Genomic DNA, 115,343 nt, shown 5'->3' on the forward strand with positions numbered 1-115,343 from the left:
CCGCTTCTGCAATCACTTCCACTTCTTCTGACTCTTCTGCTTCTGCAATTACTTCTACTTCTTCTTGCTCTTCTGCTTCTGCAATCACTTCTACTTCTTCTGACTCTTCCGTTTCTGCAATTACTTCCACTTCTTCTGATTCTTCTATTTCTGCGATTACTTCTACTTCTTCTTGCTCTTCTGTTTCTGTAATTACTTCTACTTCTTCTGACTCTTCCGTTTCTGCAATTACTTCCACTTCTTCTTGCTCTTCTGTTTCTGTAATTACTTCTACTTCTTCTGACTCTTCCGCTTCTGCAATTACTTCCACTTCTTCTGACTCTTCTACTTCTGCAATTACTTCTACTTCTTCTAGCTCTTCTGTTTCTGCAATTACTTCTACTTCTTCTAGCTCTTCTGTTTCTGCAATTACTTCTACTTCTTCTTGCTCTTCTGTTTCTGTAATTACTTCCACTTCTTCTAGCTCTTCTGGTATTTCCACAATGATTGTTTCTTCAAGTTTTTCTTCTGCTTTGACAATCACTGATTCTTCTGGAGCTTGCTTTTCTACTTCAATAGTAGGTTGTTTTATTTCTGTATTACGTTTAATTTCTTCTGATAATATTGTATCCTCGTGCTCTACTTTAGAAGCTACTAATTCTTCTTGTAGATTGTTTTCGTTTAACACCACTACATCTTTTTCTAGCTTAGCACTTTCCATCTGCTCAGCTACTGTTTTATGAAGTAATTCATCCGCTGAAACTTCCTGCGGTGTACTCATTTCTTTAATCACTTCTTTTTCTTCTACTAAAGGCACTTGGCGTTCAATTTCATAACCGTTTTTCTCTAGCCATTGATCAACAACTGATTTTTCTTCTTTTTTACTCTGTTGGCCTTTCTGTTCAACTACTTCACCTGGAGCAGAAGACGTTGCTTGCCCTTCTGAGAAATCAGATAATTTATATCCTTTTTTCTCTAACCATGCATCAACAACTGCTTTTCCCTCTACAGATATTTCAAGATCTTCTCTTTCTTTTACTTCCTCCTGCTTTTCAACCTTTTTCTCTACTGAAGGACGATTATATCCATAAATTGGCGAAATCATTTCTGTTGGACGAAATGGTCTACGGTTACTCTCTTGCGAAGGTGCAGATGCCTTTTTAACGACAGACTCCCGCACCGGTTCATATTGCACTTCCGGTTCTTCATATGTAGAAACAACCTTTTCCACATACGGTCGTCTGCTTCTTTCCACCTTTATTCCTCTTTGGGCAGTCGGTTCTTCATATGCTACTCCTTGAACAGGTTGTTCTTCAAAGCGATTTACTTCGCTTTCATCCTCTTCATCGAACCCATTATCCGGTACTAAAGGAAAACGGCATTTACCTGCATTCCTACTTGCCATTTGTGCTTCTCTTGCTTCAGTGTAGTGGTTTACACGAGGAATTTTCGGCTGACTTTCAATTTGCTTTGGTACTTCTTTATTCATCGCTGTTTGTTCTTCCTCTTTGTTAAACAGCTTTTTCATCCAATCTAACATGCTTACCACTCTTTCTACTAAATAGTAACATCCTTTATTGTATCAGCATTCGGCAAAAAGTGCAGGTAAAATTAAGCATGTCATATTTATCCACAATATTCTAATTTACGAGTGTTTTCCTATGGAAAAACGCAGCCTTTCATGTAAGACTGCGCTTAAGCTTTACTCTTCCGATATGCATCTACACTATCCGTTACACTTTGCAATAAAGAATTTACATACTGCGGGTCAGATAATTTTTTATCTTCTTCATAGTTTGACATAAACCCAAGTTCTAATAGTACGCCAGGTACTTTGGACCAATTGAATCCAGAAAGGTCACCCCTAAATTTAATTCCATTTACTTTCACTTGCTGATTTTCTCTCATTTTATTTACTATCGTTTGGGAGATTTGAAGACTTTCCGCATAAATCTCTTTCGTATACGGACTTCCTTCTGCCGGCGTCAATACAGCAAATCCACTTTGGTTTGGATTTTCAGAACCATCTGCATGAAGACGTAAAAATAAATTAGCCTTATGATTATTTGCGAATGTCGCCCGTTCTTTATTACTTATATCAACGTCTTGTGACGTTCTTGTCATTAACACTTGTATCCCTTTTTCTTCAAGCTTTTCTTTTAATAAAAAAGCCATTTCTAATACAAGTACAGCCTCTCTCTTTTTCGTCACAACACCTGTTGTACCATCTGTCACTTTATATTTTTGCGTTGTTGCCCCTGGTCCAATCGGCTCTAAATTTAAATTCGCTTTTTGTTGATGCCCTGGATCAATAACGACGAGAAACTTTCCTTGCTTTTCATTACTCTCTACTTTTTGTTCATTATTTTGCACTGGTTGCTCAATTGGCTGCACTGGCGTAGTTTCTTCTTTCTTTTCCTCAGATGATACTTCCTCTTGCTTATGTTCTACTTGCTCATTCGTTTGAATTGCTTGTGATTCTTCGTTCTTTTCTTGTTCTTGCTGCTTTTCTACCGGTGCGTCTTCTTTGGTATCTTTGTTTTTCTCTTGTATAGAAGATGTAGTTTCTTTTTTCGGCTGCTCTTGTGAACAACCGGCCATATATATTCCAATGAATACAATCATGCTCATTATTTTTATATACTTCATACTTCTCTCCCATCACTTTGCACCGGATTCAAAGTCTTTCTTATAATTGCCCTATAATCTCATCCATATTTCCAATATAAACTGGCTGCCATGTTTCTGTACCACGTTCTGCAGTATAAACTGGATAAGCGTCATCATCTATATTTACGAAAACTGGATCGCCCATATCCGTTTCATATCCAATTGCAATCCATCCTTCTTGCCACTTTCCGTTTTCTTCACTTATTAATGACTTTTTATGTTTATCATATCGGTAACCGATTTGTCCTTTTTCTAATTCACTTTCACTAAACACATATATTTCATAAGTACCTAGTTCAACATCTTGCTGTTTTGAAGTTTCAATTCGTTTTAGAAGTTCTGCGATTTTTGGTTGTTGTTTCATACGTCTATCCCCTTCTATTTTTCTAAATTTTAACTAGTTTGTTTATAAAATACAATATAGATTTTAAGACAAAAGGTGACACCCTTATCATATTTACGATTTTTTGAGTATATCTATCACAACTCTCAATATATTAACGATTCAACACGAAATTTCGACTTACCAACAAAAATGACAAAAAAGAGAGGCTGCCCAAAAGGACAACCTCTCTTTTTTTATATCAATTAAAATTTAAATTCTTGTCCAACTTCAAAACTATCTTCTAATACAAGAATACCTTTTTCTTGTGGAGCGTCTGGAAGCTCTAATTCACGTGCAGAGCAGATCATTCCAGAAGAAGGAACACCGCGAAGCTCAGCTGGCTTGATTAACATACCGCTTGGCATTACAGCACCGATTTTTGCAACGACAACTTTTTGTCCTGCATCAACGTTTGGTGCGCCACATACGATTTGTAATGTTTCTGTACCGATTTCTACTTTACAGATGTTTAACTTATCAGCATTTGGATGCTTTTCTTTTTCAGCTACATAACCTACAACAAATTTCGGAGAAAGATCTGCTTCTACTGTTTCTTCAAAGCCGTTCTTCGCTAAAATTTCGTTGATTTTCTCAACAAGCTCTTTCGTTAATGTAAGGTTACCTGTTTCTGTTACTTCTAAATAAGAAGATGCATTAAAGATGTTGAATCCTCCCGTTACGTTGCTTTCACGATCATAAACGCGAGCAACATCTCCTTTGCGATCAAAAGTACGGTTCTCTAAAGTAATATCTTGTAAGGCAACAATTAAAGTGTCACCAATTCCTTCAAGGTTGTAAAAAACGTTCACTTCGTTCATCCTTTCTCTTTTCCATCTGTCTTCTTCCGATTCTTCGCTAAAATAAAGATTGGTTCAAAGTCTCCATCTTCATATACAAATGAAAGTGATGTAATCGGAACATGCCCTTCGGCAAAAAATTTCATTGTCATTTGTGCAATAATATCATAACCGATTTCGTTAACGATATCAGCAATAATTAATACATCTTGGTGAGGAACAGCAACAACCATGTCACCAGAAATCTTTTCACGCATCGATTGTAGTAACGATTCGTTTAAAATACGCGTCGCGTCATACCCATCATTTGTGTTTAAAAAGTAGAATGTATTACCCGCTACTGTGTCTTGTTTAAATTCATAACCTAATGAACGAGCATTGAATAATGCCATTTCACGTACTTGCTGTTCTGTAAGTTCTAATTTTTGTAACAGACGCTCATCGATTAGTCGATACGTTTTATTCGAATCTAACGCATAGTAAATACGTGTTTCCGCCGTATGATCCGTCATAATAAACGGATTTCCTTCTTCTGCTTGTTTCGGGAAAGAAGTAGAGCGAATAACAGGTAAAATTTTCGCTCCGCTATTTTCTTCTTTATGCATCGCAATTAGCGCTTCTTGTACATAATAAGCAACCTCTTCAATTGCTTTTTCTTTATTCACTTCCCATTTTGCCACAACTCCTGGAAGCGATACGTTAATACCTTTTTTAGAGTCTTTCTGTTCAATACGTAGAACTTCTTTCTCGCTATCATACTGAAAGTCCCATTCTGGGCGAGATAATTTCTTCATTAACTCGTCTTTCATCTTTTTACTTGTCATCTTCATCTCTTTTTCCTCCCTTCCAAAAAAATAACCTCCCCCGCGAAGGTAGAGGTTGTTTTACAATTCAATTGGCAAATTGCCTTATTTTAAACCTTCAATAAACTCTTCGATTTGTTCTTGTGTTTTACGATCTTTGTTTACATAGCGACCAGTTTCTTCACCCTTATTGTACGCTACAAAGCTCGGAATGCCAAATACGTCTAATTTTACACATAGATCAATAAACTCATCACGATCTACATAGTAAAATGAGAAATCACTATATTTCTCTTCTACTTCTGGCATAAATGGATCTACAAAGCGGCAGTCTGGGCACCATTCTGCTGAGAACATAAAGACTACATTCTCTTCATTTTTTAACTGTTGGAATTGCTCCATGCTTTCTAATGACTTCATCTATATTTCCTCCTCTAACGAGTGCATGTTTTCATGTTATAATCTTTCTTTTATACTACCATACATCGCGCACGGTGCAAGGTTTATGCTTGCTTTTCGTCATACTTATATTGCCCAACTAACAACTTAACAACGTGTACAAATAATTCCGTGCGGTCGACATAATCATCTGTAAAAATACCGATAGCACCTTCGTGACTACGAATATCTTTTCGCTGCACAAACTCTTCCATCACTTCGCTTAATTCCTTACCATCTTCAAGAGGTGCTAAAAAATCGTCTGGTAACGTAATACGCGCTCCTCCGGCCACAAATACTTTCCCATCAATTGTTGCTAGCGCGCCCCAGTTACACATAAATAAACCGTGCTCCGTTTTCATTACGCCGCCTTCTAGCCCAATACCAATTGGAGCTTCTCCTTCCTCTAGCGCTCGCTTCGCTCTATTAATCGCTCCTTGCATCGTCTCTTCATCTGAGAAAGGCTGAGCTGATACTCCTGACGGAACAGAAAGAGATGTAATTTCAGCATCTTTCCAAACCTTCTCCACAGCGCCAACCTTCGTTTTATTCTTTGATCCTACTACTACTTTCATTTCGTTCACCTCTATAAAAATTCATCATTCTATTCTAATATCCCTATCAGATACGAATTTAGCATCAACCACTACCACATATCACCAAGTCATCTATTCAGCCTAAAAAAGAAGGTTTTTTCTAGCAACATTACCGTCTTCAAAAACAAAAACAGCCTTCCTCTCACTTCCTACTTGGAGTCTTCATACATCATTCGAACACCAATTAAGCACTGACCGCTCCCACTCATCGCTGGGTCATCTCTTCAATCTAAAAAAAGAAGGGTTTTTCGCCCTTCTTCTCTACGCGTTATTCTTAATTGTCTCTAACGTCGTTTTATCTGTTGTTCTTACAAGCTTCGTAATTAATTCTTTCGCCGCTGCATAATCATCAACATGTAAAATTGAAGCATGTGTATGAATGTAGCGTGCGCAAACACCAATTACTGCTGATGGGATACCAGAGTTACTTGTATGTACACGGCCAGCATCTGTACCACCTTGTGAAATAAAGTATTGGTACGGAATGTTGTTTGTTTCTGCTGTATCTAAAATGAATTCGCGCATTCCTCTATGTGTTACCATCGTGCGATCGTAAATACGAAGAAGGGCACCTTTTCCTAATTGACCGAACTGCGTTTTGTCACCAGATGCATCGTTTGCTGGACTTGCATCAAGCGCATAGAAAATGTCTGGTTGAATCATATTTGCAGCGGTTTGCGCTCCGCGAAGACCTACTTCTTCTTGTACAGTAGCACCAGAATATAATGTATTTGGTAATGTTTCGTCTTTTAATTCTTTTAACAATTCGATTGCAAGACCACATCCGTAACGGTTGTCCCAAGCTTTCGCCATAATTTTCTTCTCATTTGCCATCGGTGTGAATGGGCAAATCGGCACGATTTGTTGTCCTGGTTTTACACCAATTTCAATCGCATCTTCATAACTATCTGCACCTATATCAATTAACATATTTTTTATATCCATCGGTTTTGCACGTTGCGCGTCACTTAATAAATGAGGAGGAATAGAACCAACAACCCCAATAACAGGACCATTCTTCGTCATAACTTGTACACGCTGTGCTAATAAAACTTGGCTCCACCAGCCGCCTAACGTTTGAAAACGAAGCATTCCGTTTTTCGTAATTTGCGTAACCATGAAACCTACTTCATCCATATGACCTGCTACAAGAACACGCGGGCCAGTTTCGTCCCCTTTTTTCAGACCAAATACGCTACCTAAACCGTCTTGTACAATTTCATCCGCATATTTGCTTAATTCTTGTTTCATAAAACGGCGTACATCATGTTCAAAACCTGATGCACCTTGTAATTCTGTTAACGTACGAAATAATTGCAATGTCTCTTTATTCACGAAGTCCCCTTCTTTCAAACCTTAGTAGAATACCTCTTTTATTGTAACGAAATTTTCGAAATGTTTCTAGTTTCTTCTTTTTTAGCTGTATTTGCTTTATAATTATTATTGGTACACTATTTTTATTTTATAGAATTGAGGTGAATATATGAGCTGGAAAGGTTTAGTAGCAGGTCTTGGCGTTGGGTTCGCAGCTGGTTATCTCGTTGCAAACAAAGTACAAGAACAATCCCATATTTCTTCAGAAAAAGCATTGAAAATGGTGAAACAAGCATTAAGTCATAAAGGTGAAATTACTGGCTCTTGGGTACATATGGTTCCAGAGACATTTGAAAAATATGATGTCGCATATGAAGTTTATCGCGGCGGTCTTACAACAATGTTAGATGATATACAAGAACGATTTGAATTTTTAGTTGATGCTAAAACAGGTACTGTTTTAGAGGTTATAGCAGCATAAAACGGAGGGTTCCCATTAGGTGAACCTCTTATTTTTTTGAAATTGCGGGTATTGATTAAAATTATATCAGCGATTTTTTAAATATATCGACTTACCGACAAAACCCGACAATAAAAAAGAAGCTGCTCCAATAAATATGATGGAACAACCTCCTATTTTTATGCTTCTATACTCGTTTTCCGTTCTATTTTTTCTACGATATGACCTTCCTCATTCCACTTCACAGCGCGATAATATGCGTCATGGTAAAACGTAAACCATGCCTCTTTTTCAGCACCATACTTCATCCATTTTTGTTTATTTTCAATCGAGGTCATCGGATAATCATCGTATGCCATTACCCATAATACATTTTGATGCGCGTGCGTCGGCAAGAGATCTGCTAAATGTAGCATCGTTTCCCCTTGACTCTCCAAAATGATGACTGCATGTCCATCACTATGCCCACCCGTATGTGCCATCTTAATTTCATCTGTAATTTCTATTTCTTGCTGAAACGTAACAACTTGATCTACAATCGGTTCCCAATTTTCCTTCCAATATGTATTACGGGATCTAATATTTGGGTTCCTCATTTCATTCCACTCTGTTTCACTTACGTAAACTTTTGCATTTGGAAACGCTGGTACAAGGTGATCCCCATCCCATTTTGTTAGGCCAGATGCATGATCAAAATGAAGGTGTGTCATTAAAACATATTGAATATCTTCAGGCTTTAATCCCTGTTTTTCTAACGATTCATAAACCGATGATTCTTCTGTTACACCTTGATTTCGTTTCATCTTCTCATCCAACTTACCGTTTCCTATTCCTGAATCAATGAGCATATTTCCATCTTTCGTTTGTAAAAGTAACGGATCTGTTCGTAAGTAAATATGATTTGTGTCATTATGTTTATATTTACGTGACCAAAGTACTTTCGGCACAACACCAAACATTGCCCCTCCATCTAAATGTGTATTTCCGCCTTTTAACCACGTTACTTTTATATCTCCAATTTGTAACTGTTCCATTACACATCCCCCTTTCAATTAATCTTAACATAAAATTCTGATTATTTTAGATATAAAAAAACCTATGCATTACTGCATAGGCTCTGTACGATATTTTGCTTCAACTCGGTAAATACGATGACCTTTACTAGAGAATTTCTCTTCGTATTCAGTCATGATGTTACCTTCAAAGTCGCTGTTATGAAGATCTAAGCTTAAGTAAGTTAGTAACATACCATACTCAGCCATACTCATAAGAGAATATTCAAATAAACCTTGGTTATCTGTTTTGAAATGAATTTCTCCGCCTTCTACTAACACTTCTTCATAATTGCGTAAAAACGTTTTATACGTTAAACGACGCTTCGTATGACGCTTCTTTGGCCATGGATCTGAGAAGTTTAAATAAACGCGATCAATCTCACCTTTTGCAAAGAAAACTGTTAAATCTTCAGCATCTTTATTAATTAACTTTAAGTTCGGCACTTCTTCTTCAATTAATTTATCAAGTGCATCTACAACAACACTTGTGAATTTTTCAATTCCAATATAATTAATATGTGGATTTGCTTTTGCCATATCATACATAAAGCGGCCACGACCTGTACCTACTTCAATATGAATTGGTTGTTCATTTCCAAATACTTCTTTCCAGTTACCAGCGCGCTCCTCTGGGTTTCCGATTACGATATGTGAATACTCGTTAATTCGATCCATTGCATATGGTTTATGTCTTAAACGCATAGATGTCTCCCTCTCTTTACAAAACTATTTTAAAGGAATAATTCCTTCTTTCTTTTTTTAATCAATCTACCAAACAAAAAACCAAGTACGTACGAGCACTCGGTCCGTTTCTTTCAAGTATAAGATGTACCATTTTGATAAAAACTACATACAGCATTAAACATTCCATGACGAAACAGCTTTTTCTCTTACATTTGAAGAGAAAAACAATCGAAAGGATGATCCGTTCATGCCAATTAATCAACAACATCAATTAGAAGTGCTGAAAGATATTTTAGTCAACCACCAAAGTGATTGCTGCGGGACAGTTTCAGAATGCGAGCAATTAGAGCGCCTCATTCAATCGTTACTCGCAAACGATAATATAAGTAGTGACGCTAAAACAATGCTAAACGATGTATATTCTTATAGTCAATCGGGTAAATCTTCCTCTAATTTGGACAACCATATTTCCAATAATCAAGAACAACTTACTCAGTGGATTGCTGGAATGGACAATTTTTCTTAAGTATTATTCTGAAGCAAGTAGTTGCTGTAAATATTGATGCCAATATTCAGCTTCTGCTTGCTGTTTTTTTGTTGTATGCCATTGAATAGACAAAATCGTTTGTGCTATCACATACCATCTCATGCGCCTAAGCAGCGATTCATCCATTTCAATATCATAAAAACCGAGCCACTCACTCCACTCCTGGCGCGGAATGTACCAATATAATAACATACCAAGGTCTAGAGCTGGGTCAGCAATTACAGCTCCATCCCAATCAATTAAAAACAACTCATCTTCATCCGACAATATCCAGTTGTTATGGTTTACATCACAATGGCATACAACGAATTCATTGTATTCAATAGCTTTTAATGAATCCATTAAATATTGAAGGCCTTGCTGAATTGTTTCATCATCCCTTATATCTCCTCTTAAAACGAGTTGCAGTTGTTGTAATAACTCTTGTGCGTGAAGCGGTTGCTTCCCAAGTCTTTGAATCATCTGTACAAGCGCTTTAGAGGAGTGAATTTTCTTCAAAAGTTTCGCAACACGTTCTAGTTTCATATCCTCTGGCTCTAACTTCTGTCCCGGAAGCCATTTTTGAGCAGAAATTACATCACCGTTCGTTACCCTTCTTGTCCAAAGTAATTTTGGAACAATTCCTTCTGCTGACAATACCGCTAAAAAGGGCGATGTATTCCGCTTTAAAAATAACTTCTGTTGTCCGTTTTGCGCAATATATGCATCGCCCGTTACTCCACCAGCCGGTACAAGACTCCACTCTTTTCCTAATAATTGTTCCAACCATTCCATATTCATTACCCGTTAACAAATCCTTATCTTTTATAGTTATGAAAAGAAAAACCGCAACATTTCTACACATGTTGTGGATTCATATATTTTACTGTAAATGAAAAGAGAAATTAGCCTCAGCCAAAAATTCTCTATTTTATTTTACAAAACCTGTCATAGAATGACAACTTATCAAAATCGTCACCTTTGTCAATTCTACATTTATTACATTCTCATCGTCAAGTAGCGATTTGTCACATTATCGTCAATATATACGTGCTAATTGGAGCGAGCCTAAGTTCCTTTCCTCTAAATGAAGAAATTGGCTCTATTTTCGCTTGCTTTTCGTCTACTATCACATGCCACGTTTCTTCTTTCGGAAGTTGCACAGTTTTAGCTTCTAAACCGCTATTAAATAAAACGACAATCTCTTTCCACGGCCCAAACGATTCTGCATGCTCTAGGTGATATGCAAGTACTTCTGTAGATGTTTGTAAAAAAGTCATATGTTTTTTTATAAGGTCTGCGTTTTGTAATCGGAATGCCCCATGCTCTTTACGAATCGCAATTAAACCTTTTATATAGTTAACGGTCTCTATTTCTTTCTCTTTTTGATCCCAATCTAATTGATTGATCTCATCATTTGCATTATAGCTATTTTCATTTCCTTTCTTCGTACGATAAAACTCTTGTCCTGCATGTAAGAAAGGAATACCTTGTGAAAGAATAACCATTGCGCTCGCTAGCAGGTGACGTTTTTTCAAAATCGCTTCTGATTCTTCATTACTGCGCACTAGTTTATCCCACATCGTCATATTATCATGACATTCTACATAGTTAATGCTTTGCGCCGGCTCTAGAAACAGCCCTGTTTCTTTCATACTTAAAAGACTTCCCGCTGCAATATACTGCAAATGATTACAGTCTACATGCCCACCAAATGCAAAACCACGCTTATTTATATGAAATGTACTCCCTTTTATCCCATCACGAAATTGATCATTAAACTGCGCCATATGTGGCATTTTCTTCGCATTATTTAACGTTGCTTTTTCCTCACGAGGAAGCGGTGTTTGTAAATCCCATCCTTCTCCTAATAACAAAGCATCTCGTTTTATGTTTCGCACTTCTTTTTCTATCATATTCATTGTATCAACATCTAAAATCCCCATTAAGTCGAATCGGAATCCATCGACATTGTATTCAGTAAGCCAATATAAAATAGACTCTACAATGAATTTCCTCATCATTTTCCGTTCAGATGCTATATCATTTCCGACTCCCGTCCCATTAGAAGGCATACCATCTTCACCATGACGAAAATAGTATCCTGGAACAAGCTTTTCAAATGATGATAGCTCTCTTTCATAAACATGATTATATACAACATCTATAATTACCCTAATGCCATGCTCATGAAATGTCTCGATTAACTGTTTACACTCTACTATCCTGTTATACGGATCAGAGGGATTTGTAGCATAAAATCCTGTTGGTGCATTGTAATATAATGGATTATACCCCCAATTATAGGCAGACGAAGGATTCGCCTCATCTACACCACCGAAACAATATAACGGTAATAGTTCAACATGTGTAACACCTAAATCTTTTATATGAGACAACCCTGTTAAAGTCCCATTCCGTCCTGTTGTTCCCTCTTCCATCAATCCTTTATATGTTCCCTTTTGAATCACTCCACTATTTTGATGTATAGTCGCATCACGAATATGCAGTTCATACAATATGGCATCTGTCATTGATTGTAATGGTGGTAATCCTTCTCTTCTTGTTACATTCGTTTTTTCTAAATCGATAACAACACCGTGTTTTCCGTTTACCGTCACCGACTTTGCATAAGGATCTACAGCTTCGTTCCATATTAAATTAATACAAACAAGAAATGTATAGCGTGCTCCGTCTAAATCACCTTGTAATGTTTGAATCCAAACTCCGTTTTCTCCCCTGTACATTTCATGATCGGCATATTCTTTATCGCTCTTATAAATTCTTATTTTCGCAAGCCTTGCAGTTGGGGCCCATACTTTAAATGTCGTTTCTTCTTTTTGATACACAGCACCTAAATCTGTACCTTCGTAATAATACTTTTCATCGAAAATTGTTGTTCGAATAACAGCACCTATTTGTAAATCCGTTTCTTCATTCCGTTCATCTCGTACTGTATAATACTTTCCCACATCTAGCGGCTCTTCTATAAAGCACTCATACTTCGTTGCATCTGGAAGCGCAATCGTATGAGCAATCGGTAAATCTTTCACATTACTTCCTTCTTGCAAACGAAATGTCCGACTTGTTCCATACGCATGTGGGAGCAAAATTGTAATTTTATTCATTTCATCTAAATAGGCATCAAATGGACGTTTTACTTTCAACATAAAAAAATCACCATCATTCTCAAAGTTAAAATAAAGTGAAACTTTAATGAGCGAGATAAAATGAGCTGCAAATGATAAGGCTTTTCTTATCAACAAGACTCTATACAGTAACTCCATTCTTCTCTATAGTATATTCACCTGCATAAAAAACGTTTTCACCATTCTATTTTTGTAATTTTATTTCAGCAATCGATTTATACTTCGGGGTTTCTTTCACGTGGGATTCGTATAAAGTAATTGTATCTGCTTGAAATGATATTTCAGGTACTTCTTTTATACTTTCTAAATGAAACTTTTCTTCTCCTATCCATTTACGAGCAACAGTAATATGTGGATGATACGGGCGTGTTTCTAGAGAAAATCCATTTTCTTCACAAATGACATGTACTTGCTTTTGCAACTGAAACAAATCGTGATTCTCACTTACCTTCGCCCAAAAAATACGGGGCTGATCTTCTCTACCAAACGTTGAAAAACCTTGTAACGTGAACGATAGTTCTTTTGTTTTTGTAAGTGTTTGTAATCCATTCTTTATCCCTTTTAACTGTTCTTCTGTCGCACCTCCTAAAAAGGAAAGGGTAATATGATAATCTTCCTTATGCACCCACGAGCGAAATGGTAATTCCTCATTCGTATCCTCTTTATACTTAGACAGCACTTCTTTTATATGATTTGGTAACGTAATTGCGACAAAATAATGCCTATCCATGTACACCGTCTCCTTCTTTCTATTGTTTCTTTTCTTTCTTATCTCATTCAATTAAAAAGAAGCCGCCCTCTAAAGTAGAGAGCGGTCATTATTCATATATCGGCGATTAAAGTTTCACTTTACTTCGCTAGTTCATGAATTGCTTGCGCATAAATTGCTGTTGCTTTTAATAAGTCTTCAATTTCAATGTACTCATCTTTTTGATGCGCAAGTTCTTCTTTTCCAGGGAATAGCGGTCCAAATGCCACACCAGCTTTTAATGAGCGAGCATAAGTACCTCCGCCGATTGCTAACAATTCAGCTTTTTCACCTGTTTGTTCCTCATATACACGTTGCAACGTACGAATTAACTCGTGATCTTTATCAACGTGATGCGGACGAGAGTTAGAATAGTCTGCTACTGCAAATCCATACGTACCTACATATTCTTTTAACTTTGCAATCATTTCTTCAAAGTTAGTCGTAACTGGGTAACGTACGTTTAATCCTAAATTACCACCATTCTCTTTCTTATAAGAAAGGCGACCAACATTCACTGTTAATGGACCGCTAATTTCATCTTTATAAGCAATAGTAGCTTTTTCACCAAAAATATCACCAGTAAATGTTTCTGTTGCAAATGTCGCAAATGCAGTTGCTTTTCCATCAAGTGAAACTGTAGTTAAGAAGTTTGCTAATAATAAACCTGCATTTTCTCCTTTTTCAGGAGTAGATCCGTGCGCTGAAATTCCTTCTATTTGCAACGTCACTGTATTGCCTTCTATAGTCGATTTCCCTATTTTTTTAGCAGTTTGTAAATACTCTTCATATGCTACTGTAAGTGCATTTACATCTTCTCCTGTAATAACCGCTTCTGCAAAATCAGGAACCATATTTAAACGATGCCCTGAATCAAATGAAACAAGTTCATATGTACCTTTTTTCTCTTCACTACCATTTTGCACAACTTGTATATCAGAAATTCCTTTTTCTGCATTAATAATTGGAAAGTCTGCATCTGGTGCAAAACCGATTGTTGGCATTTCTTCGTTTTTAAAGTAGTGATCTACACATTTCCAATTGCTTTCCTCATCTGTTCCTATAATCATACGAACACGTTTTGAAAGAGGTAAGCCTAATTCTTTCACAATTTTCATCGCATAATATGCTGCCATCGTTGGGCCTTTATCGTCAATTGCACCACGTGCAAAAATCTTTCCGTCGCGAATATCCGCACTATACGCAGGAGTCGTCCAGCCATCTCCTTCTGGTACAACATCAACGTGACAAAGAATACCTACTAACTCTTCTCCTTGTCCCATTTCAAGATGACCTGCATATCCTTCTAAATTTTTAGAAGCAAAACCTTCAGCTTCTCCTTTATGTAACATGAAAGATAGCGCTTTTTCTACACCTTCACCGAATGGTGCGCCTTCTTTCGCCGATTCTTCTTCCCATACACTTTTAATTTGTAAAAATTGTTGTGTATCACGAATTAAATCATCTTTTCGTTTTGCAACTTCTTCAGTCCAATTAATCGCTGACATCACGCATCCATCCTTCACTATATTATCTCTTTCATCATAGCAAACCGAAATCCCTTATGCCATACACGAAAACTAAATACCGAACAATTGTAATATTTCAGACATTTCTTATTAGTTTTTCTTTTATTTTTTCAAAAAAATTTGCAGGAATTTGGCGTTTTACGTAGAATTTTATGTATTAGTTGACTGACCATATATACAATGTCAACTACCAATATTTTTCTATATAAATATTTGTTAAACTTTTGTAAAATTTAAGTAGATTAAAGCATGAATTTTATCATGTAGAGTACAATGGTAGTAACGACCTTCTTTCCTGAATGGGGTCAAAAAAACTAGTAGAGGAGTGGTTTTCTCTTGAAACCTACAACTACTCGTATGCTAACACGCATTAAATCAATTTATATGTACATCAATGAAAACGGAACGGTAACGACGAAAGACCTTGTAGATGAGTTCGGGATCACACCGCGAACGATACAACGTGATCTAAATGTGTTGCAGTTTAATGAACTCGTGTATAGCCCTTGCCGCGGTAAGTGGACAACAACAGGAAAGAAAGTGAGAATGACCTCATAACGAAAAATAATTGTATGTAAATAAATACATACCCCTTTCTAACTATTAGAAAGGGGTTTTTTCTGCACCTATAAAGGTACTACTTTTCAGTATCTACTTGGTATGTTCTTAACATTTCTACTTCTTCATCTGTTAGCTCTCGGTATTGTCCAAGTTCTAGTTCTTCATCTAATACTAACGGACCCATCTCTGTTCTCTTTAGGTAGACTACTTTTTTCCCTACCGCTTCAAACATACGCTTCACTTGATGGAATTTTCCTTCCGTAATCACAAGCTCAATTTCAGAAATATCATCGCTTTTCAATATTGTAAGCGCACCTGGCTTTGTTTCATAGCCATCGTCTAAAATAACACCTTTAGCAAACTCTTTTACATCCTCTTCTGTTACTACTCCTGCAACGTGTGCATAATATTTTTTCGGCACATGCTTTTTCGGAGATAATAATTGATGTGATAACTTCCCATCATTTGTTATCAATAAGAAACCTTCCGTATCGATATCAAGTCGTCCAACTGGGAACGGATCAAAGATTGCATCTTCTAATTCTAATAAATCTATTACTGTTTCATGATTATCATCTTCCGTCGCTGAAATAACACCTTGTGGTTTATGCATCATTAAGTAAACAAACTCTTTGTATTCCACAACTTCACCGTGAATCATAACTTCTTGCTCTTCTACATTTACATGAACTTTCGCATCTTTTACTGGCGTTCCATCAATTTTCACAACGCCATCTTTCAATAATTTCTTTACTTCTTTTCTACTTCCATATCCCATATTCGCTAATAATTTATCTAATCTCACGTTTTTCACCTTCTTTATTTATCATAGAAAAGGGGACGTAATTACGCCCCTCTTGATTTCAACTTTATTTTAAATCTACTACCAAGTTTACGTTGAATTTTATCTAATGCTTCTCCGCCAAATACTCTTTCAAGTACTCCTGTGCGAATTGCTAACAATCCGTAAACAAGACCGCCAATACCTGCACAAATCGCAACTGTTATAAGAGCACCAATACGGCCATCAGGCGAAATCATGAAGGATAGAAGCCATTGTGATAGTTTTACAGCAACGACCATTATAAGTGTCAGTACTGCAATTTGGAATGTTCTTTTATATACAACACCGAATGAATAGTGTGCGTATTTTTTAATTTGTCGATTTGTATACCAAACAGAAGCTAAGAAACCAACTGCGGTCGCTAGAATTGCTCCTACTGTACCGAAATAACGAATAAAGATTACGTTACATACAAATTTCAAAATAACACCCATAATAAGCGCGACAATCGCATGCTTTTGCTGATTAATCCCTTGAAGAATTGCCGCTGTTACTGTAAATAAAGCAAATAACAATGCAACTGGTGCATACCACATTAATACTTGTCCACCTAATGGATCTGAGTCATAGAAAGCAGTGTAAATTGGATATGCAAGTGTTGAAATACCGATAACTGCTGGCAATGTTAAAAACATATTTGCTTGGAATGTTTGTGTAATTTGTAATTTCAAATAGCGGTATTGTTTTTCAGTAAATGATTTTGTAATTGCTGGTACAAGCGTTAAACTAAACGCTGTTGCAAGTGATACAGGAATCATAATTAACTTATGCGTCCACATTGTGAAAATACCAAGCGCTCGCTCTGCGATATCACCTTGACCAATCGCCTGCATAATTGAGTTAAATGTCAATGTATCAATTTGTTGATATAAAGGAATTGTTAACCCAATTACAACGTAAGGAATCGCATATGCGAATAACTCTTTAAACAACTGAACGGTACTTACTGTTGATTCTGGTACAGTTTGTTCAATTAAATATTGATCCAAATATTTTTTACGTTTTAACCAGTACCAAATTAACACACCGAGTGCTCCAACCGCTGAAACGAACGCAGCAAACGTCGCTACTCCAACTGCTGTTGCAACTGTACCGCCAAGTACTTTAATAACGATAAAACTACCAGCTAATAAAAAGACGATACGAATAATTTGTTCAATAATTTGTGAAACGGTAGTTGGTCCCATAGACTGGTGACCTTGGAAATAACCACGAATTAAACTCGCTGCTGGTACAACAATAAGTGCGAAACTTACAAGACGAATGATCGTCGTAACTTCTCCTACATTATTGTGTATACTTTGTTTACCAAGCATCGCTTCTGCAAACAGTGGCGCCGTCATGTACAGTACTAGGAACGAAAGAACTCCTGTTACTATCATCATAACCATTCCCGAGCGGAACATTCTCCGGCTCGTTTTATAATCGCCAAGCGCATTATATTTGGAAACAAATTTTGAAACAGCAAGCGGCACACCTGCCGTTGCGATACTTAAAAAGATCGTATATGGAATGTATCCATATGTATAGAGCGTTCCGCCTTCTGTGCCTACTAATGCATGAAACGGAAAGACGTAAATCATGCCTAAGAACTTTACTAAAAATGTCCCTAGCGTAACAATAAGCGTTCCGCGCAGAAATTTCGAATCGGACATACAAAAATCCTCCTACATCTACATAAAGTGAAACTATAATTAGTTGGAGACTTCTCTCCTACTCCTTATTAGTTGAACCATTCGAGCATTTACAGGCTAACAGACTCCCTATTTACTTCTCCTAAATCTTGAGGTTTTAGTCTTATCGCCTACAAATAGCAGGATAGTGCTGAACTCTAACTTTTGTATTGTACCACAATTCTCTCATTAAGCAGTACTTCACTCTATTTTTCTTTTAAGGGAAAACATGCTATTCTTTTAGGCAGGAAATGTAGAAAATGAGGTCGATATATTATGCATTATGATGTTATTGTCATCGGCGGCGGTCCTTCTGGGCTAATGGCTGCAATTGGTGCTGCAGAAGAAGGCGCAAATGTCTTACTTCTTGATAAAGGAAATAAACTTGGGCGTAAACTTGCGATTTCTGGCGGCGGACGCTGCAACGTAACAAACCGTCTACCACTTGATGAAATTGTTAAACATATACCAGGAAACGGTCGCTTCTTATACAGCGCTTTTTCTATTTTTAATAATGAAGATATTATTACATTCTTCGAAAATCTCGGTGTTAAATTGAAAGAAGAAGACCACGGTCGCATGTTCCCTGTGTCAAACAAAGCACAATCTGTTGTAGACGCACTTTTAACACGATTAAAAGACTTAGGTGTAAAAATCCGTACAAATACGCCTGTTGAAACGATTGAATATGAAAATGGTCAAACGAAGGCAGTTGTACTGCAAACAGGCGAAGTGTTAGAAACAAATCACGTCGTTATCGCTGTTGGCGGAAAATCCGTTCCTCAAACTGGTTCCACTGGAGACGGATACGCTTGGGCTGAAAAAGCAGGTCATACAATTACAGAATTATTCCCAACAGAAGTACCTATCCTGTCAAACGAGCCGTTTATACGTGATCGCTCATTACAAGGTCTTGCTTTACGTGATATAAACTTAAGCGTATTAAACCCGAAAGGAAAAGCTATCATTTCTCACAAAATGGACATGCTCTTCACTCATTTTGGCCTATCTGGTCCTGCTGCTCTTCGCTGTAGTCAATTCGTCGTGAAAGCACTGAAAAAGTTTAAAACGAACACAATACAAATGAGTATTGATGCATTGCCAGAGGAAAATAGTGAGCAATTATTTCAGCGCATGCTGAAACAAATGAAAGAAGATCCGAAAAAAGGAATTAAAAACGTTTTAAAAGGTTATGTCCCTGAACGTTACTTCCTATTCTTATTAGAAAAAAATGAAATTGACGGTAGTGAACAAGCTGGACAAGTTTCTCACGAAAAGATTCGTGCACTTGTGAAAGACTTTAAAGAGTTTACTGTAAATGTAAATGGTACGCAGTCAATTGAAAAAGCATTCGTTACTGGCGGAGGTGTATCCGTGAAAGAAATTAATCCGAAAGAAATGTCTTCTAAATTCACGAACGGCTTATATTTCTGCGGAGAAGTTCTTGATATCCATGGTTATACTGGTGGCTATAATATTACATCAGCCCTTGTTACTGGTAGAATTGCTGGAACGACAGCTGGAGAAAACGCGAAAATGCAATATTAAAAAAAGAAACAGGGATTCCTGTTTCTTTTTTTAATATTGCCATGAAATCATTATCGGCGATTTTCCAAATTTATCAGCGATTCTACAACTTATATCGGCGATTTCTCAAATATATCGACTTACCGACAAGAAGCGACAAACATCTGCTCCATGTAACTTTCCATTGCTTTTTTGTTGCTTTATATACCTTAGTACCTTTATATTTTATATTGTTGAATATTTAAAAAAGGGTAAGGGGAAAACAAATGAGAAAAAAAGTCATGATGTCTTTAATGTTAATGACGTTTCTTTCTGCGGTAGAAGGAACGATTGTTAGTACAGCAATCCCTCGTATAACGAGTGATTTGTCAGGCGTCGAACTTGTTAGTTGGGTATATGCAATTTATATGCTTGCAACAGCTGTTTCGACTCCAATATACGGAAAGCTCGCTGATTTATTCGGTCGTAAAAAGGTTTTACTGATCGGGGCTACAATCTTTTTAGTCGGTTCTGCACTTTGCGGAGTCGTTACATCGATGGAACAATTAATTTTCTTCCGCGCGCTTCAAGGTATCGGTGCTGGTGCTGTTATGCCAATCACAATGACGATTATTGGAGACTTATATAGCGAAGCGAAAGACCGCGCGAAAGCACAAGGTTGGATGAGTGCCGTTTGGGGTGTATCCGGTGTTATCGGACCGTTAGTAGGTGGATTTTTAGTTGATTCTCTTTCTTGGCGTTATATTTTCTTCTTAAACGTCCCATTCGGAATTATCGCTTGCTTAATGATTGTAATTTACTACAAAGAATCTATTAAGCCCGCTAAACACCATATCGACTATCTTGGTGCGACAGTCTTCTCATTAAGTACAATCGCTCTACTATATGCATTATTAACAGGTAGCAGTAAGCAAAACTGGGGAGACATAACAATTATCGGCCTATTAATCTTCGCCGTCGTTTCATTTATTATTTTCTTATTCATCGAGAAAAAATCTCCGGAACCATTAATTCCGCTAGCACTTTTCTCTAACCGTACATTATCTACGATAAATATATTAACTCTTATTGCTGGCGCAATGATTATTAGTATTACTGTGTATCTTCCAATTTGGAGCCAGGGTGTTTTAGGAAAAAATGCAACAGAAGCTGGACTCATTTTAATGCCAATTCCTGTTATGTGGACATTTGGTGCTATGTTCTCGGGTAACTTAGTTGGCAAGTTAAAAACGAAACAAATTATTTTACTTGGAGCTAGCATCTTATCAGTTGCTACGTTCTTATTATTTACACTATCAACAAATTCACCATCGTTCCTTATTTATGTAGCAGTCGGATTATTCGGCTTAGGAATGGGGCTTGTGACACCGATTTACATGGTAACAATTCAAGCAGCCGTGCCAGCTCATACTCGCGGGACAGCTGTTGGTTTAAATACATTTATTAATACATTTAGTCAAACGTTAGGTGCTGCAATATTCGGTACAATCTTCAATACGATGATTCACGCACGTGGTATTAAAAATCTTGATCTTGTATCTGGTGGACATGGCGGTACTACAGCAAACGTAGTAACCGAATCACAATCCGCATTAGCATCAAGCGTACACGTCATTTATATGAGCACTTTTGTATTAGCAGTATTTACATTAATTATTGCTTGGCTTTTATTAAAGCCAGCTACACAAACAAGTGAGCAACAATAAAAAGGATGACCATTTTGGTCACCCTTTTTTTATTCTTCATTCTCCACAATATGTTTCAGCATGGATAATTTATTATCCCAAAAACGTTCATAATACGAGAGCCACTGTTGTAATTCTTCTAATGGTTCTGGATGCAAACGATATATCTTCTCTCTTCCGCTTTTTCTTCCACTTACTAAATTCGCTTCCGAAAGAATATGAAGGTGCTTTACAACCGCAGTACGACTCATCGGAAAATGATCCGTTATTTTGGAAATCGGTAACTCTTTGTCACTTAATAACCGTATTACTTCTCGGCGGGTTGGATCAGCAATTGCTTGAAATACATCATATTTCGCTGCTGACGAGGACACTTAGCCTTCGACAACCTTTTTCAGTTTTTCATTTACAATCGCTACCCAACCACCGCTCATTCTATCGCGAATAATAGAGCTCTTCGCATTCGCTTTCGGAAGAATTTCATCAGGATGTTTCCAGCCGCCGTGAATTAACGTAAATTCTGTTTTGTTATCTCCTAAGTCTTTCAAATTAAATGAAACAACCCAGCCATCTGTATCCCATGAGAAAGATAAATAGTTTGGCTCATCAATTTCTAACACTTTACATGGTGATGGCCCAAATGGCGATTGCACATGAAATTCATGTCCTACTTCTAATACAAAATCATTTGGCATAAACCATGACGCAATTCCTTCTGCAGTTGATACTACACTCCATACCTTTTGAATAGACGCGTTAAAAACGATTGTTTGTTTAATATCATTTAATGTATTTTGTTGTTCCATGTTCATTCTCCTTTACTCGGCGTTATAACATAACACCTTTTGGTTACACTTAGATAATATAACACCTTTTAGTTTCATGTCAATGCTAATTCTTTTACTGTTGAGAAATTCTCAACATTTTTTCAACAGGACAAACACCCTCTTAGCATTTCCTCATAATATACTCACAAAGGCAATACAAAATAAAAACTTCTCTCAACATGAAACTCCATCATCCATATTGAAAGAAGCGCCTTACTTATATCATGCGTACTTCGTCTCTCCTCCTTCCCTCAGGGACAATACGCGAGATATGACAAATCAGAAGGAATATGCCCACCATTTGAGTAGGTAGTTATTTCTCTTCTCCTCAACATTTCCTTAGGAGCGAAATGACTACCGACTCACTTTTTTCAAACAAAATAAAAAGGGGTTGAACGCTATGTTCTATTGCATTAACTGCTCTGATATTCACCATGAAAAACATCCGAATGATAAAGTATTTAAAAACGGTTTTTATATTGATCCATTTTTAGGTGATCGTTATCACCTTGGTATGTGTAAAGATGCCCAAAATCACGAAACAGGGGAGCCTCTTTTAACGACAAAGAAATTAGGCGCACCCCAATCTATTATGAATGTATTACCGACACATGTTGTCCCAACATAAAGCATAAAAAAGAGCTGGCTCACCCAGCTCTTTTTTATGCTTTATAAACGATCATTGCTGAAAAACAATAAATTTGGTTTTCATCGTCGTTAATCGAAACACCAACTTGATATTTAATATCTACAAAGTTGCTATCATCAATCTTTTTCAAAAAAACATTTACAGCATCTTCTAAGTCTTTTTCGTGACTTTCATCAAACACTTTCACACGAATCATGTTAACACCGTCCTAGATCGCAGCCCTCCGCCGCTTGATTATTGCCACGGTGCGTATCTATGATGCGATAAAACTTTCCATTCTCATATATATATCCGTCTTCTAACACATATTCTTTATCTTCAGTATAGACATAAAACTTACCTATCATAAATTTACTCGTATATAATTCCAAATAATTTGGTCTAAATTTAGCTACAACTTTATTTGTAATATCAATTTTTATTGTGCGCCCCACCTTCTCTCCCTCCTTTGCAAAGAACGGATTTAGGTATATTGTATTAGCGCTTTTACATTTTATGCTTAAAAATAAGTGGATATGCCTTCTTTCTTCACCTGTACTATTTTTCTAAAAAAATCACTATAAATAAGGTCCCCCAAAAAAACATAAAAAAGCACTTCATCTTATTGACTCGAATATAAATATTATGTTATTATATAAAATTTGACATTTTTACATACGTATGCTATCATTAAAAGTGGTTACCACATATGGAGGTGGATGATTTGTTTCAAATTGGTGATAAAATCGTTTATCCAATGCACGGTGCAGGAATCATTGAAGCAATTGAAGAGAAAGAAATATTAGGTACTTCACGTCAATATTGTGTGATACGCATCATTAGTAAAGATATGCAAGTAATGCTTCCGATGAATCAATTAAAAAAATCGGGTATTCGTTATATCGTTGATCGAGGTACGTTAGATGATATACTTCTTGAATTTCAAAACGGGGAGTCAGACCCATCACTCTCATGGAAACAAAGATATACAATGAATATGGAAAAAATGAAAAACGGCAATTTACAAGATAGCGCAGAAGTTGTTCGGGATTTACTTCGCCGTAATAAAGAGAGAGCATTAAATGCGAGCGAAAAACAAATGCTAGATAATGCACGAAAAATGATGATCAGCGAAGTCGCGCTCGTACAAAATGTTACTGAACATCAAGCAACAGAATTTCTTCAAGATACAATTAATCACTAAATTTAAAATAGCTGGCCGCTATTTTTTTTGTAAAAAAAAGGACGAAGAGTTTTATCTCTTCGTCCTTTTATATTACCCACGCCCAGCTTGAAACGATGGATATAACGTCATTCCACCATCTGCAAATAGCGTAATTCCCGTTACATAACTCGCCTCTGAAGAAGCGAGCCAAGTTGCTACTGCTGCAATTTCTTCTGGTTTTCCAATGTAGCCCATCGGTATCATACTTTCTACGTCAGCACGTTTTTTAGGATCAGCAAATTTTTCTGCATTGATCGGCGTATTAATTGCACCTGGTCCTATATTATTTACTCGAATACCTTTTGGCGCATATTCTAGCGCTAACGTTTCTGTCATCAGTTTAATGCCACCCTTACTCGCTGCATAGTGCACAAATAGTGGCCACGGAATTTTCTCATGAACACTAGACATATTAATGACAGACCCTTTAATGTCATGTTCTACAAAATATTTAATCGCTTCTCTACTTCCTAAGAAAGCACCTGTTAAATTTGTATTGATTACTTTATTCCAATCTTCAAGTGGCATTTCATGCGATGGTACTGCATTTTCTATCCCTGCATTATTAATCATAACGTCGAGCGTACCAAATTCTTTCACAGCAGATTGAATGAGATTCACAACATCTGATTCGACGGTTACATCACCTTTTACAGCAATCGCTTCTCCGCCTACCTTTTTAATTTCTTCTAACACATCATTTGCTTCTGATTCTCGTGAGCGATAATTAATAACCACTTTCGCTTTTTCCTTAGCAAACCTTACTCCCATCGCCCTACCAAGACCAGTTGCTGATCCTGTAATAACGACCACTTTTCCTTCTAAATCACTATACATTTCAATACCTCCTTTAACTTTTTGCTATACCTAACATAATTCCGGCTGCAATAATAAAAACGATACCGACAACGATACCTGTTAATTGGCGTTTCGTTTTCTTTTCACCTAATATAAGGATCCCACCAAGCGTGGAAATAATAATCCCCATTTGCGATAGCGAGAAACTTGTTGCGACTCCAACACGCGGCTGCGAAATGAATAAAAACATATTTCCAGCTGCCCAAATTAATCCTGGAATAATATTTCGGATTGCATATTTATTGAATGGATGATGTTTAAAGGTAAGCAAAATCCCTCCTAATACCATACCAACTGCTTGTGGTAATAAAGCTGACCAACCATCTACGTTAAATAGTCTAATCACTACTACGTAAACTAAATAACCGACTGTTGAAATTAATAAAATTATGATACCTCTTTTAAAATTTGCTGCTTGCTCTGCATTCTTTTCTTCTTCACTTTGAAGTGATGTTAAAATAACACCGACAATAATACAAACGAGCGCTAAAATCCCAAGGACGACCGATATTGTCGTGGACCATTCATGAAATACGATAACGCCAAATAAAGTCGTCGCAACTAATTGAAGTCCTGTTGAAATTGGCATCGTCCTCGAAACGCCCATTAAATCAATACTTTTCAATTGATTCGCCTGACCAAGCGCCCAAAATAAACCTGACACAACTCCAACCCCAATCACAGTAGGTGTTAATACTGGCTTCATAAAAATATAAACAACAATTGAGAAAATAAGTGCTCCAAACGTTGTTCCAAGCGTTTGACTATACGGTCCCCCGCCCAGTTTTACGTTAAATAACACAATACTCCCCCAAAATATAGCTGGTAAAATTGCTAAAAATATATCCATCGCCCATTACCTTTCTCTGTAAAATGTCATAAATTGAAACTTTAATCACCCCGCAAATAGCGGAATAAGTTACCGCTCTCAATCATTAGAATGAGCTTTCATTTTTTCTTTTTTGCGAGCACAAATCTTTTCTACAACATCATTAGAAACATTTTTTTCTCGCTCCACATTTTTTACCTTTATATGATCTAAATAATCCTCCAAAGTAAGTGTAACTTTGTCATTTGGCGGATTATGCGCCCCTTGAAATGTAAGAAATTGTAGCGTCACTTCAAATCTAGGAACAAATTCATCTTTCCTGCCGAGACGCTTTATATTTATAACTGCATCACATTCATATTGATCTTCTGTCACTTGTCTAATAACCGAATAGTACCTATTCAATAACGCACTCTCTAAAAGCTGTTCTCTTGATTCTTTCGCGAAAGAATCGCTTGGAGAAGAGAAAAAGATAGAACATATCGCTGTAATAATTACACATATTTTTTTCATAACGTCCTCCTTATCCTATAAGTTAGTGTTCTCAAAAACGCCATAAAAAAACGACTTCCCCTACTTAGGAAAGTCGTTTTAATGAATCCAATATTAACCACCACTCACTGGTGGTATAAGTGCAACCACATCACCATCTTGTACCCTGTCATCTTCATTTGCGTATTCTTCATTAATCGCAACCATAATTGGCTCTGAAACTGGTACATTATATTCTTTCGCAACAACATCTTTTAACTCTGCAACCGTAATATTTTCTTTCTCTATTTGTAATTCACTTGTTCCTGCCTCTTCTTGCAAGTGCGCAAATAACAATACTCGAATCATACTTATAGCTCCTTCCCAGGCTCTCCCGCCGGATATGGTGTTTTTTCTAATTGATCACCAATCCATGAGTCACCATCTTCCCAAAACTCCTTTTTCCAAATCGGAACAATTTGTTTTATGCGTTCCATAATATATTCATTTGCTTCATAAGCCGCTTTACGGTGTGGTGTTGAAACAGCAACAACAACCGCTATATCAGAAATTTGCAACGTACCGATGCGATGTGTAATCGCAACATATGTACCCGGCCATTTCTCTTTCACTTCCAGACCAATTTTCTCTAGCATCTTTTCTGCCATCGTCTTATAAGCAACATACTCTAAGTATAATGTACGACGCCCTTTCGTAAACTCTCTAACCGTTCCAATAAATGTTGTAACAGCACCGCATTCACGTCGAATCACTTTCTTCGTTACCTCTTCAATCGAGATTTCTGTATCAATTACTTCATAATATGTATTTGTCATTTCGCACTCCTAACCGTTTGTAAAAACCAGTCTATGTACAACTCTTCTTCTGTTATATGAAATACTTTATATTCTTCTCGTATATTTGCCGGGACATCATACCACGTAATAATCGCCACTATATTTTCTACTTTATGTACAAGTTCAACGTCTTCCGCAGAACGAAGTAACACTACTTTCGGGTAGTTCTCTTTTTTATAGCCCTCTATTAAAATTGTATCCACTTCAAAAAACTCATATAAGCGAATAATTTCTTGCAAGGACCATTTCTTTCTTAGTGAAGAAAGTGAAAGCAATCCAGCACCTTCTACACTACTTACGACAGCACCAGCTTTACGGTGTCTTTCGCTATCTTTTTGCGCTACTTCTGGAAAACCTCCGTGCCCGTGATGTTTAATTGTAGCAACTTTCATTTCACTTTCAGCTAACACATGCACAATTTTCTCTACAAGTGTCGTTTTTCCGCTATTTTGATATCCTACTATTTGTAAGATTGAAGGGGCTTTGCCCATGGCCAATCACATCCCTCAGAGTGCTCTAACAATAATACGGATACTTTCATCCCAGTCTCAAATCCTCTCGTTCCTCCAGGTAACACGATAAAAGCATTCGCATCTGCAAGTGAAGATACTGCACTCGATTTATCTAAACCAACCGGCATCGCTTGTAACGCCCCGTCCACAATTGTTACGTTCGCTCTTACGAAACGAGTAAATGGATTTGGCTTTGAAAAATCTTTTTGTAAAATAGCATCCGCTCTATATACGTGAGGTTCCTTCGCATACAAATATGTTTTTATAATTGGATGCACAAATAATTCAAAGCCTACATAACAAGCAGACGGATTTCCTGATAAACCGAAGAGTAACTTTCCATCAACTTCAGCTACTGTCGTTACACTTCCGGGCCTCATGGCTATCTTATTAAAGAGTACATTCGCCTGTAACCTTTCATAAATAGCTGGTAAGTAGTCATAATCTCCTACTGATACACCGCCTGTTGTAATTAAAATGTCGACCTCATCCACCGCTGATTGAACAGCTGTAAAACATGCATCTAACTCATCCGCGAGTTGACCATAATAACGAACTTTCCCGCCAGCTTTCATAATTTGAGCTGCGATCATATACGAGTTACTATTTCTAATTTTCCCCGGCTGTAACGGCTCATGTACTTCTAGTAATTCACTTCCTGTTGTTACAATACCGACAACAGGCTGTTTTACAACTTTCACAGTGCTATATCCAAACGTTGCTAGTAAGGCTGCAATCCCTGGGTTAATTGCAACACCTTTCTTAACGAGAACTTGATTTTTTTTTATGTCTTCTCCTTTAAACGACACATTGTCACCGTTATTAAAAGGGCGTTTTAACTTCATATATGTTTTCCCGTTCTTCTCAAACCCTTCTGTCAGCTCGAGCATTACGACTGCATTACATTCTTCTGGAATAGCTGCTCCTGTCATAATGCGAATCGCTTTAAAAGCTCCTACTTCTTCTAAAAAAACAGACTCCGCCCCGATTTCTCCTATTACTTCAAATTCAATTGGATTCTCTTGGGTTGCTCCTTTCGTATCTTCTGCTCGAATAGCGAAACCATCGTAAGGGGAACGATCAAAATGAGGAACGTCATGATCTGAGACAACATCTTCCCCGAGAATTCTCCCGTAACTTTCCGTAATAGAAATTTCTTCTACTTCACCATGCTTCGCATATTTCATTACCCGTTCTACTGCCTCAGCAACTTGAATTGGAATTCGTTTTTCTACCATCGTTTCTCACCTCATATTTGCAATTTTTTTTATCTCGATTAAACTTTATGTATTCAATAGAAATTACTTCAAGGAGGAATTCCATGTCTTCATTTACACATTTTAATGACCAAGGACGCGCAAAAATGGTTGATATAAGCGACAAAAAAACAACTGTTCGAACAGCAATTGCGTGCTCTAGCATTGTCGTTACGAAAGAAATTTACGATAAAATCTCTCACAATGAAATTGGGAAAGGTGACGTATTAGCAGTTGCGCAAATCGCAGGCATTATGGCCGCGAAACGAACTTCTGATATTATCCCAATGTGCCATCCTTTATTATTAAAAGGTGTTGACGTTTCTTTCGATTGGAAACAATCAGAAGAACAATATCGTTTACTCATTGAAGTAAAAGTTAAAACAGAAGGTAGCACCGGTGTTGAAATGGAAGCTTTAACAGCTGCTTCCGCTACCGCTCTTACTGTGTATGATATGTGTAAAGCTGTCGATAAAGGTATGATTATCGGCGAAACGTACTTACTTGAAAAAACAGGTGGAAAAAGTGGAGATTATACGAGAAATTCATAAACCTCTCTCCGTTGAACCTAAAGGGTTTCCTTTAGGTTCAACCTATATATCTTGCATATAAACTTTTCGCTACATTCATATCATTCGTCCCATGAATGAACGCCCTGCCATCTGTAAATAAAACAAAACGATATTCTTCTACCGGAAATGATAATAAATAAGGTGTCGCCTTTATCTCTACGCTTCTTTGTAAGCGCTTTTTAATTTCTTCTAAATTAAAGTTCTTCCGCACACCCGGGCGAATTTGTACTGTATTTCGCCCACATAGCACTTCTGTTTTTGTTTGTGCTTCAAATGTTAAACTCGGATATGTACGTAACCTTCCGCAAGATAAACAAGTATCTTTTTTCTGTCTATTCACTTTAAATGCCATCTGTTGATTATTCCAAAGATCAAACGATAACATCGTTTCACGAAGCGCCCCAAAGTCTTCTACTAATATTTTCAGCGCTTCCGTAATTTGATGCGCAACTACTAATTGTACTGCTGGTTGTATAATACCAGCTGTGTCACATGTTGCTCCGCTCGCCGGATGCTCCATTAAACAGCGAAAACACGGTGTTTTCCCTGGTAAAATTGTATACGTTACTCCGTAGCTTCCGACACACCCACCATATATCCACGGAATATTATACTTTTGTGAAATATCATTAATGAGAAGACGCGTTTCAAAATTATCTGTCGCATCTAATATTAAATCTACATCATTCACTAATTCTTCCATTTCTTGCACCGTTACATCCGTCACAACCGGATTTATTTCCACCTCAGAATTAATCGCTTGTAAATGTTCTGCAGCCGCTATCGCCTTCGGTTTATACTGCTTTGCATCTTCTTCTGTATATAGTTGTTGTCTTTGTAAATTACTCCATTCTACATAATCACGGTCAGCAATCGTTACTTTTCCAACACCTGCTCTAACAATCGCTTCTGCATTTGCCGCACCGAGAGCACCAGCACCAATAATAAGCACATGCTTCTCTCTTATTTTTCTCTGTCCTTCTTCTCCAACACCAGAAAATAATATTTGTCTTGAATATCGCTCCTGCATGCGATAGCCCCCTTTCTTATCCTCCTATATAAGACATTTCGATTTTCGGACGATTTTTTGCACTTTCTTCTGTTCGTTCATCCGAATACCTATCTTTTCTATTCATCCATACATCTTGTATAACACTTAATAACTCATCATCCGAAAGATTTCCTCTAAGAAGTTCTCTTACATTCAAACCTTCTGTCGCAAATAAACACGTATAAAACTTTCCATCTGCCGAAATTCTCGCCCTCGTACAAGAGGCACAAAATGACTCAGAAACAGATGTAATAAAACCAACTTCAACATTTGTTCCAACATACCGATATCGCTTCGCAACTTCACCAAAGTAATGGGCTTCAGCTGGCTCAAGCGGATACACCTTATGAATCATCTCAATCAATTCTCGTTTTGTAACCACTTGATCAAAATTCCACCCATTTGTACTACCAACATCCATAAACTCAATAAACCTAAGCGTGATTCCTTGCTCTTTAAAATACGCAGCCATCGGAAGTACTTGATGATCGTTCATCTCTTTTTTCACAACCATATTTACCTTTACTTCCAGCCCCGCCTCTTTAGCTGCTATAATTCCCTTAATCACCGGTTTCGTATTAATATTTCGACCATTAATATTCTTAAATATGTCGTCATCTATCGCATCTAAACTAACATTCACTCTATGTAATCCAGCTTCTTTTAATGCCTTCGCTTGTTTCGTTAAATGGATAGCATTTGTCGTTAACCCTATATCTATTAGCCCATCAATTTTCACAAGACGTGCAATAAGTTTTGCTAAATCTTTACGAAGTAGTGGCTCACCGCCAGTAATTCTAATTTTTCGTACACCGATGTTAACAAATAATTTTGCCAAACGCTCAATTTCATCAAAAGTTAGTAAAAACTCATCTTTCAAAAAAGCATAATCTGGCCCAAATATTTCCGCCGGCATACAATATGTACATCTAAAATTGCAACGATCAATGACAGATATACGTAAATCTTGAAGTGGGCGTCCAAAAAAATCTTTAACCATCTCCTGCATCGCCACCCTCCCTTTCTGCCAAATTTCTTTCTTTTCATTCTATTATAATATATTTTCGAACTGCGATGTTTTTGCTCAAGTGAATAAAGTGAAACTTTAAATAATTAGAGGGTATCCACTCCCCCTGGTTAACGAGGTTTACTTACAAATACAAGGATAAAAAACCTTGAAACATAAAAGTTTCAAGGTTTTCTGCTTATTAACTTAATCTAATAATAGTTAGAGTAGCCCCTGGCGTTGCCGTAGATAATGTAGCTACTGCAACTACTCCAAATAACTGTAAGCTAACAGCAGCTCCAGCAGGCAAGTTAGCGATTATTGTTGCACTAAATGAACCAGTAGCGACTGTCGGGGCATTTATCGTTCCCGCAAGCGGACTGCCATTTACAGTTATACGAGAACTTACAAGTAAACCTGCCGTTAAATTAATTGTATAGGCTATATAATAGTTTCCTGCATTCGCAACTGTAAATACAGTATTTCCACCACTAACGGTTATTCCTGGGCCAATATTTTGATTGTTCGGTAATGGTACGTTCGTACCACCTAATAAAACGGAAATAGCGGTTCCTGATGTATTATTCGCAAACGCATACGTTGCAGTTGTACTAACTCCAGTCGCCCCGGTCGCTCCAGTGGCTCCAGCTCCGGTTGGACCTGTATCTCCAGTTGGACCTTGTGAACCGGTTGCTCCTGTAGCCCCCGTCGGACCTTGGATTCCTTGCGGGCCTTGAATTCCTTGTGGACCTGTCGCTCCGGTTGCTCCTTGTGCTCCAGTTGCTCCCGTTATCCCTTGCACACCTTGTATTCCCTGTATTCCTTGTGGACCTTGTGGGCCTGTTGCTCCTACCGGTCCTTGAATTCCTTGTATCCCTTGAGGACCCTCAGGACCCGTTGCTCCAACTGGCCCTGGCACACCTTGTATTCCTTGCGGGCCCTGAAGTCCCTCTGGGCCTTCTGGACCTGTTGGACCTATCTCTCCTTGTATCCCTTGGATTCCAGTTGGACCTTGTGGCCCAGTCGGACCTATGTCACCTTGCGGACCTTGGATTCCCTGTGGGCCTTGTGCTCCTGTTCCCCCTGTCGCTCCTTGGATTCCTTGAGAACCTTGTGGGCCTTGAATTCCTTGTGGGCCTGTTGGACCTATGTCGCCTTGTGGGCCTTGAATCCCTTGCGGACCTTGATCTCCAGTGGCCCCCGTTACTCCTTGAATTCCTTGGGGACCTTGAACACCTTGGGGACCCGTCGGACCTATCTCTCCCTGCACACCTTGGATTCCTTGCGGACCTTGTAAACCCGTCACTCCGGTTGCTCCCGTTTCTCCTGTCGCTCCTGTCACTCCAGTTGAGCCCGTCGCCCCGGTATCCCCTGTTACTCCTGTCGCCCCAGTTGCTCCTGTCGGGCCAGGTGGTCCACCCGATGGACCAGTCACTCCCGCCGGACCTGATGGCCCCGTTGGGCCGGTCGGTCCTGCTGGTCCTCCAGATGGTCCTGTTACCCCTGTCGGACCAGTTACTCCTGTTGGGCCTGTAGTTCCTTCCCCTGTCGCCCCAGTTGCTCCCGTATCTCCTGTTGCACCCGTCGGACCTTGAATTCCTTGTATTCCTTGAGCACCTTGCACTCCTTGTGCACCTGTTGGGCCTTGAATCCCTTGTATTCCTTGCACTCCTTGTGCGCCCATTGGACCTGTTGGACCAATCGCCCCTTGAGCACCTTGCACTCCTTGGGGACCCTCTGGACCCGTTGCTCCTATTTCTCCTTGTATACCTTGAATTCCAGTTGCTCCTTGTACTCCTGTTGCTCCCGTTATCCCTTGCACACCTTGAATTCCCTGAATTCCTTGGGGACCTTGTGAGCCTGTTGCTCCTACCGGTCCTTGAATTCCTTGTATCCCCTGTGGCCCCTCTGGACCCGTTGCTCCAGCTGGCCCCGGTACTCCTTGTATTCCTTGCGGGCCCTGAAGTCCCTCTGGGCCTTCTGGACCTGTTGGTCCTATATCGCCCATTGGACCTTGTATCCCTTGAACTCCTTGTGGTCCTGTTGCTCCTGATGGCCCTGGTACTCCTTGTATTCCTTGTGGACCTTGATCTCCTGTTGCTCCTGTGGCCCCTTGAGGACCTATAGCCCCCTGTATCCCTTGCGGACCTTGATCTCCTGTTGCTCCCGTTATCCCTTGAATACCTTGAACTCCTTGAATTCCTTGTTCACCAGTTACTCCCGTCGGACCAGGAATACCTTGAATCCCCTGCGGTCCTTCTGAACCTGTTGGGCCAATTGGCCCTTGAATTCCTTGAATTCCTTGTATTCCTTGCAAGCCCTGTGCTCCCGTACTTCCAGTCGGACCTGTAGTTCCCGTTGCTCCTGTTACCCCTGTACTTCCTGTAGCCCCAGTACTCCCCGTTGCTCCAGTCGCACCTGTACTTCCACTCGGTCCACCACCCGGACCTGTCGCACCAGTCGGCCCCGTCGGACCAGGAGGTCCGCCAGATGGTCCAGTTATTCCAGTTGGACCTGTTATTCCAGTCGGGCCTGTTATCCCCTGACCAGTCGCTCCGGTTGCACCTGTATTTCCACTCGGTCCTTGTGTTCCTTGTACCCCTTGTGCTCCTTGTATTCCTTGTGGACCAGTTGCACCCGGTAACCCTTGGACGCCTTGAATTCCTTGAGGTCCCTCAGGTCCTGTAGCTCCAATTGGCCCCTGTAATCCCTGTATCCCTTGTATACCTTGTGCCCCAGTCGCTCCCGTTGGACCAATCGGACCTTGTAACCCTTGCACCCCTTGAGGTCCTGTCGCTCCAGTTTCTCCTTGTGGTCCTCTCAATCCTTGTGGCCCCTGCTGTCCTTCTGGACCAGTTGCACCTATTGGCCCAACTGGTCCTTGTATCCCTTGCACACCTTGAGGTCCTGTCGGGCCCATCTCCCCCATCGGACCTTGTAATCCTCTTGGTCCTTGAGGTCCTGTTGGGCCTTGTGGACCGGTTGGACCAGTAATCCCTATACCTGTAAATCCAGTTGGAACAGGGGGGAAAGTAGGCCCAATAAGTTCGGGTGGAATTCTAAAATTAGAGCTTAACGAATTTTGCTTCCGATTATTATCACGATTCTTCACACTTTCACCACCTACAAACCGTCTTTTTCATAATAAATAAACCTCTTCTTAATCTATTTACAAAAATAATCTCCAAGACTATTTTTATTTCAAATAAATAAAAACTCCCTTAATTCCTTAAGGGAGTCCTGCAATTGAATCCATATTATCTGTATTAGGGACAGCTTGTGCTATACCCGATGCATTTACACTTTGCCCCATATTTGTTCCTGTTACAGTACCAGCAGGAGTGCCTCTTGTATATGTTGTTGTGACAGAATCTCCTGGTTGTAAACAAAGCTTTGTCTCCGTCCCTATTACTGTAACAACATCAATCCAAGTGCATCCCATCGAACCACTATATGATTTCGAAGCAGTAAATGAAGTATCACTCAAATTATCACCGGTAAATATATTTCCAGTATTATTAACAATAACAAATTCTTTTATATGCGCAGGCATAATTACACTCTACCTTTCCTTTATGAACCTAACGTACGTGTACTTGTTGCCAAAGGCGGAAGAAATACCGATGTTCTAATCACCGCTTCTGGCTGCCTTTTTCCATTTAAAAAAATAGCCGCACTCGATCCTCCAGCTCCTGCATATACTTTCGCCACAGCTAAAGGCGAGATATCATAACAGTCACCGACATTAACAGCGCCTGTATTATTAATAATTTTCACTTTACGCAAATTAATTCCCATTTCCCCCTCCTCCTTTTTTATACTGTATGCAAAAGAAAAAAACTTGAAACAGACTCGTTCCAAGTTTTTAACTATTAACTATTTCGTTTCACCTTCATATTGAAGCATACCGCCAACCATGTTCACTGTTTTAAACCCTTGCTCATTTAAATAATGACATACATTTTCACTGCGCATTCCCGAACGACAAATAAAGATATATTCATTCTCTTTATTAAAGAAATCTACTTTATGTGGGATATCGCCCATTTTAATATGTACAGCTTCTGGAATCTTTCCTGCCGCTACTTCTTCATCTTCTCTTACGTCTACTAGAAATAACGTTTCTCCATTTTCTAAACGCTCTTGTACCTCTTCTGTAGTAATTGTATTAACTTCTGTCATATGTAGTTCCTCCTTATATACAATAAAACCTTTCGTTTCTTTTTCACAAACATTCTCTACCAATTTTAGCACGCAAAAGAAAGAACGCAAAGAATCGAAAAACTATTTCTCAATTTTCTCTAAAAATTTATTCTTTACAAACATAACTAGCACATTGTATCCTCAATATACTTGTTTTATGAAAGGAGTCGATTAAAATGACGCTTTTTCTTTTCATTATGGGCATTGTGTTCTTACTCGCTGCAATTATTGCTCTTAGTATGAAAAATAATAGAAAAATAAACTCCCCACAAGAAATGTCATTCTTATTTCTATTGCTTGGCATAGCGTTTTTCGGTATAGCAATCGCTACATATATTTTCCGTCTACAAATTATGTAAAAAAAGGTGCCTACTACAAACATTGCACCTTTTCCCCATCATTTGTCTTTTACACAAAACTAGATACTTTCCGATTCAAAAATTCATAAACCTTTTTTTCAAATAAATGAATATCAAATGCTCCTGCCATATGCCCATTTATACTTTCTATCTCATACACTTCCGCATATTTTCCTTGTTTTTGCAAAATATCTACCATTTTATAATTATAACGAGACGGCTGAAGCAAATCTTGTTTACACGGAATCATAAGTACATTCGCTTCTATGTTAGAAAGAGATTCTTCTAGTGAAGAAAACCCATGTGCAATATCATGCAATAAAACCGCCTTCGCAGTATACATCCATGAATTTGCATCTACTAACTCTATACTTCTATATGTCGCTTTATTTATCTCTTTTTCAAATGATGTTAATGTAGAAAACTTTTCATAAGGTTCTATATCTATACTATTACGAGGAAATGTCATTTCATAAAAATGCTCATCAAACGCGTTCATAAACATCATTCTATTTGCTAAATGAAGCCCCTTTATCGGCTGCTGTTCTCCATATTTTCCATCTTTCCAACTTGGATCCAGTTGAATTACCTCAATTGCATTTTGCGCTACGTTTACTGACGTAATAATTGGATTTTGTGGGTTCGTAATAACGCCAATCATCCGCTCTACCATATGTGGATAGTGAACCACCCATTGTTGTGCAATCATTCCCCCCGCCGACGGTCCGATTACAGCGTGTAACCTTGAAATTCCCATACCTTTTATTAACTCATATTGCATACGAGCTACATCAAGAAATGTAAAAACCGGAAAATCCATAGCATATTCTTCTCCAGTTTCTGGATTAATCGATTTCGGTCCTGTTGTAATCACATATGGATTCCTCACCTGCACATTACAAAGATTATCCGTACATATAACAAAATACTTATTTGTATCAATTGCTTTCCCAGGTCCAATGAGCCCATCCCACCAACCAGACTCCTCATCATACACTGTATATTTTCCTGCCGCATGACTTGTTGCACTAAAATAATGACAAACCAAAATCACATTTGACCTTTCTCTATTCAACGTACCATATGTCTCGTATCCCATTTGAACAGGAATTTCCCTGCCATTTTCAAACGTAAACTCTTTTAACACAAACTTCTCCTTTTTTACAATTTGCACAGACTCTCCCTCTCCCCGTTATAGTATGAACTGCTTACTAAAGATTTTTTTCTATGCAAACTAATCTCCTTCTTCTTTTCATAAATAAATGAATAATATACAAAATTAGCCACAAAATAGCACTATATTACAAGATTAAAGAGGGCATACATATGATTTGGAATTGGTTACGTAAGAAAAAAAAATCAAATAAACCAGAAGCAAACGAAACAGATAATCAGGAGCAGCATTCTAACAATCAAGAGGATGATAACAAAGAACAGACTAGAAATATGAAACATAATAAAGGTGAAAATAACGAGCAAAAAGATTCGTCTCAGAATAAGCAACAAAGTGCTAAACAAGATGATTCCTCTCAGGATAAGCAACAAAGCGCTAAACAAGGTGATTCGTCTCAGGATAAGCAACAAAACGCTAAACAAGATGATTCGTCTCAGGATAAGCAGCAAAGCGCTAAACAAGATGACTCTTCTCAGGATAAGCAACAAAACGCTAAACAAGATGATTCCTCTCAAGATAAACAACAAAGTGCTAAACAAGATGATTCGTTTCACGATAAGCAACAAAGCGCTAAACAGGATGATTCGTCTCAAGATAAGCAACAAAGTGCTAAACAAGGTGATTCGTCTCAAGATAAACAACAAAACGCTAAGCAAGATGAACCTTCTCAAAGTAAGCAACAAAGCTCTGGAGGTAATAGTATTTATGACTTTACAAAACCAGAAAAAGACCGTATTCATTCTCTACAAGATTTAATAGAGAAACTTAAAAAGTCTAGTGATTTTATTAATTACCATACATCTGACGATGAAACGATGCCTTATTGGATTTCTTACTATCGCCCTTCACTTGATGGGGAGAAATTACAAAAATATTTAATGCCTACTCTTTTAGAGAGACCTTGTACTTCGCTAGAAGAACTAAAAGAACATATTCCGATGAGTGGCATTACAATTACGAACGACTTGCAAAAAATTGAAGACATGGTTTTAAAGGGACATGCGATCATTCAATTGAATCAGCAAGATCAAAAATGTATGCTTGCAAACATTGCAATTGATAATTATCGTGCACCAACCCCTCCTTTAAACGAATCAACTGTTATTGGTCCGCAAGAAGGTTTCGTAGAGGATATTGATACAAACATTAATTTAGTTCGAAAACGTCTTCCTGTTTTAGATTTACAAACAAAAGAAATGATTATCGGCGAGTTTTCCAAAACAAAAGTTGTCATGATGTATTTAGACAACCTCGCTGAAAAAGATAATGTAGATTTTCTAGAAGAGTCATTACGCGCTCTTGAATATGATCAAGTTAATGATAGTGCTTATTTACAAGAATTAATGGGTGAAAAATCGATTTTCCCTCTCTATATCAATACAGAGCGCACTGATAGAGTTACAAAAGCACTAATTGATGGAAAAATTGCAATTTTCGTTGATGGTTCACCAAATGTTCTATTAACGCCCGTATCATATTTCGATTTCTTTATTTCACCAGAAGATTATAATGTCTCTTGGCTATATGCAACATTTTCAAGAGTTTTACGGCTTATCGCTGTCCTTTTCTCAATTTGTGCAGCTCCATTATATGTTGCTGTTTTAAATTATCATTACGAACTCATTCCGAGTGATTTACTTGAAACTTTAATTTTATCAAGGGCGCAAGTACCGTTCCCACCTTTAATTGAAGCACTTTTTTTGGAATTAGTTATCGATTTATTAAGAGAAGCCGGCGCAAGGTTACCGATGAAAGTCGGGCAAACACTCGGTATTGTAGGCGGTATCGTAATCGGGCAAGCATCTGTACAAGCTGGGTTAACGAGTAACATTTTATTAATTATCGTTGCACTATCAGCACTCGCTTCTTTTATTACACCTATTTATAAAATGGGGAATGCTGTTCGATTACTACGCTTCCCGTTTCTCATATTTGCAGAAATAGGTGGACTTTTCGGTATTTCTCTTGGATTTATCTTTTTATTTACTCATCTATTTAGACTTACTTCCTTACGTAAGCCGTACGCTTTGTTTTATCCGACAAGGCAACAATCAGTTAAAGATTCTTGGATTCGTTTTCCATTAACAATGATTGATACAAGAGATGTGCAAGCAAGACCACAGCATGTAAAAAAAGCAGCAAAAGGCATTTCGACAAAACATAGCTCGGACTTTGATGATTAAGAAATGAGGTGCATTGATGAGTAAAGTTCAAGAAAAATATCAAATATCTCCTATCTTTGTTTTCTTCTTAATTCACAGTGCACAATTCGGGGCTGGCGTTCTAGGTTTTGCTCGAATTATCGCAAAAGCTGCTGGATACGACGGCTGGATGGGAGTTCTCCTCACAGGAATCATCATTCATATTCTAATCTGGATGATGTATTATTCATTAAAAAATGTAGAGGGAAACTTAATTGATTTACACAAACAACTTTTTGGAAAATGGATCGGAAATGGTATTAATATCATTTTTATGGTTTATTTTTTTATTGTAAGCATTTCTGTTGTTAGAACATATGTCGAAATTATTCAAGTATGGATGTTTCCTAGTGCATCCACCTGGATGCTCACATTCTTTTTATGCTTAATAAGTTATTACATTATTTCATCAGGATTCCGAGTCATTACAGGAATTTGTGTTATTTCTGTTGGTGGGACATTAGGTTATCTTTTTCTTAGCCTTTTCATTTTGAAATTCTCACATTGGGATAACTTACTTCCAATATTTTCACATTCTTTTACCGATATTTTGAAAGCAGCTCAACTATCTATTTATAGTATGACAGGATTTGAAATTTTCCTTATGATTTATCCATTTGTTAAAGAGCCAGAGAAATCCCATAAATTCGCGCAATATGGGGCATTATTTTCCAATATTCTATATTTGTTTAGTACCATTCTCGCTTTTACATTCTTTAGCGAAAAACAACTACTCAAAACAATTTGGTCTCAACTGTCCATGACACAAGTTATTAAGCTTCCTTTTATAGAGCGACTTGAGTATATCGCTATTTCTGGTTATGCTCTCGTTATTATTACAAGCTTTATCCTACCTTTATGGGCTGCTACTAGAGGAACTCATGAAATTTTTCGTGTTAAACAACGTGGGATTTTAATTGCCTTGATGCTTATCACCTTAGTTGTTTCACAACTTTTAACGAACAGGCATGATATCAATGATTTTATTAGTAATGTATCTAAAGTTAGTTTTTGGCTTATATATATATACATCCCAATTCTATTTAGTATTGTGTGGGTGAAAAGAAAATGGACAAAACAAAAAGAAAGTTAATACTTCTTGTTTGCATCAGTATCTTCAGTCTAACTGGTTGCTTACAAAAAAATATTATTGATGATGTTCAACTCATTCAAGGAACTGCCTTCGATACAGCAAAAGATAATAAAGTAAAAGTTACATTCGTTTGTCCTATACAAAAAAAGGGAAATAAAGTTCAAGTTTATGAAGGAACAGGAAACGCAGTAAAACAAGTAAAGGCAGATACATCTTTAGAATCTTCACAACCTTTCGCAAGCGGTCAAATGCGTGTCGCCTTATTCACAACAAAGATTGCTAAAAAAGGATTATCCAATTCTTTTGACACATTAATTCGTGATGTGAATATTGGTAACTCACTGTATGTTGGACTATTAGAAGGCAGTGGTACTGAACTATTTAAAGGAAAATATAGTACCTCTTACAATGTTGCGATTTATATAAAAAAAATGTTAGAACATAATATGGACACTGGCCCTTTGCCAACTGACAATTTATATTTAGGTGCCTTCAGATACTACCGTGAAGGACAAGATTCCTATATGCCTATCCTCAAAAAACATGGAGATAAAATAAAAATTATTGGTATTGGTCTCTTGAAAAAGGATAAGTTAGTTGGAACAATTAAGTACCACGATATGTTTGTTTTCAAAGGACTGCTAGAAAAGCACCGTTTGGACTCACATGAATTTAAAACCAATCCTGGCTATACAATGATTAATAACATTCGTTCCGTTCCTACCTACGAAGTAAACATAAAAGATGGGAAACCTTCTTTCTATATTCACGTTAAGATGGATGCTCGTATTCAGGAGCTTTCTAGAAAATTTAATTTAGAAAACAAAAAAAACACAACAAAAATAGCCAAATCAATCGAAAAACAATTAGATGCAAAAGCTACAAAACTAATTAAACAGTTTAAATCTCTAAATGTTGATCCTCTTGCACTAGGAGCAAAATATAGACAACATTATCGCCCATTCAAATTAGAAGAGTGGCGACAAATGTATAAAGATGTTCCGGTTCATATAAAATACACCGTAAATATTACAAATTCTGGTGTAATTGAATGAGAAATGATTGAACTCCTCTCTCCAGCATGATACAACGGAGAGAGGAGTTTTTTATTATTAAATAGAGAGAGAAGATATTTATGGGGGAGCTTATGTCTAAAAAATTAGTAAAGCCTATTTTAAATGGTATTTTATTTCTCGGCGTCTTTTTATTTGCTCATACATACTTAAAAAATGTTTCCTTCACACGTTACTTGCTTGTCGTTATACCAATGTTACTCCTTGGTATGTTTGGCATCGACCTTATTTTATCCCTTTTAATAAAAAAAGAAGAATAACGAGCGAACATCTTATTTCGATAAGATGTTCTTTTCATTTCATAATCACCTTATGTTACAATGAGATTCGGCACTAAGCGAGAAAGGATGAAACAACATGACAAACGAAAAAGGTTTAGATAAAGGATATGAACTTGTTGCGAAAATGCATGAAGTATTCGGACATCCTGTAACAAATATTCCAACGAAATTAACAGAAGAGCGTGCAAAAATTCGTGCGAGTTTTATGCAAGAAGAACTAGAAGAATTTCTAGAAGCAACGACTGTTGAAGATCAATATGATGCACTAATTGACCTTATTTACTTTGCATTCGGAACGTTTGCCGAAATGGGCGTACGTCCAGATAAAGGATTCGAAATTGTAAATAACGCAAACATGGCAAAACTATTCCCTGATGGGAAACCTCGATTCCGTGAGGGCGACGGTAAAATTCTAAAACCAGAAGGCTGGCAAGCACCAGAACCACAGCTTCGTGCTGAAATTGAACGTCAACGTCAAGAAGCTGAAAAAAACTGCTAGGATTTCCTAGCAGTTTTTTATTATGTCTTTTTTTCTGCAGCTCATTAATGACCCACGTGTCCCGCATGTCCTGCTGCTCCACTAATACTAGCTGCTCCTGCTGCTGCCCCTGCTCCTCCTGCTCCAATTCCTCCTGTCCAAGGAGAAGTTTGTTGCTGTTGTTGATATTGTTGGTGCTGTTGACCTTGGTGTCCATGATGTTGGCCTTGGTGGTGATGTACTTGGTGACCGTGCTGACCTTGATGCTGATGGTGACCTTGGTGTCCATGATGTTGGCCTTGGTGGTGATGTCCATGATGACCTTGATGCGTTTGATAAAGAACAGCTTGCGGATGAATGTGGTGGTGTCCATGGTGATGTACTTGTTGTTGGTGATGACCATGATGGCCGTGTTGACCTTGATGGTGGTGATGTCCTTGGTGGCCGTGTTGACCTTGATGGTGGTGATGTCCATGATGGCCGTGTTGACCTTGGTGGTGGTGTCCATGATGGCCGTGTTGACCTTGGTGGTGGTGTCCATGATGGCCGTGTTGACCTTGGTGATGATGGTGTCCATGATGGCCATGTTGACCTTGATGGTGGTGATGTCCATGATGACCGTGAATAACTTGCGGATACCCACCTATTCCTGGTACCGGAAATCCTGTCTGCACTCCTCCAACGAAAGAAGGAAATGTAGTTGGTGCTCCTACTGGAATTCCTGTCTGTACACCAGCTACTGATGTTGGAAATCCACCTGTTATTGTAGGCATTCCAGCCCCTGATGTCGAAAAGCCTCCCATTGATGTAGGCATTCCAGTTTGCATGCCAGCTACCGATGTTGGAAATCCGCCTGAGCCTCCACCCATCCAGCTCGGAATTCCACCGTATCCTTGTTGGTCAGCTCCTCCCATTAACATCATTTGTTCATAACTACCCGATCCACCTCCGAAGAAGCCATGTGGTGCATTATTGTCCATCCCTTTCATTCCTTTCACCTCTTCTACTCAATTTAGCCTACCTTTTTTATCATATTTCCTATAGAAAAATAGGTGTTTGTCTGTATGGGAATTCCGCTCTTTTATTTGTACGTAATGGAATAATTAAAAACTTAGACTAATCTAATCCCGAAATGATTTTCTACACAAAAAAGCTCAGAGCCTAAATGCTCTGAGCTTTTATTTAGCGTTAATTAGTTTGCAACAACGTTAACAAGTTTTCCAGGAACAACAATTACTTTACGAACTGTTTTCCCTTCAATTTGGTCTTGAATTGCTTCAAGTGCAAGTTGTTCCATTTCTTCTTTTGATGCGTCTTTACTCATTGTTAGTTTTGCGCGAACTTTACCCATAACTTGAACAACGATTTCAACTTCATCTTCTACAAGTTTAGACTCATCAAATGTTGGCCAGCTTGCATATGTGATTGTTTCATTGTATCCAAGTTTGCTCCATAGCTCTTCCCCGATATGAGGTGCAACTGGTGCAATCATTTTTACGAAACCTTCTACATATTCTTTCGGAAGTGTTTCAGCTTTGTATGCATCGTTGATGAATACCATCATTTGAGAAATCGCTGTGTTGAAGCGAAGCTCTGCATAGTCTTCTGTTACTTTCTTCACTGTTTGGTGGTAAGCTTTTTCAAGCTCTTTATTTGGTGCGTCAGTAATCTTCTCACTTAATTCACCGTTATCTTGAACGAATAGACGCCATACACGGTCTAAGAAACGACGAGCTCCGTCAAGACCATTTTCAGACCAAGCGATTGAAGCATCTAATGGTCCCATGAACATTTCGTATAGACGAAGTGTATCTGCACCGTGACTTGCTACGATATCATCAGGGTTTACAACGTTACCTTTTGATTTACTCATTTTCTCGTTGTTTTCACCTAGAATCATACCTTGGTTGAATAATTGTTGGAATGGCTCTTTCGTTGGAACTACACCGATATCGTATAATACTTTATGCCAGAAACGAGCATATAGTAAGTGAAGTACAGCATGTTCTGCACCACCGATATAAATATCAACTGGAAGCCATTGTTTTACTTTTTCAGGATCTACAAGTGCTTCGCTATTGTTTGGATCGATGTAACGTAGGTAGTACCAGCAGCTACCAGCCCATTGCGGCATTGTGTTCGTTTCACGACGACCTTTTTTACCAGTCTCAGGATCAACAACATTTACCCACTCGTCAATGTTAGCAAGTGGTGATTCACCTGTACCTGAAGGACGGATGTTTTCTGTTTTCGGAAGAACTAATGGTAATTCCTCTTCTTTCACAGCTGTCATTGTACCATCTTCCCAGTGAATTACTGGAATTGGTTCACCCCAGTAACGTTGACGGCTGAATAACCAGTCACGTAGACGGTACGTTACTTTTTGATTTCCTGCGCTCGTTGCTTCAAGCCATTCAATCATTTTTGCGATTGCTTCTTCTTTATTTAATCCATCAAGGAATGCTGAGTTTACGTGTGCACCATCACCTGTGTACACTTCTTTCGTAATATCTCCGCCTTTTACAACTTCCTTCATTGGAAGATTAAATACTGATGCGAATTCATAGTCACGCTCATCGTGAGCTGGAACTGCCATTACAGCACCTGTTCCGTAAGTTGCAAGAACATAGTCAGCAATCCAGATTGGTAATTTCTCACCGTTTACTGGGTTAACTGCGTAAGCACCAGTGAATACACCAGTTTTCTCTTTCGCAAGTTCTGTACGCTCTAGGTCACTCTTCATTTTTACAGCGTTAATGTAAGCTTCTACCGCTTCTTTTTGTTCTGCTGTTGTAATTTCTGCAACAAGTGCATGTTCCGGAGCAAGTACACAGTATGTTGCACCAAATAGTGTATCAGGGCGCGTTGTGAACACCGTGAACTTCTCGTCTGTACCGTCGATGTTGAAGTGTACTTCTGCTCCTTCAGAACGACCGATCCAGTTACGTTGCATATCTTTTAAGCTTTCAGGCCAATCAAGCTCATCTAGATCTTCTAATAGACGATCTCCGTAAGCTGTAATTTTTAACATCCACTGTCTCATCGGACGACGCTCAACTGGATGTCCACCACGCTCACTCTTACCGTCAATGATTTCTTCGTTTGCAAGTACTGTACCAAGTGCTGGGCACCAGTTTACAGGTACTTCATCAACGTAAGCTAAACCTTTTTCAAATAATTTCAGGAAGATCCATTGTGTCCACTTATAGTAGTTTGGATCTGTTGTATTTACTTCACGGTCCCAATCGTAAGAGAAACCTAATGATTTAATTTGGTTACGGAACGTATTAATATTATGCTCTGTAAATTCTGCTGGGCTGTTTCCAGTATCAAGTGCATATTGCTCTGCTGGAAGACCAAATGCATCCCATCCCATTGGATGAAGAACGTTATACCCTTGCATACGCTTCATACGAGATAAAATATCTGTCGCTGTATAACCTTCTGGATGTCCTACGTGTAAGCCTGCACCTGATGGATATGGGAACATATCTAGTGCATAAAATTTTGGTTTTTCTGTCTCATCTGGCGTACGGAATGTTTTATTCTCTTCCCAGTACCCTTGCCACTTCTTCTCAATGTCTTGATGATTAAAGCTCATGAGATACCCTCCTTGAAATTCTATTTATTTTCACCGCCCAAAATACAAAAAACCTCTCATCCCTAGAAAGGGACGAGAGGTTATAGATTCCCGCGGTACCACCCTAAATTAATGTACAAATATACATTCGCTTAGATCCGTAACGTGGATTAACGGCAATTGCTACTATTAGTTTCACAACTGCAACTCAAAGGCGAGTTCATAACGAAACGTGGATTGACTTGCACCGACCGTCAACTCTCTAAACCAGCTTCTATTACTACTACTCCTTCTCACTGTTATTACACATATAAGTTACGTGAACTATCCTTCACCTAGTATCTCTTAAGAGCTTACTTAAAGCGAGGACTTCTCGGTTAATCGTTACTCTTCATAACTAACGAATTCATCTTAAGACAGCCGAGCTATCTCCCTTGTTCTAAAGGTTGTTTTATTTAAATATATTCTAAAACATGTTACATGTTCCGTCAAACTAAACTGCAATTTTTTCTTCAACTGTTTCTTCTACTTTTACTCGTTTATCATAAATGCTCGTTGCTATAAGCGCTACTACAAGCATTACCATGATTGCTATAAACAATACTTCCATATTGTATAAATCCACAATTGCTCCGCCAACGACCGGCCCGAACATTTTCCCTACAGTCGCCGCACTATTTACAACCCCTTGATAAAACCCTAATTTATCTTTTGGTGCAAGTATATTTGCAATCGTTGGAACCGCAGGCCATACAAATAACTCACCTATTGTTAATGTTACCATCGCAACGAGGAACATCGTAAATTGTTGCGCTTGACTTAACACAATGAATGAAGCTGCAAAAATGAAGATTCCAATCATAATTTGCTGTTTTAAAGAACGCTTCATCCAGCGAATTAGCATACTAACAAGTGGCTGTGCACAAACAATCATCGCTCCGTTTATCGTCCATAATAAACTATAGTGACGAAGGCTAATATTCAATTCTTGCATATGTGTTGCAATCGCTCCTTGCCACTGTACGTATGTAACCCAGCATAAAGCATATGCTACACACACGATAAGAAGTGCTTTAAATCCAGGTGTAAGTGACCAACCTTTTTTCATTTCGACTTCTTTTTGTACTCCTGGCTCCTTCTTGTCTTCCATACCACGGAATCCAATAAAAGCAATTAAGAAGAAAACAAAGTATAAAATAAAGTTCGCTAAGAAAATATAATCAAAACGATATGAAGCAACTAAACCACCGCACGCTGTTCCAATCGCAATACCAACGTTTTGTCCAACGTACATCGCATTAAACGCTCGTCTTCCGCCCTCTGGCCAAACCGTACCAACCATCGCGTACATCGATGGGAAGACCATCCCAGAACCGAAGCCGATTAACGCTAGCCACACAACATATAACGGCCAACCGTGGAAGAACACAAGACCTAAAATCGATACAAGTGTAATGACAATCCCTACTAAAATTGATTTATAACCGCCCCATTTATCAAATAAAACACCGCCGAGCAAGTTTCCGATTACACCAGTAAGCGAGTTGATCATTAATACCATTCCGGCCACAGATAAAGATTTGCCTAGGTGATCATGCAAATAAATTGTATTAAAAGGCCATAAAAAAGAAGCACCCGTGACATTAATAATCATCCCAGCTACTAATAGCCATACTTTCCTTGGCATAGTTTCCCCTCCTATTCTATTTTTTTCGTTCATATATATAACAGTAAAATTGTAGTCGTTTTTAAATAGGAAGGCAACTGATTAATAGTTGATGAAATTCAGATAATGGTTCGACGGTAAATGAAATTATATTTATCCCTGCTTGAAAATATATCAGCGATTTTGGAAATATATCGATCGCAACTCAAAATATATCAGCGATTTTTCAATTATATCAACTTACCGACAAAAAACGACAACAGTAACAATATATAAAAGGGTAGACTGCATGAAATTTTCATGCAGTCTACCCTTATTTATACTATCCAACTTCTTTTTCTCGCTTCGCACTTTCTTTAGCGCTCCATTTAAATATTTTATCTAATAAGGAATATATTCTCCCAGATTCTTTCGTTAACAAAGGTCCTAACGATGCTAATATTAAAACATACAAAGCTGAGAATGGTTTAATCGTTGCCATTAAGCCGCCCGCAATTCCAATATTCGCGACGATAATGGAAAATTCTCCGCGTGATACAAGTGTTAAACCGATATTCGTAGAAGCCTTATGCGATAACCCAGCTTTACGCCCCGCTACCATTCCAGCAGTAAAATTACCGATAAGAGTAATGAAAACTGCTCCTAATGCCAACCACACTGCTCCCCCAAGCGAAAATGGGTCTATACTTAAACCGAAGCTGAAAAAGAATATAGCTCCAAAGAAATCACGAAATGGAACAACGAGCTGTTCAATTCGATCACTATGCTCTGTTTCAGAAAAGACGAGCCCCAATAATAATGCTCCAATTGCCTCCGTGACATGAATCGTTTCTGAAAATCCTGCTACAAAGAATAAAATAGCGAATATTACGATAATGAAAATTTCATTGGACGAAATATCTAACATTTTATTTAAGAATCGTGTAGCTTTTCTAGCAACTACAAAGAATAGTAGCATATACCCTACTGCGATTAAAATAGATGTAAGAGCACCTACAAATGATGTTGCCCCTCCGAGTACTAATCCTGAAACGACTGATAAATATACTGCTAAAAAGATATCATCAAACATAATGATTCCTAAAATTAGCTCCGTCTCTTTATTACCAGATCTTCTTAAATCAACAATTACTTTCGCAACAATTGCACTCGATGAAATTGTTATGATCCCAGCAATAATTAATGTTTCTAATAAGGGGAAACCCATTATATATCCGTAAAGTAAACCTAATATAAAATTAAGCGATATATGAACAGTTCCCCCAAAAGCAATTGATTTTCCTGATTTAATTAATTTTTTAATTGAGAATTCTAAGCCTAAATAGAATAAGAGGAATATAACGCCAACACGGCCGAGGAAGGAAATAACTTCTCCGCTTTCAATAAATCTTAAATCGATAAGCCCTAAATCTGGCGCATGTGGCCCCACTAGCATACCGAGTATAATGAGAAACGGAATAATCGAGAACTTTAACTTTGCAGCGAGAATAGCTGCAAAAGCGACTAATACTAACGCAGTCCCAACTTCAAAGATTAAAGTATCCATCGACTATGAATCCCCTCCTACTGAAAGCAACTCATTAATAATTCTTTTTACTTCATGTCTTTCGCCTGATAATACGAGCATATCGCCAGCTTCAATGATAGAATCTGGGCCTGGATTAAAGAACTTCTTCATATTCTTTTTCAAAATGGCAATGATCGTTACATTATATGTGTTTCGGACATGTAAACTACCAATTGTTTTTTGTACGACTGGTGCATTATTTTCCACCTTAAACCACTCAATTGATAATCCTTCAAAGGCCATTTCAATCGTATCTAAAGCTTGTGGTCTATATACCATCCCGCCCAATATAGCTGCAATTTGTCTCGCTTCGGAATCACGAAGAGAGACGCTTGAAATACTCTCCTCATGATCAGCATCAAAATGGTACATTTCTCTTCGGCCATCATCATGAATAACGATAACCATCTTTTCATTACCTTTTGTAATCACTTCAAACTTACATCCAATACCCGGCAGTTCACTCTCTCTAATATTCATATTTTCCGCCTCCTAATTTTTTTAGTTACGGCTTTTATAAATCGACATCAATCTCCGTTTTAAAGGTCTCATCCTTTGAGATGCCTAAATACTTTAGCGTCTCTGATGGAGTCGCGTGATGGAAATGTTTTTGCAACAGCGCAATCGCTATCCCTCTTTTGTACGCATGAAATCCAAACGTTTTTCGCATTGAATTTGTTCCGATCTTACCAACAACTCCAACTGCTTCTGCAGCATTATGAATTACACGATACGCTTGTTGGCGCGTAATTGAATTTGGCGTTTTATTAGATTGAAATACGTAATTTTCTCTTTTAACGCCAATAGATTGTACGTAATCTAAAAGCGCTTCTTTTACTTTTGTATTTAAATAAATATCTTGTTTAAATTTTTCATCTTTCACAGGAAGAGTATAAAACTCTTTAACAGTCCCGTCTTCATTTAATACATCTTCAAATTTCATGTTAAGTAGTTCTGTAATTTTTAATCCTGTGTTAATTCCAATAACAAATAAAAGATAATCTCGCTGGGAGTGCTCTTTTAAATATTTTTTCATAGCCTCAATTTGGCTTATATCTTTTAATGCCTCTACAACTTCCATACATGTATTCTCCTCATCTTATGAACGGTAATTTTCTCATTATGTTGTCCATTTTACCTTATCATGCTATGAGATTTCCATGTGTTATCCATTATTTTCACAATATACTCAGGTGGTTCTGAAAACTTTCAATGTGGAAACTTACGATTGTATAAATACGTTGCGGTAAAAAAATGTGGGGATAAAAGTTCAGCTTCTTTCTACAGATTGGATTCCTCCTTTCCTTATACAGCTACTTCTACTTTTATATTACGTTACTTATTTACATTATATTATATATTTCAGTAACATCAAAGTGTTTTTTCTGAAAATAATAAAAACCGAGCGTTTTTGCTCGGTTTTTATTATTAATCTTCTTTCGGAAGAACAATTCCTTTATATAATTGAACTGTAATGAAGTAATAAATCGCATAAATAACTACGAAAATTACGATTGGTACCCAAATACGGAAGTACGGATCGATTAAAATAAATCCGAAAATATTCATACCAACTAATACGTGAGCGATACCCACAATTGCTGGGAATAAGAATACTAAGAATAACTCTTTATAAATCGATTTCGTTAATAACTCACGGCGCACCCCGATTTTACGAAGCATTTGATAACGCGTAATATCTTTTGATGCACCAGAAAGAATTTTGAACATTAGACAACTTGCCATCATTGCTAAGAAAGCAATTCCAAGGAAGAATCCCATAAACACTGTTCCGCTTGCAACGCCGTATAACATGTCGTAAGTTTGATATTTACTATTTAATCTTTCAGCTTTTACATTTTTATATTTATCTAGCTGCAACTCGTCAAGTTTTTTCCATTCTTTTGTATATGCTAAGAAATCATCTGCTTTTCCGATAAATGCTATACCTTCTTTACCATTTATCCCATCGTACATTTTTTGATCTACAATTTTAATTGCATGATCTTCGTATATATAATACGGATGAATTGTGCTAAAAGCATCAACCCATTCTTCTGGAAGTTCTTTAGCGTTCGCATCTTTTTCATTCATTTCTCTAGAAACTGCACCTACTGGTAGTTCCTGTGAAACCTTCTTTGTATTCACTAAATCCTTCATCGACTTCATATTTGTCATATCTTTTACGAAAGGACGATTTTTTTCTAAATCTTCTTTTACATAATAAACGTATTTATCATCAACTTTGTAGCGATATTCATTTTTTTCTTTAAATGTAATACCGTCTAAAATTTTCTTTTCTTCAGCTGTAGGATTATGAACAACTGAGTCATAGATTACTAAACCATCAGACAGTTTGATAGCGTTATTTTTAAACGCCATACCACCTGAAATTGCACCTGCTCCAAGAGCAACTAACATCGCTACTGTTGCAAGTACCTTTGTTAGGCTATTAATACGGAAATTTAATTGTGCAAATGTAAAAGCGTTAAGTCCTTTTTCACTACGCTTTTTATTACTCTTTAACTTTTTAATAAAGACCGGGAGAAGTGATCCAAACAGCATGTAAGTACCAACTGTCGTTGTAATTAATGCAATAATGATTCCCATTTCTCTTAGTTTTTCCATGTAAATCATTGATGCATAGCCCATTCCTAATAAAATAACCGCAAGGAATGCAACTACACCTGTCATTTTTCCTTTTACTGCAACACGTTCTGTTTGTGCGTCTGCATGTACAAGTTGCAGGACAGAAATACGTGATAATTTAATACTGTTCATAATTGCCGATAATACAAATAGTGCAAAGAAGAAGATGCACGTAACAGTCATAGATGGCAGGTAAAATGCTTTATAGCCTTCACCAGCAAATTCTAATTGTTTCATCAATAATTGACCGATACCTTCTGCAAGTCCTACACCAACTGCAATTCCAATTGCAAGAGACGCAGCTCCTAATACAATTGTCTCAATAAACATAAGTAATGTAACTTTATGCTTTTTTGCTCCTAACATCATATACATACCAAACTCTTTTTGACGAAGAGATAGTAAGAAAGAGTTCGCATACAAAATATAGAAGAACGTTATAATAGCTAGTAAAAATGAACCTGCTTGGAATACAAATCCAATTTGACCAATAGTAGAATTTTCCTTAAGGAAGGCCTCGTTTAACGCTAATGTTTGGAACATATAAAAAATTGAAATGGACATGACAAGACCAACAAGTAAGACGATATAATCTTTCAGCTTACTTTTTAGCCCTGACATGGAAAGTTTAAATAACATGCTCTAGAACCTCCTTTCTTACGCTTTTTGTGTGCCTAAGTCCGCAAGCACATCTAAAATTTCTTTATAAAACTCTTCACGTGTACCGCCGCGGTGAATTTCTTTATATAGCTCACCATCTTGAATGAATAAAATACGCTGACAGTAACTTGCACTGTATGGATCATGTGTAACCATCATAATAGATACGCCTTGATCTTTATTTAAGTTTGTCATCGCATCAAGTAAACTCGTTGCATTTTTAGAATCAAGCGCTCCTGTTGGCTCGTCTCCTAAAATAATTGCTGGTTCATGTACTAGAGCACGCGCTGCTGCTGAACGTTGTTTCTGTCCACCAGATACTTCAGATGGATACTTTTGAAGAATTTCTGTAATCCCTAACATATCCGCTACTTTTTCTACTTTCGGTCCAATATTACGTGACGCGACACCTTGAAGAGATAATGGAAGTGCGATGTTTTCATAAATAGATAAGTTCTCTAATAAGTTAAAGTCTTGGAAGATGAATCCTAATTTTTGTGAACGGAAATCAGAAAGCTCACCTTGCTTCATTTTCGTAATATCCGTACCCGCAATTTCAACAACGCCGCCCGTTGCTTTATCAAGCGTTGAAATTACATTTAATAATGTCGTTTTACCAGAACCAGATGGTCCCATAATCCCTACAAACTCACCCTCTTGAATTGAGAATGAAACACCTTTTAATGCATGTGATTGGTTCTCACCTTTTTTACCGTACACTTTTTGAACGTTTTTCACGTCTACAACTGGTTTCGTCATATATATCCTCCTACGCTTGTTTTTCCATTACCTATTTTGCGCTTTTTAAAGGAGAACTGCTATTTGTTAACATTACATTTACCTTACACTTTTGTAATATAAAAAGATGAGTGTGTAAGGTTCGTTGATAAATGAAATTTTATTAGCGATTTCCAATATATATCGGCGATTCGCGAAGGAATATCAACTTTCCGAAAAAGATGAAAATAAAAATGGGCTGTTCCACAAAAGGAATAGCCCATTTCTCTCTCTATTTCTTTAAAGGTGTTACCGTCCAATACGTAACAACTCGCCAAATCCATTCTAATGGACCCATTTTAAAGATTTTCATCCAAATTACGCTACATACAATTTGAATTGCATAAATTGCAATACACACATATAAAGTCTGCATGTACGTTAAGTTTTCTGCAAAGTTAAATACACTTCCTGCGATTAAAATCATTGCAGTTTGTCCAATATAATTCGTTAAAGCCATGCGGCCATAATATTTCAGTGGTGCTAACAATGTTTGAACTGGTTTTAATTGAAGTAGTAAAATTAATGCTCCAACATAGAAAGCTGAAATAATTGGTCCAACTGTAACGCCAATTTTTAAAAACTGACTTGCGGCATCCATTGTCCCATCCTCATTCATAAGTATCATGTTCACAAATGGATTAGCAGGAACGTACCCATATTGATACCATACAGCTATGACACTTAAAACAAACATAATACCTGTAAAAATAGCGACTTTCTTTATATTTTGCGCAAGGTTTTCAAATACACGATATTGTCCTGCAGCAAGCCCTAATAAAATTAAGCCAAGTGGTAATAGTTCTTTAACTCCCATTACACTGAAGGCAATTGTCAAAATAAGTCCTAGTACTAGGTTCACTTCTTTTTTCGCTTTATAAAACGGTAAAACGATTAACCCGCAAATTGCGTATAACGCTAGTGCTTCTCCAGGCTGAAACATTTGATGAATTAAACCAAAAATAAATAATGCTACTAAGCGACGTAAAAATAAAACATAGCCATTTTTCCCTTTCGCAATCGCTCTTGAAATAAAGATATAAAATCCTACTCCAAATAAGAATGAGAAGATTGAGAAGAAACGACCTTCTACAAATAAGTATAGAAACCTTTGATAGCTCGCATCCACTGTATTAGGATCTGGGATTTTAATATGAAGTAGTGCAAGAATATTTACTAAAATAATCCCCAGTAATGCAAAGCCACGAATGTAATCTAACTCATCAATTCGCTTGTTTGTAATATTATTCCCCATAAAGCAACTCCTTGTATAAAATTTAATCCTTCCTTACTCTACTGGAGAAAGCTGCTCGCAACTATCGACAAACCTTACATAAATCTTACATTATTGTCATATAGCAAAATAAAACCAGGTCATATTGCGACCTGGTTTACTCTGATTGTTTCGATTTTTGAGGTTGTCCTTTTTTACTATTACGCTGTTTCACTTGAACAATTGGATCAAGCTCATTCGAAAACTCAGCGTTATGTCCATTTTGCGTTTTTTGCTCTGGGTTATTTTGATCTGAACGTTTCGCCATTACATTCACTCCTTATTAGTGCGGTGTAATAATCATTTGATGTTGCAATTGGCGAATTGCCATACGTGCTCTATTTAATTGCTCACGTTGCTCATCATTCGCATGTTGTTGCATTGTTTGTAAATCGTTATATGCTTGTTCTAATTGCAACTGCGCATCCGAATACTCCATCGTATTATAATGCTCTTGTCTCATACCTTGGTCTAATTGTTCTTTCGCATATTCCACCGCTTGTTCCGCTTGTGTAATATACGATTCAAGTGATTGACGCTCTGCCATAATTGTCCCTCCTTGCTTCAATTCCCCTTTAGTGTGTCCCTTCCTTATGAACCTTATGAGTATGTTATAATGGATTTTGTGTTATTTTGACTCGGCTTAGGAGGGAAAGTAATGAAGGTTCAAAACCCTTTTCCATATACAAACGACAATAAACGTTATCATACATGGAATTATCATTTACGAAATGAATTTGGTGAAAAAATCTTTAAAGTTTCATTAGATGCTGGCTTCGATTGCCCGAACCGTGACGGTACAGTTGCTTATGGCGGTTGTACATTTTGCAGTGCTGCTGGATCTGGTGACTTCGCTGGCGATCGCCGCGATGATGTTATAACGCAATATCATGAAATGAAAGAAAAAATGCGCTCAAAGTGGAAAGACGGAAAATGTATCGCTTATTTCCAGGCGTACACAAATACACATGCACCACTTGAAGTGTTAAAAGAAAAATTCGAACCGCTTCTAGCAGAAAAAGACGTTGTCGGTCTTTCTATTGCGACTCGTCCAGATTGTTTACCGGACGATGTTGTTGAATATTTAGCGGACTTAAATAAACGCACTTACCTTTGGGTTGAACTCGGACTACAGACTGTTCATGAACGTACTGCAAATCTTATTAATCGCGCTCACGATTATCCGTCTTATGTGGAAGGTGTAAATAAATTACGTAAGCACGGCATTCGAGTTTGTTCTCATATTATTAACGGCCTTCCACTTGAAGATTACGACATGATGATGGAAACAGCTCGTGAAGTAGCGAAGCTTGACGTACAAGGAATTAAAATCCACTTACTTCACTTATTAAAAGGAACGCCAATGGTGAAGCAATATGAAAAAGGACAACTCGAGTTCCTTTCTCTTGAGGATTACGTAAGTCTCGTTGTTGACCAACTTGAAATTATTCCAGAAGACGTAATTGTGCACCGTATCACAGGTGACGGTCCACCTGATTTAATGATTGGCCCAATGTGGAGCTTAAATAAATGGGAAGTATTAAATTCCATCGATGCAGAATTTGTACGCCGCGGAAGCTGGCAAGGAAAATATGCAAATGAGGAGAAACAAAAATGAAATTAGAACGTGTATTACCGTTTGCTCGCACTCTCTTGCAAACAGCAGTAAAAGAAGGCGATTACGCTGTAGATGCAACACTCGGCAATGGGCATGACACTTGCTTCCTAGCTGAAATCGTTGGAGATAACGGAAAAGTATTTGGATTTGATATTCAAAAAGAGGCAATTGAAAGCTCAACAACTCGTCTAAAAGAAAAAGAACTTTTCGAACGTACTGTTTTAGTTCACCATAGTCACGATACACTTCTATCCGTATTACCAGAAGATGCAAAAGGAAAAGTAACAGGCGCAATTTTCAACTTAGGTTACCTTCCAGGCGGAGACAAGCATATCGTTACAAAACCGAACTCAACAATCTCAGCGATCGAACAATTATTAGAAGTAATGGCACCTGAAGGTATCATCGTCCTTGTTATTTACCACGGACATCCAGAAGGACAAGTAGAACGCGACGCTGTGCTTACATTTGCTGAAGAACTAGACCAAAAACAAGCACACGTACTGCGATACGGCTTCATTAATCAACAAAATAACCCGCCATTTATTGTGGCGATTGAGAAGCGATAAAGTGAAACTTTAATCAGTGGGGGCATCCCCACTGATTATTAGTTGAACCAATCGGGCATTTATGGGCAGTTTATCTCCTACCTAACCTCTTTGCTCCAGGCGAATTTTAAGGTGGGAGTTTTACTGCCCGTTAATGCGGGGTAATATATCAACGATTTTTCAATTATATCTATCGTAACTCGGGATATATCAACGATTTTTTCGATATATCTATCATAACTTACAATATATCAACGATTTCTCGGATATATCGATTGTTCGACAAAACATAACAAAAAAAGACGTGCATTCACTGCACGTCTTTTTTTATTCTCCTATATAATGGATATATACACTATTTAAAGAAAGAAGGATAGAACTTTGCTAGTAGAACTACGGGGAATTCAAAAGAAGTACGGCAAATCACTTATACTAGACAACATTGATTTATCCATTTCAGAAGGAGAAGCACTCGCCATTGTTGGCGGAAACGGGACTGGAAAAAGTACTCTACTCAAAATAATTGCAGGATTTGTTTCACCTACGGCAGGAGCACTTCAAAGAAAAGAACATATACAAATTGGCTATGTACCTGAACATTTTCCTGAAGGGATTCGTTTTACATTAGAGGATTATTTATATCATCTCGGCCACATTCACGGTTTATCAACAAAATATTTAAAAGATAAAATCCCGATGCTTCTTGAATCTTTTCATTTACAGCATGCAAGACATTCTGTTGTACGAAACTTTTCAAAAGGTATGAAACAAAAAACTGGTATTATGCAAGCATTACTTACAGACGTCCATTTATTAGTTTTAGACGAACCGCTTTCTGGACTCGATCCTCACTTTCAGCAAGAATTAGAACATATTTTACTCTCATTAAAACAACACGGCATATCCATACTCTTCACATGTCATGAAAAACAACTATTAGAAAACTTCGCCGATAGAATTGTGACGTTAGCAAATCATACAATCACAGAAGATATTTTTGTACAAAAAGGAGCAGAACAAGTCTATATTGAAGCAATCGTTCACGAAACATTTTCAGCGATAGAACTAAAAAAGCAATCCGGTTTTATACACGTTGCACACAATGCAAATCAAAACCTTATTCAATTACAAATCGAAAAAGAATATACAAACGAAATGCTTCAGTTTTTATTACATAAAAAAGCATCTATCACACTGCTACAACCTAACTTTTAAATCGAAAGAAGGTTTATTATGTTCGCGCTTATTCGTTACCATTTTCTCGACTATACAAAATCGTATAAGTACGTCCCTCCTATTGCGATGTACTTTGTGAGCTTACTTTTTGTATATACATATAAACCGACTCCTATTGTACCGACATACTTAGAAACAGCTCTCGCGCTTTATTTATTATCTGCCTGGATTACGGTCACAATTTTTCATACTGAAGACCCTGTACAAGAACAAATTACTATTTCTCACACAAATAATATTTCCGCACTATATTTGGGTAAATATATTACGGCTCTTCTCATTTGTACTGTTTTATCTTTTATATCCGTAATCTACCCAATTATTTTGCAAATGTTTAATGAAGAAATGACAGTTTCTTTATTTTTAGTCGGATTTCTCGCTCACATGTCTTTCTCTATACTAGGAATTTCAATCGCAACTTTATTTACTAGAAATATTATTCCAAAAGCAAGCACAGCTTGGCTTAGCCTTACATTTATATTGCTTATAACGATTGCATCTATCCAGTTAAAAAAAGAGTTACTATGGTTTTTACCACCTGTCAAAAGTTTTCTAATACTTGGACAATACAAATATAATACACTGACTCACACGCTATGGCTCACAGCTTGGGCTATCGTATATTCATTTTTATTATTTATCTTATTTCTTTTTATCGTTCGCAAAAAACGTTTTTAATTACATATTAAAGGAGACAAACCAATGATCGGAATACTAGCAGGAATGGGACCAAAATCAACTGGGCCATTCGTCGATACAGTTGTAGCAAAGTGCCAAACAATATACGGAGCAACGCATGATATGGACTTTCCTCATATGATGATTTACTCGTGCCCAACACCATTCTATATGGATCGCCTTATTGATCACGAAGCGATGAAAAAAGCGATTATTGAAGGGGCACAAAAACTTGAAAGTACTGGCGTAGACTTTATCGCTATGCCGTGCAATACAGCGCATCTTTATTTTGAAGAATTACAGCGATCTCTTTCTATTCCTATTTTGAATATAGTTGATGAGACGTTAAAAACAATTCCTGAAAATACAAAAAGAGTTGCTCTTCTCGCAACAGAAGCAACTGTTCAAGCTGGGATTTACCAAGATGGGATTACAAAACGTAATATAGAATACATTCATCATAAAAAATGGCAGGAAATGATTAATCAAATTATTACTTGGATTAAATCTGGAGAGAGTGAAGAAGCTCGCGAATTATGGAATACGCTCGTTTTACAATTGAAAGATGAAGTTGATACCGCTATTATCGCATGTACCGATTTGAATGTAGTGGCTAGTGAGGATTTTGTTGATTCTGCTCAATGTCTTGCTGAGGCGGTTGTTGAAATGTATTTATCAAATAAGAAGAAACATTTATAAACATTGAACACCTTCCTTTTGAAATGTGTTTTATGTTTGTTGAAACCCCTAAAAACTTTTAACTTTCTTCACAATTCTTTCAAAGTAATCACACTTAATCTCGCTATATTAAATAAGTAGTTATTCATATAGGGAAGGTTAGGGGAACTGAAAGTATGAAACAAAATCGTTCGCTTCATTACATTTTTTGGCGTTGGCATTTTTATGCTGGACTTTTTATTACGCCGCTTCTTATTACGTTGTCACTGAGCGGAATTGGGTATTTATTTCGGGAGGAAGTTGAAGATTTCATCTATAAGGATTTATATTTTGGAAAGAGCGCTCAAACAGAATCTATTTCGATGGCTGATTCTATTTCCTTAACAGAGAAAAAATATCCACATTATAGCGTGGCGAAAATTAGTGAGTTTAATGGGGATTATAATACGAGACTTACAATTGCAAATGAGTATACTGGGCAACAAAAATATGTGTATTTAGATAGTAATAATCAAATTGTTGGGGATCAAAACGCAAGTGAAACATTTGCCAATATCATGCGGGAATTACATAGTTCTCTTTTAGTTGGTGGCACTGTCGTCAACTATACTGTAGAACTTGCAGCATGCTGGACAATCTTTTTAATTGTAACCGGATTGTACATGAGTATACGCCAATTCAAAAACACACCATCATCCAATAAGCGAGAAAAAGCAAAAAGACGTCATTCTATTATCGGTATTATATTTACAATTCCTCTCTTTCTGCTAATCGCATCTGGATTGCCATGGTCAGGATTTATGGGGAACCAAATTTATAAAATTGCATCTTCTAATGAATCACTCGGATATCCAAAATTGTACATGGCACCGCCTGAATCAAAGGTAAAAGAATTGCCGTGGGCAACAAGAAAAGAAGCTCCTCCTGAATCGAATTCAAATGAACCGAAAGCAATTTCTGTCGATGAATTACAAAAAGGAATTGAAATAAAGAAGCCATATGTTATTTCACTACCAGCTGATCCGAAAGGTGTATTCACTGTTTCGAAATCGAGCGGTTCTGGTATTACAGGGATGCACGTTGCACCAAGTGAAGAGATAACAGCTTACTTTGATCAATATAGCGGGGAACTCATTTCAAAAACGGACTACCGTGATTATGGATTACTTGCACAATGGTTCACTTACGGTATCCCACTTCACGAAGGACATTTATTCGGATGGCCAAATAAAATATTATGCTTACTAACGACATTATCTCTATTACTTCTTATTTATTACGGAGTAAAAATGTGGTTAGCAAGAAAGCCAAAAGGAAAATTAGCAGCACCTCCAAAGCAAAGAGATAAGAAAAGTATATTCGTTTTCTTTATCATGATGGTTATATTAGGCGCTGTCATGCCTTTATTCGGACTATCTGTTTTAGTTATTTTTGCAATTGAACTTCTTATATATGTATTTTTAAAAATACGATCATAAATAAAAAGCATTTGTACCATCGTGTACAAATGCTTTTTTATTTACTATTTTCTTTTTTTCTACCACTTATTAAAAAGACAATATCTACTATAATAATCAATGCAATGATAATTTGAGCTACATAATCCATCGTTGTAGGACCGCCGGTTTTATTCATCATCATATACATTCCAGTTACAAATGAAATGGAAAGTAGCACAAGTAATGTTACTTCAATATTGTCATATAGCTTTTGAAACAATGGCTTCATTTCCACCACCACCTTTACCATATTATAACAAAGAAAACCACTCTACATGAGTGGTTTTCTTCATCACTGCGCCATTTTCTTTCGGTACATCTTCCCGTTCCAATAGAAGAATCGTGAAGTAAGCCCTCCGTATTTTACAATGCGCCGTGCCATTTTGTGCATATTCTTTTGTGCTGATACTTTTTGGTCTGATAAATAAATACCAAGTAATCCTCGGCTTATAAGACGATGAAACTTCGCATGAGGCAAATCACCAATGCTCTTCTCTGCTTCTTCTACAAAGTGTTTCATACGATCTAATATAGCTTGCTCGTTTTCATAATAACTACAGAAATTCAAATCTCCGCCTATGCGGTCTTCTTCTTGATCGATGAAATAATCAAGTAAAATGTGAAGTCCTTGTACGTAAGGGAAGTACCCTTGTCTAATTTTCGCAATATCTTCATCATGTAATTCATCATGAAATGCATATGCTACAAGGCAGAAAATTCCAAGCGTAGAACCGGCACATGCTGAAAATTCAAACCAGCTCATCTCAGGTAAGTTTTCTTTATGTGCTTCAAACCAAGTTTTCAGGCGCGGCTCTCTTTCTTCTAACTTCACGTGTTTATGAATTTGCAAATCACAATAATAACAAGCCAGTTCATGAAGAACAGGAGCAATTTTGTCATAGTGCTTCGTTTTCTTTAAAACATCTTGGCACGTTTCAACAAGTTCATCTAAATAACCACCATCATCTTGATCATCACGATAACGATAATAATTACCGCCGCCTTCTACTTCAGGTGATAATGCCATTAACATCGATTCATGCAGTGCGGCAAAATCATTTGGATCAAGTGATGTACTGCGATCACATAAATTATCTAAATAGTCGCTGATCGTTTGATACGCTACGATAAAACGAATACATTCTTCTCGGTGTTCATTTGCTAGCAGCGATAAAATGCCACCACCCTCACAATGAAACGTTTTATGCTCAATACTTGCGATTGCCTGACTATGAAGCTCATCATTCGGAATATGGTAGGCACGCTCTTTCCACATCGCTAGCTCATGGTGTACAACCGGAAACACATCACGGTATACTTTCGCCATGAGCGTTATGGGATTACTCGGTACGTTCACTTCTTCCTTCATCTCCTCTATTAAATGTACAAATAATGATTTATTTGTTTGTTTTTACTATATTATTGACATGTATTTCAGTAAATGACTGAATATAACTCAAAATTTCATCACGCTCATACTCATTTAATAACTCGTGATAACAATTCGGCCATTCTTTAAAAGCCTTATCACTTATTTTAACATTATCAAACCAAGTGCGGACACGTGTTTTATCTACAAGTTTATCCTCACAAGCTTGCATTAGCAAGAGCGGAACATCTGGAAAATCATCTATTTTTTTATGAGCAATTTCGATAGACTTAATCAATTCACTATACCAACGTACTGATACTTTGCGCAAGAACAAAGAATCATTCTCCATTGCATCTCTCACTTCATGGTTACGTGTTGACATTTCCACCGTAAGATTCGTTGCAAATTGCAATTTTGGAGCCACAACATTTAATATTTTTGAAGCAAATTGAAGCGGAGCAGAGGGTCCAGTCACTACCCCTAAACAAGGCGAACTCAAAATAATACCCTCGACATCTTCTCTCTTCGTTTCTTGCATCATACGAATGACAATAAGACCACCCATACTATGACCGAATAAAAAAATAGGTAACCTATACTTTCTTGCTTCTTTCACCCATAATTTAACTTCCTCTATGTATTCATCAAATGAATCAATATGTCCTCTATTTCTTGAAGTCGTTCCATGTGACGGAAGGTCCCCCATCACGACGTGGTAGCCGATATGATTCCACATTTCCGCAACGGCTTCGTAACGTCCGTGATATTCCATTGCGCCGTGCACAATAACAATGACAGCTTTCGCTTCCTCTGCTTCATAATTCCACATACGGACCTCCTCCATTTCACTCTTTCTCATAATTTGATACACTAAAACTAGTCTCTAGGAAAGGAAGACTTTACATGATATATCCTTACAAAGAAAAAAATCCGAAAATTGCGAGTAGTGCTTTTATCGCTGACTATGTTACGATTACAGGCGATGTTTCCGTTGGAGAGGAATCAAGTATTTGGTTTAATACGGTCATCCGTGGTGATGTGTCACCAACAATCATTGGAGACCGAGTAAATGTACAAGACCAATGCACCCTCCACCAAAGCCCTCAGTATCCTCTTATTTTAGAAGATGATGTTACAGTTGGGCATCAAGTTATTTTACATAGCTGTCATATTAAAAAAGATGCTTTAATTGGAATGGGATCCATTATATTAGATGGTGCTGAAATCGGCGAAGGAGCTTTTATCGGCGCTGGAAGCCTCGTTTCACAAGGAAAGAAAATTCCACCAAACACGTTAGCTTTCGGTCGCCCCGCGAAAGTCATTCGTGAATTAACAGAAGAAGACCGTAAAGATATGGAGCGTATTCGTACGCAGTATGTTGAAAAAGGTCAATATTATAAATCACTACAAAAATGATTTTACTGCTGCCATAATACTGGCAGCTTTTTTTATATAAAAACTAACTTTTTCTTTACAAAACATTATTACTCCCTCAACAAAATCTTATTAAAATAAAAGCTAATATCTCCATATATATGTAAACGAGGGAGGAGAATTTTCATGAAGGTCAGTGGATTATATAAAATAGAATGTTACATTTTTAAAGGAATTAATCGCTACTTTGATCAAAAAACATTAAATATCTTTTTCAGCAATATTACCCATATCGGTGGTGCTACTTTCTCCATTGCACTTACACTTTTCTTTTTAATTTTTGCAAAAGGGACTTTACACCAAGCGGCAATCGCTGCTGCTATTTCTTTAGCAATTAGCCATATTCCTGTACAAATATTAAAAAGGTGGTATCCACGAAAACGTCCGTATTTAACAATTCAGGATGCGAAATATCCAGTCCATCCATTAAAAGACCACTCTTTCCCGTCTGGTCATACAACAGCCGTTTTCTCTGTCTTCATTCCATTTATTTGCTATAATCCAAGCTTACTTGCTTTCCTATTACCGTTAGCATTATGCGTCGGTATTTCTCGTATTTATTTAGGGCTTCACTATCCGTCAGATGTATTCGTCGGCATGTGCCTTGGCACTTGCTCTGGCATCATCTCTTTTTATCAATTCATCCCACTTTTCACATAAAGGAGTGATATGATGAGAGTCGCCATTTTTACCGATACTTTTACGCCACAAGTTAACGGGGTTGCGAAAACGTTAGAACGATTAACAAGTTACTTTCAGAAAGAACAGATCGCCTATTCTGTTTTCGCCCCTCAACATACAGCTGAAGATAATTTCGTGGCTAATGTGAACAAGATGAGAAGTATCCCGTTAACAATATTATATCCAGAATGTCGCTTTTCTTTTCCTACTCCGCGTATTAAACGGGAACTTCATTCCTTTAAACCTGACATTATTCACATTGCCACACCTTTCAACATGGGACTTTGTGGACTGTATTACGCAAAAAAATTAAACATCCCAGTTGTCGGTTCTTATCATACTGATTTCGATGCGTATTTACGCTATTACAAAATTGAATTTCTCTCCAATATGCTTTGGAACTATTTAAAATGGTTTCATAGTCATATGCAAAAAAATTTCGTTCCCTCCCCTGAAACATTACATCAATTAAAAAATAAAGGCTTTCAGGCCCTCTCCATTTGGGGACGTGGTGTAGATTGCACACTCTTTCATCCAGCTTACAATACAGACCTATTCCGAAAAAAATATAATATTACAGCGAAGTATGTTCTTTCCTATGTAGGACGAATTGCTCCTGAAAAAGATATTGATACGTTGCAAAACCTTATCGTTAAAACATCGCATACTCGAAACGACATTCATTGGCTCATCGCAGGAGACGGCCCTCTAGCAACAAATTTGCGTGAAGCTGTTCCGCAAACAAATGTCACTTTTACTGGCTATTTACAAGGCGGGGATTTAGCTGAAGCATATGCTTGTTCTAACATAATGGTATTTCCATCAGCTACTGAAACATTCGGAAATGTCGTACTTGAATCACTCGCATGTGGCACACCTGTTATTGGTGCAAATAGTGGCGGGGTTAAAAATATTATTACAGATGGAAAAACGGGAATTCTTTGTCCCCCTAAAAATGAGGATGCATTTCTATCATCCATTTATTCTTTATTGCAAAATGAAGAAAAACTTGAGCAAATGGGAATAGCAGCTTCATCTTTTGCGAAATCAAAAAGCTGGGATGAGATCTTTCGCGGCTTACTTAACCAGTATGAAGAAGTCCTTCAACATACCACATCAGAGTTACTTGCTTGAACAGAAAAACTCCCTTCAAAAAACGAAGGGAGTTTATTACACACTTGTAAATTTTAGTTGAATGAATGATACATAAGGTGAAATATCATTTATTTCCATATTCATTATAGCAAAAATAAACATAACTAAACAGACTTGTAATAAAAACCCATAAAAATTAATATATGGTTATACAGTGTTTTTGCTGTATAATGATTTTAAGAATTCCCCTTAAAATCAACTTACTCACATACCTTTATACAGCAATTGTTCCCCAATTCTGTATATCAAAAAAACCTTTCATTCATTTGAAAAGTCTTTTTGAGCCTGCACATATTCTTCTTTCGTATTTACATTTATAAACCAACCCGCATTCACTTGTACATCTTCTCCAGAAACATACTTCACATTACATTGTGATAAAAGCTGCCCCATACTTCTTTTTTCTTCCTGAAGTAAAGCATAAATCTTTTCTTTCACGCGGTTATGATACGCTGCAAGTAGCGGCTGTTTTCTTCCATTAATAATAGGTACAACCGCATCATATTCATTGCTCGTTTGCTCCAGTAAAATGGTAAACCATTCATGCGAAACATTTGGCGCATCGCAAGGCATAATAGCGTACCAATCTGCTTCTATGTATTCCATTCCTGATACAATGCCGGCAAGCGGCCCATTTCCTTTATAGTGCGGAATATCTTCTATAACAGGAACTTGTACGAATTGCTCTACTCGCTCTTTTATATCAGAATGACTGATGACTACAACTTCTTGGAGCACACTCGTCATCTCTTTCAAAATATGCTCAATAAAAGTACTATCTTGCCAGCTCGCTAACGCTTTTGGCTCACCGAATCTACTCGACATACCGCCCGCTAATACAATTCCAACCCACTTACTCATTGGCGATGCAGCTCAAATGTAATATGGCCTAATTCCGGTAAAATTAATTTATTCATCGCAAGACGAACCGCTCCGCTCGACCCTGGCATCGAGAAAACTACTTTGCGTCCAATTGTACCGCCAATCGCTCTACTTAACATTGCGCTGCTTCCGATATCTTCTAAATAACTAATCATGCGGAACAGCTCACCAAATCCGACAATCTCTTTATCTAATAGAGCTGACACTGCTTCAATTGTTACATCACGCTTCGTAATACCAGTACCGCCATTTGTTAATACAACATCTACATCTTCCTTATGATAACCAGCTAACACTGCTTGCTGAATACTTTCTTTATCATCTTTTACAATTTCATAAGAGGTTACTGTATGGCCCGCTTCTTTTAACAATTCATGTAATAGTTGTCCGCTCTTATCCGTTTCTTCCGTACGTGTATCGGAAATCGTAACAATCTTGCAACGCACTTCTTTTGGAGCTTGTTTTTTATGTTCAGTTACACTCATTTTTTATCTTTCCTTTCTTAAAGACTTTTCTTCATTTTATCATACATATCTTTACACAATTATGTATGAAGCCAATAATGCGCCATGATACAATATAAGTATACTAACCCACAAAAAGGAAAGTGCACTTTCTTATACTCCTAGACTACACATCTTTAGCTACTCTTTATATTTTCTACATAATAGAATTCAATTTTAAAACTTGTACTAAAAAATAAATTGGAGGTCTACATAGTATGGAACTTTATAAAAAATTAACAACAACATTCATCCTCTTATTCATCGCTTCAATCACTGTCGGCTTTTCCTTAAAAGGTGCAATTCCATACGCTACATTAGTAAGCATTATATTCGCGACACTATTTTTACTAAGCAGTGCCTTTTGCGCAGGTAAAGCACGTCAAATGAAAGGTTGATTGCATATGTTCCAGTAGAAACCCACCCTTTGTAAATCATGTAAAAAGGAAATACAAACGTATGAAAAGGCATGACTAATACGAAAAAGTATATTGAGCTAGAAGGCGAAGTATATTGCAAATCATGCATTCAAATTGTAAGTAAAACGAAATAAAAAAAGCTTTGCGCTCACCGCGCAAAGCTTTTTTTCATATATTATAGACCAGCTTGCTCTTTTAAAGCTGCAGCTTTGTCTGTACGTTCCCATGAAAGATCTACATCAGTACGTCCGAAGTGGCCGTAAGCTGCTGTTTGTTTGTAAATTGGGCGACGTAAGTCTAGCATTTTAATAATACCAGCTGGGCGAAGATCGAAGTTGTTACGAACTAGTTCTACTAGTACGTCTTCAGATACTTTACCTGTGCCGAATGTATCAACTGAAATTGATACTGGTTGTGCTACACCGATTGCGTATGCAAGTTGTACTTCTGCTTTGTCAGCAAGACCAGCTGCTACGATGTTTTTCGCAACATAACGAGCTGCATATGCTGCAGAACGGTCAACTTTTGTTGCATCTTTACCAGAGAATGCACCGCCGCCATGGCGAGCGTATCCACCGTAAGTATCAACGATGATTTTACGTCCTGTTAAACCAGCATCACCTTGTGGTCCACCAATTACGAAGCGGCCAGTTGGATTAATGAAGAATTTCGTTTCTCCATCCATTAATTCTGCTGGTACTACAGCTTTAATTACGTGCTCTTTTAAGTCGCGATCGATTTCTTCCCATGTAACATCTGGGTGATGTTGTGTAGAAATTACGATAGTATCAACACGTACTGGTTTACCATTTTCATCATACTCAACTGTAACTTGCGTTTTTCCATCTGGACGTAAGTATGATAATGTATCATCTTTACGTACTTCAGTTAAACGGCGAGCTAATTTGTGAGCAAGCGAGATTGGAAGTGGCATTAACTCTTGTGTTTCATTACATGCGAAACCAAACATTAAACCTTGGTCTCCTGCACCAATTGCCTCAATCTCAGCGTCAGTCATTTGACCTTCGCGTGCTTCTAGCGCTTGGTCAACACCCATAGCGATGTCAGCAGACTGCTCATCGATAGATGTTAAAACAGCACAAGTTTCTGCATCGAATCCGTATTTTGCGCGTGTGTAACCAATGCCTTGAATTGTTTCACGAACGATTTTTGGAATATCTACGTAAGTAGAAGTCGTAATTTCCCCCGCTACCAATACTAAACCAGTTGTTACAGTTGTTTCACAAGCTACACGTGCATTTGCGTCTTTTGATAAGATCGCATCTAAAATTGAATCAGAAATTTGGTCACAAATTTTATCTGGATGTCCTTCAGTTACAGACTCAGATGTGAACAGATGACGTTTTTTTGTCATGTGGTAAACCTCCCTACAGTAATTGTATATATTGTACGGAACTCATCCTTAATTTGCCACAAACTGCGACATACATTTATTCTCCCACACAAGCATACAGAAAAACCTTTCCTACTTTACATAGAGGAAAGGTTTAATTTGCTACTTGCATACTGCTTTTTGCCCTTCGCTCTTATCGTTCGAGACCTGTAGCCTCGCACAGGTTTTAGCACCTATTCACCTGCATTTATCAATACAAGTGAGGTTGCTGGGCTTCATCGGGCCTGTCCCTCCGCCAGCTCGGGATAAGAGAGTATCCGTCCCAACCTATACTAAAGAAATGATATTCATTTGTCAATTAATATTCACATTTTCCTGAAAGTTTTTCTCAATACGCCTGAAATGAAATATTAATAGGGAAATAATGCATTCACACAAACAAAAAGAAATAAATAGTATACATTATTTATATAATTGTGTTATACTCTTGTTGGGGATTACGAGAAATATTTCATTAAATGAAAAGGATGGTATATAAATATGAGTACTGTGAATGTCCAAATTGGTTTACACGAATTATTGAACGGAAGCAATGCACAGATTCAACTAAGTGTTCCGCAATTAGTGGAAAAAGTATTAATGCGAAATGAAGGGAAATTAACTTCGACTGGTGCCGTTTCTGCTTCAACTGGAAAATATACAGGACGTTCTCCTAAAGATAAATTTATTGTGAAAGAAGCATCGGTTGCTGACAAAATTGCTTGGGGAGCTGTGAACCAACCGATTTCTGAAGAACATTTTAATAAATTATATACTAAAGTTTTAGAATACTTAAAAGAAAAAGAAGAGTTATTCGTCTTCAAAGGATTTGCAGGCGCTGACCGCAATTACCGCCTACCAATTCAAATTATTAACGAATATGCATGGCACAATTTATTTGTACATCAATTATTCATTCGTCCAACTGAAGAAGAATTAACAACTCATGAATCAGAGTTCACAATTGTTTCTGCACCGAATTTCAAAGCTGATCCAGCTGTTGACGGTACAAACTCTGAAGCATTCATTATGGTTTCATTCGAAAAACGTATCGTACTAATTGGTGGTACAGAATACGCTGGAGAAATGAAAAAATCAATCTTCTCTATTATGAACTTCTTATTACCTGAACAAGATATCCTTTCTATGCATTGCTCTGCAAACGTAGGTGAAGAAGGCGACGTAGCACTATTCTTCGGTTTATCTGGAACAGGTAAAACAACATTATCTGCTGATCCAAACCGTAAATTAATCGGTGATGATGAGCACGGTTGGTCTGATAACGGTGTATTCAATATTGAAGGTGGTTGCTATGCAAAATGTGTAAATCTTTCTCACGAGAAAGAACCACAAATTTTCGATGCAATCAAATTTGGATCTGTTTTAGAAAACGTTATCATTAATGACCAAACGCGTATCGCAGACTACAACGATACTACTTTAACAGAAAATACTCGTGCTGCATACCCTATGCATGCGATCGACAATATCGTACTGCCAAGTGTTGCTGGACACCCAAATACAATTATTTTCTTAACTGCTGATGCATCTGGCGTATTGCCTCCAATCAGTAAGTTATCAAAAGAGCAAGCTATGTATCATTTCTTAAGTGGTTACACTAGTAAACTAGCAGGAACAGAGCGCGGCGTTACATCTCCGCAAGCTACATTCTCAACTTGCTTCGGTTCACCATTCTTACCACTTGATGCATCTCGCTACGCTGAAATGCTTGGTGAAAAAATCGAGAAACACGATGCGAAAGTATTCCTAGTAAACACTGGCTGGACTGGCGGCGAATACGGCGTTGGTAAACGTATGAACTTAGGTTATACTCGTGCAATGATTCAAGCAGCATTAAACGGCGAACTTGCAAAAACTGAAACAGCTAAACATGATATCTTCGGTCTTGAAGTTCCACTTCACGTACCAGGTGTACCTGACGAAGTGTTAATGCCTGAACAAACTTGGGCTGATAAAGCTGCTTACAAAGCAAAAGCAATCGAGCTTGCAAATGAATTCAAAGAGAACTTCAAAAAGTTCGAAAGCGTTTCTGAAGATATTATTAACTTAGGCGGTCCAATCGCTTAAATTAAAACTTTCTGTTGGAATAACCCTTTACTCATATGAATAAGTGTCTTGTAACCGTAAAGTTTCGCGTACTCACCGACAAAACCCAATGCGGCTTAACGGTTACACACACTTACATAAAAAAGAAGCTTACGTGAAAACGTAAGCTTCTTTCTATATCTTATATAAAGTGAAATGCTAATCTCTTCATCTGTGACCTAGATTATAAAATTACAGCTTCGAATATATACATTATATCCCTACTCGCTACATCTCTCGGGTTTCACATCATATGGGGTTAAAAAAGGCCCTGACCGCTTCTATTCGTGGCTGGATCATCTATTCCATCTAAAAAGAAGTCTTTTATCTTTTTATCTCTTTTAGCTCTTTGTTAGTTCTTTCTCATCTTTCATGCTATAGTATCCTAAATTCACAACGATTAAGAAATAACCACCCATAATCCCTACTGCAAATGCCCACATAACCATGTGGTGCTCAATTTCGTACATAATAATAGCACCCAAAATGGCAGCTGCAAAACGGTTAAACATACCGAGTGTCGGTGCTTTCGTCTTCTTTACAATACTATCTCCAAGCTTCTCAATTCTTCTCCCTAGAAGCCAAACGCAATACATACTTACAATAAGCCCAATTCCAGCGCCTAAAAAGTGTGCTGAAAACGGTGTTAACATCCAACCTAGTAACAAAATACCTAGTATATAATACGATTGGATTTTAAATGATCTTAGTGACATACTAATCATGCTGTACCTCTCTTCATTCGTTCTTATCTATCCAACAAAAAATTTCTTTCAAATCCATATTCCTTACATCCATTTCACTCAAATTAAAAACAACATAAACAGTATGTTTATGTTGTTTAAATGCTTTTAGAAAATAATATTATACAAGATTTCAAACATCATATTCTCATATTTTGTGACGGTTTTTCAAACTTTTTTCGTCCATTTATGAAAAAAATGATATCAATCTATGAACATACGGATATGATGTAATAAGCACACAAATAAAGGGGGCGTCTAATGATTTATTTTTTAATGGCTCTCATTCACCTCATTATCCCTGCACTTATCGGACTTTCATTGTATTGGTACACGAAAAACCATAGCATTTTTTACGCTGTCCTCGGTGTTCTTCTTCCAGGTATTATTCTTATTACACTCTTCCGTATTCCATTTTTAAACTTAATTCCACTTATTACTGCTATCTTATTTCTCATCTTCTTACCAAAAATAAAAAAATAGGAAAGCAGATCATAGGTGATCTGTTTTCCTATTTTGATATAGGTTCCCCTGCAATAGAATGAACTTTTACTTTCTCCGATTTCACAAACCATAGACCGACAAAAATGATAATTCCACCGATGATTTGTTGAAACGATACATATTCATTTGCCCAGACAGCTGCAAATAAAACAGCTACAAGCGGCGTTATATACATATATACCATCGTATGTGACGCCCCAATTTTTTGAACACCAACATACCACATTACTAGACCAAATACTGTGACAAAGAAAATAGAATATAGTAAAGCAAATAGTGTCATTCCGTGAGTAATGTGAAATGGCATGACAAACACATGCGGACCACTTAACAATAATAGCGGAATCGCACCCACTAATGCAGACCATGCTGTAACACGTAATGCTGAATATTTTTTAATTAATGGTCCTGCTAAAACAGGATAAAGCCCCCAGCATATTGATGTAATAAGTCCAATTCCATTGCCATAAAAAGAACTAGTAAGTGAATGTCCTGCTACTAAAACTAATGCTGCACCAACAAAAGCAATCATAGAACCGATTAACTTTCGAGAAGAAAAATTTTCTTGTTTCAGAAAAATCGCAAATACAGTTGTAAAAATAGGTGAAATAGAAATGAGTAAAGAGGCATTTGTAGCGGATGTATATTTGACAGTTTCCATAAATAACGTTTGATACAGTACAATACCTACAACGCTAACAATGATTAATCTAGGTATATCCTTTCGCTCCATATAAACCGACTTTTCAATAAAAAAGGTAAGAAGTAACAGGAGCGGTGCCGCCGCCATCATACGAAGTGCAGTAAATTCAATTGCTGTAAATTCTAAAAATCCATACTTTGCAATCGTATAGTTAATCCCCCAAATAATAACAACACTTAAAATTAATAACTCAATTCCCCATCTTCTCATGCATATCCCCTCCGCAAAGAAGATTATACAGAAAATTCAATCATATGTACATTTCATTATGTGAAAAAACCTTTTTACTATTGGGACGTTTTGGTAAATGAAATTATATCGGCGATTTTTTCAATATATCGACTTATCAACAAAAATCGACAATAATAGCGCCTTATAAAATAAAAAAATGTGAATCCAAAATACATTTTGGACTCACATTTCCTTTACTATACTCGAACGTGTAATTTCATATTTGGATTATAAAACTGGCTTGGGCTCTTCAACTGAAAAGTTCCTCCACCTTCATGCCAATCAACCGTTAACTTATCGTCCATAAATACAAGCTTTGTACGATCAGCGATAAAATTCATTGTGCTTGATTCAATATCCACATCGCGCTCATCTTTTTCTGCTACAGCTACTAAATCGATGATTCCACTCATGACACAACCGCAACCCTCATTATCGTAAAATAACTTTATATATTTCGCTTCACTTGGAATCGTATCCATAATCTTTTTATATGCTGCTTCTGTTACAGTAACGTACATATGTTAATCTTCATCCTCTCTTCTCTTATCATTCATATATTGTATCACCATTTTTCTTAAAAGTTATATACAGAAAATTAAGACTAATATACAATGTATGTGATAAAGTTTCAGCAATCGAGCTTTTATGAGTAGTTCATGCAGGAGAAAGGATGTTTACTATCTGTGTTCAAACTACAACGATATCCTATGTTATTAGGTCTATTTAGTAGTTTCTTCATTTCTAGCGGAATGCTATTACAGCATGTACTTCCCTATTCTCCTTCTATTGGCTGGATTCTAGGTTTTATTTGTTTCCTATCCGCTTCTTATTTTGCTACGAAGAATACAAACAACTCATAAAGCAAGAATCATCTTAAGGAGGATTATTAAACATGCCAGCCTTAAAAAAAATAGAGCAATCACTCGATCACTTATTCCAAATTGAAAAATACGGAAAAGATAGTGCCTTTAGTCGATTTATCCCAGCCGTATATGATCCTATCAAATTTCCTTGGCAACAATTTTTCGAAGCAAATTTTGTAGATTTATTTAACGGCCTTATGATGCACGGATCTGAAAATGTAAACAAAGTATTTTTAGCTGTATTCCCTACAAATGACATTCTTGAAACATTCATTTCACAATCCACACCTGGTGATTTACTCTTTATGCACCATCCCCTTGTAATGGAGTGCGGTGATCCAATTGGAAGATCAGGCCGCGGTTTCATACCAATCCCTGAAAAATATTTGCAAGAAATAAAAGAAAAACAACTTTCTATATATACATGTCACGTACCAATGGATTTTCATCAAACACATGGAACGAGTATTTCAATTGCAAAAGCATTAAACGCTACTGTAGTGGACCACTTTGCATATGGAGGTCCAGAACAAGAACCAGTTGGCCTTATTTGTGAAATAGATGAAACATCAACAGAAGCACTCCAAAAACATCTAAAACAACTCTTCCAGATTCCTTACACAGACTTCGAAGGGAAACGACATGATTCCATCAAAAAAATCGCAATTATCGCTGGATGTGGCGATGTTGTATCTTTAATGAAGGAAGCAGAAGAAAAAGGTGCTGAAGCATATATTACAGGAGAAATCCATTGCCATATCGACAATGATTACGGCCGACATAAATACTCTCTCATTATGGATTATGTAAAAGAAACGAATATGTCTCTAATTGGGGTGTCACACTCTGCCTCTGAATATTTAGTGAAAGAGACATTGATGTATGATTGGTTTAAAGAGAATTTTGATGTGGATGTTATTTTGCTTCCGCAGGAGAAATGGTGGCTCTAACACTATCATTTTTTTAATTTATATACACAATACAACCGACCACAGAAAAATAGATAAATGAGAAAGCACATGTACCTACGTAAATGCTTTCGTTGTGCCGAAAAATGAACCTACTGGTAGCACCGACTTTACTGGTGCTACCAGTATTACAGCTGGAAACCTATTTTTGTGAGAGGATACAACCGCTCTTTATATTCATACTGCAAGTGCTGTATATTCTGTTTTTCTAATTACTAACATATAGCAATTCATTTCATAAAAAAAGACCCGAGATTCGGGTCAACAAATAGAAATATAAATGAACTACAACAAATAACAGACAAAGCCATTATATATTTTTCGTAGTAAAACATCCATTAATTTCTTTTTACACTATCAATATATTATTTTTCGTTATCGTCCTCTTTTTTAGAACGTCTACCTAAGAAGAATACAAGAACTAATAATATAATTAACAGTAGTACTCCGCCGATAATGTAATATAGTGTGTAGTCTTTTTTCGCTTCTACCGCTGTATCATTTAACTTATCAGCTGTCTTTCCTTCAATTGTAAATTTCTTCGTCCATTCCCATTTTTGATTGCCATCAGTGGCTTTCACTTCTACTCGGTACGTTCCTGGATCAAATGCTTTGTTTTCCCAGCTAATAGCGTAATCAAAGTTTGAGTTTGGCGCCATTCTTAAATTTTCTTTTTTCGCTTCAAATAAAATGTCTGTACCTTTTTCTTTATATACCTTTGCATCAACACTTAAATTTTTTAACATTGCTGGCTTTACGTTTTGTAAATTTGTAGTAACAACGTTACGCCCGTTAATTTGTGTTGGCTTTACTTCGTTTAATTTCATGTCTGGTTTTACTTCAGCATCTGTTTCTTTTAAAACAACACCAATTGCGTATGCATATTTATTTTCAATCTGCACACCTTCATCTTTTTTCTTTGCATTCTCATCTTCTTTTTCTTTAAAGTATAAACCACCTAAAATAACACCATCAAACGACTCATTTGGCATTTCTAGGTTTATATCAACTGTCACTATGCTGTTAGCTGGGACTTTCGTTTCTTTTGGCATTTTAGCAATTTTAGAAAACGGATATTTCAAAGTAGAATCCGTTTTTGGTTCTACTGTACTATAATCTGTAATACCATTGCTATTCGTAATTGCTGTATTAGCAAACGATTCTACCACAACTTCTTTATTCGTATCATTTTTCATTTGGACTTGAATTGTTTGCTTTTGTCCAGGTTGCATTTTCAAATCAAAATACGTTTGATTTTTATCAATTTGATTTTCTGGTATAACTGCTGTCACAGCGAATTTCATTTCAGCTGCATATACTGAAAAAGCGTTTACCATGAAGAATGTAATTAATAGTAAGCTAGTAAATAGTTTTTTTACCATCTCTTATGTAATCCCCTTCATATCCATTTTATAGACAAGAAAGAGACAAGGTTAAAGCCATTCCCTTATCTCTTCTCATTTTCCTCTTTTATCTTAAAATTCCTCTTACTTACATAGGAGCGTCTGTTAGTTCCCAAGTTAGTGAAGTTGTGTATTGTGTTTGTTCTTTTTTCGTTTTACCTGGTACAGATAACTCTACGCTTTGTTTCGCTTCTGTTGCATCTTTACCAAACGTATTTACCCATGTACCCATACCTTGGTTTTCTTTTGCATCGATTAAATCAGATGCTGCACCACTTGGATTTAATGTGATAGATTGTTCTGCTGTTGGTGCGTCGCTACCTGCATTTGATTTCAAAGCTGAATTTTTTAATGTTAATGCCGCGCCATCCAACGCTTTATCATCTGCAGTTTTGAATTGACCATTTTGTTTTACTGTTAAATGCCATCCAGCATTTGTACCACGATTATCTGTTACTTGAACGTAGTTCGGCACGTCAATTACAGAACCGTCTACTTTTTTCTTTACTTTATCTAATTCTGCAAAGTAGATTTCGTTATTCCCTGATGCTTTTTGTGTTTTAAAGTTGAAGTTAGATACATAATCAATACTTAGTGGACCATCTGTACCTTTTTTATCTGGATCAACTGGATCTACAGTTTCATCTGGATTCTCTGGATTAACAACATCAATTTTATCTGTATTTTTCTCGAATTTAATGAATGCTTTTGAGTCTAATTTCCCGCCATCTTTCTCAGCTGCAAATGCAGACGTTCCTACTGATACTGATGATAATGTTACCGCTCCAATTAATGCTATTTTTGCTAGTTTCATAGTTTTATACCCCTTTATGATCATTTTTAAAATTCAGTCATTCTTAATTTTCAATCTTGTATAAGCTTAGTTTGGTGTATCTTCTAAAGTCCAAGTTAACTCAGCTGAATATTTCGCACCTTTTTCTTTCGCTGTCGTACCTGGTACGAATAAGCTCACACTCTTTTTACCTTGTTCTGTTCCTTTACCGAATGCAGTCGTCCAATCACCCATACCTTTATTCTTTGCGGCAGTAGTAATTTCCACCGCATCTCCACCTGGAGCTAGCGTTACTTTATTTTTAAATGTTGTAGGTGCATATTGTGCATCAGTTACAGAATTTACAGCTGGGTTACTTAAGCTTAAAGCTGCATTTGTTAACTCACTATTACCACTTTTAAATTGTGCATTTTGCTTTACTTTCAATTTCCATCCTGCATTTGTACCACGGTTATCTGTTACAGATACGAAGTTAGGTACTTCAACTGTTTTGCTCCCTTGTTTCACTTTATCCAATTTTGCAAAGTACGTTTGATCATTACCAGAGATAACTTGCTCGCCGAAGTGTAAGTTAGAAACGTAGTTAATACTTAATGGACCTTTTGTTCCTATTTCATGGTCACCAGGGTTCTCTGGTGTAACTTTTTCATTTGGATTTTCTGGATTGTTTGGATCTGTTGTGCTTGTATCTTCAATAAACGTTACATCTGTTTTTGATTTCATATTTGCTTTCTCTTCCGCAAATGCTGAAGTTCCTACTGCTGCAACTGATGTTAATGATACTGCACCGATTAATGCTAATTTTGCTAGTTTCATATGTACCTTCCCCTTTTCTCTGTTTTCATCTTTTTTTTATTTTGAATACACTTGCTTTCCCCTAATTCTTTTGAATACATATAGAGATAAAACAATCGAAAACAATCCTATATATTGTTTGAAGTCCCGTGTCTGGCCTCCTGTTTTCGGTAAATATTTATCTCCATTTTTATTTTTATCAACTGTCTCTTTTTTTGTATTTATCTTTGTCGGATCAGTTGATGTATTTGGTGTATAGCTATTCGAAAATGTAATACCCGCTTTTGAATTCGTACTTGTAGCCGTTACTACATTTGCCATAAGAAACGGCACACATATAACTGTGGAAACGATAATACCAACTATTTTTTTCATTACTCTCTCCTTTCTAAAATTTATATATTTCATATGTTTTTAGAGAGGAGCATCGGTTAATGTCCATTCTAGCTGTCCAGCATATTTAGTATTTGCTTTGACATTCGGCCCTGGTTTTACTTGTAAATGAATTCCTTCGTTTTCCTTCCAATTTAGTGAAACCTCCTCATCGTTTTTAGAAATATACGAGAATGCTTCTATACTAGAGGTACTTAAAGGTGTATCCTTTCCATTTCGTTTGTAAATCAATGCTCCTGTCAATGTGTCATTTTGCGCTGAAGTTAATGGTGTGATTTCCTTTACATATACACTCCATTTTTGCTTTTTAACACGATCATCGGTTACCTTTAAAGGATTTGAAATCGTCTTCGGTGCGTATGTCGTCGTTTTCGATGGAATTGTTAAATCTCCAAATGTAATTTCTTTTGGTACGTCTACTAACTTTAAAGTCCCATCAACGACAGTAACCGGCACTTGAATCTCCGCTTGTACACCTTGCTTCGTTTCAATTACAACCGTTACAGTATGATTCCCTATTGTTTTGGTATCTGGAATATTGATTAACTTCACTACTGATATTGGTTTATCTACATCCAAATTCGTATCTACAGATAAATCTGTCACAAATTTAGAAATATCCATTTTTGTTAAATCTGTTCCTTGCACTACTTTTTGTGGGACTGGTTTCCCAGTTGGAATACCTTTATACCTTATTTTTGCGATTCCATCTCGATTACTATCTTGTCCATTCTTATCGCCATCTAAATAATTTTTAGCTGACACCGGTATTTCAAGATAACCATCTTTATAATATTTCATTACATTAGCACCTTTTACAGGAGAACCTGTAATTGTCATTTCATAAATTTTCCCGTTGAATTCTTCTGTTTTTAGCGCATTTACTTTCGCAACCGCAGTGACTTTATTGTTTGTCCTGCTAATATCAAAGAAGCTACTTACATCATCTCCACTCTCCACATCTTGAATGGAAACATCATTCACAGTAAAATCCTTATTCACTTCACTTTCTAATACAAAAGATTTCGCATAGTGAATCTCTTTCGATTGAGCAGGCATATTTTGATATACCTTATAAGAAAGTTGACGGGAATTATCTTCCACAATATCTCCTATTACACTTGGAGCTGGAATTTCAATTTGTGCAATCGCTAATTGGTCGTATGATACATTAACACCTGAAGCATTTAATCTAACTTCTAGCGGTAATTCTGTTAAATTATCAAATGTAATTGTCATATCTGCTTCTGGAGTAGCTACTGGACCTGCTGTTCCAGAAAACTCGATTTTATTATTCCCTTTGTCTTGATACCTAATTGAACTCGTATCATACACGTATAAATTCGTTAAATGACTACCATCATTACGTAACGTTACATTTTTATAACTATTTATCCTTTTGAAATTCCACATTGCCGTTAATGGTACTTTTTTACTTGTTCCGTGTTCATAAAATTCAAAGGAAGCATTATAAGTTTGTCCTGACCTTCCGTTCCCATATAATTGTAAAAAGTTTTTTGCATCACCTTTAGTTATTGGTGTTTTAACATCTACAGATGAAGCTGTCATAGAGTGAATATTAATACGGACATCAATCCATTTCCCTTGATATTCACCAGCTTTTTTTACTAATACGTACTGTTCTCTATTTGAATTTCTAAATGTATATTGACTTTGACCAGTTCTGTCATTGCTACTACCCTTTACCTCATATGTTACTTGTGGGCTCCAAACAAATCTAAAAGCATATTTACCCGAGATAGAAGGCCCTTCACCTGTTCTATTATTTATTACCTTTACATTTGGATATTTAAGAATACTTGTAACAGGACTAGCAGCTAGTAGAGATTGGCTCTTTAATACCTTCTCAGCTTGAATAGCAGGTAATTCCTGATTATTTTCGTTTACCTTATTGCTCTCTTTTAATTCATTTTCCTTTGATACGAGTTCTTCATTAACCTTTTCTTTCGCTAAAGTCTTCGTTTCTTTTGGAACTTCAGCATTAGTAGAATTTATTTCTTGTTTTTTATTTTCTTCCGATACTTTCACTTTTTCACTTATTTCTTTTTTCATAACTTCCTCTGAAGCCTTTGGATTTTCATCAGAAATAGCTACATTTAAAGCCTCTTTTTTCTCTACAACATGTAGAGAAGGAGATTCAATTTTCTTTTCATTCCCTTCAAACTTCACTATCGGTTCAAATTTGTACTCTCCAGCTTTTTTCATTTGAATGACTACATATACGTCACCGATAAAATTACTTTGTTCATTCTTTTCAATTTTTACAATGTGATCTTCTGTTACTGAAATGTTTTGAATCGCTTTATTGTTTTCGTTCATTTTTTTCGTTTCTGCTTCATTGAACAGCTGTTCATTAGATAATTTCAGCTCGATATTAGCATCTTGTTTATTTGTATTTGTAATCTTTAATACTACATTTTCATCAACTTTTATTTCTTGTTTATCCATATGAACGATAAAACGTCCTTGCTCGTCGTTTGTAACCGCATAAACTTTCGTTGCAGAGTAATCTAGCACACCAACTTGCGTAAATAATATTCCTCCAGCGAGAAGTATACGCCCAAATTTACCTATTTGATTTTGCAATGTACTTCCCTCCCTCACTTCTTACGAACCGAATATTTCGAACATTAAATTTATTATTCAGCTAAATTTACAATCATAATGTGTATTCCTAGAAAATAAAAAGCCTGGTTGCCTTTTCGATTTTCATACATCACAACATGTGTGAAAATCCAAACTGCAACCAGACTATCATAGTAATTTTCATTACCTTAGACTCTTAGCTTTGCGACCTATCCTTTCGAATAGTGTGCCCATTTATTTTTTCTTTTTGAGACAATAAAAAATCCGGTTGCCTCTTCGATTTTCATACATACAACTATGTGTGAAAATCCAAACTGCAACCAGACTATCATAGTAATTTTCATTACTTTAGACTCTTAGCTTTGCGACCTATCCTTTCGAATAGTGTGCCAAAAATAGGTATTTATTTATCGTGTTTTGAATATACCATTAAAACCCAAAAAAGAAAATAGTTTTTTTAGAAAAAAACAATTAATTTTTATAGTCTAAATTTTTTACTTGAAAATCCATAATAAAAACTAAAAAAAAACATTTTGATCTTAGAATACATCATACATTCTTTATCGATAAAATGAGATTTTTACTATCCACAAATAGCAAGATAAAATAGAAAAACATCACTTATTTGGAAGTGATGTTTTTTCTATTTAATGCAGTGGTAACATAACCTCAACCGTCGTTCCAACCCCAACTTCACTTTCAAAACTCATTTTACCGTTGTGGTCTTTAATAATTTTTTCTGTAACTACTAAACCTAGACCAGTTCCTGTTTCTTTCGTTGTATAAAAGGCTTCATTTAACTTTGGAATTTTATCTTTCGGAATGCCGCATCCCTCATCTTTCACTTGAATGATGATTCCATCTTTTACAGTAACTTTAATCGTAATTGTTCCGCCAACTGACATTGCTTCAATTGCATTTTTAATTAAATTAAAAAAGACCTGTTTTAATCGTTTTTCATCACATGTAATTGATGGTAAGTCTTTACTGTAAATACCTTGTATGTAGACTCCTTGTTTTAAAGCAGGCTTTTCCATAACTCGAATAACATAAGAGATAATTTCTTGTATGTTATGAGTTTCTGATTCTAGTGATTTAGATTTCTCAAATCCACTAAGTTCTGTAGCAATTATATGAATCCGATCTACTTCTTGTTTCATAATATCACTATAAATTTTATCCTCTGGATGCTTGTCTGCTTGTTTATTCACAAGTTTTTTTAAGTTTGCTAAAGGTCTTCTAATCTTATAACCAATAACCGTTGCCATCTTTCCAACAGCTGCTAGTTTTTCTGTCTGTTTTATTTCTTTGTCCATCATCTCAAGCGTACGAACATAAGACTGAACCCTCAAAAATATAATCCAACATATGATAGTAAATACGCTATATAATGCCATTGGGATTAAAACGAGAGAAGATTGAATAATGATTCCTGTAAGAGCATACTTTCCGACAAGTATCGCTGGAACTAACCAGAAATATCTTTTATTCACAAAGATTGGTGCAAACAAAATAAAAAATCCTTCTACTATATTTCCACCGTCAAATTCTGCATCGCTACCATAATAAATCATAATGTTATGGATAAAATCTAATACATTATAGCCAATTAGAATAATATACTTTACCGCAAAAGCATTCTTCCATTTCATAAAGTATATCCCAACGCAAAACAATACTACCATCAAAAAGTAAAGCCATAAACCTAAACCATCTTCAAACTCTCCTACACCTTCTTGCTCTCCACCGATTAACGGTACGATAAATTCATAGGCAAGATCATATACAAAAAATATAATGAAAAATAAACTTAAAAATGCTTTCAGCGCCTTTATTTCTTCGTTTTTAAATATATAGCCTTTATTCATATGGTAACTCCTAGCTTTTCTTCCACTTGGATTTCAGTATTTCTACACTTCTTTGGGAGAATGATGTCTATTCTCGTTCCAGTATCTCTTTCACTTGAAATATGCAGCTCACCAAGGTGCTCGGCGACAATTCGATTCGCTACCGTAAGTCCCAGACCAATTTTATCCTGTTTCGTTGTATAAAAGGCCTCTGTAACACGAATTAAGTTTTCTTGCTTAATACCATGACCATTATCAATCACGCTGATCATTACATACTCTTTCCCTTTATTTTCTAATCTTACATGTAATATGCCATCTTGTTCCATTGCCTCTAAAGCATTTTTTATCGTATATAAAAAGACTCCTCTTATTTTTCGTTCATCACATTCAACTTCTATTGTTTTTTCTTCCACATTCGAAATAAACTGCACGTTTAATTCATTCATTTTTTCGCGAAGACTTGTTATTACTTGTAATACAATTTTTCCTACATCATGTTTCTTATAAATAGAAGGTTTGCATGTAGCAACTTCCATTAACTCGCTTATCATATTATTAATATTTTCTATTTCAAAAATCATACGTTTATAAGTAGGATCCTCTTCATGCTTCTCTCGTTGTAATTGCGTAAATCCTTTTAATGAAGCGAGTGGATTTTTAATTTCATGTCCAACCGTCGCTGCCATTTTTCCGATTACTGCTAATTTCTGTGATTCACTAGCAATCGCTATACTTTCCTTTACAGCTGAAAGATATTGTAAAAATCGGTTTAAAATGATATATGCAGCTATTAACATAAGTGTACACATAATAAGGAACATAAATGCTTTTACTTCCTCTAATACAAATAAATAAATTAAATATTTTCCTACAATAGAGGAAAGTAAAAACACATAGAATTTTTTATTTAAAAATATGGGTACAAAGAAAATGAGAATAATTTCTATTATATTTGTCGCATCAAACGCCGCCTTATTATAAAAAATATATGAAAATATATTAGCGATTTCTATCCCTATGTATGCAAATATCCATGCATATTTAACAAGTTTTGCCTTCTCTTTTTTCATTAAATATATATTCACGCACAGTATTGCTACTCCGCAAATAACTTGCCATACTATTTTGTATCCCTTATCCATTATTGATTTATCGTCTAATACGATTGCATAGAAAATTTGATATACAATAACAATGACATATAACACCCATAAAAGGATTTTTGCATTCTTTTCTTCTTCTTTATATGATAGAAAACTTTCTTTCACTTCAACACCCCTTCAAAATAATATCTCGAAGAATACCATTTATTATAATAAATGATTTTCATAGACAAACAAAGATAAATCGAACATTTGAGGAAAATCATCCCAACGACACAACATCTTCATGCTATATACAAGCATAAAAAACATAAACAATAATACGTATATTATGGGAGGTGTTTTTTATGGACGGCAAAAAAAATAAAAAGACAGAACAACTCCAATCTTTCACGCGTGAAAATGAAGGAAAGGAGATGACAACAAATACAGGTGTTAAAATTTCAAATGATGAAAACTCTTTAACTGCCAGTGATCGTGGCCCTACCCTTCTAGAAGATTTCCTTATGCGAGAAAAACTTTCTCACTTTGACCGTGAACGAATTCCAGAACGAGTCGTTCACGCACGAGGATACGGAGCACATGGCATTTTTGAGTTATATGAATCTTTAGAAGAGCTAACAATGGCCCCCTTTCTACAAGACCCTTCAAAAAAAACACCGCTTTTTATTCGTTTCTCTGAAGTAGCTGGATCAAAAGGAGCAAATGAAACGAATCGAGATGTAAGAGGATTCGCCGTTAAATTTTATACAGAAGAAGGAAATTTTGATTTAGTAGGAAATAATATTCCCATTTTCTTTATTCAAGATGGCATTAAATTTCCTGATCTTATTCACGCCCTTAAACCAGAGCCACATAATGAAATTCCACAGGGCCAAACAGCACATGATACTTTTTGGGACTTCATCGCCAACAATCAAGAATCAGCTGCAATGATGATGTGGATTATGTCCGATCGTGCAATTCCAAGAAGCTTTCGAATGATGCAAGGATTTGGCGTTCATACATTTCGTCTAGTTAATAAAAATGGAAAGTCACGATTCGTGAAATTCCACTGGAAGCCAAAGCTTGGCGTTCATTCGTTAATTTGGGATGAAGCACAAAAACTAGGTGGTGCTGACCCAGATTACCATCGCCGTGATTTGTGGGAAAATATTAATGCTGGAAACTATCCTGAGTACGAACTTGGCATTCAAATTTTAGAAGAAGAGGACGAATTTAAATACGACTTCGATATATTAGATGCAACGAAAATTTGGCCTGAAGAAGATTTTCCCGTTAAAATCATTGGAAAAATGACCTTAAATCGCAATGTAGATAATGTATTTGCTGAAACTGAACAAGTGGCACTACACCCTGGAAGTATCGTCCGTGGTATTGACTTTACCAATGACCCTCTCTTACAAGGTAGGCTCTTTTCTTATACAGACACACAATTAGCACGCGTTGGTACAAATTATCAAGAACTACCGATTAACCGTCCAATATGCCCATTTCATAACAACCAAAGAGATGGTGCGTCTAAATATATAATCGACAAAGGAAAAGTTGCCTACCATAACAATTCCTTAGCAAATAATTCTCCTTATACTGTACCTGGAACAAAGGGGGGATTCGTTACATATCCTTCTACTGTATCTGGTCATAAAACAAGGGAAACTGCTGCTAGCTTCAAAGACCACTTCTCTCAAGCTCGTTTATTTTGGAATAGTATGAGTCACGTCGAAAAAATCCATATTATGCAGGCTTTCTCCTTTGAATTAGGAAAAGTAAAAAGTAAATCTGTCCGCCAACAAGTCGTGGATATGATTGGACATATTAGTACAGAATTGGCTACTTTAGTTGCAGAAGCTCTCGGAGCAAAAGTCCCAAATGTGCAAGAATCCAACGTTACAAAATCATCTCCAGCACTAAGTATGGCAAATACAACCTTTAGTCCTAATACATTACGAGTAGGTGTCATTGTTGCAAATGGATATGATGGACCAAGCGCACAATATATAATAAATCAGTTCAAACAAGTAGGTCTTCAACCAGTGATCGTTTCCGAACGATTAGGCATAGTGCAGGGAACGCCAAATGGACAGTGGGAAGTAAATGATACTTTCTTAACAGGCTCACCACTCCTTTATGATGGATTACTTCTTATTGGCGGAAAGATGGATGATCATTTTCTTAACAAAGCAAGTTCATTTGTCGTAGAATCATATAATCACTTTAAGCCGATTGGCTCCTTCCAAAACAGCTCTTCTATTATTCAATCTTTAAATATCGAAGGAAAGCCTGGTGTTTTAATAGAACAAGACCCTACGCGACTAGCAAATGAATTTATTAAAGCTATGACAAAACAACGCTTTTGGGATAGAGCATATTCATAAAATAGGGGGAAATTTATGTTTGTTACTGTCGAGAAAGGTGTGCATATTTTTGTGCAAGACGTTAATCCTGGTCCAGATAGTAAGACTGTTTTCTTTGTTCACGGATGGCCTTTAAATCATCAAATGTACCAATATCAACTCAATGTTTTACCAGAGCATGGCTTTCGCTGTATCGCCATGGATATACGAGGGAATGGGCAATCTGATAAGCCATGGACTGGTTACACGTATGATCGATTAGCCGATGATATCGCAATTGTTCTGGAAGCACTTCAAGTAGAGAACGCTACGTTAGTCGGTTTCTCAGTTGGTGGTGCTCTTTCTATTCGCTATATGTCTCGCTATAATGAGCGCCGCATTTCTAAGCTCGCATTAATTGACGCTGTCTCCCCCTCTTTCGTTAAAAATCAAGAGTCCCCTTACGGTGTACCGAAAGAACAAGCAGATGCTCTCATTAATCAAATGTATGCTAATTTACCAAAATTTTTAAATGATGTATCTTTATCCTTTTTCAATAGAAACTTAGGAGCTGCAACCCTTGAATGGTTTTCTTATCTCGGTATGCAGTCCGCTTCTTATGCCCTTATCAAAATTTTACAAGCAGCTGCAAATGAAGATGTAACGAAAGATTTAAATAAAATTAACGTCCCAACAAAAATCTTCCACGGCGTTCACGATCAACTAATTCCTTACAAAAGTGCTGAGCTTACGCAACAACGAATTAAAAATTCTCAGTTACATGCTCTTACAAATAGTGGTCATGGTTCACCAATCGATCAAGCGGATGAATTAAATAAAGAACTGATAAAATTTTTACAGACATAACAACTGCAATATAAGAATGAACGTTAACATAATCGTTTTTTATAAAACATAAAATTCACACATTTCTCACAAATACACAAATAAAACGATTATATTTTCATATATACTAAATGTACAAGTAATACTCCCTAAACTCAGCTTGTCTGGTTACCCCGTTAAATACTATGAAAAAAGAACTTGTATCGTTATACAAGTTCTTTTTGTTTCTTTTATTTAAAGAGAATATCTTTACTATATTGATTTCCAACGAGTAAATCATATTGAAGCATTTTATATTGCTCTAACATTTCTTTTTGTTTCTTTGTTAAATCATTGATTACTTCTCCATTTTTATCAACTTTTAATTCATCTCTAAGCACTGGTATTTCCTTGTAAAGTTCCGACAAAAATTGATAAAATAAGGATTTATTTAATCCTGCATAATCAAAAATAAGATTAGAAAAATGAATTGGGCTTACTAAACCTAAATTATCATTTGGCATATCAAAGTTTGCATACATTAATAACGGAGTTTGCGCCATCGCTAAACGTTCGCTCGGTGTTTTTTCATTCGTTATATACCCATTTTCTTTATAAAAAGATTTATTTGTTCCTAATGATGGAAGATGATCTCCAAAGAATACTAATAATGTAGGTCTATCTAAATTATCTAGTTGCTCTATTAAATATTGAAGGGCCTCATCTGAACGTCTTAATCCTTCTGTATACGTCTCTAATTCTCCCTTTGATTCTTCATTTTCTAGACCGCTAATTTCTATTAGGTTTTCACCAAATCGGCCTTCTGTAAATGGAAAATGATTTTGCATCGTAACTGCATGAATAAATGTTGGCTGTTTTTGTTCCTCTAACTCAGCAATTATCTCTTTACTCATCGCTAAATCACTAATATAATCTCCATCAATATCCAAATTTTCCATCGTGTCCTCTGCATTAAACTTATCAAATCCTAACACCTTATATACATCGTCACGTTTAAAGAATGTGCGACCAAATGAATGAATTGCACTTGTATAATAACCTTCTTTTTTCAACGCCGTAGGGATTGATGGAATTTCTTTCTTATTTGTAATGACCTGCTGATATGGTATAGAACCTGGCTTTAACAAACTCATCGAATAACTCGTTAATGCCTCAAATTCAACGTTCGCCGTATTTCCCCCAAATGTAGGAGAAATAGTTTGTCCACCAGGAAAGTTTTCTATATAATGATGTAAATTTGGTACAGGATCTTCACTAAAAGAAAGGTTAGTTACTTTCGTCGGATCCCAAAACGATTCACTCATTACAAAAATAATATTCGGTTTCTCTTTTTTCTTTTCATTCCCTATATTTCCACTATATTGTTTTTTTATATCGTTTGCTATTTGAAGCATATTTTCTTTAGAATAATTTTTTGGTTTTTCCATAACTGTTGTATCTAAATTGCTAATAAACCCTAGTACAAAACCATTTGAAGCATAGTTCTCATTTTGATTCCACAAAACAAAATCTACACCTGATTTTTGAAATACTTTATTCATAAATGTATTCGCAAAATTACCGTACGCATATAGAACAAAAATAGATCCTACTACTAATAAGGTTCTTATTCCTAGATGAATCTTTACATTTTGAATATATCTTCTCATATATATCCCTACTACAATACAAGCTACGATACTTAAGATAATGACAAAAATATAGCTCCAGCTAAAATAGTCCATCACCATCGGTATAACAGATTGCATATGCGTAATTTGTGTGAAATCAGAAGGATATAACGGATCGCCTCTGAAAATAAGCTTTAAATAATTCACAATACCTAAAATGACTAACGTACAGCTCGTTAAAACCATACTTAGAAAAACCTTACCTATTAAATTATATACAAGAATATATATTGCATAAATTACTACAAAGCTTAATATAAACTGCATATTATAAAAGTAAATCCAATTCATTGCCTCTATGAAACTCATATTAACTTGCATGACAATATAAAATAACGCTACTGTATGAGCTAGTAAAAGTAATATAAAATGCACTCGCAGGGATGCTCTAAGTATAGACATCTCTTTTTTATTGAAATGCGTAATATAAAACGTTATGCCCCATATGAAAATCATCATAACACTTAAAACAAGCTTTTGATTTAAATGATCTTTCATCATGTCTAAATTAAAAACCTTTAAAATCATAAACAGCATAGTTATTACTAATAAAGTCACCATACTACTTATAATGCTAGAAATTAATATATTTCTTTTTGGAAGATGAAAAAGTGTAGAACCATACTTCAATTCATTCCCTCGTTTCTATGTCTTAATTTCCCCCGCATCGAAAGAACTATTTCTATTAAAATAACATATATTACATATTTCGTCTGCATACTTGCTTCTATCATAAATGTTTTGTCTTAATATTCCCTTAATCAACCGTTAAATTATGGTATACAAATTACTCATTCTTGAAAAGCTTAATTTCAGCACTCCACTTTATGATATAATAACTATGTTTTGGAAATCCTTAATACTATTAAAGATTTCACATAAAAATACGAAAGAATCAATAAAAAAGGAGTTGCTCATTTTTGCTTACTAAGTTTAAGAGTTTGCCTAAAGCGGTATATGCAATTTTGGCGCTGTCTTTCCTGTTGCACGTTTTTTGTTTAGTAAAACAGCCAGGATTAGATGGAGAGTTAGTCAAAGTAACATATGGTGCAAATGATGCCTTTAACTATTCGTTAACAGCTGAACAACTATTAAAACATGGTGTATTTGGTTATGTGTATTTAGAACCTAGTGAAGTTCCAGGGAAAAATGCATATATCACACCAGGTCAGCCATTACTATTAGCTGGCGCTATGATTATTTCTGATATTACATCAATTCCTTACTATTACGTAGCAACTGTTATTAACATGATCATGAACCTTTGCACAGTGCTATTAGTATTCTTAATAGGAAAAGAATTGTTCGAAAAAAACATTTATGGAATTGTTGCAAGTATTTTATATGCTATTTATCCAAGTAACTATACATACTTCCGTACATTGCTAACAGAAGTTCCATCCATATTCTTATTGGCGTTATGTGTATATGTATTTGTTCTCGCATGGAAATACAATAAAGTGAAATTCCATATATGGTTTGGAATTGTCGTTTCAATCTTACTTATGTTCCGTCCAAATCCAGCTCCAATGATGCTCATTCCTGTTCTTGTTGTGTTATTTACATATGGATTTAAAGACTCCATTCGAATCGGATTGTTATGGCTTATCGGACCTTTCTTTATTATTGGCGCATGGGTTGTTCGTAACTACTTAGCACTCAACCAATTTATTTTATTCTCAACCCAAGGTGCAGATCCACTAATTGCCGGTGCAGATCCATTTAATAAAATTGGATATGAAAATATAGTAAATGAAATGAGAGCTAAAGGCTTAGATGACAAAGGTGCATACGCAAAAGAATTAATCAAGAACGGATTTAAGACGGACTTCACTTATTGGTTCTCTTGGTTCACTGTCGGTAAAACAATTGAATTATTCAAAACAGCTCCTGCTGTAGACCAATACCGTATTCACAACTTTATGCAACTATGTCATAGAGTGTTTATCCTCGGTACATTCTTGAGCAGCTTCTGCTTCATGCTAAATTCATTTAAACATAAACGCGTTATGATGCTAGTAGCAAGTTCTATTATTTACATTATCTTCTCAAACTTATTCTTAGCAATTAATCGCTATGGATTTTTCATTAATCCTCTTATGTGCTTAATTCTTGCATACGGATTAATTCACATTGTGCAGAAGCTTCCATTCTTCCGCACTAAGCAAGCATAATAAGAAAGAGGTCGCCCACCGTTGGACGACCTCTTTCTTATTACCCCACACTTTGCACACGGCCAATTTGTCCATTCTGTAATCACACTTTAATTCCGTATGTATGTTTTTCTGTATTTGTGAAAATATCTTTCACAACACCACTCACTGTTTTTCTTATAAATGCTCATTTTTAATTACTATAACGAAAAGAACCTGCCACAAGACAGGTTCTTTTCGTTATTTTATGATAAAAGAGAAAATGATTAGCATGTGTATTATATAAAAGGAAGCAGCCATATTTTCCATACGATACATACGAGTACTATAATTACAAAATCAAAAAAATCTAATCTCGGACCTTTTTTCATATTCATATGTAGCCACATATGAAACCATTTTATTTTTGTATATTTATGGATGTTTTTCTTTGCAAATCGGTAAATAAGCATTTGCATGATAAAAAATCCGGCCACAAAAATAAATAATAAGATGAGAAATCCAATCACAAAATTCCTCCTATTTTTGTAGCGTTTTTTCTACTATCCGATTTTTCAAAACCCACTCTTCAAACTGGGCACTTCCAAATTCCCAGCTAAGATCGCGAGCATGTACAGAAAAAACGTAATGACCAGCATATTCGTCCATAAATCTCCCTAACTCTACATCGTCTTTCTGAATACCGTATACTCCAAAATTAAAATACACATCCCATACGTCTTCATTCTTTCTCTTATAAGCAATCGATTCCATATCACATTCTGTCCCGAAATAATCAAGATGTAAATGTACGCTATCATCGTATTCGTACTCCATTTTATCACCCCTTATATTTGTACTTCTTTACCACCAAAAAAATTCCTGCTATCTACACTCACATATGGGCGATTACCTACATATCATGCTTGTAGAGTGACTTCTAGGAGGTGTTATATAGTGAAAAAATTAATCGCGATTTTTTGCATCATGTTACTAGCTGTTTTTACTTTTGCTGCTTGTAGTAGTAAAAAAGAAGGTACGAAAGAACAAACTCAAAACATTCGCGTCGGCGAAGTTACCCATTCTCTCTTCTATGCCCCATTATATGTTGGGATTGAAAAAGGATTTTTTAAAGATGAAGGACTAAATATTGACCTACAAACAACAGCTGGTGGCGATAAAACGATGACCGCCCTATTATCTGGCGGAATTGATATTGCTCTCGTCGGTTCTGAAACGTCTATTTACGTTCATCAACAAGGAGCGAAAGACCCTGTCATTAACTTTGCACAGCTTACACAAACAGATGGGACATTTTTAGTTTCACGTAAAAAACTAGACTCTTTTAATTGGAATGACGTGAAAGGTGTTACGTTTTTAGGACAACGTAAAGGCGGCATGCCGCAAATGGTTGGAGAATACGTTTTAAAGAAAAATGGCATTGACCCTCATAAAGATACAAACTTAATTCAAAATATCGAATTTGCTAATATTGCAAATGCCTTCGCATCTGGTACTGGAGAGTTTGTACAGCTCTTTGAACCGACTGCAAGTATACTTGAGAAAGAAGGTAAAGGTTATATCGTCGCTTCATTCGGAAATGAATCTGGTACTGTTCCTTATACAACGTTCATGGCAAAAGAAAGTTTCTTAAAGAAAGATAAAACTGCTGCTGAAAAGTTCACACGTGCTCTCTATAAAGCACAGCAATGGGTTGATACACATAGTCCAGAAGAGATTGCTGATACTGTTTCCCCGCTATTTAAAGACACTTCAAAAGACATTACAGTAAAAGTAATTGAACGGTATAAAAAGCAACATTCTTATGCGACAAATCCACTATTAGATGCAGAAGAATGGAAACAGCTCCAAACTATTATGAAAGACGCTGGTGAATTACAAAAAGAAGTCCCACATGAAGCGCTCGTCAATACAAAAATTGCCGAAAGCGTTATTAAGAAATAGAGGCGAAGTGTATGAGTTTTTTGCAAATACGTAACGTTTCTCACTGTTTTTTTGCAAAAGAGAATGCCAAACTTATTCTCGAAGATATGAGCTTACAAGTGGAAGAAGGCGAATTTATTTCTATACTCGGTCCAAGTGGTTGCGGTAAAACAACGCTCCTCTCAATCATTGCTGGACTACTTGATCCAATTGACGGTATCGTCTTTTTAGATGGTGAACCGATTACAACGAAAACAACATCTATGGGATATATGTTGCAACAAGATTACTTATTCCCTTGGAAAACGATTGAAGAAAATATTATGCTTGGACTTCATATTCGAAAGATTTATGATGAGCAGATGAAAGAACATACTTTAAATCTTTTAAAACAAGTCGGTCTTCATGGTGTAGAAGAACAATATCCTCGTGAACTATCCGGCGGTATGCGTCAACGTGCCGCTCTCGTTCGAACATTAGCGACTGATCCGAAAATTTTATTACTAGATGAACCATTCTCCGCACTCGATTATCAAACGAAATTAAAACTAGAAGAACTCGTTTTCAACTTACTAAATAAATATAAGAAAACATCACTACTTGTTACTCATGATATTGAAGAAGCGATCGCGATGAGTGATCGTATTTATTTACTGCAAGCGAATCCCGGAAAAATCGCAAAAACCTTTATCGTCCCGGAAAGTATCCGTTCTTTATCACCGTTAGAAGCACGCCATCACTACGATTTCCCAGCCCTCTTTCAAGATATATGGAAGGAGCTGGAACGACTTGGATAATATAAAACAACTACATGAACAATTTCGAAAGAACGAACGCAGACGCGCTTGGATTGCTCGCTCGCTACAACTTTTACTACTTATACTTTTCTTTGCACTATGGGAAATAGCTAGTAAAAAAGAATGGATTGATCCTTTACTCTTTAGCTCTCCTTCGAGTATTTGGGATCTCTTCTTAACGAAATGGATCGACGGTTCACTTTGGGTCCACATATGGACGACATTACTGGAAACAGGAGTAGGCTTCATTCTCGGAACAGTACTTGGTGCTATTATTGCCACGTTCCTTTGGTGGATGCCACTTCTAGCCCGCGTACTTGATCCTTATCTCGTCGTCCTAAATGCAATGCCAAAAGTTGCACTCGGTCCAATCATCATCGTTATTTTCGGTCCAAACATTTCATCTTCTATCGCAATGGGAGTAATCATTTCCATCATCATTACCATTCTCGTTATTTACAGTGCATTTCAAGAAGTCGATTCTAACTATATAAAAGTGATGGACACATTTGGTGCAAATAAATGGCAATGTTATAAGCAAGTCGTTCTCCCTGCATCCTTTCCAGCAATTATCTCAACGTTAAAAGTAAACGTTGGTTTATCCTGGGTCGGTGTTATTTTCGGAGAACTTCTCGTTTCCAAACAAGGACTTGGCTACTTAATTAGCTACGGATTCCAAGTCTTTAACTTCACACTCGTCTTACTTAGCGTACTACTCACATGTGTTCTTGCAACTCTTATGTATGTATTTGTTGAGGCATTTGAAAAAATTCTAATTGGAAAAAGAAAAAGAAGCTGACTCAAAACAGTGCGCTATAGTCAGCTTCTTTCTTTTACCTTTTATCACACATTTTCGTTTCATTTGTAATGTTTCCATCCGCAACCGTAACTGTATGGAAACAGTCTTTCACACGTACTGTAACGACATTATCTTTTCGATCTATCACATGATAATCATTAAACTTTTCATTCAAAGCACTACGAATTTGCTCCCCTTCAAAAATCGGAAAACCGTGAGACATTACCCAAATGAGACCAGCAACAGCAAGAATCGTTTTCATACGTTTCATTACCTCCTCGAGAGTAAACTTATAGTCCCTACAACACGCGCATTATAATTGTGTCTAAATTGTGACATTTTTATACTAATTCTATTTTATACCGCCAGTTCCTTCTTCTTTTTAATTAAAATACAGAATTTTCAATTTTATCAACATGAGAAAACGCAAAGAATTAAAAATTCTTCACGCTTTACTTTAACGAAACTATATCGAACACATAACTCACATTAGTCTCCACTTTGTTGTTCTATCGTTTTCGAAACATCATATAATCCTGACAGCACTTCCGCTCTCATTTTTACAAGCTCAGGGAACTGATAGAAGAAAGCAATTTTCTTATATTTTAACTCTGTTCCTTCTTTCACTTTTTTTGAATCTTGCAAAATAAACGCTGTAAACGTATCAGCAATATCTTCTGCTACATTTGTCGTTCCATACTGTGAGACAAACTCATCTTGCTTTTCTTTAAAAAACTCAATTTGAGTTTCTTCACTTTCTTCTACTTTCTTTTCTGTCCACTCTTGCTCAATAGGCTTCCAGAAAGAGTTATAAAATTGATTAATATAAGATTTTCCCTTCGCACATCCCTCTTGTAAGAAAAGATTTCCACATTTATTTCGGTACGTTGAAATATCTTTATCTTCTTCAAAAGCCTTTACATAGTTTTCATCTACTGGTATTTGCTTATGCCCGAGCGTCAACACGTGAGCCGTCTCATGAATTAATGTTTTCATCACTTCATCGATATTTACCGCAGAATCAAGCGTATCTAGGCTAAGAGTCCAGTCTTTCGGATTCTCCATACTCGGCATAACATGGGCAACAACACCGTCATAACCATCTGTTATTAAATCAAATTCTGTTATATTCCCACGATATTTAGCTGGAATGAGTGTACGATACATATCCCATAAGTCTTCATGATACCCTCTATCTTGACGTTGTTGTAGCACCTCTTCTTTCGCTTCTTTATCTTCAGCGAATACTTTATTTAAACGTTTCCGTTCTATTTTTTCAAAATAAGGATCTACAATTTCATCACCATCGATATAATAAGAAGCTAAAAAGAAATAACTTTCATCATCATCCTCATCATCTTTTTTCTGCTCTGCCTCTTTCATATCCGCACTTTCATGCTCTTCTATTTCATAATCTTCTACTGCTTCAAGCTCAGATAATCCATCTATTTTTTCATATACTTTTTGAAGTTTCTTATCTCCTATTTCCACACATTCTTCGTCTGTTTTACACACTTCTTTTTCTTTCACACTCTTCATAGAACTTTCGCATCCTGCTAGTAAGCCGATTGCAACGATAACCCCTACTAACTTGCCATACAGTCTCTTCATACAGTCCTCCATCAATACATTCTACAAAAATATAATAATCATTTTTTAACGAATATGCGATAATTAATTATAAAAACTGCAAGGAGGCTTCTCATGATTCGTGCAATCTTATTCGACTTAGATGGAACACTATTAGATCGGCGCCAATCTTTAAAACAATTTATTTATGAGCAATATAATCGCTTCTCCTCACATTTGATGAGTATAGAGAAATCAGAGTATTGTTCTCGATTTCTTGAACTCGATAATAATGGTTATACGTGGAAGGATAAAGTATATGCTACTCTCCTTTCCGAATACAACATTACTACTTTAACGCAAGAGCAACTGCTACACGACTATATTACAAACTTCCAACATCATTGTATTCCTTTCAAAAACACGCATGAACTACTTCAACAGTTAAAACAGCGAAACATTAAAATTGGTATTATCACAAATGGTTTTACTGAATTTCAGATGAGCAACCTTCGAGCACTACATATACATACGTATACAAACACCATTCTCGTTTCAGAAGCTGAAGGAATTAAAAAACCTCACCCTGAAATTTTCGAACGTGCTTTGCAAAGACTAGATGTTAAGGCAGAAGAATGTCTTTATGTTGGAGATCATCCAGAAAACGATGTGCTTGGTTCTGAACAAGTAGGAATTCTTGGTGTTTGGAAAAAAGATTCGTTTTGGGGTGATTTTAAGCATTCACGTATCGTAGATGATTTGTTGGGGGTGCTTTCGTTTTTAGAGGTGGAGGTATCAACACAATAATAACAAATAAATTATATCAGCGATTTTCACAATATATCAATTCACCAACCAAAAGTAACAATAATAAGAGGAGGCGTTTTTCAAAAACGCCTCCTCTTATTATTCATACACTGTAAACTGAGGTTTACTCGGATGATCTTTTACTAGCGCATCATCTGGAAACTTTGAAACTTTTTGATATACGGCAATGTCACCGATACAACCTCCTGTTAGTAGAATTCCTAAAAATGAGAGTGGCTCCAGATTCATAGCTAATCCCAATACAATTGGCAAAATTCCAGTTGGTAAAAACGGAAGCATTAATACTTTCTTCATTTGCTTTACTGTAACCGCCTGTTTAGAATGAGCATATGCAACACCTAATTTCCAATTAACGCCCCATTTTAGTTCACTCCACGGAACACCTCCGATATAGCGAAAGCCAATTAAATGTATTGCCTCATGAATACAAACGAGAACAATCATTGCGATAATAACAAGAAACACAGTTGGTAACGTAATTTCAACTTGAACCCCGCCTGAAAGAAGTGCATGTAAAAAACTAATTCCAAATGCCAAAACAAATATTATAAGAAATGCATAGACATTTAATTTAACCATAGACACAGCAACAGTCGTTTCTTTTCTATTCTCCATCTTCCCCCTCCTAAAATGTAAATATATCTTTACAAAATTGTATAATATACCCAAAATAATGCAAAGATATATTTACATTTATTCTTACATACAAAAAAAGAAACCGGCTACTTTACTTCGTAAAACAGCCGATTTCTTCTATATGTTTCATCGTACGCGCTAATACGTCATCGCGCATTATAAAGCTAAATTTTCTATTCGTTTTAATGTTGTCAGGAATGTCTTTTAATAAAACAGACCCTTTCGTTTCTTCGTAATGCGTATGTTCTTCTACCGCACTAATTGTTGCAAAATAAATGTTTTTAATGATTATTTTGTCTTTTCCAGATACTTTGTATTGTCCTAAGTAAGTTAAATCAGAAACTATGCCGCCGGTTTCTTCATGAACCTCTCGAACTGCCGCTTCTTCCGGTGTTTCCCCTAGTTCTACTTTACCACCTGGAAATTCAAGACCGCGACGTAAATGATGCGTTAATAACCATTGATCCCCGTACCGGCATACAACCCAAACATGCTTTGGCTCAGGAGAAAATGGATAACGTTCAAACGATAATTGTACAGTGTTGTGGTAATAATCTTTAAATTTGTACATGCCATTACTCCCCTATTGATGGTTACAAGTTTTTCCTACCACAAATTGTAGCATATTCTCGCTTTTCTGCATAATATTATCCAATTACAATCCATTGATTATTCCCATTTGCGCGACTAATTCTTTCGTCTCATGATTTCCTAAATCGTAAATCATTTTATATGCTTTTTGTAGTTGTTCATCATATCGGTCATTATTTGAATCGTGATGATACTCAACAAATGGAACGTGGGAGCGTACAAATGACCCTAAATCTTCTACATATGCTTGATCAAAGTGCTCTCTTAATTCCGTAATTTCCTCATCATTTGCGGAAATCTCAAAATTATACGTATCCGCCGTCTTCACTTGTGAAATTTGACCATTTCCTATTGATATATAATATGTTTTTTTCGTCTCCATGTAACACCCTTCTTTCATCCTTTTATTTTCTATTGTTTTCATCAATTACAAAATTATGTAAAATAAAGAAAAGGAGGGATTTTATGTTCAAAATATTAATTATCGGTATTATCATCGTCCTAATCATCCTCTTACTCTCCGTCATGACAATTAATAAAGGCTATGCTTATAAACATTCCGTCGATAAACTAGAAGACAATCCTTATACAAAAAAGAATAAGGAGAATTCCTAATATGCTTCGTATACTTCGCATCATAGTAGCACTCACTGTGATCGTTATGTCGGCAATTGGATTATATACAGGTCAAAATAATTTTTTACCTCTTTCACAATTTCTATTAGGGGCTTTAATGTTTCTCATCGCATTTGAACAAATAAAGAAAAAGGAGGCAGCAACGGGATTTATTTGTATTATTGCCGGTGCTTTCATTTGGATTGTTCTCATCATTAGCTATATCAAATAAAAGGAGGTACATGCATGCTAAAAGGAGTACGGATTACTTTATCACTTATTGCTTTATCTATAGCAATCTATGGATTTTTTACTAGTAATAGAGAAATAATGCCGTATATGTTTATCTCTTTAGGAGTTATGGCCCTCACCATAAGTTTAGAGGAAATATTAAAAAGGCAAACAGGAGGTAGTGTGCTCGCTCTACTAGCAGGAGCCGCTGCTTTATTTATTGGTTTCACAGAAATATTCCGATAAATGGTCTAAAGGAGGCTATACAATGCTAACTCTAACTATATTACGGAGTTTTTTAGCATTTCTCATGCTTCTCTTACTCATTCTAAGCACTTATATCCATGTTACCGATAATTTTTCACTTCTCCCATACGTACAATTTATTCTCAGTTGTTTCTTTATTCTTCTAGGAATTAATGAATTGAAATCCGGACGAAAATCAATGAGTATCCCGTATTTTTTCGTTTCCAGTCTCATATTCTTCTTTTTAATATCAAACTACTTTCGTTATATGTAGAATGAAATTTTGACCAATTTAGCATTTATAATTATTTTCTCTCAGTAACTATTTCTTTCTACTTAAGGGGGATTCCATGTTAAAAAACATTCAAATTATAATCGCCACTATCGCTCTTTCTCTCGTCCTATTTAGCTTCTTTGCAAACTTCACTATTCTTTTACCTTACGTGTTTATCCTTTTAAGTATTATGTGTATCCTTTTTGGAATCGATGAAATAAAGAAGCAGCAAAAAACGAAAGCATTTATTTATTTTCTCTGTTCTGCCTTTGTTTTATATGTTGGAGTATGTAATATATTTTCATAAAAAAGAAGAGTATGGTTGCTCTTAGCACAATAAAAAAACTGCCCTTTCACAGGCAGTTTTTCTTCTTATCCAAACACTTTCTCAAGTTCATCTTTATCTTGGCTTAACCAGAAGTTCATTAAGCGTTGTGCTCCTTCTAAGTCGTGAAGCTTCGCTTGACCACATTGTGTTTCATTTGCAGCTGGAATTTCTGTAATTTGAACCGCATCTTTTAATGTTAATTCTAATAAATCAATGATTTCTCGTACTGTCGGTGTTCCGCTTACTACAAGATAATATCCTGTTTGGCAGCCCATCGGTGAAATATCGATAATATCAAAATGCGGATAACGATCAATATATTTACGTAAATTAAATGCTAATAAATGTTCTAACGTATGAATAACATCTGGTTTCATTGCTTGTTTATTCGGTTGGCAAAAACGAATATCAAATTTATTTACAATACCGTCACTACCTACATTGTGAACTCCGCAATGTCTTACATAAGGTGCCTTTACAATCGTATGATCTAATTCAAAGCTTTCTACTGATGGCATACAACATCTCTCCCGCTTTTAATTTAATTCCGTTATATCCAATATGATATAACGGAAATGCACATTAGTAAAGTATTATGTACAGTCGTGCTATAATACTTTAAGACTATGCTGAAAAGGAGACCATTATGAAACAGATTTTTATTGGGATTATACGCTTTTATCAAAAGTTCATTTCTCCGATGACACCACCAACTTGCCGCTTTTATCCGACTTGTTCTCATTACGGATTAGAGGCGTTTCAAAAACATGGTGCCCTCAAAGGCTTTTGGCTTACTTGTAAGCGTATATTAAAATGTCACCCTTTCCACCCGGGAGGATTTGATCCTGTCCCAGATAAAAAGGATGACAAAGTAAATTCTTAATTGTCGTAACCATTCACAACTAAATCTAATTTTCCTGTATCAGGATCTATAACAAGACCGTGAACAGGTACTTCTTCTGGAAGTAATGGATGGTTGCGAAGTATCGATACGCTATGTTCTACACTTTCTTCTACACTAGAGAACCCTTGTAGGAATCTTTCTAAATCGATTCCAGAATAACGGAGTGTATCTAATTTCTCTTCTGTTATACCGCGTTCTTTCATTTTCTCAATCGTACTGCTTGCTTGAATTTTTGCCATACCGCAATCGTGGTGACCAACTACACAAACTTCATCAGCACCAAGTTCATATACAGCAACTAAAATACTACGCATAATACTTCCGAATGGATGTGAGATAACAGCTCCTGCTACTTTAATAATTTTCACATCACCGTTACGCATATTCATTGCTTTTGGTAATAATTCAACAAGACGAGTATCCATACAAGAGATAATTACCATTTTTTTATTCGGGAATTTTCCCGTTTCATACTCTTCGTATCTTTTCTCTTCAACAAATTTTTCATTGTATTGTAAAATCTCTTCTAATGACTTCATAGTAAAAAACCCTCTTTTCTCTCATTTACATTACTTATATAGTGTACCAAAATATGAAAAACTCAAAAAGGATATCGCTTTATAGTAAAAATAAGATATTTTCAGATAATCGACATAATTCTTTCAAAATATACACACAGCTTTGTAACAAGTCTCACATACTTTAAACGTATTTTCACTATAAACTGATTGTAGATAATGTAAAAAAGGAGTGAATATTTATTATGTCCGACGTTCTGTTACTGAGTCGTTTTCAATTTGCAATTACTATTTTTTATCACTTTTTATTTGTACCTTTGACAATCGGACTTGTCATTTTAGTAGCATGTATGGAAACTCAATACGCCCGCACATTGAATCCAACATACCGTAAAATGGCAAATTTCTGGGGTAAATTATTTACAATTAACTTCGTAATGGGGATTATAACTGGGATTACGATGGAATTCCAATTTGGAACGAACTGGTCTGAATACTCCAAATATATGGGAGATATTTTCGGATCACCTCTCGCAATCGAAGCACTCGTTGCCTTCTTCTTAGAATCTACTTTCATGGGAATATGGTTATTCGGTAAAGACAAAATTTCACCAAAGTTCCGTGCCTTCTGTATGTGGATGGTTGCACTTGGGACAAATATTTCCGCCCTTTGGATTATTACAGCAAATGGCTTTATGCAAAACCCTGTTGGCTACGTAGTACGTAATGGCCGCGCTGAATTAAATGATTTCTGGGCACTCGTTACAAATCCATATGCTTGGAATATGTTCTTCCATACTGTCATTGGTTGTTATATCGTAGGTGCTTTCTTCGTTATGGCAATTAGTGCCTATCACTTATTACGTAAAAATGAAGTGGAATTCTTCAAAAAATCATTTAAGTTTGGTTTAATGTTAGGCTTATTCGCCGCAACAATTACACCGTTTATGGGACATCAATCTGGTGTATCAGCAGCTAAATATCAACCAGCAAAAGGAGCTGCGATGGAAGCAGTTTGGGAAACTGGAAAAGGACAAGGCTTCTCAATTGTTCAAATTCCTGATGTAAAAAATGAGAAAAACTTTGAATTCCTTACGATTCCAAAACTCGGAAGCTTCTTCTATACAAACTCATTTGATGGCGAAATTGTTGGTTTAAAAGATATTCCGAAAGATGAACGTCCAAATGTTAACCTCGTGTATTATAGCTTCCGCTTAATGGTTGCACTTGGTATGTTCTTTATGGCATTAACTTGGTATGGCTTCTATTTAAACCGAAAAGGAAAACTAGAGAACTCAAAACGTTATTTAAAAATTACAATATGGTCTGTCTTACTTCCATACATTGCGATTAATGCTGGTTGGATTGTCGCTGAAGTAGGGCGTCAACCTTGGACAGTATATAAACTAATGCGTACCGCAGAATCTGTATCACCTATATCTGTTCCACAAATTTGGTTCTCATTAATTAGTTTAATTTTGTTCTACACTTTACTTTTAATCGCAGACGTATACTTAATGCTGAAGTTCGCGAAAAAAGGACCTGCAGCATTAGAAGATCCTGCTACTGAGGGAGGCGTGGCCCATGTCTCATGATATGCTTGCAATCATCTGGTTCGGTTTATGGGGCGTGATTTGGACAGTTTACTTCATCCTTGACGGGTATGCACTTGGTAACGGAATGATCTTTCCTTTCGTTACGAAAGATCGACAAGAACGAAATCAATTACAAGAAGCAATTGGCCCATTCTGGGGCGGTAATGAAGTGTGGTTAATTACAGCTGGTGGCGCAACATTTGCTGCCTTCCCAGTCACATATGCAAATATGTTTAGTTATCTATATACACCGTTATTCTTAGTATTACTTGCACTGTTTGCTCGTGCCGCTGGACTGGAATTCATGCATAAAGATGATTCACCGATTTGGCAAAAAACTTGTAAATGGGCATTTGCAATTGGCAGTTTTTTAATTGCTTTCCTATTCGGTGTTACGTTCGCTAATCTTTATTACGGACTACAAATCGGAAAAAATGGTTATGAAGGAAATTTACTTAGCTTACTAAACCATTACGGTATTTTAGGAGGGTTGTTCTTCACTGCTATATTTGTCGTATCCGGTGCCCTTTGGGTCATGATTAAAACGACTGGTGAAGTATCCGACCGTGCTTATAAAATCGCAAGACCATTTTCAATGGCAGCAGCTATTATTTTAGCTATCTTCTATGTAGCAACTGCTAATCGGACAAACTTATTCCAAAACTTTACGGAATATCCGGTACTATTCATTCTTCCAGTACTTGCAATGCTAATGAGTGTACTCGCACTTATTATGGTGTACAAACATAAAATCGGCCTTGCATTCACATTCGTTTGCCTAACAATCGCAATGTTTATGACAACTGGCTTTGCAGGTATGTTCCCAAGAATGTTACCATCCCGTATTAACGATGCATACAGTACAACGTTATACAACGCAGCTGGTAGTCAATTAAACTTAAAAATTATGTTCTTCGTAGCAATGGTCATGGTACCAATCGTTATTGGATATCAGCTTTGGAGCTACAGTATTTTTAAAAATAAAATTCATAAAGACTCTGCTAAAGGATATCACTAAAATAAAAAAGACACTTCGTTTGAAGTGTCTTTTTTTGTACGTATGATTTTCGATAAGATGTTATATTTCTAATCTAACAACTACACTATAGAAGAATCATTAACAGCTCACAGCTAGATTGTATCATAGGGCAACTTCATCATTTTATGCAATTTTACATACTGTACTATAAAGTAAACTGTATCCCCTGATCATTCGCATCATTATCCCATACATCAGCTGTACTAATCCCGCTAAACGTTTGTACTTTCATTCCTGTATTTGATGATCCCGATCCATTATAAGCCTTCGTCTTTTCAATCGGCTGTACGTTATATTTGTCACCTACATTAATTGTTCCATTGCAGTTTTCAATAATAACACCTTCCACAACTGCCGGCATTTTGTCACCCACTTTCATTTCTTTACTTTTATTTTATGAAAATCGCCTAGAAAAATAGCATGTTTCAATAAGAAAAAGCACTCAATTTGAGTGCTTTTTCTTTAAGCATAAAGACAAGTTTGGAGACAGTTGACTTCTTCAAAATTTTATTAGGGGTAATATTTTGAAAAAGAAAGCCTTTCATATGTAGGTTAACACCACTGGAATATATAGTAAATTGATAATATTTATACGGAAGATTGCTAATGTTTAGTATAGATAGTTTACACTATGCTAACAGTGAAAACTATCTATACTAATAAAAAAAAGGTGCCTTCAAAGAAGCCACCTTTCAAAAACAGACACTATAAAACAGAATTATTTATTGTTATACGATTGTTAGATACAAAAAGTAGAGGGAAATGTTTGTATGAAATTCTGCTTTATAAAGTCTGTCTACAACTTATATTGTAATCCTCTTCATTTGAAAAAAAATATAATATGCACAATTGCATACAAAAAGAAAAAGCACTCTACTGAGTGCCTTTTCAACCATTTTACTTTTAATATATCGCTTTGAATATATTGTAACATACGTATCTATATATTTTATTGAGAAAATTCAAAATCATTTTTTCTTTCATTTTTACTTATAAAATCATGTAATATAAAAGGTATGTCAAATTCTTATACAAATTGAGGTGTACTATATTTATGATGTATTTCGGAATTATTCCTCTTATACTATTTATTATTTTTCTTATTTCCTATTTAAAAGATCCACGAAAAATAATAAACGGCTTTTTATTTAATGCCTTTGTCTGTTTTTTCCTTCTTTTTTGTGTGATTATATCTGTGAATTCAAGTAGTGATGTCCTACGCTATATTATAATTTTACCTATTTTAGCACTTCTTATTATGCTTCCTTTCGGTATTATTGCTTTAATGTTTGGGCTATTTCTTAATGCTAGAATTTTAATGAAGCGAGAAGGAAGACGGTTCACCAACTGTTTAACACTCCTTGCTGCTTTAGGGATGTTATTCTTTATGTTACTCCCTATTATAAATCCAGCAAGTTTGGTCTCATCGCATTTAGAGCCTATTTTTGCAGCTATTTCTCTTATAAGCTTCTATTTCTTTATACACTTATCTAACTTCTTAAGCGCATATTTTTTATACCAATTCAACAGACCAAGACGTAATCAAGATTTCATCATCGTTCTTGGTAGCGGCTTAATTAATGATAAAGTACCACCTTTACTTGCAAGCCGCATTAATAAAGCGATCGACTTCTATTGGAAACAAGCCGCTGTAAATACACCACCAACAATTATTTTTTCTGGTGGACAAGGTCCAGATGAAGGTCTTCCAGAAGCGGAAGCGATGCAAAGTTACGCTGTTGAAAAAGGAATTCCTCTTGAACATACAGTCCAGGAAAATCGCTCTGTAAACACATATCAAAATATGCTGTTCTCTAAAGAAATTATGGATTCTTTAAAACCAGAAGGTAAATATAAAAGTATTTTTACAACGAATAATTTCCACCTTTTCCGTGCTGGTATATATGCAAGACAAGCTGGTCTTAACAGCCAAGGTATTGGATCAAAAACTGCATTTTATTACTGGCCTAACGCAATGATCCGTGAATATGTTGCGATTGTCGTAATGGGACGTAAGCGCCATATGAAAATATGTGGAACTATTTTAGGCTTCGCTGTATTCGTATCAGTACTTAGTTTTATATTTTCTTAATAGCATCCCATCCTTTGAAAGGATGGGATTTCTTATACTTATTTCAAAAATATTTTAAAGATAATATGGTCATAATATTCCCTGCATACATCCATTAAAGGAGAAATTTTTCAAATTAAATGTTAAAATAAAATTTAGGTGTAAATTATGTAACAAACAAGAAACTAGTTTGAAACGAGGAAATTATATGGAGAAAAGTATCAAAAACAAGCCCAATAAGCTAAAAATTGCTTCGAAAGCTTTGATGATTATTATTGGGGCATTTATCACAGCGTACGGATTAGAAGCAGTATTAATTCCAAATAACGTATCAGATGGTGGTGTGACTGGTTTAAGTATCGTTAGTTCAAGATTATTTGGATTGCCATTAGGAGCTCTAATCGCAGTTATTAACATTCCTTTCGTTTGGTTAGGATATAAGCAAATCGGTAAAAGCTTTGCGATTTATTCCATTATCGGGATTGCTTCATTAGCAATAGGTACCGTTGTCATGCACGGAATACCAGCTATTATTGAAGGCGATACATTATTAGTTACAGTTGTTGGTGGTATTATTATCGGTTTTGGTATGGGACTAGCATTACGTAACGGTGGGGCATTAGATGGAATCGATATGCTTGCTGTATTGCTTTCTCGTAAGTTACCATTTGGAACGAGTGACCTTATTTTATTCTTAAACATGTTCGTATTTATTTTCGTATCAACGGTATTCGGTCTTCAAGGAGCTATCCTTTCGGCAATTGCTTACTTTATTGCTTCGAAAGTGATTCATATCGTTGAAGTTGGTTTAAGTGGTTCAAAAGCATTTAAAATTATCACAAAAGAGCCTGAATTAATGGTAGAAACAATTCGCGATCGTTTAGGCAGAAGTGCAACATATAACGAAGTATACGGTGGTTATTCAAGAGAGAAATTCAAAGAAATTTCTTGCGTAATTAACCGTTTAGAAGAAAGTAAAATGAAAGAACTTATTAATGAAATCGATCCTAATGCCTTTATTACCGTTTATGACGTAGCAGAAGTAAAAGGCGGTAATTTCAAGAAACGTGATATTCATTAATCGTTATGAAAAAAGAGGGTGTGCTAACATTTTGGCACACCCTCTTTTTATTATTAAGTTGCTATCGTTGTCAGTTTTTGTCGGTAAGTCGATATATTCCAATAATCGCTGATATATTTTGAATTACGGTCGATATATTCTAATAATCGCTGATATATTTTTACTCGCCCCCTTATGCCTAAATTACACCACCTGAAAGGAATTAGTTCTTATAACAAGGAAAAAGACCAAAAAGCAATTTACACTTTTCGGTCTCTACACTATCTTCTCTTCGTAATTTTCCCTGAACCACCAACCCTCGTTTTCGGGGGTGATGTATTCTTTGGCGGAGTTTTAATAGATGATTTCGGCTTCACATCTGATCCACTCGAACCACCTGGTGTTTTTGTAATTGTACCTTTGCTTCCAGTAGAAGGTGAAGGCGTCGTATTACTTCCTTTTTCAGTAATACTTCCCTTATCACCTACTGATGGTTTCGAATCTACATTATCGCCTCGCTTAATGATAGACCCTTTCCCTTCCTTCGTAATTGGAGGTGGGGTTTTCTTTTCTTCTTTCGTAGGTGGTCTCTCTGGAATGACTGGTTTATGATTTTGTCTGTCGTTATATCCTCGATAATCACCGTATGATGATTTTCGTGAACCGAATATATCGTTTAATATGCTACCCATAATATATCCTTGCAAGAAGGACGGTTGGTAGTTTTGACGGACAAATTCCTCATTACTTACTTCAATTAACGTATCGGATGGTTTCTCTTTATCCTTTTGAAGGTTATACATTTTATCCGAATAAACGAGAAACATTTGATTTTCGTCTTCTTTAGATGCTTGTTTCGGTTTCCTTTCGGCTATAAGTTCCTTCGCGACTTCAGGAACTGACCGATTGGCGGCCCTATACACGTAAGATTCTTGTTTACCTTCCTTTGCGACAGACTCAAGCGGATAACGGTCTTGAATCGACTTTGTCTGCCCGCCTTGACAACCTGATAAGGCATAACCAGCAACAACAAGTAATATAACGATAGCAAGTATAGGGATCACAAACGATTTAATCATGGTAAACAATCGGTTTGACATGATTACGCCCCCTTACGTTGCTCTTATAATTTGTACATCAGCAGGAATGATTGCTTCTCCCTCATACATCATTGTGCGACCATTTTGCCATTCAATACGCAATAATTTTCGATTATCTGATTGGAATTCCCATACGTACTGTTCCTCTGAAGCGGAGAATGGTGTTTTCCCCATCACAACAACACGTCCGTTATATTGTTCTTCCATATGATACTCAGTATCATCCATTTCAATTGTCGTCGGAATTTCCTCAATTGAATCTAAGCGACCATCAATTGGTGTATATAATTTGTAATACGTATTTTCACGATCTTCAATTTTTAAATAACGAATGTCTTTCCCGTCTTGCAGTGTTAAAACAATTTCCTTGCGAGAATGCATACTCGTTTTCCCAGTTAATTCGTACATGACTAATGAAACTTCAATCATATCACCAGGAGCTAACGTTAAAAGACTCTTTTCCGGCTTCGGTGGCTCTGGGCTTTTCATTATATTTTTAATTCGTTTAAATAAACTCATGATCTACCCCTCCTTTTCTCTTTATAAACAAGCACCTAAAATTAGTGCACCAACAATATGTAATGATCCAGCTAACATCGCATGTGCAACGCTGCCTTCTTTCGTACCTTCTTCTAAATCTAAGCCAGACATTTTCTTTAACACAAATTCGATAAACATTTCTACCACTAATAAAATAACGAAAGAAACTGCTGATGCAAGTAGCGCTTGCCATAAATCATTTGCTTTCGTTATCGATTGGGATAAAATGTACCCCTGTGCAAATAATTTCATAATAAAACGAGTTGTTACAGCTGTATTCCCATTTTTGATTTCTTTTAAATCATTGTATTTTGTAAAAATTGAATCAACCCACATAATTGCAAATAAAAGTACTGCACTCGCTCCAGTCCATACAAGCATGGCAACTACATTCATCCATGTCATTGCAAAACCTCCTCTAAAATATAATAGAAAACCGACATGAATATATTTAGACATGTCGGTTCATTTGTCTCTATTCTATATTATTTCTCATACTGCTTCATAATACGAGCTAATTCATCGTCAACAGCAGAATTTTTGTTTAAGCTTGCGAATTCATCATCTAATGACTTTTCTTTCTTATAAACTTCACCGCTTGCTTCCGCTTCAGCCTCTAATTGAAGAGCTTTCTCTTCCATACGGCTTAAACCAGCTTTTGCTGAATTTGAATCAAATCCAGACATCGCCTGATTAATATTTTTCTGTGCTTTCGCTGCATTTACACGTGCTACAAGTGTTTCACGTTTATTTTTCAGCTCATTTAATTGCTTGCGCATTTCTTCTAGCTTAAGGCGCAGATTATCAGCAGCAGCTTTGTTTTGCTCATAGCTTGCTTTATACTCATTCATCTTTTGTTCTGCGTTTTGTTTTTCTTCAAGAGCACGACGCGCAAGATCTAAGTTATTAGCTTGAACAGCCATATGAGCTTGCTCTTCACGTTTTTTCACAAGTGCTTCTTGCTCTTCAAATAATATTTTGAATTTCTTCTCAAGCGCGATTTGAGCCGCTACACTTTTCTCTGCTTCTTGTACATCCGCTTGCATATCACGTAAATATTGATCAGTCATCTTAACTGGATCTTCCGCTTTTTCAATTAACGAATACACATTTGACATTGTTAAATCTCTTAATCGTTTAAATACAGACATTTAAATTCCTCCTATGATATACCTCATATTTCAAATTCACTACTTGGAAAACTGAAAAATCTCCCTTTACAGTAAAGAATATTCATTTTACAGGCTATGTGTTTATTATAACAAAACTAATATGTCCTTACATGTTATTTCCAAAATACATCCATTATAATATGACATTCTATATACAATATTGTATTTCTAATATATTCTCATTATCCCTCTTTGAAATTAACTTACTTTTGCGCACTTTCACTAAATTACATAAGTGTAATGTTACTGTAAGCTAACTCGATAGTTACGTTTCCATATTTCTTATACACTAATACCAGAAGCAGCAAACAAGCTTCTCATCATTTCGGAACTAATACAAAAATGTATTTACTATAAAACATATAAAAGGAGAAATCATCATGAAAAAATTAGTAGGAATCGGATTAGCAGCAGCAATTTCATTTGGAGCATTATCAGGTTGTTCTTTATTAGGAGAGAAAGCGAACGGTTTTGTACTGTACGGCTCAGAAGAACAAGTTCAACAAATTACAGATAAAAACAAAAAAGAAGTGAAAGAAAAAGACTTCTATAAAATGAAAATGACAACATTAGATGGTAAAAAAGTTCTTGTAATGGATAAGAAAACTGGTGAAGAACTAGTGAAAAAAGAGTTACTTAGCAAAGTTGATGAAAAAGACAACACGAAACCACTTGATAAATTACCAGCTGTAACAACAGAACAAGGTGTATTATTCGCAAAAGAGAAAGTAGAAAATGCTACACTTGATGGAGCGAAATTAAAATATGAAGGCAACACAATTATCGGAAGTGGCCGTGCATATACAGATATGTATGCAATTGTTGATGACGCAACTTACAGCAATGTAAAAGGTGATGAAAAATCTGTAGGTGTATTAAAATTTGATAAAGACCCGAGTAAAGAATTCCCTGGTTACAAAGGCGTAGAAGCTTCTCAACTTGTAAAAATTAAAAAGTAAAACAAAAAAGCTTTGCGAAATTCGCAAAGCTTTTTTCTATTTATTATGAGCAATTTGCTCCATATCCGGGCTACAAGTTTGCGACTGACATGACTTATTTAAAGAACATGCCGCGCATTTTCCTTTTTTACTTCTCTTTACAAAATTAACTAACGTATATGCTGCATAACCAAAAATGATAGCTCCAATTATAATATTGACCATCATCACAATACATCTCCTTCTAGAATCCGAGTAAGGATCCAACTTGGTATATAATGAGCGTTAATACATAAGCAACTACGAGTGGATAAACGACTGAAAAAATCGTCCACTTCGCTGATCCTGTTTCACGTTTAATAACAGCTACTGTCGCTAAACACGGAACATATAATAAAATAAAGAACATAAATGCATAAGCTGATAATGCTGTATAATGTGCTCCCATTACATTTCCAAGCACATCTTCTTTAACCGCATAAATAATTGCCATTGTAGAAACGACAACTTCTTTCGCTAAAAATCCTGTTAAAAGGGATGCCGCAGCTTGCCACGTTCCAAAGCCGAGCGGTGCAAATAATGGTGCGATAAATCCACCAATCATCGCTAAGTAGCTATCTCCCATATCAACGCCAAATCCTGATGGACCTGCATAGTTTAATAACCAAATAACAACCGAACCACCAAAGATGAATGTACCAGCTTTACGAACAAATCCCTTTCCTTTCTCCCACGTGCTCAGCCATAACGTTTTCGCTTGTGGCACACGATAAGGCGGTAGTTCAATTACGAAAATAGATTTTTCTGCTTTCAAAATCGTAAGAGACATAATTTTTGTAACGAGTAATGCCAGAACAATACCTGCGACATATAAAGAAAATACAACAGTCGCCTGACTATTAGGGAAGAATACGCCCGCAAATAATGCATATACAGGTAATCGTGCTGAACAAGACATAAACGGTGTTACTAAAATGGTAAGTAAACGTTCTTTCTCCTGTTCAATGGTTCTCGCTGCCATAATACCTGGAACGTTACATCCAAAACCAATAATCATCGGAATAAAAGCTTTACCGTTTAAGCCAAAGAACTCCATAATTCTATCCATAACAACTGCAATTCGCGCCATATATCCTGAGTCTTCTAATAATGAAATGAAAAAGAATAGTGCAAAGATTTGTGGTACGAATACTAATACAGCACCAACACCGGCAATAATACCTTCTGTAACGAGTGCTTGAATAAAATCAGAAGCTCCAATACTTGTAAGTCCAGCCGTCACCCAATCCGTAAGCTGACCACCAAAAAACTCATCTAACATATCCGATAAAGGTGTACCAATCCACGTAAACGTAACCTGAAAAATAAAAAACATAACTGCTAAAAAGATTGGAAGTCCTAAAATTTTATGTGTAATTAATCTATCAATTTTTTCTGAAAAAGGAATTTTCCCTTCTTTCTCATGCTTCATAACATTTGTTTTTAACTTTTCAATATACGCTTCACGAGTTTTGTAAATGTGCTCTTCTAACGTACAATCAAGTTTTCCTTCTAAGCGAGATCGAATGGCTATGAGTTCCTTATAAATTGGTAATGCTTTCATTTCTTTTTCTACTACTTCGTTATTGCTTAAAAATTGAAGTGCTAACCATCTCGGATGCTCATAATTCGCTGTCTCTAAAAGAGCAATTACTTCTCCAATTCCTTCATCCATTTGTACACCATATGAAATAAGGAATGGCTTTTTCTCCTTTTTGTCATTTTCTTTAAGAGTCGCAAGTAGTTCTTCACAACCTTTTCCACTTCTTGCAACGACAGGAACGACTGTTACACCTAATAGTTCTGATAATCGTTTTACATCAATGACAATTCCTCTTTGCTTCGCCACATCAACCATATTTAAACCAATTGAGACCGGCTTACCAAATTCAAGTAATTGCAACGTTAAATGCATATTTCTCTCAAACTGCGAAGAATCTACGATATTTAACATATGATTAAATTCTTCTGTTAATAGAAAGTTTGTTACAACACCTTCATCACGTGAAACTGGATTTAAATCATACACACCTGGTAAATCAATTAATGTTCCTTGTCTATCTTTTAATTTACCAACCTTTTTTTCTACTGTTACACCGCTCCAGTTTCCTACGTATTCATAAGAACCAGTAAGTGCATTAAATAATGATGTCTTCCCTGTATTCGGATTCCCTAGCAAAGCTACCTTATTCACGCTAATTCCACCTTTATCATTTTCGCGTCACAATGACGAATACTAATTAACTGTCCACGACACTCCAATGTACAAGGACCTTTGAACATCGCTTTCTGTTTCAAGCAAAGTTCGCTTCCTTCCGCAAGACCGAAAGCAGCTAGTCTACGCTTTAATAGCTGATCTAAAGACTGAATACTTTTTACTAACACTTTCTCTCCAATTTTAATATCTACTAAGCTCATAACCTTCCCCCTCAGAAGAGAATGATAATTATTTTCAAAAAAATTATACCACACCCAATTTCTCTTGTACTATACCCTTTTGCTTCATATTTATTAACATTTCGCTACAATTCTATTTCAATTATTGTCATACAGCATTTGTTTGCCATTCTCATCCATTTCGCTTACAATAAACAATAGCAAATAAAGAATCTCGTTATCACTGGGGGAGCCATGCCGCTGAGAGGGAACACTTCGTTCCGACCCTTCGAACCTGTTAGTTAATGCTAACGCAGGGATTGTGCAAACGTCCGAAATACATACCTCATTTTTATTTACGTATTTCGTATCCTCCTATGATATCTATTCTTTTTTGTACAACTTGGATTTAGGGGGAGACAACATGCGTAACACCAATTTACAAGCGATGATCGAATCTGCTATTCTTGCAGCCTTCGCCTTGGTCATCGACATTTTACCACTTTCAATAAAAATATCAGCAACAGGCGGTTCCATTTCATTTGCTATGATTCCTATTTTTATTATCGCATACCGCTGGGGCTTCAAAATGGCTTTCTTAGGAGGCTTAATTTGGGGATTATTACAAATTGTCGTAGGCGATGCCATTATCGTCACACCAATTCAAGTATTAATTGAATACTTTGTTGCTTTCGCATTCATTGGATTTGCTGGTTTATTCTATCGTCCAATTCAAAAGGCGCTTTTAGCGTCAAATGAAAATAGCGAAGAACAATCAAATTTAGGTAGCCGTAAAGACAAACCTTCATCAAAACCAAACCAAGGAAAGAAAGTAATTGGATACATTATCGTCGCTACTTTTATCGGTAGTCTAGCTCGTTACTTCTGTCACTTTATCGCTGGTATCATTTTCTGGGGACAATATGCACCAAAAGGCCAATCGGCTTTCCTATATTCTTTAATATTTAACGGTAGTACAATGATTGGTTCCTATATTCTATGTACCGTTTTACTTATATTTTTATTTATCACTTCACCACGCTTATTCAAAAGCATCAGTGCTTATCAAATGAATACACAAAAAAAGGGCGCTTAATGAGCGCTCTTTTTTCATATCGTAATATTAATTAAAAATACAATAAATGCGCAAAAGAAAATAAATACCATTATACTTAGCCAATTGCTATGCACGGTTCATCGACTCCTTACATAACCTCATATTCTAAACAAATTATACTGATTAAAAATAAAGATTAGGTAAAGATAATATGAAAATAATTTAAAAAAACGTAGATCATATTTTCTACGCTTTTTTCGGTAAATAGAAATAAAATAACACACCATTTTCTGTATTTCCTGCCCCATATTCAGTATCATGTAGTTCTAAAATATTCTTTGAAATGGCAAGCCCAAGCCCCGTCCCACCTTGTGAACGCTGACGAGCTGTATCCACTCGATAAAAACGATCCCAAATTTTATCTAATTGTTCTTCTTCAATGTGAGTACCTTTATTTTCAATGCACACTTTTATACGATCCTTCTCATCTATTGTAGAAATAATAATATCTTCTTTATTTGGTGTATAACGTATGGCATTCGTAATGAAATTCACGATGACTTGTTCAATCCGACCTTGATTTGCAATCACTTCAAATGAACATATATTTTTATGAACACGAAGCTCTTTTTTCTCTATTTCCACAGATAGATGTTCACATATGTCTTCAATTACTGTATCAATATAAAACGAATCCTTTTTCATTTTATACGTACCAGATTCAAATTTAGCTAACTCAAGCATATCCAAAATTAACGTATCCATTTTGTCTACTTCTCTCTCCATCGCCTGAAAATAATAATCCTTTTTATGCTCAGCTACCCCGTCTTTTAAAATAAAAATACAGCTTTTCATAATACTTAGCGGTGTTTTTAATTCATGTGAAACACCAGAAATGAATTCTTTCCGTGTATTTTCTAACTTTCTTTCCTTTTCAATATCGTGTTCAAGCTGTCCGATATGAGAATTTAATTTGTTAGAAAGTATATTAATATTTTTCGATAAATCACCAATTTCATCTTTTGAAGTAATCGGTATTTTTTCTGTAAAATCTAATTGTGCTATTTTCTTCGTCGTATCATTTATTTTTAATAACGGTTTGGCAATTTGTTTTGAATAATAAAACGAAGCTAAAAAAATAAGAACGACTACAAATGCAATGATGTATATGTAATAATCTTGCACCATTTGTACAGCTTCATCTACAGGCTGTAAAGAAGCCATAGCATAAATATATGTTACTGATCCGTCTTTTTCTTTTATTGGTTTAATTAATAATTTATATTTTATATCATTCTTTTCATAATCCATTGTTTGTGTTGTATATCGTATTTTATTGCTTTCTTTTAATAATAAATCGGTTTGAAAACCCTTAATATTAT

125 protein-coding genes, 2 pseudogenes, 4 riboswitches and 1 other annotated feature (1 of these 132 running past the window's edge) are annotated in these 115,343 nt (G+C 36.3%); of the genes and pseudogenes, 46 read left to right on the forward strand and 81 right to left on the reverse strand.

Annotation, left to right across the window (positions count from 1 at the left end):
- The 8 genes and pseudogenes from ACS2FK_RS22875 to ACS2FK_RS22910 all read right to left on the reverse strand — a co-directional run.
- Positions 1-1,519 (reverse strand): annotated as a pseudogene (locus ACS2FK_RS22875) (DNA translocase FtsK); the annotation flags it as partial.
- A 155-nt stretch (positions 1,520-1,674) separates the two neighbouring features.
- Positions 1,675-2,628 (reverse strand): N-acetylmuramoyl-L-alanine amidase, encoded by a 954-nt coding sequence (locus ACS2FK_RS22880; RefSeq protein WP_023523194.1) that lies wholly within the window; start codon positions 2,626-2,628, stop codon positions 1,675-1,677.
- A 40-nt stretch (positions 2,629-2,668) separates the two neighbouring features.
- Entirely contained in the window at positions 2,669-3,013 is a 345-nt protein-coding gene (locus ACS2FK_RS22885) for a hypothetical protein (protein ID WP_000813348.1), read from the reverse strand.
- A gap of 224 nt (positions 3,014-3,237) precedes the next feature.
- The gene (ytpR, locus tag ACS2FK_RS22890; protein ID WP_001006777.1) at positions 3,238-3,852 is read right to left on the reverse strand and encodes a YtpR family tRNA-binding protein; all 615 of its coding nucleotides are present in this window, start codon (positions 3,850-3,852) and stop codon (positions 3,238-3,240) included.
- Entirely contained in the window at positions 3,849-4,661 is an 813-nt protein-coding gene (locus ACS2FK_RS22895) for a DUF1444 domain-containing protein (RefSeq protein ID WP_000784605.1), read from the reverse strand. The genes ytpR and ACS2FK_RS22895 overlap by 4 nt, the downstream gene beginning before the upstream one ends.
- A gap of 78 nt (positions 4,662-4,739) precedes the next feature.
- Positions 4,740-5,054: a thioredoxin family protein gene (locus ACS2FK_RS22900; RefSeq protein ID WP_000838193.1), complete on the reverse strand. Its 315-nt coding sequence runs from the start codon at positions 5,052-5,054 to the stop codon at positions 4,740-4,742.
- A gap of 83 nt (positions 5,055-5,137) precedes the next feature.
- Positions 5,138-5,647: a DUF84 family protein gene (locus tag ACS2FK_RS22905; protein ID WP_000869939.1), complete on the reverse strand. Its 510-nt coding sequence runs from the start codon at positions 5,645-5,647 to the stop codon at positions 5,138-5,140.
- A 282-nt stretch (positions 5,648-5,929) separates the two neighbouring features.
- Positions 5,930-7,003: a M42 family metallopeptidase gene (locus tag ACS2FK_RS22910; RefSeq protein WP_001031517.1), complete on the reverse strand. Its 1,074-nt coding sequence runs from the start codon at positions 7,001-7,003 to the stop codon at positions 5,930-5,932.
- Between the two features lie 148 nt (positions 7,004-7,151).
- Between ACS2FK_RS22910 and ACS2FK_RS22915 the strand changes: the two genes are divergently transcribed.
- Positions 7,152-7,463, forward strand: a complete 312-nt coding sequence (locus ACS2FK_RS22915) for a PepSY domain-containing protein (RefSeq protein WP_000118541.1) — start codon at positions 7,152-7,154, stop codon at positions 7,461-7,463.
- 158 nt (positions 7,464-7,621) lie between these two features.
- Here ACS2FK_RS22915 and ACS2FK_RS22920 read toward each other — a convergent pair whose 3' ends face one another.
- Positions 7,622-8,476 carry a YtnP family quorum-quenching lactonase gene (locus tag ACS2FK_RS22920; protein WP_000436840.1) on the reverse strand — a complete coding sequence of 285 codons (855 nt, stop codon included), beginning with the start codon at positions 8,474-8,476 and terminating at the stop codon, positions 7,622-7,624.
- Between the two features lie 69 nt (positions 8,477-8,545).
- Entirely contained in the window at positions 8,546-9,199 is a 654-nt protein-coding gene (gene trmB, locus ACS2FK_RS22925; protein ID WP_001239383.1) for a tRNA (guanosine(46)-N7)-methyltransferase TrmB, read from the reverse strand.
- 229 nt (positions 9,200-9,428) lie between these two features.
- Here trmB and ACS2FK_RS22930 point away from each other — a divergent pair, with 229 nt between their 5' ends.
- The gene (locus ACS2FK_RS22930; RefSeq protein WP_001122235.1) at positions 9,429-9,707 is read left to right on the forward strand and encodes a YtzH-like family protein; all 279 of its coding nucleotides are present in this window, start codon (positions 9,429-9,431) and stop codon (positions 9,705-9,707) included.
- A 3-nt stretch (positions 9,708-9,710) separates the two neighbouring features.
- Here ACS2FK_RS22930 and ACS2FK_RS22935 read toward each other — a convergent pair whose 3' ends face one another.
- The 4 genes from ACS2FK_RS22935 to pepV form a co-directional block, all read right to left on the reverse strand.
- The gene (locus ACS2FK_RS22935) at positions 9,711-10,508 is read right to left on the reverse strand and encodes a phosphotransferase family protein (protein ID WP_002094168.1); all 798 of its coding nucleotides are present in this window, start codon (positions 10,506-10,508) and stop codon (positions 9,711-9,713) included.
- Between the two features lie 227 nt (positions 10,509-10,735).
- On the reverse strand, positions 10,736-12,877 hold the full coding sequence (gene pulA, locus ACS2FK_RS22940; RefSeq protein WP_023523197.1) for a type I pullulanase: 2,142 nt from the start codon (positions 12,875-12,877) through the stop codon (positions 10,736-10,738).
- Between the two features lie 163 nt (positions 12,878-13,040).
- On the reverse strand, positions 13,041-13,586 hold the full coding sequence (gene thpR, locus ACS2FK_RS22945; RefSeq protein ID WP_063548796.1) for an RNA 2',3'-cyclic phosphodiesterase: 546 nt from the start codon (positions 13,584-13,586) through the stop codon (positions 13,041-13,043).
- 119 nt (positions 13,587-13,705) lie between these two features.
- Entirely contained in the window at positions 13,706-15,112 is a 1,407-nt protein-coding gene (gene pepV, locus ACS2FK_RS22950) for a dipeptidase PepV (RefSeq protein WP_063548798.1), read from the reverse strand.
- A gap of 357 nt (positions 15,113-15,469) precedes the next feature.
- Here pepV and ACS2FK_RS22955 point away from each other — a divergent pair, with 357 nt between their 5' ends.
- Positions 15,470-15,691, forward strand: a complete 222-nt coding sequence (locus tag ACS2FK_RS22955) for a DeoR family transcriptional regulator (RefSeq protein ID WP_000805512.1) — start codon at positions 15,470-15,472, stop codon at positions 15,689-15,691.
- 79 nt (positions 15,692-15,770) lie between these two features.
- On the opposite strand, the gene ACS2FK_RS22960 is transcribed toward ACS2FK_RS22955, so the two are convergent.
- Positions 15,771-16,499, reverse strand: coding sequence for a pseudouridine synthase (locus ACS2FK_RS22960; protein WP_001234948.1), 729 nt, complete (start codon positions 16,497-16,499; stop codon positions 15,771-15,773).
- 41 nt (positions 16,500-16,540) lie between these two features.
- Complete coding sequence (locus ACS2FK_RS22965; RefSeq protein WP_001284026.1) at positions 16,541-18,193, reverse strand: putative polysaccharide biosynthesis protein; 1,653 nt, start codon at positions 18,191-18,193, stop codon at positions 16,541-16,543.
- Positions 18,194-18,487: 294 nt separating this feature from the next.
- On the opposite strand from ACS2FK_RS22965, the gene ACS2FK_RS22970 reads away from it, so the two are divergent.
- Both ACS2FK_RS22970 and ACS2FK_RS22975 read left to right on the forward strand, forming a co-directional pair.
- A complete protein-coding gene (locus ACS2FK_RS22970; RefSeq protein ID WP_000558864.1) occupies positions 18,488-19,759 on the forward strand; it encodes an NAD(P)/FAD-dependent oxidoreductase in 1,272 nt (423 codons plus the stop codon).
- Between the two features lie 245 nt (positions 19,760-20,004).
- A complete protein-coding gene (locus tag ACS2FK_RS22975; protein ID WP_001228030.1) occupies positions 20,005-21,444 on the forward strand; it encodes an MDR family MFS transporter in 1,440 nt (479 codons plus the stop codon).
- Between the two features lie 29 nt (positions 21,445-21,473).
- On the opposite strand, the gene ACS2FK_RS22980 is transcribed toward ACS2FK_RS22975, so the two are convergent.
- Positions 21,474-21,797 carry an ArsR/SmtB family transcription factor gene (locus tag ACS2FK_RS22980; RefSeq protein WP_000098837.1) on the reverse strand — a complete coding sequence of 108 codons (324 nt, stop codon included), beginning with the start codon at positions 21,795-21,797 and terminating at the stop codon, positions 21,474-21,476.
- The gene (locus ACS2FK_RS22985) at positions 21,798-22,229 is read right to left on the reverse strand and encodes an SRPBCC family protein (RefSeq protein WP_000437770.1); all 432 of its coding nucleotides are present in this window, start codon (positions 22,227-22,229) and stop codon (positions 21,798-21,800) included.
- A gap of 421 nt (positions 22,230-22,650) precedes the next feature.
- Here ACS2FK_RS22985 and ACS2FK_RS22990 point away from each other — a divergent pair, with 421 nt between their 5' ends.
- On the forward strand, positions 22,651-22,878 hold the full coding sequence (locus ACS2FK_RS22990; RefSeq protein ID WP_016080023.1) for a DUF3973 domain-containing protein: 228 nt from the start codon (positions 22,651-22,653) through the stop codon (positions 22,876-22,878).
- A gap of 34 nt (positions 22,879-22,912) precedes the next feature.
- Here ACS2FK_RS22990 and ACS2FK_RS22995 read toward each other — a convergent pair whose 3' ends face one another.
- Complete coding sequence (locus ACS2FK_RS22995; protein WP_000621751.1) at positions 22,913-23,095, reverse strand: sporulation protein Cse60; 183 nt, start codon at positions 23,093-23,095, stop codon at positions 22,913-22,915.
- 1 nt (position 23,096) lies between these two features.
- Positions 23,097-23,333: a DUF2553 family protein gene (locus ACS2FK_RS23000; RefSeq protein ID WP_000533803.1), complete on the reverse strand. Its 237-nt coding sequence runs from the start codon at positions 23,331-23,333 to the stop codon at positions 23,097-23,099.
- Positions 23,334-23,587: 254 nt separating this feature from the next.
- Between ACS2FK_RS23000 and ACS2FK_RS23005 the strand changes: the two genes are divergently transcribed.
- Positions 23,588-24,082 (forward strand): CarD family transcriptional regulator, encoded by a 495-nt coding sequence (locus ACS2FK_RS23005; RefSeq protein ID WP_000451447.1) that lies wholly within the window; start codon positions 23,588-23,590, stop codon positions 24,080-24,082.
- Positions 24,083-24,154: 72 nt separating this feature from the next.
- On the opposite strand, the gene ACS2FK_RS23010 is transcribed toward ACS2FK_RS23005, so the two are convergent.
- The 7 genes from ACS2FK_RS23010 to ACS2FK_RS23040 form a co-directional block, all read right to left on the reverse strand.
- Positions 24,155-24,940, reverse strand: coding sequence for a glucose 1-dehydrogenase (locus tag ACS2FK_RS23010; RefSeq protein WP_000286698.1), 786 nt, complete (start codon positions 24,938-24,940; stop codon positions 24,155-24,157).
- 13 nt (positions 24,941-24,953) lie between these two features.
- Positions 24,954-25,811, reverse strand: coding sequence for a glucose uptake protein GlcU (gene glcU, locus ACS2FK_RS23015; RefSeq protein ID WP_000350865.1), 858 nt, complete (start codon positions 25,809-25,811; stop codon positions 24,954-24,956).
- Between the two features lie 78 nt (positions 25,812-25,889).
- Positions 25,890-26,303, reverse strand: a complete 414-nt coding sequence (locus ACS2FK_RS23020; RefSeq protein ID WP_000717656.1) for a DUF3888 domain-containing protein — start codon at positions 26,301-26,303, stop codon at positions 25,890-25,892.
- A gap of 93 nt (positions 26,304-26,396) precedes the next feature.
- Positions 26,397-26,630: a molybdopterin converting factor subunit 1 gene (moaD, locus tag ACS2FK_RS23025; protein WP_000621772.1), complete on the reverse strand. Its 234-nt coding sequence runs from the start codon at positions 26,628-26,630 to the stop codon at positions 26,397-26,399.
- A gap of 2 nt (positions 26,631-26,632) precedes the next feature.
- Positions 26,633-27,097 carry a molybdopterin synthase catalytic subunit MoaE gene (gene moaE / locus ACS2FK_RS23030; protein WP_000185943.1) on the reverse strand — a complete coding sequence of 155 codons (465 nt, stop codon included), beginning with the start codon at positions 27,095-27,097 and terminating at the stop codon, positions 26,633-26,635.
- Positions 27,094-27,609 (reverse strand): molybdopterin-guanine dinucleotide biosynthesis protein B, encoded by a 516-nt coding sequence (gene mobB, locus ACS2FK_RS23035; RefSeq protein ID WP_000513628.1) that lies wholly within the window; start codon positions 27,607-27,609, stop codon positions 27,094-27,096. The genes moaE and mobB overlap by 4 nt, the downstream gene beginning before the upstream one ends.
- Positions 27,579-28,868: a molybdopterin molybdotransferase MoeA gene (locus ACS2FK_RS23040; RefSeq protein ID WP_063548800.1), complete on the reverse strand. Its 1,290-nt coding sequence runs from the start codon at positions 28,866-28,868 to the stop codon at positions 27,579-27,581. The genes mobB and ACS2FK_RS23040 overlap by 31 nt, the downstream gene beginning before the upstream one ends.
- Positions 28,869-28,951: 83 nt before the next feature.
- Here ACS2FK_RS23040 and moaC point away from each other — a divergent pair, with 83 nt between their 5' ends.
- Positions 28,952-29,437 (forward strand): cyclic pyranopterin monophosphate synthase MoaC, encoded by a 486-nt coding sequence (gene moaC, locus ACS2FK_RS23045; protein WP_000094153.1) that lies wholly within the window; start codon positions 28,952-28,954, stop codon positions 29,435-29,437.
- Between the two features lie 37 nt (positions 29,438-29,474).
- On the opposite strand, the gene ACS2FK_RS23050 is transcribed toward moaC, so the two are convergent.
- The 6 genes from ACS2FK_RS23050 to ACS2FK_RS23075 all read right to left on the reverse strand — a co-directional run bounded on the left by ACS2FK_RS23050 (position 29,475) and on the right by ACS2FK_RS23075 (position 35,697).
- A complete protein-coding gene (locus tag ACS2FK_RS23050; RefSeq protein ID WP_063548802.1) occupies positions 29,475-30,488 on the reverse strand; it encodes a molybdopterin-synthase adenylyltransferase MoeB in 1,014 nt (337 codons plus the stop codon).
- 16 nt (positions 30,489-30,504) lie between these two features.
- The gene (moaA, locus tag ACS2FK_RS23055; RefSeq protein WP_063548804.1) at positions 30,505-31,518 is read right to left on the reverse strand and encodes a GTP 3',8-cyclase MoaA; all 1,014 of its coding nucleotides are present in this window, start codon (positions 31,516-31,518) and stop codon (positions 30,505-30,507) included.
- Positions 31,519-31,717: 199 nt separating this feature from the next.
- On the reverse strand, positions 31,718-34,627 hold the full coding sequence (locus ACS2FK_RS23060) for a BclA-related collagen-like exosporium protein (protein ID WP_063548806.1): 2,910 nt from the start codon (positions 34,625-34,627) through the stop codon (positions 31,718-31,720).
- Positions 34,628-34,744: 117 nt separating this feature from the next.
- Entirely contained in the window at positions 34,745-35,068 is a 324-nt protein-coding gene (locus tag ACS2FK_RS23065; RefSeq protein WP_001110852.1) for a hypothetical protein, read from the reverse strand.
- Between the two features lie 20 nt (positions 35,069-35,088).
- Positions 35,089-35,313: a spore germination protein gene (locus ACS2FK_RS23070; RefSeq protein WP_000512463.1), complete on the reverse strand. Its 225-nt coding sequence runs from the start codon at positions 35,311-35,313 to the stop codon at positions 35,089-35,091.
- A gap of 78 nt (positions 35,314-35,391) precedes the next feature.
- The gene (locus tag ACS2FK_RS23075) at positions 35,392-35,697 is read right to left on the reverse strand and encodes a rhodanese-like domain-containing protein (RefSeq protein ID WP_000141254.1); all 306 of its coding nucleotides are present in this window, start codon (positions 35,695-35,697) and stop codon (positions 35,392-35,394) included.
- A 197-nt stretch (positions 35,698-35,894) separates the two neighbouring features.
- On the opposite strand from ACS2FK_RS23075, the gene ACS2FK_RS23080 reads away from it, so the two are divergent.
- Positions 35,895-36,077, forward strand: coding sequence for a hypothetical protein (locus ACS2FK_RS23080; RefSeq protein WP_063548808.1), 183 nt, complete (start codon positions 35,895-35,897; stop codon positions 36,075-36,077).
- A 49-nt stretch (positions 36,078-36,126) separates the two neighbouring features.
- Here the strand turns inward: ACS2FK_RS23080 and ACS2FK_RS23085 are convergent, their stop codons facing one another.
- The gene (locus ACS2FK_RS23085; RefSeq protein ID WP_063548810.1) at positions 36,127-37,251 is read right to left on the reverse strand and encodes an alpha/beta fold hydrolase; all 1,125 of its coding nucleotides are present in this window, start codon (positions 37,249-37,251) and stop codon (positions 36,127-36,129) included.
- A 152-nt stretch (positions 37,252-37,403) separates the two neighbouring features.
- Here ACS2FK_RS23085 and ACS2FK_RS23090 point away from each other — a divergent pair, with 152 nt between their 5' ends.
- From ACS2FK_RS23090 to ACS2FK_RS23110, 5 genes are all read left to right on the forward strand, one after another.
- Positions 37,404-39,434 carry a spore germination protein gene (locus ACS2FK_RS23090; protein WP_080469886.1) on the forward strand — a complete coding sequence of 677 codons (2,031 nt, stop codon included), beginning with the start codon at positions 37,404-37,406 and terminating at the stop codon, positions 39,432-39,434.
- Positions 39,435-39,450: 16 nt separating this feature from the next.
- Complete coding sequence (locus tag ACS2FK_RS23095; protein WP_063548812.1) at positions 39,451-40,545, forward strand: spore germination protein; 1,095 nt, start codon at positions 39,451-39,453, stop codon at positions 40,543-40,545.
- The gene (locus ACS2FK_RS23100) at positions 40,521-41,600 is read left to right on the forward strand and encodes a Ger(x)C family spore germination protein (RefSeq protein ID WP_063548814.1); all 1,080 of its coding nucleotides are present in this window, start codon (positions 40,521-40,523) and stop codon (positions 41,598-41,600) included. The genes ACS2FK_RS23095 and ACS2FK_RS23100 overlap by 25 nt, the downstream gene beginning before the upstream one ends.
- A gap of 92 nt (positions 41,601-41,692) precedes the next feature.
- Positions 41,693-41,878, forward strand: coding sequence for a hypothetical protein (locus ACS2FK_RS23105; protein ID WP_063549372.1), 186 nt, complete (start codon positions 41,693-41,695; stop codon positions 41,876-41,878).
- 97 nt (positions 41,879-41,975) lie between these two features.
- Positions 41,976-42,398, forward strand: coding sequence for an HAD family hydrolase (locus tag ACS2FK_RS23110; protein ID WP_063548816.1), 423 nt, complete (start codon positions 41,976-41,978; stop codon positions 42,396-42,398).
- A 44-nt stretch (positions 42,399-42,442) separates the two neighbouring features.
- Here the strand turns inward: ACS2FK_RS23110 and ACS2FK_RS23115 are convergent, their stop codons facing one another.
- From ACS2FK_RS23115 to ACS2FK_RS23165, 11 genes are all read right to left on the reverse strand, one after another.
- A complete protein-coding gene (locus tag ACS2FK_RS23115) occupies positions 42,443-43,366 on the reverse strand; it encodes a hypothetical protein (RefSeq protein ID WP_063548818.1) in 924 nt (307 codons plus the stop codon).
- A 203-nt stretch (positions 43,367-43,569) separates the two neighbouring features.
- Positions 43,570-45,978, reverse strand: coding sequence for a leucine--tRNA ligase (leuS, locus tag ACS2FK_RS23120; RefSeq protein ID WP_063548820.1), 2,409 nt, complete (start codon positions 45,976-45,978; stop codon positions 43,570-43,572).
- A gap of 65 nt (positions 45,979-46,043) precedes the next feature.
- Positions 46,044-46,263: a binding site (T-box leader), on the reverse strand.
- A 187-nt stretch (positions 46,264-46,450) separates the two neighbouring features.
- Positions 46,451-47,644 (reverse strand): MDR family MFS transporter, encoded by a 1,194-nt coding sequence (locus ACS2FK_RS23125; protein ID WP_063548822.1) that lies wholly within the window; start codon positions 47,642-47,644, stop codon positions 46,451-46,453.
- Between the two features lie 301 nt (positions 47,645-47,945).
- Positions 47,946-49,169: a cation:proton antiporter gene (locus ACS2FK_RS23130; RefSeq protein ID WP_063548824.1), complete on the reverse strand. Its 1,224-nt coding sequence runs from the start codon at positions 49,167-49,169 to the stop codon at positions 47,946-47,948.
- 3 nt (positions 49,170-49,172) lie between these two features.
- On the reverse strand, positions 49,173-49,670 hold the full coding sequence (locus ACS2FK_RS23135) for a cation:proton antiporter regulatory subunit (protein WP_001026053.1): 498 nt from the start codon (positions 49,668-49,670) through the stop codon (positions 49,173-49,175).
- 34 nt (positions 49,671-49,704) lie between these two features.
- The gene (locus ACS2FK_RS23140) at positions 49,705-50,271 is read right to left on the reverse strand and encodes a tyrosine-type recombinase/integrase (protein ID WP_063548826.1); all 567 of its coding nucleotides are present in this window, start codon (positions 50,269-50,271) and stop codon (positions 49,705-49,707) included.
- Between the two features lie 347 nt (positions 50,272-50,618).
- The gene (locus tag ACS2FK_RS23145; RefSeq protein WP_063548828.1) at positions 50,619-52,478 is read right to left on the reverse strand and encodes an FtsX-like permease family protein; all 1,860 of its coding nucleotides are present in this window, start codon (positions 52,476-52,478) and stop codon (positions 50,619-50,621) included.
- An 18-nt stretch (positions 52,479-52,496) separates the two neighbouring features.
- Positions 52,497-53,258 (reverse strand): ABC transporter ATP-binding protein, encoded by a 762-nt coding sequence (locus ACS2FK_RS23150; RefSeq protein WP_000165837.1) that lies wholly within the window; start codon positions 53,256-53,258, stop codon positions 52,497-52,499.
- Positions 53,259-53,508: 250 nt separating this feature from the next.
- The gene (locus ACS2FK_RS23155; RefSeq protein ID WP_063548830.1) at positions 53,509-54,531 is read right to left on the reverse strand and encodes a DUF418 domain-containing protein; all 1,023 of its coding nucleotides are present in this window, start codon (positions 54,529-54,531) and stop codon (positions 53,509-53,511) included.
- A gap of 136 nt (positions 54,532-54,667) precedes the next feature.
- Positions 54,668-54,817, reverse strand: a complete 150-nt coding sequence (locus tag ACS2FK_RS23160; RefSeq protein WP_001129340.1) for a hypothetical protein — start codon at positions 54,815-54,817, stop codon at positions 54,668-54,670.
- A 15-nt stretch (positions 54,818-54,832) separates the two neighbouring features.
- Positions 54,833-55,096, reverse strand: a complete 264-nt coding sequence (locus ACS2FK_RS23165) for a YtzC family protein (RefSeq protein ID WP_000840869.1) — start codon at positions 55,094-55,096, stop codon at positions 54,833-54,835.
- Between the two features lie 111 nt (positions 55,097-55,207).
- On the opposite strand from ACS2FK_RS23165, the gene ACS2FK_RS23170 reads away from it, so the two are divergent.
- From ACS2FK_RS23170 to ACS2FK_RS23195, 6 genes are all read left to right on the forward strand, one after another.
- A complete protein-coding gene (locus ACS2FK_RS23170) occupies positions 55,208-56,167 on the forward strand; it encodes a TIGR01212 family radical SAM protein (protein WP_000868033.1) in 960 nt (319 codons plus the stop codon).
- Positions 56,164-56,736 (forward strand): class I SAM-dependent methyltransferase, encoded by a 573-nt coding sequence (locus ACS2FK_RS23175; RefSeq protein ID WP_063548832.1) that lies wholly within the window; start codon positions 56,164-56,166, stop codon positions 56,734-56,736. The genes ACS2FK_RS23170 and ACS2FK_RS23175 overlap by 4 nt, the downstream gene beginning before the upstream one ends.
- Positions 56,737-57,096: 360 nt before the next feature.
- On the forward strand, positions 57,097-57,930 hold the full coding sequence (locus ACS2FK_RS23180; RefSeq protein ID WP_063548834.1) for an ABC transporter ATP-binding protein: 834 nt from the start codon (positions 57,097-57,099) through the stop codon (positions 57,928-57,930).
- A gap of 18 nt (positions 57,931-57,948) precedes the next feature.
- Positions 57,949-58,629, forward strand: coding sequence for a hypothetical protein (locus tag ACS2FK_RS23185; RefSeq protein WP_063548836.1), 681 nt, complete (start codon positions 57,949-57,951; stop codon positions 58,627-58,629).
- A gap of 24 nt (positions 58,630-58,653) precedes the next feature.
- Complete coding sequence (locus tag ACS2FK_RS23190; RefSeq protein WP_063548838.1) at positions 58,654-59,328, forward strand: aspartate/glutamate racemase family protein; 675 nt, start codon at positions 58,654-58,656, stop codon at positions 59,326-59,328.
- 155 nt (positions 59,329-59,483) lie between these two features.
- Positions 59,484-60,785: a PepSY-associated TM helix domain-containing protein gene (locus ACS2FK_RS23195; protein WP_063548840.1), complete on the forward strand. Its 1,302-nt coding sequence runs from the start codon at positions 59,484-59,486 to the stop codon at positions 60,783-60,785.
- A gap of 37 nt (positions 60,786-60,822) precedes the next feature.
- Here the strand turns inward: ACS2FK_RS23195 and ACS2FK_RS23200 are convergent, their stop codons facing one another.
- From ACS2FK_RS23200 to ACS2FK_RS23210, 3 genes are read right to left on the reverse strand one after another with little or no spacing between them, the layout of a single operon-like run.
- Positions 60,823-61,056, reverse strand: a complete 234-nt coding sequence (locus tag ACS2FK_RS23200; RefSeq protein ID WP_142317151.1) for a hypothetical protein — start codon at positions 61,054-61,056, stop codon at positions 60,823-60,825.
- 42 nt (positions 61,057-61,098) lie between these two features.
- Complete coding sequence (locus ACS2FK_RS23205; RefSeq protein WP_001102475.1) at positions 61,099-62,163, reverse strand: tetraprenyl-beta-curcumene synthase family protein; 1,065 nt, start codon at positions 62,161-62,163, stop codon at positions 61,099-61,101.
- Positions 62,164-62,203: 40 nt separating this feature from the next.
- Complete coding sequence (locus ACS2FK_RS23210; RefSeq protein ID WP_063548843.1) at positions 62,204-63,007, reverse strand: alpha/beta hydrolase; 804 nt, start codon at positions 63,005-63,007, stop codon at positions 62,204-62,206.
- A gap of 74 nt (positions 63,008-63,081) precedes the next feature.
- Between ACS2FK_RS23210 and ACS2FK_RS23215 the strand changes: the two genes are divergently transcribed.
- From ACS2FK_RS23215 to ACS2FK_RS23225, 3 genes are all read left to right on the forward strand, one after another.
- Positions 63,082-63,594, forward strand: a complete 513-nt coding sequence (locus tag ACS2FK_RS23215; RefSeq protein ID WP_000640208.1) for a gamma carbonic anhydrase — start codon at positions 63,082-63,084, stop codon at positions 63,592-63,594.
- Positions 63,595-63,738: 144 nt separating this feature from the next.
- Entirely contained in the window at positions 63,739-64,272 is a 534-nt protein-coding gene (locus tag ACS2FK_RS23220) for a phosphatase PAP2 family protein (RefSeq protein ID WP_000868578.1), read from the forward strand.
- 12 nt (positions 64,273-64,284) lie between these two features.
- Positions 64,285-65,427, forward strand: a complete 1,143-nt coding sequence (locus tag ACS2FK_RS23225) for a glycosyltransferase family 4 protein (RefSeq protein ID WP_063548845.1) — start codon at positions 64,285-64,287, stop codon at positions 65,425-65,427.
- Positions 65,428-65,706: 279 nt separating this feature from the next.
- Here the strand turns inward: ACS2FK_RS23225 and ACS2FK_RS23230 are convergent, their stop codons facing one another.
- Complete coding sequence (locus tag ACS2FK_RS23230; RefSeq protein WP_063548847.1) at positions 65,707-66,309, reverse strand: molybdenum cofactor guanylyltransferase; 603 nt, start codon at positions 66,307-66,309, stop codon at positions 65,707-65,709.
- On the reverse strand, positions 66,306-66,815 hold the full coding sequence (locus tag ACS2FK_RS23235; RefSeq protein WP_000117130.1) for a MogA/MoaB family molybdenum cofactor biosynthesis protein: 510 nt from the start codon (positions 66,813-66,815) through the stop codon (positions 66,306-66,308). The genes ACS2FK_RS23230 and ACS2FK_RS23235 overlap by 4 nt, the downstream gene beginning before the upstream one ends.
- 236 nt (positions 66,816-67,051) lie before the next feature.
- Here ACS2FK_RS23235 and ACS2FK_RS23240 point away from each other — a divergent pair, with 236 nt between their 5' ends.
- Positions 67,052-67,231, forward strand: coding sequence for a hypothetical protein (locus ACS2FK_RS23240; RefSeq protein WP_000424797.1), 180 nt, complete (start codon positions 67,052-67,054; stop codon positions 67,229-67,231).
- Positions 67,232-67,427: 196 nt separating this feature from the next.
- Here the strand turns inward: ACS2FK_RS23240 and metK are convergent, their stop codons facing one another.
- On the reverse strand, positions 67,428-68,627 hold the full coding sequence (gene metK / locus ACS2FK_RS23245) for a methionine adenosyltransferase (RefSeq protein WP_000163117.1): 1,200 nt from the start codon (positions 68,625-68,627) through the stop codon (positions 67,428-67,430).
- Positions 68,628-68,796: 169 nt separating this feature from the next.
- A riboswitch (SAM riboswitch) is annotated at positions 68,797-68,918 on the reverse strand.
- A gap of 228 nt (positions 68,919-69,146) precedes the next feature.
- Between metK and pckA the strand changes: the two genes are divergently transcribed.
- Positions 69,147-70,733: a phosphoenolpyruvate carboxykinase (ATP) gene (gene pckA, locus ACS2FK_RS23250; RefSeq protein WP_063548849.1), complete on the forward strand. Its 1,587-nt coding sequence runs from the start codon at positions 69,147-69,149 to the stop codon at positions 70,731-70,733.
- A 359-nt stretch (positions 70,734-71,092) separates the two neighbouring features.
- Here the strand turns inward: pckA and ACS2FK_RS23255 are convergent, their stop codons facing one another.
- Entirely contained in the window at positions 71,093-71,476 is a 384-nt protein-coding gene (locus ACS2FK_RS23255; RefSeq protein WP_000624926.1) for an ATP synthase subunit I, read from the reverse strand.
- A gap of 279 nt (positions 71,477-71,755) precedes the next feature.
- Between ACS2FK_RS23255 and ACS2FK_RS23260 the strand changes: the two genes are divergently transcribed.
- Complete coding sequence (locus ACS2FK_RS23260) at positions 71,756-71,977, forward strand: hypothetical protein (RefSeq protein ID WP_000639042.1); 222 nt, start codon at positions 71,756-71,758, stop codon at positions 71,975-71,977.
- A gap of 28 nt (positions 71,978-72,005) precedes the next feature.
- On the opposite strand, the gene ACS2FK_RS23265 is transcribed toward ACS2FK_RS23260, so the two are convergent.
- Entirely contained in the window at positions 72,006-72,911 is a 906-nt protein-coding gene (locus ACS2FK_RS23265) for a DMT family transporter (protein WP_001255404.1), read from the reverse strand.
- A 218-nt stretch (positions 72,912-73,129) separates the two neighbouring features.
- Positions 73,130-73,453: an iron-sulfur cluster biosynthesis family protein gene (locus ACS2FK_RS23270; RefSeq protein ID WP_000289570.1), complete on the reverse strand. Its 324-nt coding sequence runs from the start codon at positions 73,451-73,453 to the stop codon at positions 73,130-73,132.
- Positions 73,454-73,618: 165 nt separating this feature from the next.
- On the opposite strand from ACS2FK_RS23270, the gene ACS2FK_RS23275 reads away from it, so the two are divergent.
- Together ACS2FK_RS23275 and ACS2FK_RS23280 are read left to right on the forward strand one after the other, a co-directional pair.
- Positions 73,619-73,795, forward strand: a complete 177-nt coding sequence (locus tag ACS2FK_RS23275) for a hypothetical protein (protein WP_015406513.1) — start codon at positions 73,619-73,621, stop codon at positions 73,793-73,795.
- A gap of 32 nt (positions 73,796-73,827) precedes the next feature.
- Positions 73,828-74,748 carry a Nif3-like dinuclear metal center hexameric protein gene (locus tag ACS2FK_RS23280; RefSeq protein ID WP_063548851.1) on the forward strand — a complete coding sequence of 307 codons (921 nt, stop codon included), beginning with the start codon at positions 73,828-73,830 and terminating at the stop codon, positions 74,746-74,748.
- 383 nt (positions 74,749-75,131) lie between these two features.
- On the opposite strand, the gene ACS2FK_RS23285 is transcribed toward ACS2FK_RS23280, so the two are convergent.
- The 7 genes from ACS2FK_RS23285 to ACS2FK_RS23315 all read right to left on the reverse strand — a co-directional run bounded on the left by ACS2FK_RS23285 (position 75,132) and on the right by ACS2FK_RS23315 (position 83,875).
- A complete protein-coding gene (locus ACS2FK_RS23285; RefSeq protein ID WP_023523218.1) occupies positions 75,132-76,148 on the reverse strand; it encodes a DUF916 and DUF3324 domain-containing protein in 1,017 nt (338 codons plus the stop codon).
- A 109-nt stretch (positions 76,149-76,257) separates the two neighbouring features.
- Positions 76,258-76,983: a WxL domain-containing protein gene (locus ACS2FK_RS23290; RefSeq protein WP_000761506.1), complete on the reverse strand. Its 726-nt coding sequence runs from the start codon at positions 76,981-76,983 to the stop codon at positions 76,258-76,260.
- A gap of 66 nt (positions 76,984-77,049) precedes the next feature.
- Positions 77,050-77,778: a WxL domain-containing protein gene (locus tag ACS2FK_RS23295; RefSeq protein WP_000761531.1), complete on the reverse strand. Its 729-nt coding sequence runs from the start codon at positions 77,776-77,778 to the stop codon at positions 77,050-77,052.
- 36 nt (positions 77,779-77,814) lie between these two features.
- On the reverse strand, positions 77,815-78,132 hold the full coding sequence (locus ACS2FK_RS23300; protein ID WP_000724871.1) for a hypothetical protein: 318 nt from the start codon (positions 78,130-78,132) through the stop codon (positions 77,815-77,817).
- Positions 78,133-78,171: 39 nt separating this feature from the next.
- Positions 78,172-80,757 carry a WxL domain-containing protein gene (locus ACS2FK_RS23305; protein ID WP_001180904.1) on the reverse strand — a complete coding sequence of 862 codons (2,586 nt, stop codon included), beginning with the start codon at positions 80,755-80,757 and terminating at the stop codon, positions 78,172-78,174.
- A 152-nt stretch (positions 80,758-80,909) separates the two neighbouring features.
- Positions 80,910-80,998: riboswitch (cyclic di-GMP riboswitch) on the reverse strand.
- Positions 80,999-81,069: 71 nt separating this feature from the next.
- Positions 81,070-81,158, reverse strand: a riboswitch (cyclic di-GMP riboswitch).
- Between the two features lie 246 nt (positions 81,159-81,404).
- A complete protein-coding gene (locus tag ACS2FK_RS23310; RefSeq protein ID WP_023523221.1) occupies positions 81,405-82,625 on the reverse strand; it encodes an ATP-binding protein in 1,221 nt (406 codons plus the stop codon).
- Positions 82,622-83,875, reverse strand: a complete 1,254-nt coding sequence (locus tag ACS2FK_RS23315) for an ATP-binding protein (RefSeq protein ID WP_063548853.1) — start codon at positions 83,873-83,875, stop codon at positions 82,622-82,624. Before ACS2FK_RS23315 ends, ACS2FK_RS23310 begins: the two co-directional genes overlap by 4 nt.
- Positions 83,876-84,057: 182 nt before the next feature.
- Here ACS2FK_RS23315 and ACS2FK_RS23320 point away from each other — a divergent pair, with 182 nt between their 5' ends.
- Together ACS2FK_RS23320 and ACS2FK_RS23325 are read left to right on the forward strand one after the other, a co-directional pair.
- Positions 84,058-86,088 (forward strand): catalase, encoded by a 2,031-nt coding sequence (locus ACS2FK_RS23320; protein ID WP_063548855.1) that lies wholly within the window; start codon positions 84,058-84,060, stop codon positions 86,086-86,088.
- A 15-nt stretch (positions 86,089-86,103) separates the two neighbouring features.
- Complete coding sequence (locus ACS2FK_RS23325; RefSeq protein WP_063548857.1) at positions 86,104-86,913, forward strand: alpha/beta fold hydrolase; 810 nt, start codon at positions 86,104-86,106, stop codon at positions 86,911-86,913.
- Between the two features lie 209 nt (positions 86,914-87,122).
- Here the strand turns inward: ACS2FK_RS23325 and ACS2FK_RS23330 are convergent, their stop codons facing one another.
- A complete protein-coding gene (locus tag ACS2FK_RS23330; protein ID WP_063548859.1) occupies positions 87,123-89,192 on the reverse strand; it encodes an LTA synthase family protein in 2,070 nt (689 codons plus the stop codon).
- 290 nt (positions 89,193-89,482) lie between these two features.
- Here ACS2FK_RS23330 and ACS2FK_RS23335 point away from each other — a divergent pair, with 290 nt between their 5' ends.
- Positions 89,483-90,736 (forward strand): glycosyltransferase family 39 protein, encoded by a 1,254-nt coding sequence (locus ACS2FK_RS23335; RefSeq protein WP_048565081.1) that lies wholly within the window; start codon positions 89,483-89,485, stop codon positions 90,734-90,736.
- Positions 90,737-90,818: 82 nt separating this feature from the next.
- Here the strand turns inward: ACS2FK_RS23335 and ACS2FK_RS23340 are convergent.
- The 3 genes and pseudogenes from ACS2FK_RS23340 to ACS2FK_RS23350 all read right to left on the reverse strand — a co-directional run.
- Positions 90,819-90,890, reverse strand: a pseudogene (locus tag ACS2FK_RS23340) (DUF2196 domain-containing protein); the annotation flags it as partial.
- 103 nt (positions 90,891-90,993) lie between these two features.
- Positions 90,994-91,224 carry a hypothetical protein gene (locus tag ACS2FK_RS23345; protein ID WP_000578980.1) on the reverse strand — a complete coding sequence of 77 codons (231 nt, stop codon included), beginning with the start codon at positions 91,222-91,224 and terminating at the stop codon, positions 90,994-90,996.
- Between the two features lie 10 nt (positions 91,225-91,234).
- On the reverse strand, positions 91,235-91,531 hold the full coding sequence (locus ACS2FK_RS23350) for a DUF3986 family protein (protein WP_000455579.1): 297 nt from the start codon (positions 91,529-91,531) through the stop codon (positions 91,235-91,237).
- Between the two features lie 120 nt (positions 91,532-91,651).
- On the opposite strand from ACS2FK_RS23350, the gene ACS2FK_RS23355 reads away from it, so the two are divergent.
- From ACS2FK_RS23355 to ACS2FK_RS23365, 3 genes are read left to right on the forward strand one after another with little or no spacing between them, the layout of a single operon-like run.
- A complete protein-coding gene (locus tag ACS2FK_RS23355; protein ID WP_063548861.1) occupies positions 91,652-92,659 on the forward strand; it encodes an ABC transporter substrate-binding protein in 1,008 nt (335 codons plus the stop codon).
- 11 nt (positions 92,660-92,670) lie between these two features.
- Positions 92,671-93,435 (forward strand): ABC transporter ATP-binding protein, encoded by a 765-nt coding sequence (locus ACS2FK_RS23360; protein ID WP_063548863.1) that lies wholly within the window; start codon positions 92,671-92,673, stop codon positions 93,433-93,435.
- Positions 93,428-94,234, forward strand: a complete 807-nt coding sequence (locus tag ACS2FK_RS23365) for an ABC transporter permease (RefSeq protein WP_000368798.1) — start codon at positions 93,428-93,430, stop codon at positions 94,232-94,234. The genes ACS2FK_RS23360 and ACS2FK_RS23365 overlap by 8 nt, the downstream gene beginning before the upstream one ends.
- A gap of 34 nt (positions 94,235-94,268) precedes the next feature.
- On the opposite strand, the gene ACS2FK_RS23370 is transcribed toward ACS2FK_RS23365, so the two are convergent.
- Together ACS2FK_RS23370 and ACS2FK_RS23375 are read right to left on the reverse strand one after the other, a co-directional pair.
- Positions 94,269-94,496 (reverse strand): hypothetical protein, encoded by a 228-nt coding sequence (locus ACS2FK_RS23370; RefSeq protein ID WP_000849112.1) that lies wholly within the window; start codon positions 94,494-94,496, stop codon positions 94,269-94,271.
- Positions 94,497-94,723: 227 nt separating this feature from the next.
- The gene (locus ACS2FK_RS23375; protein ID WP_063548865.1) at positions 94,724-95,845 is read right to left on the reverse strand and encodes a hypothetical protein; all 1,122 of its coding nucleotides are present in this window, start codon (positions 95,843-95,845) and stop codon (positions 94,724-94,726) included.
- A 93-nt stretch (positions 95,846-95,938) separates the two neighbouring features.
- On the opposite strand from ACS2FK_RS23375, the gene ACS2FK_RS23380 reads away from it, so the two are divergent.
- Entirely contained in the window at positions 95,939-96,610 is a 672-nt protein-coding gene (locus ACS2FK_RS23380) for an HAD family hydrolase (RefSeq protein ID WP_063548867.1), read from the forward strand.
- A gap of 99 nt (positions 96,611-96,709) precedes the next feature.
- Here ACS2FK_RS23380 and ACS2FK_RS23385 read toward each other — a convergent pair whose 3' ends face one another.
- The 3 genes from ACS2FK_RS23385 to ACS2FK_RS23395 form a co-directional block, all read right to left on the reverse strand.
- Positions 96,710-97,246, reverse strand: a complete 537-nt coding sequence (locus ACS2FK_RS23385; RefSeq protein ID WP_063548869.1) for a DUF3267 domain-containing protein — start codon at positions 97,244-97,246, stop codon at positions 96,710-96,712.
- Positions 97,247-97,358: 112 nt separating this feature from the next.
- A complete protein-coding gene (gene mutTA / locus ACS2FK_RS23390; protein WP_000276385.1) occupies positions 97,359-97,838 on the reverse strand; it encodes an antimutator 8-oxo-(dGTP/GTP)ase in 480 nt (159 codons plus the stop codon).
- 84 nt (positions 97,839-97,922) lie between these two features.
- Positions 97,923-98,240, reverse strand: coding sequence for a hypothetical protein (locus ACS2FK_RS23395; RefSeq protein WP_000448409.1), 318 nt, complete (start codon positions 98,238-98,240; stop codon positions 97,923-97,925).
- Positions 98,241-98,323: 83 nt separating this feature from the next.
- Here ACS2FK_RS23395 and ytzI point away from each other — a divergent pair, with 83 nt between their 5' ends.
- The 4 genes from ytzI to ACS2FK_RS23415 all read left to right on the forward strand — a co-directional run bounded on the left by ytzI (position 98,324) and on the right by ACS2FK_RS23415 (position 99,531).
- Positions 98,324-98,473 carry a YtzI protein gene (ytzI, locus tag ACS2FK_RS23400; protein ID WP_063548871.1) on the forward strand — a complete coding sequence of 50 codons (150 nt, stop codon included), beginning with the start codon at positions 98,324-98,326 and terminating at the stop codon, positions 98,471-98,473.
- A gap of 1 nt (position 98,474) precedes the next feature.
- Positions 98,475-98,705, forward strand: coding sequence for a DUF3953 domain-containing protein (locus ACS2FK_RS23405; protein ID WP_000944455.1), 231 nt, complete (start codon positions 98,475-98,477; stop codon positions 98,703-98,705).
- 14 nt (positions 98,706-98,719) lie between these two features.
- A complete protein-coding gene (locus ACS2FK_RS23410) occupies positions 98,720-98,950 on the forward strand; it encodes a DUF3953 domain-containing protein (RefSeq protein ID WP_000912059.1) in 231 nt (76 codons plus the stop codon).
- Between the two features lie 350 nt (positions 98,951-99,300).
- Positions 99,301-99,531 (forward strand): YczI family protein, encoded by a 231-nt coding sequence (locus ACS2FK_RS23415; RefSeq protein WP_063548873.1) that lies wholly within the window; start codon positions 99,301-99,303, stop codon positions 99,529-99,531.
- A 65-nt stretch (positions 99,532-99,596) separates the two neighbouring features.
- Here the strand turns inward: ACS2FK_RS23415 and luxS are convergent, their stop codons facing one another.
- Complete coding sequence (gene luxS, locus ACS2FK_RS23420; protein WP_001141371.1) at positions 99,597-100,070, reverse strand: S-ribosylhomocysteine lyase LuxS; 474 nt, start codon at positions 100,068-100,070, stop codon at positions 99,597-99,599.
- Between the two features lie 128 nt (positions 100,071-100,198).
- Between luxS and yidD the strand changes: the two genes are divergently transcribed.
- A complete protein-coding gene (yidD, locus tag ACS2FK_RS23425; RefSeq protein WP_000809334.1) occupies positions 100,199-100,435 on the forward strand; it encodes a membrane protein insertion efficiency factor YidD in 237 nt (78 codons plus the stop codon).
- On the opposite strand, the gene ACS2FK_RS23430 is transcribed toward yidD, so the two are convergent.
- Positions 100,432-100,995 carry a beta-class carbonic anhydrase gene (locus ACS2FK_RS23430; RefSeq protein ID WP_063548875.1) on the reverse strand — a complete coding sequence of 188 codons (564 nt, stop codon included), beginning with the start codon at positions 100,993-100,995 and terminating at the stop codon, positions 100,432-100,434. The two genes, yidD and ACS2FK_RS23430, sit on opposite strands and share 4 nt — an antisense overlap.
- A 224-nt stretch (positions 100,996-101,219) precedes the next feature.
- Here ACS2FK_RS23430 and cydA point away from each other — a divergent pair, with 224 nt between their 5' ends.
- Entirely contained in the window at positions 101,220-102,569 is a 1,350-nt protein-coding gene (gene cydA / locus ACS2FK_RS23435; RefSeq protein WP_001286164.1) for a cytochrome ubiquinol oxidase subunit I, read from the forward strand.
- Positions 102,559-103,587, forward strand: a complete 1,029-nt coding sequence (gene cydB, locus ACS2FK_RS23440) for a cytochrome d ubiquinol oxidase subunit II (protein WP_000017662.1) — start codon at positions 102,559-102,561, stop codon at positions 103,585-103,587. The genes cydA and cydB overlap by 11 nt, the downstream gene beginning before the upstream one ends.
- Positions 103,588-103,753: 166 nt before the next feature.
- On the opposite strand, the gene ACS2FK_RS23445 is transcribed toward cydB, so the two are convergent.
- Positions 103,754-103,987, reverse strand: a complete 234-nt coding sequence (locus ACS2FK_RS23445; RefSeq protein ID WP_002001299.1) for a spore germination protein — start codon at positions 103,985-103,987, stop codon at positions 103,754-103,756.
- A gap of 675 nt (positions 103,988-104,662) precedes the next feature.
- Between ACS2FK_RS23445 and ACS2FK_RS23450 the strand changes: the two genes are divergently transcribed.
- Together ACS2FK_RS23450 and ACS2FK_RS23455 are read left to right on the forward strand one after the other, a co-directional pair.
- On the forward strand, positions 104,663-105,700 hold the full coding sequence (locus ACS2FK_RS23450; protein WP_023523233.1) for a YdcF family protein: 1,038 nt from the start codon (positions 104,663-104,665) through the stop codon (positions 105,698-105,700).
- Between the two features lie 187 nt (positions 105,701-105,887).
- The gene (locus tag ACS2FK_RS23455; RefSeq protein WP_023523234.1) at positions 105,888-106,760 is read left to right on the forward strand and encodes a YitT family protein; all 873 of its coding nucleotides are present in this window, start codon (positions 105,888-105,890) and stop codon (positions 106,758-106,760) included.
- Between the two features lie 260 nt (positions 106,761-107,020).
- On the opposite strand, the gene ACS2FK_RS23460 is transcribed toward ACS2FK_RS23455, so the two are convergent.
- The 4 genes from ACS2FK_RS23460 to ACS2FK_RS23475 form a co-directional block, all read right to left on the reverse strand.
- Entirely contained in the window at positions 107,021-107,839 is an 819-nt protein-coding gene (locus ACS2FK_RS23460; protein ID WP_063548877.1) for a DUF4247 domain-containing protein, read from the reverse strand.
- A gap of 12 nt (positions 107,840-107,851) precedes the next feature.
- Positions 107,852-108,358: a DUF4178 domain-containing protein gene (locus ACS2FK_RS23465; RefSeq protein WP_000051755.1), complete on the reverse strand. Its 507-nt coding sequence runs from the start codon at positions 108,356-108,358 to the stop codon at positions 107,852-107,854.
- A 21-nt stretch (positions 108,359-108,379) separates the two neighbouring features.
- Positions 108,380-108,784: a DUF350 domain-containing protein gene (locus ACS2FK_RS23470; protein ID WP_000220087.1), complete on the reverse strand. Its 405-nt coding sequence runs from the start codon at positions 108,782-108,784 to the stop codon at positions 108,380-108,382.
- Between the two features lie 80 nt (positions 108,785-108,864).
- The gene (locus ACS2FK_RS23475; protein WP_000110280.1) at positions 108,865-109,530 is read right to left on the reverse strand and encodes a PspA/IM30 family protein; all 666 of its coding nucleotides are present in this window, start codon (positions 109,528-109,530) and stop codon (positions 108,865-108,867) included.
- A gap of 401 nt (positions 109,531-109,931) precedes the next feature.
- On the opposite strand from ACS2FK_RS23475, the gene ACS2FK_RS23480 reads away from it, so the two are divergent.
- Complete coding sequence (locus tag ACS2FK_RS23480) at positions 109,932-110,510, forward strand: lipoprotein BA_5634 family protein (RefSeq protein ID WP_048565089.1); 579 nt, start codon at positions 109,932-109,934, stop codon at positions 110,508-110,510.
- Between the two features lie 36 nt (positions 110,511-110,546).
- Here ACS2FK_RS23480 and ACS2FK_RS23485 read toward each other — a convergent pair whose 3' ends face one another.
- From ACS2FK_RS23485 to ACS2FK_RS23495, 3 genes are read right to left on the reverse strand one after another with little or no spacing between them, the layout of a single operon-like run.
- Positions 110,547-110,717 (reverse strand): FeoB-associated Cys-rich membrane protein, encoded by a 171-nt coding sequence (locus ACS2FK_RS23485; protein WP_000989598.1) that lies wholly within the window; start codon positions 110,715-110,717, stop codon positions 110,547-110,549.
- Between the two features lie 16 nt (positions 110,718-110,733).
- Positions 110,734-112,722, reverse strand: a complete 1,989-nt coding sequence (feoB, locus tag ACS2FK_RS23490; protein ID WP_053563489.1) for a ferrous iron transport protein B — start codon at positions 112,720-112,722, stop codon at positions 110,734-110,736.
- On the reverse strand, positions 112,719-112,946 hold the full coding sequence (locus ACS2FK_RS23495; protein ID WP_063548879.1) for a FeoA family protein: 228 nt from the start codon (positions 112,944-112,946) through the stop codon (positions 112,719-112,721). Before ACS2FK_RS23495 ends, feoB begins: the two co-directional genes overlap by 4 nt.
- Positions 112,947-113,140: 194 nt before the next feature.
- Positions 113,141-113,242, forward strand: a riboswitch (TPP riboswitch).
- An 86-nt stretch (positions 113,243-113,328) separates the two neighbouring features.
- On the opposite strand from ACS2FK_RS23495, the gene ACS2FK_RS23500 reads away from it, so the two are divergent.
- Entirely contained in the window at positions 113,329-114,000 is a 672-nt protein-coding gene (locus ACS2FK_RS23500) for an energy-coupled thiamine transporter ThiT (protein WP_001246567.1), read from the forward strand.
- Between the two features lie 207 nt (positions 114,001-114,207).
- Here ACS2FK_RS23500 and ACS2FK_RS23505 read toward each other — a convergent pair whose 3' ends face one another.
- On the reverse strand, positions 114,208-115,343 hold the 3' portion of the coding sequence (locus tag ACS2FK_RS23505; RefSeq protein WP_001225359.1) for a sensor histidine kinase. It continues 715 nt past the right edge of the window; 1,136 of the gene's 1,851 nt are visible here — the last part of the coding sequence; its start codon lies off the right edge, out of view; it ends in the stop codon at positions 114,208-114,210.

This window comes from Bacillus cereus group sp. BceL220, from assembly GCF_051776965.1.
GTDB lineage: Bacteria > Bacillota > Bacilli > Bacillales > Bacillaceae_G > Bacillus_A > Bacillus_A cereus.

Coding starts and splice junctions, on each gene's coding strand:
- ACS2FK_RS22880 (WP_023523194.1), bottom strand. CDS start 2,628: ATGAAGTATATAAAAATAATGAGCATGATTGTATTCATTGGAATATAT.
- ACS2FK_RS22885 (WP_000813348.1), bottom strand. CDS start 3,013: ATGAAACAACAACCAAAAATCGCAGAACTTCTAAAACGAATTGAAACT.
- ytpR (WP_001006777.1), bottom strand. CDS start 3,852: ATGAACGAAGTGAACGTTTTTTACAACCTTGAAGGAATTGGTGACACT.
- ACS2FK_RS22895 (WP_000784605.1), bottom strand. CDS start 4,661: ATGAAGATGACAAGTAAAAAGATGAAAGACGAGTTAATGAAGAAATTA.
- ACS2FK_RS22900 (WP_000838193.1), bottom strand. CDS start 5,054: ATGAAGTCATTAGAAAGCATGGAGCAATTCCAACAGTTAAAAAATGAA.
- ACS2FK_RS22905 (WP_000869939.1), bottom strand. CDS start 5,647: ATGAAAGTAGTAGTAGGATCAAAGAATAAAACGAAGGTTGGCGCTGTG.
- ACS2FK_RS22915 (WP_000118541.1), top strand. CDS start 7,152: ATGAGCTGGAAAGGTTTAGTAGCAGGTCTTGGCGTTGGGTTCGCAGCT.
- ACS2FK_RS22920 (WP_000436840.1), bottom strand. CDS start 8,476: ATGGAACAGTTACAAATTGGAGATATAAAAGTAACGTGGTTAAAAGGC.
- trmB (WP_001239383.1), bottom strand. CDS start 9,199: ATGCGTTTAAGACATAAACCATATGCAATGGATCGAATTAACGAGTAT.
- ACS2FK_RS22930 (WP_001122235.1), top strand. CDS start 9,429: ATGCCAATTAATCAACAACATCAATTAGAAGTGCTGAAAGATATTTTA.
- ACS2FK_RS22935 (WP_002094168.1), bottom strand. CDS start 10,508: ATGAATATGGAATGGTTGGAACAATTATTAGGAAAAGAGTGGAGTCTT.
- pulA (WP_023523197.1), bottom strand. CDS start 12,877: ATGTTGAAAGTAAAACGTCCATTTGATGCCTATTTAGATGAAATGAAT.
- thpR (WP_063548796.1), bottom strand. CDS start 13,586: ATGGATAGGCATTATTTTGTCGCAATTACGTTACCAAATCATATAAAA.
- pepV (WP_063548798.1), bottom strand. CDS start 15,112: ATGTCAGCGATTAATTGGACTGAAGAAGTTGCAAAACGAAAAGATGAT.
- ACS2FK_RS22965 (WP_001284026.1), bottom strand. CDS start 18,193: ATGTCCGATTCGAAATTTCTGCGCGGAACGCTTATTGTTACGCTAGGG.
- ACS2FK_RS22970 (WP_000558864.1), top strand. CDS start 18,488: ATGCATTATGATGTTATTGTCATCGGCGGCGGTCCTTCTGGGCTAATG.
- ACS2FK_RS22975 (WP_001228030.1), top strand. CDS start 20,005: ATGAGAAAAAAAGTCATGATGTCTTTAATGTTAATGACGTTTCTTTCT.
- ACS2FK_RS22985 (WP_000437770.1), bottom strand. CDS start 22,229: ATGGAACAACAAAATACATTAAATGATATTAAACAAACAATCGTTTTT.
- ACS2FK_RS22990 (WP_016080023.1), top strand. CDS start 22,651: ATGTTCTATTGCATTAACTGCTCTGATATTCACCATGAAAAACATCCG.
- ACS2FK_RS22995 (WP_000621751.1), bottom strand. CDS start 23,095: ATGATTCGTGTGAAAGTGTTTGATGAAAGTCACGAAAAAGACTTAGAA.
- ACS2FK_RS23005 (WP_000451447.1), top strand. CDS start 23,588: ATGGAGGTGGATGATTTGTTTCAAATTGGTGATAAAATCGTTTATCCA.
- ACS2FK_RS23010 (WP_000286698.1), bottom strand. CDS start 24,940: ATGTATAGTGATTTAGAAGGAAAAGTGGTCGTTATTACAGGATCAGCA.
- glcU (WP_000350865.1), bottom strand. CDS start 25,811: ATGGATATATTTTTAGCAATTTTACCAGCTATATTTTGGGGGAGTATT.
- ACS2FK_RS23020 (WP_000717656.1), bottom strand. CDS start 26,303: ATGAAAAAAATATGTGTAATTATTACAGCGATATGTTCTATCTTTTTC.
- moaD (WP_000621772.1), bottom strand. CDS start 26,630: ATGATTCGAGTATTGTTATTTGCGCACTTGCAAGAAGAGGCAGGAACA.
- moaE (WP_000185943.1), bottom strand. CDS start 27,097: ATGACAAATACATATTATGAAGTAATTGATACAGAAATCTCGATTGAA.
- mobB (WP_000513628.1), bottom strand. CDS start 27,609: ATGGGCAAAGCCCCTTCAATCTTACAAATAGTAGGATATCAAAATAGC.
- ACS2FK_RS23040 (WP_063548800.1), bottom strand. CDS start 28,868: ATGGTAGAAAAACGAATTCCAATTCAAGTTGCTGAGGCAGTAGAACGG.
- moaC (WP_000094153.1), top strand. CDS start 28,952: ATGTCTTCATTTACACATTTTAATGACCAAGGACGCGCAAAAATGGTT.
- ACS2FK_RS23050 (WP_063548802.1), bottom strand. CDS start 30,488: ATGCAGGAGCGATATTCAAGACAAATATTATTTTCTGGTGTTGGAGAA.
- moaA (WP_063548804.1), bottom strand. CDS start 31,518: ATGCAGGAGATGGTTAAAGATTTTTTTGGACGCCCACTTCAAGATTTA.
- ACS2FK_RS23065 (WP_001110852.1), bottom strand. CDS start 35,068: ATGCCTGCGCATATAAAAGAATTTGTTATTGTTAATAATACTGGAAAT.
- ACS2FK_RS23070 (WP_000512463.1), bottom strand. CDS start 35,313: ATGGGAATTAATTTGCGTAAAGTGAAAATTATTAATAATACAGGCGCT.
- ACS2FK_RS23075 (WP_000141254.1), bottom strand. CDS start 35,697: ATGACAGAAGTTAATACAATTACTACAGAAGAGGTACAAGAGCGTTTA.
- ACS2FK_RS23080 (WP_063548808.1), top strand. CDS start 35,895: ATGACGCTTTTTCTTTTCATTATGGGCATTGTGTTCTTACTCGCTGCA.
- ACS2FK_RS23090 (WP_080469886.1), top strand. CDS start 37,404: ATGATTTGGAATTGGTTACGTAAGAAAAAAAAATCAAATAAACCAGAA.
- ACS2FK_RS23095 (WP_063548812.1), top strand. CDS start 39,451: ATGAGTAAAGTTCAAGAAAAATATCAAATATCTCCTATCTTTGTTTTC.
- ACS2FK_RS23100 (WP_063548814.1), top strand. CDS start 40,521: ATGGACAAAACAAAAAGAAAGTTAATACTTCTTGTTTGCATCAGTATC.
- ACS2FK_RS23105 (WP_063549372.1), top strand. CDS start 41,693: ATGTCTAAAAAATTAGTAAAGCCTATTTTAAATGGTATTTTATTTCTC.
- ACS2FK_RS23110 (WP_063548816.1), top strand. CDS start 41,976: ATGACAAACGAAAAAGGTTTAGATAAAGGATATGAACTTGTTGCGAAA.
- ACS2FK_RS23115 (WP_063548818.1), bottom strand. CDS start 43,366: ATGAAAGGGATGGACAATAATGCACCACATGGCTTCTTCGGAGGTGGA.
- leuS (WP_063548820.1), bottom strand. CDS start 45,978: ATGAGCTTTAATCATCAAGACATTGAGAAGAAGTGGCAAGGGTACTGG.
- ACS2FK_RS23125 (WP_063548822.1), bottom strand. CDS start 47,644: ATGCCAAGGAAAGTATGGCTATTAGTAGCTGGGATGATTATTAATGTC.
- ACS2FK_RS23130 (WP_063548824.1), bottom strand. CDS start 49,169: ATGGATACTTTAATCTTTGAAGTTGGGACTGCGTTAGTATTAGTCGCT.
- ACS2FK_RS23135 (WP_001026053.1), bottom strand. CDS start 49,670: ATGAATATTAGAGAGAGTGAACTGCCGGGTATTGGATGTAAGTTTGAA.
- ACS2FK_RS23140 (WP_063548826.1), bottom strand. CDS start 50,271: ATGGAAGTTGTAGAGGCATTAAAAGATATAAGCCAAATTGAGGCTATG.
- ACS2FK_RS23145 (WP_063548828.1), bottom strand. CDS start 52,478: ATGTTATTTAAACTTTCCATGTCAGGGCTAAAAAGTAAGCTGAAAGAT.
- ACS2FK_RS23150 (WP_000165837.1), bottom strand. CDS start 53,258: ATGACGAAACCAGTTGTAGACGTGAAAAACGTTCAAAAAGTGTACGGT.
- ACS2FK_RS23155 (WP_063548830.1), bottom strand. CDS start 54,531: ATGGGGAATAATATTACAAACAAGCGAATTGATGAGTTAGATTACATT.
- ACS2FK_RS23160 (WP_001129340.1), bottom strand. CDS start 54,817: ATGGCGAAACGTTCAGATCAAAATAACCCAGAGCAAAAAACGCAAAAT.
- ACS2FK_RS23165 (WP_000840869.1), bottom strand. CDS start 55,096: ATGGCAGAGCGTCAATCACTTGAATCGTATATTACACAAGCGGAACAA.
- ACS2FK_RS23170 (WP_000868033.1), top strand. CDS start 55,208: ATGAAGGTTCAAAACCCTTTTCCATATACAAACGACAATAAACGTTAT.
- ACS2FK_RS23175 (WP_063548832.1), top strand. CDS start 56,164: ATGAAATTAGAACGTGTATTACCGTTTGCTCGCACTCTCTTGCAAACA.
- ACS2FK_RS23185 (WP_063548836.1), top strand. CDS start 57,949: ATGTTCGCGCTTATTCGTTACCATTTTCTCGACTATACAAAATCGTAT.
- ACS2FK_RS23190 (WP_063548838.1), top strand. CDS start 58,654: ATGATCGGAATACTAGCAGGAATGGGACCAAAATCAACTGGGCCATTC.
- ACS2FK_RS23195 (WP_063548840.1), top strand. CDS start 59,484: ATGAAACAAAATCGTTCGCTTCATTACATTTTTTGGCGTTGGCATTTT.
- ACS2FK_RS23200 (WP_142317151.1), bottom strand. CDS start 61,056: ATGGTAAAGGTGGTGGTGGAAATGAAGCCATTGTTTCAAAAGCTATAT.
- ACS2FK_RS23210 (WP_063548843.1), bottom strand. CDS start 63,007: ATGTGGAATTATGAAGCAGAGGAAGCGAAAGCTGTCATTGTTATTGTG.
- ACS2FK_RS23215 (WP_000640208.1), top strand. CDS start 63,082: ATGATATATCCTTACAAAGAAAAAAATCCGAAAATTGCGAGTAGTGCT.
- ACS2FK_RS23220 (WP_000868578.1), top strand. CDS start 63,739: ATGAAGGTCAGTGGATTATATAAAATAGAATGTTACATTTTTAAAGGA.
- ACS2FK_RS23225 (WP_063548845.1), top strand. CDS start 64,285: ATGAGAGTCGCCATTTTTACCGATACTTTTACGCCACAAGTTAACGGG.
- ACS2FK_RS23230 (WP_063548847.1), bottom strand. CDS start 66,309: ATGAGTAAGTGGGTTGGAATTGTATTAGCGGGCGGTATGTCGAGTAGA.
- ACS2FK_RS23235 (WP_000117130.1), bottom strand. CDS start 66,815: ATGAGTGTAACTGAACATAAAAAACAAGCTCCAAAAGAAGTGCGTTGC.
- ACS2FK_RS23240 (WP_000424797.1), top strand. CDS start 67,052: ATGGAACTTTATAAAAAATTAACAACAACATTCATCCTCTTATTCATC.
- metK (WP_000163117.1), bottom strand. CDS start 68,627: ATGACAAAAAAACGTCATCTGTTCACATCTGAGTCTGTAACTGAAGGA.
- pckA (WP_063548849.1), top strand. CDS start 69,147: ATGAGTACTGTGAATGTCCAAATTGGTTTACACGAATTATTGAACGGA.
- ACS2FK_RS23255 (WP_000624926.1), bottom strand. CDS start 71,476: ATGATTAGTATGTCACTAAGATCATTTAAAATCCAATCGTATTATATA.
- ACS2FK_RS23260 (WP_000639042.1), top strand. CDS start 71,756: ATGATTTATTTTTTAATGGCTCTCATTCACCTCATTATCCCTGCACTT.
- ACS2FK_RS23265 (WP_001255404.1), bottom strand. CDS start 72,911: ATGAGAAGATGGGGAATTGAGTTATTAATTTTAAGTGTTGTTATTATT.
- ACS2FK_RS23270 (WP_000289570.1), bottom strand. CDS start 73,453: ATGTACGTTACTGTAACAGAAGCAGCATATAAAAAGATTATGGATACG.
- ACS2FK_RS23280 (WP_063548851.1), top strand. CDS start 73,828: ATGCCAGCCTTAAAAAAAATAGAGCAATCACTCGATCACTTATTCCAA.
- ACS2FK_RS23285 (WP_023523218.1), bottom strand. CDS start 76,148: ATGGTAAAAAAACTATTTACTAGCTTACTATTAATTACATTCTTCATG.
- ACS2FK_RS23290 (WP_000761506.1), bottom strand. CDS start 76,983: ATGAAACTAGCAAAAATAGCATTAATTGGAGCGGTAACATTATCATCA.
- ACS2FK_RS23295 (WP_000761531.1), bottom strand. CDS start 77,778: ATGAAACTAGCAAAATTAGCATTAATCGGTGCAGTATCATTAACATCA.
- ACS2FK_RS23300 (WP_000724871.1), bottom strand. CDS start 78,132: ATGAAAAAAATAGTTGGTATTATCGTTTCCACAGTTATATGTGTGCCG.
- ACS2FK_RS23310 (WP_023523221.1), bottom strand. CDS start 82,625: ATGAATAAAGGCTATATATTTAAAAACGAAGAAATAAAGGCGCTGAAA.
- ACS2FK_RS23320 (WP_063548855.1), top strand. CDS start 84,058: ATGGACGGCAAAAAAAATAAAAAGACAGAACAACTCCAATCTTTCACG.
- ACS2FK_RS23325 (WP_063548857.1), top strand. CDS start 86,104: ATGTTTGTTACTGTCGAGAAAGGTGTGCATATTTTTGTGCAAGACGTT.
- ACS2FK_RS23350 (WP_000455579.1), bottom strand. CDS start 91,531: ATGGAGTACGAATACGATGATAGCGTACATTTACATCTTGATTATTTC.
- ACS2FK_RS23360 (WP_063548863.1), top strand. CDS start 92,671: ATGAGTTTTTTGCAAATACGTAACGTTTCTCACTGTTTTTTTGCAAAA.
- ACS2FK_RS23370 (WP_000849112.1), bottom strand. CDS start 94,496: ATGAAAACGATTCTTGCTGTTGCTGGTCTCATTTGGGTAATGTCTCAC.
- ACS2FK_RS23375 (WP_063548865.1), bottom strand. CDS start 95,845: ATGAAGAGACTGTATGGCAAGTTAGTAGGGGTTATCGTTGCAATCGGC.
- ACS2FK_RS23380 (WP_063548867.1), top strand. CDS start 95,939: ATGATTCGTGCAATCTTATTCGACTTAGATGGAACACTATTAGATCGG.
- ACS2FK_RS23385 (WP_063548869.1), bottom strand. CDS start 97,246: ATGGAGAATAGAAAAGAAACGACTGTTGCTGTGTCTATGGTTAAATTA.
- mutTA (WP_000276385.1), bottom strand. CDS start 97,838: ATGTACAAATTTAAAGATTATTACCACAACACTGTACAATTATCGTTT.
- ACS2FK_RS23395 (WP_000448409.1), bottom strand. CDS start 98,240: ATGGAGACGAAAAAAACATATTATATATCAATAGGAAATGGTCAAATT.
- ytzI (WP_063548871.1), top strand. CDS start 98,324: ATGTTCAAAATATTAATTATCGGTATTATCATCGTCCTAATCATCCTC.
- ACS2FK_RS23405 (WP_000944455.1), top strand. CDS start 98,475: ATGCTTCGTATACTTCGCATCATAGTAGCACTCACTGTGATCGTTATG.
- ACS2FK_RS23410 (WP_000912059.1), top strand. CDS start 98,720: ATGCTAAAAGGAGTACGGATTACTTTATCACTTATTGCTTTATCTATA.
- ACS2FK_RS23415 (WP_063548873.1), top strand. CDS start 99,301: ATGTTAAAAAACATTCAAATTATAATCGCCACTATCGCTCTTTCTCTC.
- luxS (WP_001141371.1), bottom strand. CDS start 100,070: ATGCCATCAGTAGAAAGCTTTGAATTAGATCATACGATTGTAAAGGCA.
- yidD (WP_000809334.1), top strand. CDS start 100,199: ATGAAACAGATTTTTATTGGGATTATACGCTTTTATCAAAAGTTCATT.
- ACS2FK_RS23430 (WP_063548875.1), bottom strand. CDS start 100,995: ATGAAGTCATTAGAAGAGATTTTACAATACAATGAAAAATTTGTTGAA.
- cydA (WP_001286164.1), top strand. CDS start 101,220: ATGTCCGACGTTCTGTTACTGAGTCGTTTTCAATTTGCAATTACTATT.
- cydB (WP_000017662.1), top strand. CDS start 102,559: ATGTCTCATGATATGCTTGCAATCATCTGGTTCGGTTTATGGGGCGTG.
- ACS2FK_RS23445 (WP_002001299.1), bottom strand. CDS start 103,987: ATGAAAGTGGGTGACAAAATGCCGGCAGTTGTGGAAGGTGTTATTATT.
- ACS2FK_RS23450 (WP_023523233.1), top strand. CDS start 104,663: ATGATGTATTTCGGAATTATTCCTCTTATACTATTTATTATTTTTCTT.
- ACS2FK_RS23455 (WP_023523234.1), top strand. CDS start 105,888: ATGGAGAAAAGTATCAAAAACAAGCCCAATAAGCTAAAAATTGCTTCG.
- ACS2FK_RS23460 (WP_063548877.1), bottom strand. CDS start 107,839: ATGTCAAACCGATTGTTTACCATGATTAAATCGTTTGTGATCCCTATA.
- ACS2FK_RS23465 (WP_000051755.1), bottom strand. CDS start 108,358: ATGAGTTTATTTAAACGAATTAAAAATATAATGAAAAGCCCAGAGCCA.
- ACS2FK_RS23470 (WP_000220087.1), bottom strand. CDS start 108,784: ATGACATGGATGAATGTAGTTGCCATGCTTGTATGGACTGGAGCGAGT.
- ACS2FK_RS23475 (WP_000110280.1), bottom strand. CDS start 109,530: ATGTCTGTATTTAAACGATTAAGAGATTTAACAATGTCAAATGTGTAT.
- ACS2FK_RS23480 (WP_048565089.1), top strand. CDS start 109,932: ATGAAAAAATTAGTAGGAATCGGATTAGCAGCAGCAATTTCATTTGGA.
- ACS2FK_RS23485 (WP_000989598.1), bottom strand. CDS start 110,717: ATGATGGTCAATATTATAATTGGAGCTATCATTTTTGGTTATGCAGCA.
- ACS2FK_RS23495 (WP_063548879.1), bottom strand. CDS start 112,946: ATGAGCTTAGTAGATATTAAAATTGGAGAGAAAGTGTTAGTAAAAAGT.
- ACS2FK_RS23500 (WP_001246567.1), top strand. CDS start 113,329: ATGCGTAACACCAATTTACAAGCGATGATCGAATCTGCTATTCTTGCA.